Raw genomic sequence first — 115,343 nt, 5'->3', positions numbered from 1 at the left:
GGCTTGCGAGCCTGGAGGAGCATGTCGGGTTTTCAAGGATGTATTGTTTGTGGAATCTCAGGAAACAGCTTACCTCTACGGTCTGGAACATGAAGATGGTCGGCCCAAAGAACTCAAAGCAGAGGCGGCAGACCCACAGCAGCTTTTCGTCGAGTTTGTGCGAGAGCAAACTGAACTCACGCTGGCCAGGATGGGACTGCTCGCCCCCGTCTTCGATGGAGCAGAGTATGCCTGCCAGGCTAGGGTCACGGCGGCTTACATGATCCTCCGTGAAAATCTGCGGTACCTAGCCTTCGGCTACCGAAATCGCGACGGCGACTACGTCAGAGAGAAACTTGAAGACCCTGAGGACTGGCTCGATAACGCACGGGCTATCCGGCCTTTTGACGAGCTGGATACCTCCAGAGCGTAGCGTGGTTGCATCAAACGATGGGGGGGCTGGGGATATATATCACCTGGGGTGAGAAAGGATGAAAGGATACAGCGATCAAGCCGTTCCCCCTCCCCTCTCCTAACAGACGAAGCGTGGCCAGGATTACCGAGCCACTATCTTGCGCTTGACCCCATCAGAATGCGATACAGGCCGGTGGCCCACGACTTCCCAGAACGGTTCGTCCGCCACGATATGACGACTCGCTTTCTCAGACGCAGGCGCGTTTTCGTCCATCGTGATGTACCAATAGCGGTACGTCACTGCCCGGGCATGCGGCAAACATGCAGGCACGCATCCTGTCAGTGGAGGGAGATCAATTAGCTCGTATGATGGGTACATCGAGAGGTTGGCGAGGAAGGTCGAGGCACGTCTGCAGGACATTGAGGCGATTTACAACTTTTACCTAGGGGGTGAATTCGAGGTCGCCATCTGCGCTTTGCTAGAGGAAATCCTTCCGGCGAAGTACGGCGTTTGCCGAGGGTTTGTCGTAGCTAAAAATGGTGACAAGGCCGGTGACGACCTGATCATTTACGACAAGATGTCTAGCCCTACTCTGCGCTCGGGTATGAGCCGTCAGTTTCCCGTGAAAGAGCGAATCCCTGTGGATGCCGTGTATGCCTACATCGAGTGCAAGCACTCCATCACGGACGCTACTGTGTTGGAAAAGGCCATCACTCAGGCCCAAGCGGTGAAAAAACTGATACTCACCCGCCGTGGTCTTTCCAACCCTGAATATGAAGCAAACGGGCCGACTTACAATGGGAGTGCCAGAGACTCGCTCAAGAACCAACCCTTCTGCGCAGTGTTTGCACGCCATTACTCACCTGACGTTGCTGTTCACAACGTCAGAGGAGAGCACACTCCAGACCTACTGATTTTAGGGAGTAACCACATCGCAACCCACACCATGAACATGGGTGCGGATGGTATTCACTCAGCACTCTTCTACGATACGAAATTCCGCTCGCCCCTGTGCGTAGAGTCGGCCGGCCTGGTGTCGCTTTTGCAGGCCCTGAGCTGGATTCAATTGGTGCCGATCGACTGGTTGGAGGTTTTGAACGCCACCTTCCTCGACAACCTGCTCAACCGCAAAAGTGCCCCCGAGGGATAGCGCTTCAAAAAGGCAGCGGCTCAGCCGGCATGGACTCGTATCGCATCACAGCACGTGCCCATGGGTCGCCTTTAATCGCCGCATTCTTAATCGAAGAAGGTGATGTCACCAACCACTTGCCAAGTTTCGGCTTGACCAGAGCCTGCCCAATCCGCGCATGGCAGGCAACCAGGAATGGCTCCATCTTCTCGATGATATGCGGTTCAAGATGCCCTAATTCTGGAGCGGCATAGCGGGCCTCCGGGGCGTACCTCAGCCCCTTGGGCATGCGGTATGCCGAGTCCCAAAACAATGCGGGCATTTCTGAGGCTAGGAAACTCGATCCGACCGGTAAATAGTGAGTACCAAGGTCGATGATCGAGCCATCGAGTTCCACCCAATAGTGTGAGTGCTCACCAGACTCGGATCCGTACCCTTGCATTGACGCTTGGCGCTGATCACGCGAGACGACGAAGGCTAAGAAGTTCCCCCCCACTACCGCAGGGCTGTACCCCATGGCCTGAAGGAGACTATGAATGCCGAACGACGCGTACAAGCAACGCTTGTAATAATCGTCAGGAAACTGGCTTTTCAGGCACCTGTCCACTACGCAAAAAATGCGCTCTACAACCACAGTTTGAACCAAAACAAGCTCCTTCTTGAAAATGACGTGTCTATTCGATTGGTGTATCCGCTGCCTTTAGCCAAGATGTGAATTAAACCACGAGCCCAGAACGGCCTGCATGGGGCGTCTGAGTTCGACCATTCAGCCAGCACCAACCAATGTGCATTCAACTCCATCACTTGATCTATCAGATGAAGCGAGACAAGCTTCGAAACCCTGATCCGGCTCACGCCCGTGACGACCATTTTGACAAGGACGACTGCATGCCCAACGTACAACGGCTACTCCTGCCCGATACCAATCAGAGCCCTGTGCACGTCTTGGCAGGTGTCAAGGTTGCAGACCGTCTCTGCGAAACCTCCGGCACGCTCGAAGTCATTTTCCTGGTACCTGCCAAGGCATCACTCACCTCTGGCGCCCTCCATGAGGCGCTAGGGGCGACGATTCACACGAAGCTAGTCAAAGGAGTGCCTGTGACATTGCCTAGCGGCGCCCAGATGCGCTGCGAAACGATGAAGACCTTGAAATGGGTTTCAAAACCATCGGTGCTGATAGCCATCTTTGCAGGCCAGGAGATGATGGACAAAATCGATTCGCTGCAAAACCTGGTAGCTGTCGTGGCTGTACCATGGACGCCCGATGCAATTGAAAACTGGAATAGAACCTGGTCACCCCAAGTGCTGGGCAAGCCCACAAAACCTGGCAAGTCTGCCGCCCCCGCGATCAAGCTCATTGCCGATCCGATCGTTGAACAAGCAATGAAGTCCCTGACTGCGGATTCCACGCGCACTTGGACACCCATTCCACGAACACTTGGACAGTGATTCCACGCTGACTTGGACACTCATTCCACGGTCACTTGGACACTGATTCCACGAGCATTTGGACAGTGATTTTCCACTGACCCAACCCATGCTCAGGCAGGCAGCGACGCAGGATTATTCACTACCATCGACCTCTTTTCTCGAAGCGAAGAGGTCGTCGTGGAGCGTATATCCATGCGTAAAATCCGAGAGGTACTACGCCTAAAGTTCGATGCCGGCCTGTCCGTGCGCAAGATCGCCACCAGCCTTCGCATCAGCAGTGGCAGCGCCGGCAACTACCTGCATCGCTTCAACGCTTGCGGGCTGACCTGGCCGACGGCGTTGTCGGATGCCGAACTGGAACGCTGTCTGTTCCCGCCAGCGCCGACGGTTCCCAGCGATCAACGTCCGATGCCGGACTGGGCTCATGTCCATGCCGAACTGCGCCGTCCCGGCGTCACCCTGGCCCTGCTTTGGCAAGAGTATCGACTCAGCCATCCGCAAGGCTTCCAGTACAGCTGGTTCTGCGAGCATTACCGCCTCTGGGCCGCCAAGGTCGACGTGGTCATGCGCCAGGAACACCGTGCCGGCGAAAAGCTGTTTGTCGATTACGCTGGCCAGACCGTGCCAGTCATTGATCGGCGAACCGGCGAGATCCGCCAAACGCAGATCTTCGTCGCCGTCCTCGGCGCGTCCAGCTACACCTTTGCCGAGGCCACCTGGTCGCAGAAACTGCCCGACTGGCTGGGCTCGCACGTGCGCTGCTTCGCCTTTTTCGGCGGTACATCGCAGATCCTGGTACCGGACAATCTGCGCAGCGGCGTTACCAAAGCGCATCGTTACGAGCCTGACATCAATCCCAGTTACCGCGACCTGGCCGAGCATTACGGCGTGGCCGTATTGCCTGCCAGATCCCGCAAGCCTCGGGACAAAGCCAAGGTCGAAGTCGGCGTGCAAGTGGTCGAGCGCTGGATCCTGGCAGTGCTGCGCAACCGCCAGTTCTTCTCGCTGGGCGAACTCAACACGGCAATTGGACTGCTGCTGGATCGACTCAATCAGAAACCCTTCAAGAAGCTGCCCGGCTCACGCCGGTCGGTCTTCGAGACCATCGACCAACCCGCGCTGCAACCGCTGCCGGAACACCCGTACGTCTACGCCGAATGGAAAAAGGTACGAGTACACATCGACTACCACGTCGAGGTCGACGGCCATTACTACTCGGTGCCGTATCAGCTGGTGAAGCACCAACTCGAAGTGCGGCTGACGGCGCAGACCGTTGAATGCTTCCACGCCAATCAGCGCGTGGCCAGCCATCTGCGCTCGGCACATAAAGGCCGCCACACCACCCAAACCGAGCACATGCCCAAGAGCCACCGCGAACATGCCGAGTGGACACCGCAACGGCTGATCCGCTGGGCCGAGCAGACCGGCCCGAACACGGCTGGCGTCATCGCCCACATCCTCGAACGCCGAATCCATCCGCAGCACGGCTTCCGCGCCTGCCTGGGCATCCTGCGCCTGAGCAAACAGCACGGCGAAGAGCGGCTGGAAGCCGCTTGCCAGCGTGCGCTGGCGCTGGGCGCATGCAGTTACAAAAGCCTCGAATCGATCCTGCGCCAAGGCTTGGAACGGCTGCCGCTGACCCAGCAAAACCTGCCACTGCTGCCCGAAGAGCACATCAACCTGCGTGGCCCCGACTACTACCACTGACCTGAAAAGGAGCATCAAGATGCTACCCAACCCGACTCTGGACAAGCTGCAAACCCTGCGGCTGCACGGCATGATCAAAGCGCTGAACGAGCAACACGCAACGCCCGACATCAGCGATCTCAGCTTCGACGAACGCCTTGGCCTGATGGTCGACCGCGAACTGACCGAGCGTGAAGATGCTCGGCTGACCACTCGCCTCAAATCCGCGAGACTACGCCACAACGCCTGCTTGGAAGATATCGATTACCGCAGCCCACGCGGCCTGGACAAGGCCCTGATCCTGCAACTCGGTAGCGGCCAATGGCTGCGTGACGGCCTGAACCTGATCATCGGCGGCCCGACAGGCGTAGGCAAAACGTGGCTCGCCTGCGCGCTGGCCCATAAGGCTTGCCGGGACGGTTACAGCGTGCGTTATCTGCGTCTGCCTCGCTTGATGGAAGAACTGGGCCTGGCCCACGGCGACGGTCGCTTCACCAAACTCATGGCGGGTTATGCCAAGACCGATCTGCTGATCCTGGACGACTGGGGCCTTGCACCGTTTACCGCCGCGCAGCGGCGCGACATGCTGGAACTGCTGGACGACCGTTACGGAAACCGCTCGACGCTGGTGACCAGCCAGATGCCGGTGGATAAATGGTATGCGCTGATCGGTGATCCGACCTTGGGCGATGCGATCCTCGACCGGCTGGTGCACAACGCTTACCGCATCGAACTGAAGGGCGAATCGATGCGCAGGCGCGCAACGAAATTGACTGCAACCGGGACTTCAGACTAACAATGCGAACCTGCGTCGCTGCGCTCCGACTGCCTGTCCAAGTGAGCGTGGAATGAGTGTCCAAATGATCGTGGGCTGAGTGTCCAAGTGTCGTGGAATCCGCACCCTGACCTCAGTTATCAACTTGGGCACCGCCGTCCTGAACGCCTCCGATGATGATCACGCCAAACGCCTCCTTAGAATCCTGCGCTCGCGTAACCACCAAGAGCCGGCAGAGAACATCAAGCTGTGGGCGATCAAAAATGGCTGGCTGCCGAAAGCAGCAGAGCGGCTGGAGACCTTGGCTGAAAAGACCTTCGCTTTGCGTGCAAAACCGAAGCTCGATAACCCGGCTCATGCCGAGCAGCTCTATCTGCGCTGGATTGGGGCCGCCGAGTCGTGACAGCCTCCATCCAATAACTCGCATTTGCGCCGCTACTTGCCAGCGCGCTTCATCCGGGAGGCCCGGCCCTGGAATAGCCCTTCACTTATCTTGCTCAGGTTCCGGATTATGCGCGGCCCCTTTGAGCGACTGGATCAGGCGCTTGAAACCTTTGGTTTGAGCAAACTTCTTGTACAGGGCTGGGGTGATTTCAGAAAGCTTGGCAACGGCCTCCCCCATCGTATTCCTGAGTTCAGTTGAATATCTGAAGGCTGCGATCTGCTCGGCCTTCGCATCAAAGAATTTTGCCAAGGCTGGATGGCTTTCGGGGTTCCGGCTGAGGTACGCCAGGAAGAGTACGATCCGTTGCACCTCTTGCGGATTGGAGGGCTGAATGTCCGGAATCAGATGACCGTATTTCGCCAGGGGAATGGCGAAATCGTCAGGTTCTACAGACTCTGCGAATAGCATTGACCTTAAGCGAATCCCGATGACATCACGCTGCTGGGCATCAACCAGTTTGAGCAGCGAGTCCATCATAGTGTATTGGGCTGCTCCCCACGGTGAGGTGACAGTCCCGCTCGCGAGGGAAGTGAGCACGTCGATCAAGGCATCGCCGACAGCGGGAATCGTCGGAATGGAAACTCCTATGTTCAGTACCCCATTCAGGATTGCCTGATGCTGTTTCGCTCCTGCCGAGATCATCTGTACCCATTCATCACGAGTACGCTCCTCGCTCGTGAGCTGATTGAGGAGCCCCTGCCGAGTGTTGGGCAACACTTTCTCATCCGACGCCATGATGACATTGATCAGTTGGACGTCCGCCTTAAGAGCGTCCTGGCAGGCTTTTTCAATATGAACATCCCAGCCAATGAGCCAAGCCGCGACATCAGCCTCAGCTAAGCCCACGCCCGCAAGCGCCTGAGCAAGCACGCTGAACTTTGTAGTAACCCAATCACAGTTCAGCGTACCAATACGCCGCCCCTGAATGAGGTAAGCCAAATATCCGGCAACTGACTCGCCCACTTGGGGGTCGGCAACCAATTGGAACAAAGCACCTGTGGTGAGCGAAGCGTTCGCCAAAGCCCGGAAGACTGAAGACTCGAACACATCATCTAAATCATCCAGCTTAGCGAGTGAATCGGCGTCAGCTTGGCGAATAAACGTAACCGCCGCGACCGCCTTAATCAGCGGACTGGCATTGCTTGCCAGCAACGCGGTAACCGCAGCTCCGATGACCGGATCAACATTCGTGACCAATCCCAACCCTAACACCGCGTTTTCCACTTCCCCGGCAGCACCTGTAAATTTCGCCAAGAGGGCCGCGTCTCCTGCCGAGATTCCCCCTGTGATGCCAGCACCAAACTTACGTTCCCCGTACAACCATTCGAGCGCAGGTATGACACAGTCGGTCGGCAAAACCAGTGCGCCGATCTGGTGATCAGCGCAGCTGACCAACTGAAGTTGCGCATCTGGCAGACCCGCGCTCGCGAAGGTGAAGCCGTTGGCTTTTATCACTTTCAAATGGGCAATATCAGGCAGCAGCTGCATCACGTACTCAGACCGCATCACAACGACCTCTTCAAACTCAAAACCTTGAGCTTGGAGATAATTGTCGTACTCCTGAAGGAGCTTCCAGGCTGGCTTCAGTTGCTCTTGATCGAAATCTGAATTCAGAATTTTCATTAGGTTTGTTTTCAACTGACCGCCATGAGCATTCAGCAACTGCCCATTCAACCCATGACCTTTGCAATAACGTACAGCGTCATAGAACTCTTCAGAACCTGTCTGCGACTCGCCGAACAATTTTAGCTGTGCGGTGTTGAGCAGCTCCAAGACAGGCCCAATCCAGTCGCCTTCACGTACTTGATGTGCCTCGGCAATAGTTGGCAGCAGAGATGCCAGCAGAGGGCGCTGGGCAACGAGTCGTTTCATGGCGTCAGAGAAGCCGAACAATGAAGTAAGACTGCCCAGCGCCTCGTGATCCTCACTGGCCAATGCCTCTGCTAATGGCGTATCCAAGAGCTCGGCAATCGCGATATCACCCGTGGTTAGGTAATGAATCTGCAGGAACTGGATCTGCCAGCCGGTCTCCATGGAATCGCCTAGAGTGCTATTCAGCAAGGCTTTGGTGTCTTTGACGAGTTCAGCTTGCTCCTGCCCAATTTCCTTCTGATAGGCTGCCGAAAACCCATCCGTGCGCAGTATCTCAACCAACGAAAGTTCTGCGTATTTGCAGAGCAGAAGATGGCTAGCGATAGCGAGGAGGCTAATATCGTCCCCCACCACTAACGCTGTCGTTGCGATGTCGTTAATGAATTTCTTTTGCAGCCGTGGCGTAACCAGGTTGTTGGCCATTGGACTGTGGCGCTGCAACAACTGCGCGCTCTGCTCGATGACGCTCCCTCCGATATCCGGAAAGGTATGAGTCCACAGCTGGCGGAAGCCATCTTTCCATCCTGAGGTAATGACAGGTGGCGAACGGAATACCACTGGAAATTTTTTCGCTATGAAATCCCTAGCGTCGTAACGTCGATCTCCGTCTGCCTTGAGGTATTCCGCCACTTTGCTTGAGCAAAACGGAACGATCACCGTCAGATTCGAAGCCTTGGTGGCAGCCTCAATGAAGATCTCCAAGTCGCTCCACACCGACCGAAGGTTTTCTTTTGGTAAGCGATCAAGGTTGTCCAGGATGATAACGAAACGCTTGTCATCAACCACCTTCAGCTGTTCGAGAAGCGTCTTTTTGAGATCAAGAGGCGTGACCTCCTTCCCCACCTCGATCTTCTCCGCAATATGGTCATCACTGGAGCCTTTAAACAGGCTCAGAAGACTCCACTTCTGGGCGCCGACCTGGACGTTCCTATGACAAAGTTTGGCGGCGCCAAGGATCAGCACAGGGCTGAAAAATGAAACAAGATGCACCCCAATAAGCCACCAAAACGGGTCGTGCAGCGTGTTCATGAGCGCGGCGGCTTCGGGCGATGTCCCTGTGATGGCAGCATGAGAACTACGCGAAAGTGCAAAAAGCTCCCGGAATGAAGTGGCGGCGAAAAACAGGCTGGCCACAAGTGCCAATGCCCAAGCACTGACGCGACTAGTTGTTCTTTTGTTGTACTCGAACAAGCGCCCAAGGGCTCGATCGCGAGAGGCTTTCAGGGCCTCTGCGGCCTTGCTGACGTGAGGTACTTCCTTGAGCACCTCATCGGTGAAGAGCTCGATGAAATTGCTCTTGGTCGACCCCTGATAATTCTGCTCGCAATCAAACACCCATACCCTGAAGTCAGAATCGGCGGCTGTCAGCTTTGACTTCAACATATATAGAATCGAGCTCTTACCAGAGCCAAACTCACCGTCCAAGCCCACGACCTTGGAAGGTGCATCACTCAGCAAGTGACGATGAATCGCGCTAGCCACTTTGTCATGGCTGCCACCGGGAAATACGTCCTGAGTTGCCGGGTGCTCGGTATGGAAATTGATCAACCGCATAAGAAGTCCTTCTATTTCATCCGTACGTATTGTGTCATCGCCGCGAGCACAGAATATCGCCGAAGCCTGAAGGCCCGTGACCACGCGATAATGCATCCAGATGATGCCAGCTTAGAAAAACACCATATGTGGTAGTGATACCGCTAAAAAAACACAAGATAGTGGCATATTGTGTGGATGGCAAGCTGCCATTAAGTCTAGGATACTGCGGTTTGGTGGGCGCCATTTGGAATAATTGACTCGCCACCATGAACAGCCCGATAGGTAACCACAGGCGCGGTTACCCCACGCGAGCAAAATCAGAAGTCAAGATGAACTGAAGGCCTGACCACCATTGGACGAAAGCGAAGGCTGGATTACCGAATGCCAAGACGCTGAAGATGGGACAGGCGATCTCATCGTGACTTTGCCGCCTAATTTTATTGCCCAAACGGGCTTAGAAATCGGAGATGAACTGAACATCGAGGTAGTAAATGGAGCGATAGTCATCACTCGAAAAATCCAATGCGACCTTGGCCACTTAATGCTGGCGTCCGAAGGATACTGCCCAGCCGCTTACGTTGAAACTGATGAAGTCTGTACAGAAGAGTTGGTACGTCTCCAGCAACTTCAGCGATCCAAAGGATCCTCTCCTGGTGCAGCGCGGCATTACCAAAGGAAATGTGTGCGGCATTGACGTAAAACCTTTAGCTTCATTCGGTATTGAATCAGCTGACGGTTGCTCTATGGGTATCGTCGCTCTTGCTTCTTCAGCGGTCGGTACACAAAGATAGGGCACAAGCGTTGCCATGAAATGTGCCAGGCTGAATACGCTGCCTTCAACAGCAGCACTCACGGAAATCGCGATGAACTTTTTGACAGACAAAGACAAGGCAGTTCTTAAAGCAGTATTCCCAAAGCTCGCGCCACTCGTAGGTGCAGACAAATTCGTAGGCGCATATGAGGCCGTCAAAATCCTCTTAGACTCCCGCAGGGAAGAACGGGTCAACCGATACTGCTTAGCGCTCCTGTCGGAGCTCGACGAAGTGGATCTGCAGGAGATAATTTCTGGGAATGAAAGTCTCAAGATCGACTTCGGGGATTTGCTGCAGACCTGCATGGATGACAGTGACAGTAAAAAAACCGAAGCCTACGCTCGCCTCACCGCAGCTATAACCTTGCGGAACATCGACGCTGAGTACAGGCGATATTTCATCCTTGCGCTGAAGCAGCTGAGTTCTAAAGAACTCCTGCTGCTCCAGCAAGGTTACGTTGCCAGGCATTCGGAAATTGTCCATGACGATGGATTCGAAGTTCTCAATCAGGCCACCGTGTACAACCCTCAAAAGCTCGGAGTCATTGGCGGTCTTTCCGTGGAAGTCTTTCGGCGCCTCGGCTTCTTAAACAACGACGGTATCACCTCTCTGGGCGAGAAATTTGTGGAATCCACGCATTCGAAAGACGATCTGACTGCAGACGCTCTCGGATGGAGAGTTTGGCAGAAGGAAGCGATCGCTGTCGTAGTCGGTGATCTACGCAAGTTAATCCTTTTTAGGGAGGTAATGAAAAATCACCGAGTGAAAGTGAGTGAGCTAGCAGACTCAGTGCTAACGAGCGCTCGTAACAACCGCATAGCTTTTACCGCAGTTGTTTTCCTTGGCCCATTTGGCGGGTTGACGCACAGCCAGAAAATGAAGTGGTCGGGTTATACCGAAAAGCACCCGGGTCAGTGCATATTAATCGACGCAGAAGCAGGCACCCTCAACGGACGATACAGTAAAACGTTTAGCGTCCACGACCCTCTGGAGGAGACGGCAAGATCAATTCTGCACCATTACAAGTATATCGTTGACGATCCGATCATCCCTTAGCTAGCTCAAACAGAGGGGTAACCGTCCGGCCAACACATCTTCCTTCTTGTGCGTTTGGGGCTATGGACTCTGCCTCTGTCGGTGTCAGTTACACGGTTCGAGCTTCGGCTCTAGATCTACTGGAGCTCAAAGACCATGCCACTCGCGAAAGTAGGAAACGCAGTACATACCACATAAAGCCCTCGAACGCCGATCGGTTACAAAGTATATGGCTATCGGCTATTGCATACGCCGCAAAGGATTACACGTGACATTTCTCTCCAAATTATTCAGGCAAAAAACCATCCAAGCAACTAACTACGAGCAGGAATTCAATGCCAGCCTACTTCGTACAAAGAAATGGAAGCTAAACCCACCAGCCTTTACAGCTCTGCCGGGGCGGCTCCTGACCGAAGATGTGATGCCCCTGATTCAAGAGTGTTGGATTTCTGAGCTAGATGGCTGTGGCTATGAGGACTTCTCCCAGAAGTGCTTCCAGGTCACAAGTAGCCTGCAGGAGCCTCTCCAAGAACTGCTTGGTGTTCCTTTGTTCTACACACTGGGATATGTGCAAGAAGACGGAAAAGGGCCTATCTTTCACACGGAGGTGGCGGAACTAAAACGGTTGGCTAGGAACAAGCAGCCACTCGCACATATCAATCTACATGCTTGGCTTACGCTGCCCACTTATGAAGTATTGGATTTCACACTGCTAACAACGCTTGGCACCTTGCTAGACATGCCTGATCTCAAAGGTCGAGCGGTCGCAGGACACCCTGCCGACTTTCCAGGGCACCCGAGCTATCATCCCCAACTTGTAGGAGATGAGTATCTGATCCAGAGTGGGCTCTCGCAACGGGTCATATTTTTCACATGAAGACGTTAGAACTAGGGGGCTCCATCCCTCTTGTGTACTTAGCAGTCACCCCGCAGGTGCTTGCCATTTCTCAACGTAGCCAAGAAACTCTTCATGTGGCCTACGCACGGTTTTCCAACTGCTTATGTCTGCAAGTTTGTCTCTTGTCTTAGCCGTTGTGACCACAAGGCGCCTCTTGGCGCGGGAAATACCCACGAAGAAAGTGCATCGAACTTCATGGGTGTCATTACCCCAATAGGCCTCTTTCTCCAAACCTAGCAATATGACCGAATCAAACTCAAGGCCCTTGCTCTTGTGGACGGTCAGGATGCGGATTGACTGGTCATCAGACAGCTGGGCAAGAGCCTTGAGCAGGTCAGGCTCCTGGTCTAGTGCAGCATCAATATGCTTCTTGAGATCACGGATGATCTCCTTCAAACGATCACGCGACTCGTAATCATGGGAAAGGCCCGTCAGCAGGCTCACACCCACCATGGACAGAAACTCTTTTAGTAGCTTCCATCTCTGGGCATAGCTTTTTGCGGCGAGATCCTCGGCAGCAGTCTTGCGTGCTTCCTTGATGAACCTGTTCCAATCGTTTCGCACGGAGCCCCCGTGGTCGTCGTCATCGGCTGGAATGATCCGCCTCAACAACCGCGTCCAGGCTTTCGGCTCCCGCGAACCATAAAGGCACAGCAGGAAGTCCACGACGACCAAGGCAATGGGCTCGGTGGTGATGTCCTGCATCTGATTTTCGTTGCGATAGGCGATACCAAGCCCATCAAGCGCAGAGGTCAACCGGACGGTGTAGGCCTCAGGATAACTCCTGACCAAGACCGCAATTTCGGAGGGCGCCACACCCTCGACGTTGATCCAGGTGTTGATCTGATCGGCAAGACTGAAGGCCTCGTCGGCGCAGTCCTTAAAAGACTGAAGCAGGATCTCGCCGCCCTCACCGCCCAAGAGTTCTGCGGGCATTTCAGAACCGGGATCGAGCACTTTGATGAGGTCGTTCTGCAGCCTGAGAAGCTGAGGTTGCGAGCGAAAATTGCGGTAGATGTTGAGATGGTTGGCTGCAAAATCCACTTCAAACTTTCCGAATACGCCGTCGAGCGCGCCGGCCCAGCCCATGATTTTCTGCTTCACATCCCCGACCGCAATGATCCGGCGCGCCGTACCACCAAAAATCTTGCTGACCAGCGCGTACTGCTCGTGCGTGCAGTCCTGAAATTCATCGAGAAACACATCACTGTAGGTTTGCCTGATGGCATTCACTGCCATGGGATAGAAGTCGAGGATCTTTAGAGCCAACGGGATCAGAAGTCCGAACTCGGTCTGGACAGGGTGTGCCTTCCCTTTGGGCACCACTCGAAAACCCGCGTCTAGCGCATCGTCGCCGGTGAGAACAGGACGAAATCGCTCAATAATCCGCTTCGCGAAGCCATGGAACGTGTAGCTGTCGAACCGGCTGGCGTAGTCGGGCCCGCAACGCCGCCAAACCCGTTCTTTGAGGTTGTTGCTCGCATCCACCTTGAAAGCGATGGCCAGAATCCTCTTCGGGTAACGGCATGCCCCCGTGGTCAGCAAGAAGTCAGCGCGCTGGGCAAGTAGTTCAGATTTGCCGGCGCCCGGGCCAGCAGTCAACGCCACGCACTGTTTGACCTCCCTTATGGCTGCCTCCGCATTTGGCTCCAAAACAATGCCTTCGGATGGCTTCCAATCCTCGGCGGAGATCATTCCGACAGCCCTTCAATCTTGGCGATCACAAAGTCTGCTAGACGACTTAGGGATGCGGGCATCTTGGCTATCAACTGATCGTCCGTCAGTTTGGAAAGCGCTTCGATATGTGATTTGGGCTTGCTATCGAGCTTGAAGCGCTTGTGGTATGCGACAAAGTGCTTTCGCTCGATCAACGAGTATTGGAAACGATCGTGATGACTATCGCCCAGCACTGACCTGGTTTGTCCCTGCTTCGGAACAACGAGGCCTTCAGGGGCTAAACCGTACGCAAGCGGATAAGCCCTGAGCATAGAAAAATCCAGATCCATCGGCTCTGAAAAAAATACTCCCAACGGCTCCAGGTTCGCTATGCAGGATTTGTATTTCGGATCCTTCTCAACTTGCAGAATTTTATGGGTCAGATCATTCCATGCAGGTAGACTCTTGAGCTCATCGTCTGTCAGGTACAGATCGCCTGGGCGATGCTTTTTCATCTCCGCCGCAACGTACTTGATACGACCCCATCCCCCACCGAAACGCGCCACATCCAGATCCAGCAGCGTGACGTAGGGGATCTTGAGACCACTCAGCAGCCTCCAGAAGTGATTGATATGGCGACCACCTAGGGGAGCGATGGTGATGGCTGCTTCATCGACCTGCAGATTCTTTGCTGCGAGCAGCCGAGGCAGGACTATTTCCTCACTGTCGCCCTCCCCCAAGATCACCAGGCGGGAAAAATACACTTCTGGATAGGCTTGAACGGCCTCCCTCACGAACTTGTAGGCCTCACCCTTCTCATTGGGTGGCATTTGAATCTTACTAACCACAGTGCAGCGCGACTCGTCCAACCTCAAATACCTGATGGCCGAAGGATCTACTCGCCGAAGCATCGATGGAGCATGAGTTGCAATGAGAGCCTGAGAGTCGGCAAATTTCGAGTCGCCCACCAGCGCTTTGAGGGACGATACGATTCGTCCCAGGTAATGCGGCGACAAGCTGTTCTCAGGCTCCTCCAAGGCAACGATGGTGAACACCGCAGGCCTCAGCTTCTCAGCATCAAAGGAATCGTCATTACCATGCAGCACCGCTCGCCCAACAGCCTGGGAAGACAGAACCAGCGATAGGTACAGCATCGATTTTTGGCCATCGCTAAGCCTTGAGAAATCGACCAACTGCTCGCCATGACCTGGGGAAAACGACACCGAAAGATGGCGCAGCAGTGACTCAATTTCGTTAGCCATGAATGTCACGCTCGGCTGCGTGAAAAACTGGCCCTTGTGGAGCTCTTTCCAAGTCTTGGTCAAGCCGGCACTAAGGCTGAGCACCGATTCATTCTGAGTAAGGCTCTGGGAAATATCCGTAGTGAGCTGCTGGATCGTCTCGCGCTGCTCTGTCCAGTTCACCGCTCTAAGCAAACGCCCGAGCAAGGCGTTCGCTCCATAGGCGATGTGGTCAGCCGGATCCCGGCGAGCTGGAAGGTAGTGAACCTGGATAAAGTTTCGCTCGTTTCTGGGCACCGGGGCAGTGTCGACCGGAACGTCATCTTCATCCACATCAAGGACGTACACGAGGCTCTGCTCGATTTCATCGTCAATGCCGATCGTTGCATCCAGACGGTACCTCACACGGGGCACACCATCAGGGGCATCTAGACGCATATGCCCAAAGTGAGTAGGAATCGTCGAGTGTTCATTCTCGTCGTCACCGAGCTCGGGGAAGATGAACTCAGCTTCAATCCAAAGCGCTCGCTGATCTGGAGCGTCCATTTCATCGTGTGGTACGAAGAAATCCGACTTACGCAATCGCCGTTGATTGGGGTCAAACGAAAAAAGGCGACAAAGCGCTTGGAGAGTTGCGGTCTTGCCAGAGCCGTTCGGCCCGATCAGAAATGTGAGATCGGACAAATCAATAGGGACTGGTTCCGCACCAAACGACTGAAAACCACAGATGCGAACGAACTGAAGCTTCAAAGTAGAATCCTTTCCGTGTGAGGTCAGCGGTGCGGGAAGAGATACGCTTCAATCTCAACCAGACGCTCAATTAGTCCAACCGCAAACATTGCGGGCGCGATCGCGTGAGAATGACCGACGCGATAGGACATACAGCAGCCAGTGGCCCCGAGGCCATTACTACGGCTAGGGGCGGGTCTTTGTAGGACGTGACAAAAGGTCGTTTGCCGCTAAGCGTAGGAAAGCATCTGGCGGATCCTACGCCCCCAGGCTTTATCGTGGATAAAACGTTGATGATCGTGATCACCGTTAATGATCTCGTCCTTGGTCAGGGTCGATAGGACTTCCCAATCCTCACCAAACTTATAGGTGGCGTTGTCCAAATGTGAGCTCTCAAGGAGGTAAATCCCGCGCTTGGAAAAGCCAAAGACGAAGTAGCCTTGGTAGCCTCCTCGGCCCGTCGCGAAGAAATCAGGCTCGAACCGAGTGATCTCCCTGATCCGGTGTTCGATCACCCCCTGCTCTGACGCCCGCAGACCGGCCAGATAGGGTTTTACGATGGCCTCAGCGCTCTTCCAAGGATATTTACCAGGGGGAAGCAAATCCCACTGCAACTGACGTGCCTGCACCTTCGCGATGCGCTGACGCTCAACGTCGAAGATCTCAAACTCCTGGAAGAATTCAAGCATGAGGTTCGCCAGGTGAATAAGCGCCGTAGGCGGCTCATCGACTTCCACCCGGCGAGTCACAATGTACTCCTTCCCATCGATGACACTTAGAGAAAGGCGCTCCATGGGAGGGCGAACAAAATCGATGGGATACACATCCATTGTTCGAATTTGCACACCGCTGTGCTCTTGACCATGCCAGTCTTTCCAGCTCCGGTATTGCGGCACTGATTTTTTGATTAGCGGGAGATCTCGCCTTTTAATCTCCTTGCCGCGAGCATTGAATTCGCTGATTTTTCCAATCACCGCAGGAAGGATCGAATCACCGTCTTTTTCGAGGTGAGCAATCGCCAGCCGCGCCTGGACGTCTTGATCGACTTTGTCTCGCTCAATCACAAACAGCATCTCGCGAGCACCATGCGAGTGCGCGATGATTCTGTTGACGCTATTGATTGACTTGCCTGTGACCATTGCTTTCGTCCTCGCCATCCGTGAGAGAAGCCAAAGGTAGCATACTGCCAGCAGAACTGAAGTGACTAGTCGGTTGGCCCAGAGCCATGTGTCTCATGCTCAATCTTTGGGTTGCTCTGGCGGTTCCTGTTGCATAATGAGCTCTCACAACCAATCAGATCCTCCACTTGAGGAAGCCGAAATAGGGGGCAGTAGTTCGCCTCCATTTCGCGGTCGACCGTGCTATCACTTTTCTCTACGGGGTAGATTGGCAAGTACCTGCATCATTCCAGCCAATGACTCAACCAGCGACTCAAGCATTTGACGCCCTTGCGTCACGGGATCAGCTTGTTGATCAACACCGACCAGCTCAAACGCTTCGGCAAACCCCGAAGACGGTAAATGCGCATCAGCCTGCCTCAGTTCCTTTATTCCAACCAACACCTTGGTCAGCGCCCTCGCTTCATCCGAGGTCGCTCCGCGCTTCATCAAGCCAGCTTCCAAATGCTTTATAGACCCTGAATTCGTCTTTCCAGATTGCGCCCCCATCGCGGTCAACGCATCCCCATCAAGAGATTCAACCGTCAGCCTCGCTAGATCTTTGGCAAGCTCAAGTACTCCAGTTTTCTCCAAGGAGCGGAACCGGTGAACACGCTTAAAAATTTCATCAGTCGCGTGGTGTGGGGAGAACAGCGGCTTTCCACTGACTTTCTCAAACGTGGCATTGATCTCGTCGTAGGCCGGACGCAGCCGCGCCTCAGCCGCTTTCGTCGCCGCCGGGAGAGCCGTGGCCTGCGATGCCAATAGCTCCTCCGAAACCCCACCGTCAGGAACTACGTTTGCACCCGCCCATACGCGCTGCTGCCAAGGTGGAAGCTGGCCAATGTCCTTGGCATATACGTTGATCAACCCAAGAGAGTTCAGACCGAAATGGACGCTATCCCCGCATGAGATCCCGATGGCGCCGGTGTCCCGGGTATACCACCGCAAGCTAGAGCCCCGGTAGCTGCCGAGCAAAGCTGTAACGTGCGGGCGGAACCACAGCCAGCCCCCAGCGGAGGCAAGCTCGTCACCGCTAACGCGCTCGCCGGAGCCATTTATAGCGAAGTCCACCTTGGTCAGCGGCGCTTCACCCTTAACTCGTTCGCTTATACGCCCTGGCTCAACAACCTCGGTCACCCAAAGCGAACCACTCAGGGAATGGAGCTTTCTCCCCTCGTGCTGGATCGACCAGGATTTTGACTCGACAGAGTCGTCGTCGGGTAAACCGAGCTTGGGCACGTCGTCATCAGCGTCGACGTCTGTGCGCGAGACATGGAAGACTCCCGTTGAGGAGCCATATGGCTTACCACCTTCATGAATTTCAGAATTGACTCCCTCCCACTCCCTTCCATCCTTTTTCTCCTGCACGAATGCCGAAGCCCAGTCGATATGGGATGCATCCGACACAGTTTGAATGCGACTTCGGAAGCTGGCGAGCTGTAGGTACATGCCACGGGCCTTCAAGTAATCACGGAGGTGCTCAGTGCGCGCCTCTAAAAGCACAGGCTTACCGTGCTCGTCACGCTTAAGTCTCACGACCTCCAGGAAACCCTCGACTGGCCTCAACCAAACGTCGCCTTCGCGCTGCAGGCCCAGTGAGATGACAAAATCCTGATGCAGATGCCACTCATTCGGCGCCGCACCATCGAAGTTCTGCTCAATAACCAATCCAGTGCCTATGGCATCAGAGTGATGACTGGCCCAGTCACCCGCCCAATAGTAAGTTTTTACGAATGCAGGCTCCGCTGGGGCCACTGGTTGAGGAGCTGCTGACTTCGCTGAGCGAGTGCTTAGGGACACGTTCAGGTCTGTGAATGGCACACGGAAGCTTGCGAGCGATTTCCGCTGCTCAGTGGCAGTTGGACTCGGACTCTGTGACGTGTCGTGGGCATGTTCTTTCGGCCATACACGATGCGATTCTTCGCCGCCGGCAAAGGTGTTACCACCAAGGTCGCCCCAACTCAGTTTGGATACTTCATCACGATGCAGTAGGTCGAACATGACCGAGCCAACGCCGAAGTACTCTTCAACGTAGCCTTCATAGCCGTAATCCCCCTCCGACGTCATCGTCCAATCAGCACGCAGTGGAATCCAGACTTTGTCCGAAACGGACGACTTCCGGATTTTGGTCATTTCAAACCAAGCCTGCGGCTTGCAGATAGCTGTCTTTGGAATTACCGACATCGCAGCTCCAACGTTCCCTTTTAAAACGATGACGGCCACCAGGTCGCTTTCATGGTCGGTCTGAGCCAGACACTCCCGCAACGCTCCGCGCAACCCGGCGTGCGGGATTTTCTGGTCAACCGCTTCTGCAGGGAAAAAAGTACCGGGGCTGTCGAAACCGTTTTGGTCATAACGCCACAGGACAAAGCTCGGGCCTTGGGCGACAACGGTATCCGTGCGACTAAGATCGCTCCAAGTACCGCGCCAGTGCTCTGCGATAGCTTGGGCTTGCACATTCGCATCCGCAGGCGGAACCGCCACCTTTGGGTCGCCGTCAATAGTGTCCGTGCCTACCTCGCCCACCTCTACCTCGTGATCCCTGCCCATCAGCCCCTCGCCTCTGCTGCCTGCTTGTCAAAGAGTAATTTAACCACGGGCCGTGACGCCTGTTGTAAAAGCGTTCTTCATCCCGACACCGTGACGGTAGCATCAGGGACGAAGAGGAAGGGGCATCCGGCGGAGTGCGACATCCCATCGCCTCAGCCTCCCGCCGCGCACGACTGGGACGTTAGTAACTCCGCCCACGGTTGGCCCTCGTTACCATTTAATAACAAGGCTAGGGCGTGACAGCCCCCCGAGTAATGGTTGTCTTCAAAGATAATAATGCTCAAGCAATTGAAACGGGTGCGTCAGGGGCGTATGGCCGACGAAATTACACAATCGAATCCACTTCTCAGCAGATGGGAGCCATAGCTCCCACGCTTTTTTGCTTTTCGTGAACTGCTGATAATTCAGCTGAGAGATGCGAGAGATTGCCTGGCGTCAGATCCAGCTTGCGGTGAGCATCATTTGAAAAAAAGTACTCCAACTATTCGTCCGCTGCGCCGAGCCCGCGCACTCACTCGCTCTCCACTAATAGCTTTTTTTGGAGGGGGCATAATTCTTGACTCTATAGCATCACAGGCACTGAAATAACTTCCTCACTTTATCCATCAGTTGGGCATCGCAAAAACTTTCCATATCCAAAGTGGAAATCAAGGCTTGAATCTGGGCTTCGCTTCCAAGTTCAAATGACATTATTTTTTCAATCTGCTCTGTCGTCAAATAACGCGCCAAGTATTGAAATGGGTTAAGACCTTGTGGGACGTGACCCAGTATCGCACTCCAACTCATCCTTCGACTCAGACCATCATGAGTTCGCTTGTAATCAAAATAGCGCTTCAAAGTCTCAGCATAATTTACGAGCACTACACCTTTATGCCACTCGTAGAAAGCCTTCACCTGCTTGGCGTACTCAGCTAAAGCAGCGCCAACATCGATATAGTTCTCTGAACTTTCGATAAATGCCCTAGCCTCAGATGTCCATCTACCCCATACAAGGAGATTGTCGCGGGTTACCACGAATCGAGTGACGCGACTCCCTTTCTCAAAATCGTAGTCAATCCTCCAGTTGGCCTCAGCAATCCGCCAGTGAGAGTTGTAATTGCGTAGATCTTGAAGGAATTTATGCAAGCCGGGCGTTGAAAAACAAGAAACCAACTTATGAGTAAAGCCCGCCACGGGATATTTCTTTTCGAACACTCTTGAGACCTCAACCAAAGCCATAACAGAGGTCGTGGTATAAAAGAGCTTTCTCTTCACCTCTCTAGTAAAATGCTCTGCATTCGTTCTATTCGTCAAATCCCAGAAGCCAGACTCTTGTGTTTTCTGCGCAAACAAACTAATAACTCTGAATAGATCTTCCGCACTACTCTGAAAGATCCAGACCGTATCATCCAGCTCCTTCACTGCTTGCCACAGCTGTCCTCCTTCAGTTTCCTCGATTGAAAGCCGAGCATCAGTAAACTTATGCATGATTGCAGATCGAATATCGTCGACAGACCATGGCTCAGGAATTGTGTCGAGGTAACGAGTCATAGAACCTTATTCGTATGGTTAAGTACTGTAACTTTAGCTTACACTTGAATAGCATCCGGGGAGTGGTTTCGACTGTCGGCCAAAAGACGAATGTGATGAACAACGACCGCTCACGATTATTGAGTCTAATGAGCCGGTTTAGACTCGAAGAACCTGACCACAGAAGCGAGCACATGAGCGGGCATGTTCTCCTGTACGACCTGATCAACATGGGGGGTCAGAACAGGTAACCAAGCATCAGCCTCGGTTCGAATAACGGTGCGGATGTATCGTTTGGTGACCTCTATGTCCATATGGCCAAGCTGGATTCTCAGGGCTTCATGAATGTCGTGAGCATACGCCAGATTGGGCTTCAAGCCATGAGCTTTGAAGTAGTGGTAGACCACATAAGTCGCATAGGTATGGCGCAGGTGATGAGGAGTGATCCGTCTACCTACCACGCTGGAGGCATCCCTGAATGCTCTCCAGATATCGTGAAACTCGACTGGTTTACCCACGGCAGTCAGCCACAACGGGGCAGTCTCACCTGGGAACCGTTTAGCGAAGAGCTTGAGACGCTCCTTGCGATGCCCAGCAATGTATTCGGTATGTAGGCGCTTGAGAGACTCAGTAAGGACTGAACACCTCAACAAATGCTTTTTGCCTTTCGGCATATAGGTGAGCTTCTGGAACGTTACGCCCATCGCTTTCAATTCGGGATAGCGAAGCCATCCGGGGTTTCTTGTATCGCTACCTAAAGGCACCTGAACAACACCTCCGATACGCAGCCCGGTAGTCACCATCATGAAGGCGATGAGATCGTAAACTGGGTCAATTTCAGTCAACGCAGCTGACAGCCCTGCGTATTCATCATTGCTGAGAACGACATCCTTGTAATCCAGGATATGCACCTCTGGCTCCAACCCTGGGTCCGATCTGTCAGCCCTGCCCGTGTGCCTGGATGGAGCAACGATAGATTTACTGGAATGGTAGTTTGAGGGCCCTTGGATTTTTGGCGGAAACTCAATCATGCAGACGATCGTGGCTTCTTCACACCAGTCATAGAAAGCTCGCCACGAGCGGTAGTAGGCATTGATAGATTGAGACAGCACGCCACTGTCCTTCAAAGCCCTCTTGAAAGCAGCCATGTGCACTTCGTACGTTGCCTCATCGAATCGCACTCCCATGTCCGCGCAGCAATCGAACCAGATTTTCAGATGTTTGAAATTGTTGACTATCGTTGTTGGCTCTCGACGCCCTCCTCGTCTCATTGACGTCTTTCGCAGGTGAACGAGGTAGTGGGCCAACGGATAGTGCAGCACACCATTGATGTGTGGGATGGGCGTCCCATCTGTGTGCGTGACAGATTCAACGTACATGGGCACCTCTCATACGCGTAGCATAATGATTTCGTCGAATGATTCATCACTTCCAACAAGTGATGGATGCTCGACAGACCTATGCATGGCACGCAGTTTGGTGACTGGCACCCGTCTGACCTCTTCTCGTGTCCTGTTTCGGGATTCAAGTGTTTTCAGCTCAGCACAGAAAACTACCGCGACCACCTTGGTCTTCTCATACTGCCGAGCAAGATCCAGAAGCTCATAGCGATCACTTTGCGTGAGGTTGCACGCATCAAACAAAATCGTGAATCCACGACTGCCGCTGAAGCTTCTGCACCAGGTAGACTTCCCACTCGCAGGAGCACCAATGGTAATGAATAGTGTCTTGTCCACCGGCCTAGTCAGTGCATCCCGCACATGGTTGAGCGCTTGAACCCAAGCTTTTTTCAGCGAGAGCTGATCGTTCCCATGCCGCTCGGCATCGGGACTGATTATCAGAGGCTTGCTCTGAAGGTTGACGATCACAGGAGCTGCCTCTTGGAGCTGTACAGACTTAGCCTCAAGCCTACGCGTGCGATCTTCCAGCTCATCAACCTTCTTCTGACTAGCAGACAACAGCATCTGTAGGCGCTCTTTGATGTGCTTAAGATCCCTAACATTCTCAAGCAAGCTGTAATTTTCAATGAGCGCATTGTGTAGCTTGGTTGCTACCGGAACCTCGCCGATCTCCTGACCAGGATTTTTCTGAAGCTTGCGGAATGAGGTGATTTCCTCGCCGAGCTGCACCCACTGTTTAATGGTCTCTTTGTCCGGAGTGTTGATTTTACCGTACAGGTACTTTCTATCGATGTTGGCTCGCTGAGCTATCGAAGAAATCGTCACTTTCGCGCCAGTTGACTGAAACTCGATTTTCATCTGCTCGAAAGCAGCACGAGCCTCTGCCAGACGATTTCTGTTATTCATCATTTCACCGACTCCAGGATGGGAGTGTAGAGTTCAACGAACTCCCGCGCGGATGCCATGATATGCAGATTCTGGGCGTAGTCCTCGTCAATGGCTCCGGCGATAAGCGACTTATAGAAGCCCATCGATTGCTCCAGGGCCTGAGACTCGAATTGCGTGATAAGGCAATGGTCACATTTCGCCCCGACGCATTTGCTTACGAACGGCAAGCCTCCAGCGTGATGCGGACTGGCCGTTATCTCATCGAGCTGGATGGCTGGGATCAAATTGACGCATGGCTTCTCGGTCTCGTCATTAGGGTCGAACGCGCAGATCGACAATGGTGTGAGCAGAAAATGCATGGAGCCGTGCATTGCACGTTCGCGCAGGTACTCTCGCATCGTCGCGCCGAGCTCATCACCCGTGATCCCCTCGAAAATGGGATCTTGCTGAATCCCCGACTTCAGGCGCTCGCCCGCTCCGCCAGCGAGCTTTCCATCCTGAGCCGACCTCCCGATTGAATTCACAATCTTGAGAGATTGCTCGACCAAGACCTCTTGGCGCGCCTCAACGATCAATGGATTGTTTCGCAGGTACATTTCCGTCATGTTCATCGAGCGGTGGGAAAACAAGCGCATGACCAGCAATGGCCCCAGAACAGGGCTATTCATGACAAACCAGCCGGCGATGGTTTTGCGAAACTGATGCGGGTGCGGCTCATAGTCGACACCGATATCACGCGCAAACGCTTTGACGTAGTTGACGAGGCTCTGAGTGTTAAGTTGACCACTCACATGGTCAGATTTTTCATTAGACTGGAGTGGCGTGAGGAGGTAATCCTCACGACGTTTCAGCGTTCCGAGCGCTTCCAAAACCTTCACAGCCTGGTAGGTAGTTTTGGGTACTGGAATCGAAATGACCTGCCCCTGCTCGTACTCCCTGCTCGTTTTACGGACAGTCACTGTCAGCCGGTAGAAGTCCTCAACGCCCATCGTCAGATCGGGTACACAGCACCCAACCCTGAGATTTCGGATCTCCCAACTTCTCATCCCCGTGGTGAAAAGAATGATGGTGATCGCCGCCCTTTTTATGTGAGACAGGCTTCGCTCAGCATCTTTCCGATCGAGCCGGTAGGTGAACTTATCGGGATAGGACGGGGCAGCATATCGGCTAAACTCAAACTTGAATGGCAAACCATGGCTCAACTCTTCGAAGCTAATTCCGCGTGCAACGCAAGTTTTCTCAAGACGCCCTTTGGTCACGATGCTGCCAGAATTGTGTTGAACGATCCCTTCGTAAATGACCTGGTAAAACTGTATTAGTGGCGCGGAATACTTCTCCACATATTCCAAAGCAGCATTTGCTATCGGGAAAGCATACTCCAAGGGAATGGCCTGCCAACCAGAAACATCCTCCGGCAAAGCAAGCTCTTCATCAGGCTCAAAGTCCTTGAAATCGACAAGACGCTTGCCATCAAATGGATCGCTAGCCAGTCTCAAGAATGAGGGCAGCAAACCGTCTCCTATTGATAGCTTCCACCACTCGGAAAGTAATCGCACCTTGTCCCACTTGGTGTTGTCATGGAATCCTGAAGAACTGATTCCATTGAGGACATCCTGAAACTGATCCTGCGCCAGCTCTCTTGGCAATTTGAAATATCCGCCATCATGCTGAGCGACCAAGCAACCGTGTTCACCAAGCCAAGCCACAACCTCTTTCGCCGAAGAAAAAATATTGTACACGGTACGTGGACTGCGCTCTGTGATGGCATGGCGACCCAATAGGCAGAACGCGATCAATTTCAACACCATCACGAGAGGGAAGTGGGTACGTGCTGAGGAGCCGACTATCGATTCGAAATTGATTAAATACCCCAAGCCCTCCTTACGAAAATCCCAAGTATTCTGCCAGAAGAAACTCGCTTGGCTTACAGACGTGTTTTTCAACCGTTCCAACTCATCATTGAGCAGCTCCCAGTAATCTACTGGGGCTGAGTCAAAATTTCCGTTGCTGTGGGCCGAATGACTACTGCTGTTATTGGCGCCGCTAGAAATATTGGCTCGGGTGGTGATGTTAGTTTTGGTCGACATATAGTTATCCTAGAACGATTATTGCCGGCAGAAATACAGCGCCGCTATTTGCAGATGCCCAGGCCTCAGCAACAGCGTCGTGGTCTGACCATTTCGTTAGCAGGTCGTGAGCGCGGGCATGCTTGCGTCCGTACTCAGTCTCCCAGCGCTCGCCGCTCATGGTGGGTCGCAGCGATTCATACTGGAGGATCCGGGTGGCAATCCTCGGCAGGTGCTGTTCGAACACCCGACTCTGGCTACATCCCATGCACATGTCGTATTCGTGGCAGCTTGAGCCAGTCGCTACCATGGCACCTTCAAAATCTGGCTCGGTAGGGTCAGCGCATGACGCGTAGAAACCCGCCACATCTGTGGATGCCGATTGCTCAGAGTCGCTCAGCATGACTCCTCGGAATTTGCGAGCCTCCTCAAGGTACTTGTGCTGAAGGGTAAAGATCGCGATATCGGTGATCCTTCGGGATGCACCTTGGGCGAGGTAGCTGCCCAATGTGGTATCAAAACTCTTGTGGTTCAAAGCATTCGACAGGGTCGCGTGAAGCTCCTGGTGGTTTCGGGACTCACCAATGGCCTTCATCAGCTCCTTGTCAGCAAACACCTTCCGGAACCGACGGGAGTCGAGGTTCGTAACACGCTCCTTTGTGAGGTTGCCAGAGGCATCTGTCTTCAGATCCCAAATTTCATGGCGCTTGAGGAATGTCTTCGCGTCGAAGTTGAAGATGCCTTCCTGACGGTAATCCCAGGCCTTATCGTTACGAAAGTACAGCCAAAGAGAGTCAGCCGATTTCGAACTTGCCATCGCCGACAAAGGCTCCGTATACCACAGCAAGAACGATAAAATAGGATAGATGCCCTCATCTGAAATAGTGATGTAGGTATCATCAATTTCAATTACACCGAGTCCTTTGCCACGACCTTTGTACCCCCGTAACCTGCACTTATTTGGATCAAATGGATCTTTCCAGTCAAGCGGAGAAATGGTGAAACCCTTGACTGTGTAACGACGCTTCCACGTCATTACGACCTCTAAATTTTTACCTGAGAAAATCAAGAGAAAAATAAGAAATGGAAACAACGACTCCCTGCTTGGAACCTCCCTCTCAGCCAGACTCATCAAATGATAGGTACCGGGTAATTTCGGGTTTGGACACATATAGGGAAAAGATGCTTCAAACACTGATTGATAAGTAGAGTCCCAGTCCCACCCTGACAAATCTAATTGGTATTGGGCAGAAGCAAACGAAGTGAGGTTCACGTCGCTAGCGCGAAATGAAAGCTCATTGCGGTACACATCAAATACCCGGCCTAAGTACTCATCATGCAGAGCGTAATTCGCATTACCGTAAGGATCTTCCATGATCTGGGAAAACTCTTTGGCATTATTCATCAACGCTTCAATGTCAGAGGTGACAGCACTTATTAGCTGATACATCACCGCATCACTGTAAGGTGCCAACGCTTCAGGAGCATCTGCCGTATAAACTGGGAGGACAAAAGTGTTGGGCATTAAGGTGGTGCCCATGATTCGCTCAATGACTATGCTGCAACGACGGAACATTGATGCCTTATACCGGCTGTCCATGTCCACCAAACGCATGTCTGCTCTCCACTCGCACATGAGAAGGAAGTTCAGATCTTCCGGGCCATTGAGCTGTACCTGCTTCCGTCGACAGAACTCAAAGAACATCCCGACGGCGTTTCGCTTGTAAGAACCCTCAGCCTTAGAGCAGCGGCTTTCGAAGCATACGGTTTTCAAACCACGCCCCATGGCATTGACTGCCCAAGAGAACTCGTCTTTGTGTTCGGAGTAGAAAACACGATGACGATTCCCAAGCGTGAATAGTTCATGTGGCGAAGCACTCAGGGAGTCGATGGTGAGAGATACGAGTTCTCCACTCCTCTTCCCTGATTGAGGCCGCCAGCGCCAGACCTTGGAAAACGGGTACAGACCATCCTCTTCCTTCAGATCTAGAGAGTGAAGACTCCCCTCCTCATCAATGACTTTTTGAACGTTGTGCTGTGTACGTTTGCGGCCCATCTGAAGCTCCCTAGATCAACAAACCTATAGTACATAAGTTTATGAGCCAGGGCGCCAAACCCGGCCATGGCGGGATCCTGCCCAAGCACAAAGTCACCCAGGAAATTGCCGATACCCGCGGCATCATGATGGGCGAAGACTGCATCTCGCCGTCGCGCCACAGCGCGTTTTCCACCCCTATCGAACTGATGCAGTTCATCGCCCAACTGCGCGAACTGTCCGGCGGCAAACCGGTAGGCTTCAAGTTCTGCCTGGGTCACCCGTGGGAATTCATGGGCATCGCCAAGGCCATGCTCGAAACCGGCATCCTGCCGGACTTTATCGTAGTGGATGGCAAGGAAGGCGGCACCGGCGCCGCGCCCGTGGAGTTCACCGACCATATCGGCGTACCGCTGCGCGAAGGCCTGCTGTTTGTGCACAACACCCTGGTGGGCCTGAACCTGCGCGACAAGATCAAGCTCGGCGCCAGCGGCAAGATCGTCAGCGCGTTCGATATCGCCAGCGTCCTGGCCATCGGCGCCGATTGGGCCAACTCGGCGCGCGGCTTTATGTTCGCGATCGGTTGCATTCAATCGCAGAGCTGCCACACCAACAAATGCCCGACCGGCGTTGCTACCCAAGATCCATTGCGTCAACGTGCGCTGGTGGTCCCGGACAAGGCCCAGCGCGTATTCAACTTCCATCGCAACACGCTCAAAGCGCTGGCGGAAATGCTCGCCGCCGCCGGCCTCGATCACCCCTCGCAACTGTCGGCCAAACACCTGGTACGACGTATGTCGGCGACTGAGATCAAGTTGTTCTCGCAGTTGCATGTGTTCCTCAAGCCCGGTGAATTACTGACCGGTGAAGTGAACGGTGAGTTTTACTCGCGCATGTGGCAGATGGCGCGGGCAGATAGTTTTGAGCCCCATGAAGTGGCTGCCGCCTAAGGACCGTTAACGTGTTGAAAGTCATCGCCGAAGATTTCATCAAGCCCGAACACCTGGAAACGGTGCGCCCCTGGTACGAAGAACTGGTGGAAAAAACCCGTCAGGAACCGCTGTGCATCGCCTACGACCTATTTGTCGACCAAAAAGACCCGGGGCATTTTATCTTTGTCGAGCAATGGCCTGACCAGGCGGCGCTTGATACACATTGCCAGACCGAGCACTTCACCCGGCTGGTTCCACAGATCAATGCGTATGAAGCCAAGCCGTGCAGGGTGCTGTTGATGGCGGTGTTTTAGATCACTGCGCTTATTGAGGGTTTCATGAGTGAGGGTTTAATCACCTCACTCACACACCTCAGAAAGGTCAATAGCTTGCGGTGAACAAATAACATACTGATTGAGTAGGTAATCCCCCCCAACCTCATGCCGAATTAATTTCCACGTTGCAGGCACTTGCAACCGGCCCTGCATCTGGTCAGTAAAAGGCAATAACCAAACGCGGCCGTTTGTGGAGACCAAATTTTCGAGACGATCAATGTAGGTAGCACCCGTATATTTGATCATCGGCGCAGTAACGTTCTCACCATCAGGGCGCCCAGAAGTTCCATCTTTTCCAGGCGGAGTATACAAACGGATCGATCTGTTTTTTTGATTATAAAAATTCGCAGCATAAAAAATATATACATAACCCGTAACCAATACATCCCCCTCTATTGACTCCTTATTAAAATATTGCATAAGCCTGGACAACTGATTATCAGCAATACGATAAGGATTATCCAGTGAGTACTGTTGATTATATACCTTATAAACCCCATAACCTTCCACACTGAGAACGGTGCAGAGCAGGGCCACCAGCACCTTGCTATTCTTCAATCTGTCGAGTGCAACAGCCATTATCAAGGGCATCATCAGTGCTGAAAAAAACAGATACCGTTCCACAAAAACCGGCGTATATAAAGATATTAATGCTGCAGCAGCAACTGTTAAAAGCCCGTTTACCACGAGCAGAATCTCAAACCGGAAACTGCTCAGCCTTTTGAACAACACACTGAATGCCAACATCAGATACAACAGAGGCAGCGTCCAAAACACAAACGTTTCATAAGTTCTACCGTCGTTTACCGTTAAAAACCTCCACACCGCGGAGGGCAGACTGTAAATATCAATCGGACGTACCCAACCGGGTCCGAACTGTGAAAGCTGCTTGAACATCGATGGCAACCACGGCGTGTAAAAAACCATCATCATCACATTCGCCGACCACCATGCCAGACGGTTGATACGACGAAGCCCGCCCAAGCGCGGGTGACGAATCAATAGCAGATACAGCCAGTGCGAACAGGCACACAATACGGAGAAGTAGTGCGTATAGAACCCAGCCACCATTAACACCGCATAGATCACCATGTATCGCTTTCGTGACGGGTAGACAACCCAATAAACCAACGCAATCGTAGCACCCAGTAAAAATGTACCGAGCATTGAGTACATCCTAATGTCCTGGCTGTACCGCACGGCAATCGGCAACACAGCCAGTAACACGCCTGCCATTAATGCCGCGCGACGTGTGGAAATCAATAGCGTCAGCCATATTCCCAGACCAACATTTATCGCTCCGAATATCGCACTCAACCCACGGGTCCACACCAGATCATTGGAACCGATCAGCGCGACCCAGCTCTGTAGAACAAAGTAATAAAGAGGTGGATGAACATCTCGACCGCTCAATATCCAGACTATTTTTGGTGGGTATGAGATCAGCTCAAGTGTGAAACCTTCGTCCGACCAGACAGAGGCATCGGTCAATCTGAAAACCCGAATAAGCAACGCAAAAAAAACAATCGCGAGCACCCACCACCATTGACAAAAAAATCCGGTTATTGAGCGCTGCGCAGGTATCAGTCTCATCTCAAAACACCTCCAGCAGAATGCTTTGCCAATGTTGTTTTTTCCAGGTTGACAACTTCTTTCACCACATACCTCGGCCTATGCTTGGCCTCCATATAAATCCGCCCCACATACTCCCCCAATATTCCGATCCCGATAAGTTGCACCCCACCCAAAAATAGAATTGCCGTCATGATCGACGGGTACCCCGGCACGACATTGCCAAACACCACCTTGTCCACCACCAGATACCCGGCATACACCAACGCCACCAACGAAATGCACCCGCCGATATAACTCCACAGTCGCAACGGCAAGGTGCTGAACGAGGTGATGCCATCCAGCGCCAGGTTCCACAGTTTCCACGCATTGAACTTGCTCTGGCCGGTGGTGCGCGGGGCGCGGTCGTACTCAATGATGACCACGCTGAACCCAGCCCAAGACAACACGCCTTTCATGAACAGTTGCTGCTCGGGCAGCGCCTTGATCACGTCCACTACCTTGCGGCTCATCAACCGGAAATCACCGACGTTTTCTTCGATATGGGTGTAGGAAATAAGGTTGAGCAGGTGATAGAACAACGACGCACTGTGGCGTTTGAGATAGCAGTCGCTGGAGCGATCGCGGCGTTTGGCCAGCACCACCTCGGCGCCGTTGCGCCATTCGTTGAGCAAGCGCGGGATCACGTCTACCGGGTCTTGCAGATCCACATCCATGGGTATTACGGCATCACCGGTGGCGTACTCAAGCCCGGCAAACAGCGCGGCCTCCTTGCCAAAGTTGCGCGATAGATTGATCAGCACAACATCGCTGTCGCCCCTGGCCAGCGCCCGGGCATGCTCGGCCGTGCAGTCAGTGCTGCCATCGTTGATAAACACTATTTCGACACAGACGCTCTGCAACCCAGGTTCTTGGCGCACCGCACGGTAAAACAGCTCGATCGCCAGTTCTTCGTTGAACACCGGCACAATCAACGAAACCCTCATTGCCCGCGCTCGCGAAAAACCACACAGCGCGACAGCAGGAAACCACAGACCAGACTCACCAGTGAAAACACCACCACGGTGACAATCCCCGGCACACGCCAGCGATCCGCCAAGCCGCCCACCACCAGGCTCAGGCCGCCCATGCAAGCCATGAATAACAGGTAGTGCAACCAAGAGGCGGGCATGGCAAAGGTATAAAGAGCATTCACATAAAACGAGAAAGAGGCCGCAACGCAAAACGCCAAGAAGTTACTCAACGCCTGGCTCAGTTCAAACGCCGCCCTGAACACAAAAAACAGCTGCCAATGGATCACCGTATTGGCAACTCCAATCACCGTGTAGCTGGAGAATCCCTTCCACAATCTGGTCATGCCGTCGTCCCGTTGTGCCTTCCTTCAGCAAGCCACGGCACCGGTGCTTCGTCTACTGTCAGAATTAACAGGTACACGCCGCACACATTTGAGACATTCAGTAATACCCAGCCTTTGCAATTGCTTACAAATACCGCCAACCTGCGCCCGCCCGACGTGCGGCGTACGACAACACCCGCGTGCGCCTGTCATTACTAAACCTTTCGTACAAGAGCCCGCTGCCATGCTGAACGGACGCGACCCGCGCATCGATTTTTTTCGGGGCCTGGCGTTGATCTTCATTTTCTGGGATCACGTCCCCCACAACCCGCTCGGCCAGATCACGCTGCGCAACTTCGGCTTCAGCGATGCGGCTGAGGTGTTTGTATTTCTCGCCGGCTACGCGGCGGTATTGGCCTACGGCAAGATCCTGCAACGCGATGGCTATTGGATTGCCTCGCTGAAAATCCTGCGGCGTGCCTGGGTGTTATATGTGGTGCATATCTTCCTGCTGGCGATGCTGATGGGCATCGTGTTCTTCGCCAACAGCCACGTGGAAACCCGCGACCTTGTCGAAGAGATGGGCCTGACGCACTTCGTCACCCAACCGCAGCAAGCGCTGACCGATGAGCTGCTGCTGCGTTTCAAACCCAACCTGATGGACCCGTTGCCGCTCTACATTGTGCTGCTGGCAGGGCTGCCGCTGGTGTTGCCGTTGATGCTGCGCAATACCTGGGCAGTGGTGGCCGTGTCTACGACGCTCTACTTGCTGGCGCCGTGGATGGGCTGGAACCTGCGGGCGATTGCCGATGGTGTCTGGTACTTCAACCCCGTCACTTGGCAACTGCTGTTCATACTGGGAGGTGCGGCGGCGCTCTACAGCCGACAAGAACGGCCGGTGGACACCCGGCCACTGCGCCGCCAGCCGATGTTTGTCGCGGCAACGATTTATGTGTTGATGGCCGGCGTGCTCACGCTGTCCTGGCGCTGGCCGCAGATCCACGATGCGCTGATGCCGTCGATGATCAGCGACCTCATCTACCCCATCAGCAAGACCGACTTATCACCGCTGCGCCTGCTGCACTTCCTTGCCCTGGCTTATGTCACCGCCAAGCTGCTGCCGGGCCGTGGCTGGACCGAAAACTGGCTGGCGCAACATACCTGTCGCATGGGGCGTTATTCGCTGGAGGTGTTTTGCCTGGGCGTCGTGCTCGCGCCGTTGGCGGACATGATCAATGCCATGGCCGGGGATGCCTTGGCGATTCAATTGCTGACCGCTGTGGCCGGTGCTGCACTGATGGGGTTGCTAGCGCTGTGGCTGGCGTTCAACAAGCGCCTGGATCAGTCGCTCAAGGCAAGCGTGCACGCGGGATAGACTGGATGACCCGCTGCACGCAGCGGGCCATTTGTGGCGTCAGGCCGAACGCACCGGCGCCGCAGTCGCGTTGTTCGGTTGCAGCTTGAACACGTAGAACAGCACCGTCAGCAGCACCAGGAAGGCCGGCCCCACATACAACGCCACGCGAGTATCCGGGAAGTACGCCATCAGGCCCACCACCAGCACCAGGAACGCCAGCGCCAGGTAGGAACTGACCGGGTAAAGCCACATGCGGTACTTGAGACCGGCCTGCTCAGCGGGACTCAGGCTTTTGCGGAATTTGAGCTGGGCCAGCAGGATCATCAGCCAGGTCCAGATCGCGCCAAAGGTAGCGATGGACGTTACCCAGACGAATACTTGGTCCGGCACCAGGTAGTTGAGCAGCACGCCCAGCAACAAAGCAAAGATCGACAACAACAGCGCCTTGCGCGGCACGCCATTGCTCGAGGTGGTGCCAAAGGTGGCCGGTGCCTGCCCGTTCTGCGCCAGGCTGTAGAGCATGCGCCCCGTGCTGAAAATACCGCCGTTGCACGACGACAGCGCCGCCGTGATCACCACGAAGTTGATGATGCCCGCAGCGGTCTTGATGCCCAAGCGCTCGAACGTCATCACGAACGGGCTGCCCTGAGTGCCGATTTCATTCCACGGGTAGATCGACAGAATCACAAACAACGCACCGACGTAGAACAGCAGGATGCGCCAGAACACCGAGCCGATAGCGCTTGGAATCGTCTTCTGCGGGTTGCGTGCTTCACCGGCGGTGAGGCCGATCATCTCGACGCCCAGGTAGGCAAACATCACCATCTGCAGCGACATCAACACGCCTTGCACGCCGTTGGGCATGAAACCGCCATGGGCCCACAGGTTGGAAATACCCAGCGCCACGCCGTTGTTGCCAAAGCCGAACGCGATGATGCCGACGCCGCCGATGACCATCGCAATGATGGTGACGATCTTGATCAACGCGAACCAGAATTCGAATTCACCGAAGGCTTTTACTGCGATGAGGTTGATCGTACCCATGCTGATCAGTGCCGCCAGGGCCCAGATCCAGCGCGGCGTGTCTGGGAACCACACGCCCATGTACACAGCCACGGCGGTGATCTCTGCAACGCACGTTACCAGCCACAGGAACCAGTAGTTCCAGCCGGTGAGAAAGCCCGCCAACGGGCCGAGGTAATCCTGGGCATAACGGCTGAACGAACCGGCGACGGGGTTGTGCACCGCCATCTCACCGAGCGCACGCATGATCACCAGGATCGCCAGGCCACCGATGATGTACGACAGCATGATTGCCGGGCCGGCCATTTCAATGGCCTTGGCCGAACCGAGGAACAGGCCGACACCAATGCAGGCGCCTAGGGCCATCAGGCGAATGTGCCGCTCGCCAAGTTCGCGTTTGAGCGGACCGCCTTGAGCGGTCTCGCCGTGGGGCAGTGGGTTGCCGACTGGCATAAAGGTACAACCTCATTTTGTTATTGGAGTGTCCGCCGTGGAGCAAGCTTGGCGGGCGTGCAGTATAAAAAGCGGGGCTTAGAGTGATTCACTATAAAACACGAAAAATTCAGTGAAACAAACCGCAGAAATGCCATTTGGCAGGGGCATTATACCTGCCTTGAGCGTAAAAATGCCTCAGCGACGCCATCGTCTACCCGGGCGCCGGCCCGTTTGATCGGCCGGCTGCTCAAGCGTGGTTATGTGATCGAGGCCCAGACGCAGTTCTCTGCCGAACTGTTGGAGTACGCCCACAAAGGCCTGTTCGTGCCCTACGCCGAAAAGAGCCACGCCGGGTTGTCGATCACCGATTGCCGTGCCGCTGTATCAATACGTGTATCCACAGCAACTCTACGAGCGTTTCACCGCGATCCCGCCGCTGGAGGTCAACCGTTTGCTGTTTATCGAAAACCGCGACCTGCTCGACCCCGCGCCCACCCCAGGCCAACCCTGCCGTGGACTGGCCACGCTTTGCCAGGGCTGCGTGGTCTCAGGTGGCCAAGCGGCTGCACCTGCCGGGGCAAAGCGCCGGCGGCAGTACCCTGGCCACGCAGTTGGAAACTGCGTATGTTCGCGCAGAATGCTCTGATTGATGGGCCGTTGTTGCAGGCCGCCTTGAGCGCGCCGTTGGCCTACCGCGACTGGCAATTACAACCCACCGTCCAGCCGATCAATACCAACAAGGGCATCAGCGTCGCCCGCAGCCGTCTGGCCGCCTTGCTTCAACGTCCGCTCTACGACTTGGACCGCGTATCCGCACCATGCTGGAGATCGAGGCCTTTCTCGACATCCATCAGCGCTGGCAGGCGCTCGGCTATCCGTTCGATCACTTGCTACCCTCACTGGCCACCGCGATTGGCAGTTCCGGCGACCGGGCAGTCACAGCCAGTGCATGAGCCCGGGCTGAGCCCACGCGGGATCGCCTCAATGCGATTCAGTCAGAGAACGTTCAGGCCCACGCCTGTCCGCTGGCGAGCGCGCTTGCCACGGGATCAGTCGAGGCTGAAAAACAGACGACGTGCCATGGCCAATCCAACAGGCGAGCGATAAATCTCCAGCGTCTGTTGCGCCCGGCCGCCCTGCCCGAGGCGCATGCGCGCAAAGGCCTGGGCTTCGAACTCAGCCTGGGCCAGGCGACCCAGGCGGTTCTGTTCGGGGCTTTTGATGTGGCCGAAGGTGTAGTGATCGTCAGGCCCGTGACGACTGGCGTAGTGAAAATGCGCAAAACACAGCGCGCGGCCGGTGTGGATGTCGTTCACCGCGTACACTTGCAAAAAATCATTGCGGCGCCCACGCAGCGGCACCCGTTGTCCCTGCCGGATGATCTTCACTTCACCCTGCTGTTGCAAAAACGCCACGTCATTGACGCTGCGTAGGTTATTGCGGCTGGCGCGGATGCGCGCGTCCAGCCCGGCCGCGTCCAGCCGCGCCGCGGCCAGGCGCAACTTCGCCTCGGTATCCTGCGCTTTGCTGCGCTGGACGTTCTCGAGTCGCACGATCGTCCGACCGCTCAGTTTGTGCCTGATAGCCTCGGCCGCCAACGTACGGCTACGCCCCTGAGCCTCCAGCAGTTCCTGAAGCGACGCCGCATCGTTGGCCCGAGCCATCATCGCCTCGACATTGGCGATGGCCCTGTCCTCATCGCGCAGCAGAACGTCCGCTTTTTTCAACAAGGCCCCCAGTTCTGGATCAGGACGCACGGGGGGTGGTGCTTTCAACTGATCCCAAACGCCATCGTCGGCCTGGGTGAACGAACCGATCACACCGCCCGCAGCGTCATGCAACTGGGCTGTCTCGACGCTCATGGGTTCCGGGCTCAGCCGGGCCACATAAAGGTCGCGATTGCGGGTAAGAATGATTTTCCCACTTGACTGGCCAGCCGCCTCAGGACGGGGTTTGATCACGCGGCGCGGCGCAGGTTGCAGCAACTGCGCCAAGTCCTGTTGCGCCTGGTGATGCAGGGATGCCAACAGTTCCTGGAGTTTTTGCAGATACGGCAGGTCGAATTTATCCGGCTCCATGGCGCGCCAGAATTCGATGCGATCATCGGTTTGTGCGTAGACCCGATCAATGCTCTCGAGCAGTTCGATGCGTTGTTCATGGCTGCACTGCAAGTGCTGCAAATCGACCTGGGAGCGACTGGCCAAACGGGCGCGGTCGAACGTTTCATTCATGTCATCGATAAAATCATCCTTGAGCAGCGAACCACGCACATCAAAGGCGGCACTCCAAAGCGTGGTCAATTGCAACGTTTGCAGGTCGAGGATCGACGGACGTTGCGGCATACGCAGGGTTAACACGCGCGCCTTGTCACGTCCCAGTCGCGGGACCTGGCGCAGTTCTTCAAGGTAGCGCTCTTCTATCGTGCGCCAGTGAATCGCGCTGCCATGCAGGGTAGCCAGCTCACGCATGATCTGTCTCAGCTCGTCATGAAACTGTGCTTGCCTCGTCTCCTCCAACTGCTTCAACACGGCGGGCAATTTATTCGTGACCCGCTGAATGTGTTCACGGCTGACGACGTCGGACAATTGTGCGGCGAGGACAATCGACTCCACTATCTGACTCAGTTCTTCTTCGTATCGCGGGCGTGGCGCCAGTTCCCGCAGGCGCCTGAGCAACCTCAGTTCCTGCAGCAAATACGCCACCTTGCCGTTGAGCTCCTTGATGTAGCGGTCGCGGAATGCGTTGAGCATTTTTTCGTCGGCGCCGCTGTTGGGGTTTTTGAGCAGGTCGTACGCAACTTCCGCTGCCTGTTGCGCGCGCGTGCGATTCTTGATCGCATGCTGGTACTGAGCTTCCAGGACACTGCGGTCCACGACAGGCTCGCTCGGCTCCTGGTCCGCGCCCCCGCTGAGGCGCAACTGCAGATCAATATCCCACAGGCCGGCACCGATGAGTTTCAACCAGGGCCCGAGCCGGCTCCCGTCAGAGCTGATCACACGGGCCCGCCCCCGTTGCAGGCGCACGGCGAACACTTGGCCGCGCACCAACGCCTTCCACTGCGTGGGCGCGCGCGCGGTGTCATGCCACAACCCCTGCCAGGGTCCGCTTTGCTCGGTAAAGCCCTGGGGCCAGGGCTTGCCAACGGTGTTCAGGCTAAACCCTTGCAAACGCGCCTGCAGCGGCGGCGTCAGAACGTCACGCGCATTGGCCCAAGCGGCCGGTACGCTGAAGTTCACCGGCGGAACGTGATAGGTGGGCGGCAGCGGGCTCGGCTCCTGGGCGGCCAGAGGGGCGAACACCGGGTGTTCCAGCAGCAGATGCTGGCGCGCGTCGTGGGGCGAGGCCTGGTGCGCGAGGATTGCCATCAGGTTGGCAAGCACGTCCATGACGGCGGCGTTACGTGTCTGGTCGTCATCGCTTTGCAGGCTAGGCATATCCTGCCGGGCACTGTCGAGCACCTGCACCAGCCAGCCCGCCAACATCACCGGGCCGCCGAGCAGCGGTTGCAAAATACCGAACAACAGCCAGCCAACCTGCTTTACGCTGGCCCAGCGCTGTTCAGCGTTCGACACGCTTTGCCGATCCGCTTGGGCAACCATAGCCTGGGCAGTGGCGGCGAACACTTGGTGCGCGGGGTCGTCCACATTGATCCGCTTGCTCAATTGCGCAGGCCCAGGCGCCTCGAACGCAGTGAACTCATCGCCCGACAAAAAACGCCGCACATGAGGTTCGCGAAAACCGCCGTGGGCATACACCGCCTGGCGCGACGGATCGAGCCAGTTCAGGACGCTGGCCTGCAAATCGCCAGGCGCCTGTACGGCCGCGAACAGGGCATCGAGGCTGGGGTATTCGAGCAGCAGCGGAACGCACAAGGGCCGGTACAACAGATGCGCACCTTGCTGGCCTTGCTCCGGGCCGATGATAAACATATTCGCCACCTCGTCCGGCGCGGCGTCGCGTGTTGCCTTGAACGCCAGTGGCCACATCGCCACGGCTTGCCCGTCCACCAGGCGTTGCGCCCGCGTGTCTTGCAGCGCCGCCAGCAGCCGGCGAAACCCCTGGAAGGTCAGGCCGTGCAGGCCGCTCACCTGCCACTCCAGCGCCTGCATGGGCAGTTGGATGCGCAGTTGCTGACTGAATAAGCGCCGGCGGCGCGTCGCTTGCACCGGGTCGTCGACCAGGGTTTTCTTCAACAGCGCAGGGTACGTCTGGCCCACATCGGCGTTAGTCACACACGTCTTGAGCAGGTTGTAGGTCAACCACGCGGGCGCCGGTTCCCCCTTGAGGCGGATGCTTTTCGCGGTATAGGGAAACCCGGCAAGGTTTTCCAGGGCAAGCTGCGCCAAGGTGACGGTAATTGACTGCACTTGCCCGGCAATGAAACCGCCCGGCACCGGCACGGCGGCGGCGATGACTTTGTCAAAGCTCACACTGATCGCAGAGGGTTCGAGTGTGGCGGTTTTCGGGTCGTTCTTGAGACACGCCTGCAACTGCTGTTCGGCGTATTCCGGGAGTGCGGGAATATCATCCAGAAAATGCTCTGTTCCGTTTTCCTGCCGGGCCAGCACCTGGGCCTGGAGCAGACGCGCGTAGGCGCTGCAGGTTTGTCCGTCGACGTGCAGCAGCCACAGCGGCAACTGATCGCGCAGCTGTTGCTGACGGGGGCTCAAGCGCGGAATGAACCAGCGCTGCACATCGGTAATGGTCCTCAGCAGCGCCTGATAATCCTCGACGGCACGTGGCACCGCGAGATCCAGGCTGGCGATTTCCCGCAATTGGCGCTGCAGGTAACTCGCCGCCAATTCATCGAACGGGTCGCTCACGACCTCGACAGCGAACCAATCCCCGGCAGCGCCCGGCAATAACGGGCTGGCATAAGCCGGCAACAAGGCCTGCACCGCTTGCAGGTTATCGAGCACCTGCACGCCGCTGGCCGGGCTGAACAACACCACAGGCCCCTGCCCTGCGGGGCTGAGCACCAGCAACGGCAGCATCTGCACGGGCTCGTTCCTGCCACGCCGCAGATGCAGGGTCTGTACCCGCAGCGCAGGGCCAAGAGCGCTCCAGTGGCGATTGGGTCGCTGCCGATGCAGGCCCGACTTGGGCAACACCTGGGCATACCGTGCCTCGCTCATGCCGGGCGGGCGCGGGGAATCGTAGAGCAACCCCAGTAATTCGTCGGACAGATACCCCCAGCGCGTCCTGTTCACCGGCAGCGATTCATTCCACCAGGCTTGCAAGCGCTGGGCGAAGCGGGTGAGCAATAGGGCGCCGCATTGATTGATCAGCCGCTCCACGGTCGCCAGGCTCGGACCTGCGACGGTGTAGGTTTCACGGGTGCGCTGCGCGACCACGTGGTAATCCGCGGCCAATAACGTCGGTTGCGCCGCCGCCAGACGCTCCAGCAACAGTTGCGGCAGGCTTTTGTAGCGATAAGTGGTCGGGGCGGTTTCGATCTCCGGAAACCCCAGATAAATCAGCCCGGCAGCGTTACGGTGTTGCTCAGCATAGGTGTCCAGCCAGGCCTGGGCGCAATCCTGGGCCACGACGAACAGCGTGGGCGGATCGGCGAATAGGGTCAAGACCTGCTCGATATGAGCCTGGCGTAGCGACAGTGGAGCATCGACAGTCATGGTGCGTTCTCAGTCAGGGATTGAGCGCAACCCTAGGCGGGAGCGGCGGCGCGCGGGCACTAAACAATTACCCCTGGCCTGTTCACCGCGGTACCGGCGGGCTGCCCGTATGCCGCCGTCTGTGAAGCCCAGGGCGAAACGCGCTAACTATGTAACCCCAAGGCCCGCACCGGGTCCTTAGGCTGATGACCTTGAATAGCACTCGAGGTCATCCGCCATGCCTGTCACACCTGACGCTGTGATCACACTCAACCTTCCCGACTGGCTGCGCAGCACCGCCTGGCCGCGCGCCCAGCGTCTGCAAGGCGCGTCGATGGCGGCACTGACGACCTTCCATCGGCTGGCCGGCACGCCTCAAGCACCGCTCAAACGTGCCAACGCGCACGCCTGGCGTGCGCAGAACAGCGTCGATAAACGTCTGGACGCAGTGCTCGACCTGCACGCCTTCGCCGAACCCTTGCTCACCCATGCACTGAAGCAACGCTACGCGCTGCACCTCGACGTCAAGGCCATCTACCTGTTCTTGCACAGCGAAAAAGGCACCTGGCTCAAGGGCACGACCAGCCGCAGCGTGTCCCTGCTGGACGCCGCGCTGCACAACTTCGCCAGGAGCGAGGTGTTCAGTACCGATTCCAGCTACATCACCCGGCCTGATGCGCGCGGGCACTTCATGATCACGCCGATGAAAGACCGCATGAGCATCGCGCAGTTCGTGACGCTGTGCCGCGAGCTGGACCTGGGCGCGCAGTACCAGCGGCATCTGCAGCGTTACCTGCAGCCGCCTGCAAAGGCAGACAAGGACGCCTTGCAAACTGAGGTCATCGCCAGCCAGAAAGCCGCCTTGAACGCGGCGGCGCACCTGGCGCTGCATACCGGTGAGCTCGACGCGGCGACCTTTCACCTGGTGCAGCGCGCCGTAGCCGGCGAGCGCGGCGTGATGCAGTTTTATCAACTGCGCATACAGGACACGCAACTGACCGGCATCCTGCTGATTGCGCCTGATCTGCTTGCAGCCACGACCCTCGTCCCCATCGTGATGTACATCCCCCACGAGCTGAAAACCCCGATAAAGCAGTACGTCAGCACCGTCGCGCTGATGGATGACTTGCAAGCGAGGCTGAAGGATACGGGCTACCCAGCGTTCTTCAGCCAGTTCGTCGATCAGCAGCAGCGCGGGCGTTTTTTCAGTGCGCTGCAACAGCGCCCGCGTTTTGAGGCAACCCTCATCAATGGCGATTTGTGGCAGCACCGCTACCAATCGATGTTGAATAAAATACTCAACGACGGCCGCGAACTGGCGGTGGCTACCGCCTACGCCGACAGCCGTGCTCGTTGGAGTTGGTGGGACAATTTCAGTCAATTGCTCGAAGAAGTATTCAATGCGGCGCTGCTGGTGATCACGCCGTTCGTGCCGTTGCTGGGCGAGCTGACACTGGCCTATACCGCCTATCAATTGCTCGATGAAGTGGTCGAAGGTGTGGTGGACCTCACCGAGGGCCAGGCCCGCGAAGCCGCCGGCCATCTGATCGGCGTGGTCAGCCAGGTGGTGCAACTGGGTGCCTTTGGCGTGGCCGGACACTTTGCACAGTCGGCCTTCGTCAATCAGCTCAAGCCGATCAGCTTCAACGGCAAAACGCAGTTGTGGAACCCTGATCCAAAGCCCTACGCGCAACCGCGACTGGACCTGCCCGCCGACTTGACGCCGGATGAGCGCGGCCTACTCCAGCACAATGACCGCAGCTTGTTGCCGGTGGATGGCCAACACTATGCCGTCGCCCTGGATGCGCCTGAGGCCACCTACCGGGTCCAGCACGCCAGCCGCCCGGACGCCTATGCGCCGCCCCTGCAGTACCTCGACCAGCCGCAAGCCTGGAGTGAACAACAACTGTGGCGCCAACTGGGGCCGTTCAGCGACGAGCAACAGGCGCACATCCGCAGCATCAGCGGTGTCGACCATGGCGTATTGCGCGCCGTGCAATCAGAGCACCTGCGCGCACCGTTGTTGGACGACACCGTCAAACGCGTGCGCCTGAGCCAGGACACCCGCGACATGGTGCAGCGCTTGCGTGAGGGCAAACCGGTGGACCAGGACACTTACTGGAGCCCGCACCTGGCCCGTGAGCTGCAGGGTTGGCCGGCCGATGTGGCGATCGACGTGTATGAAAACGCAGACCTCAGCGGCGCTTTTGCTTACGCTTCGGTGAGCCGGACGCCGGCGAGGTACTTGCCATCAGCCAGGAGGCCCTTAACCAAGGCACGTTGCCGGAGCGCCTGCTAGACGTGCTCGACGACACACAACTGAGCGCGCTGCTCGGCGAGTTGCCGGACCAGCGCCCGGCGCGCATCCAGGCACTGCGTGAGCGCCTCGCCGACAACCTCGAGCGCCGTCATGGTGCGGTGTTCGACTACCTGTATCGCAACAGCGAAGAGCTGCACGATGAAACCGCGTTGCGGGTGCGTCAAGCCATGCCGGACCTGCCCAAAAGCCTGTTGCAAAGTGTGCTCGACCACGCCCGCCCGGCGGAGTTGAGGCGCCTGCGCGAAGAACAACGCCTGCCTCTGCGCTTGAAAAATCTCGCCCGCGAATGGCAGTGGCAGGCACGCGCCGCCCATGCCTTTCAGGGCTTGCACGAACCCGAACTGTTCGGCGCCGATGCCGAACAGATGAGCCTCAATACCCTGCGCGTCAACAGCGATGCGCTGGGTGATTGTCGAATCGAAGTGCGCCAGCAACACCTGCAGGGCACTCTGCGCGCGAGTGCCGGGCCGCAGGGTGCACGCCGCACGCGGGTGCTGGTCGCGCACGATGGCGGTTATCAGCTGTACGACGAGCGTCAGCACGCGTTGCAACACATGGATGATTTTTTTGACGCGCTGCTACTGGCGTTGCCCGTCGACACAAGCGCCGCCCTGAAGCTCAATGAGGGGACGACGCTCAAGCGCTGGCTGATGGACCGCATTCAAACGCCGCAGCAACGGCGCAGCCTGTTTGAACCGGCCGGTAAGCCCGCGAACGCGCCCAGGGATGCGCTGGTGCTGACGCAAAAACCGATGCACCGGATGGGTCAATGGATGTGCGAGCTGTTTCCCACGTCGTTGAGGGATCGGGTCAAGGCGCTCTACCCTTTTGCGCCGCAGATCGTGATCGAGACTTATCTGCTGGGCCTCGATGACTCGGTGCAACGCGATCTTTTCGAGGCGCGAGCGCTGGAAAAATCCCGCCTGGAGGAAGACCTGAATAATTGGCTGGACGCCGCGCCGGCGCTGGAACACCCGCACATGGGCCGCATAAAGCAAGAATTGGCCACGGCGCTGCTGCGCACCTGGGAACAGAACATTGACCCCGACCCGGACGGTTTCGGCTTGACCCTCAATGGGGTTGAGCTGTCAGGGCTGCTGAGCGACCTGCGCCTGCGTACCCGCTTTGAACATATCTTGCAGCTGGATTTGATCGACGCCGAACTGACCGACAGCGATACGCACTTTCTCAGCGTGTTTCCACGGCTGCACAACCTGGACCTTTCCGGCAATGGATTGACGCGCTTGCCTGATGCGCTGACCGGAATGCGCAGCCTGACAACCCTGAACCTGGATCGCACGCCGATTCAGTGGGAGGCGCACGGTCTGGCCAAGCTCAGCGGCATGCGGCGTCTGCGGCGCTTGTCCCTGGCGGACAACCGCAACCTGACTGTAGCGCCAAACCTTTCCCAACTGCCTGACCTGCGCTGGCTGTGCCTGCGCAACACGGCGATCAGCGAATGGCCGCAAGGGCTGTTTCCAAGGCGGAGCCCGGCGCATTTTTTTCTCGATATACAACACACGGCGATTATCGACGTGCCGGCATTTCTGCCCTGGCAGCCCGAGGCCGAACTGGTGGCGCGGGTGCGCCTGGATCGCAACCACCTGACCACTGACGCCGAGAAACGACTGGTGAGCTACCGGATCGAGGCAGGGCTGGACCCGTTCCGCCTCTATCCGCCGAAAGGCGACGCGGCTTATTGGCTTGAACTCGAAACGCCTGAACACAGCCCCTGGCTGCGGCAACTGTGGCAGGAACTTGAAGAGGAACACGGCTCGCAGGGGTTCTTTGAGGTGATCAAGAGCCTTGAACCGTCGGCGTATTTCGAGGACCCCAACGATGAAGCGATGTTTGCACAGGGTCGCCGCGAACTGACCGCAAAGGTCTGGCGCATGCTGTTGGCGATGCAAGGCGATGAGGCGCTGCGCTTGCGACTGTTTCTCATGGCCAGCAACCCGTTGACCTGCGCCGATGCCGGCGCACATGTGTTCAATGCCATGGGCTACGAGGTGCTGCTCGTCGAGATCAACCGTGATCTGCTCGGCCTCGATCGGGACTTGAAACTGTCCCACCTGGCCAGGGATAAAACACGCCTGGATCGCCTGAACAAAGTGGCGCAAGCCGCTATCCGCTTGCGCATCACTGCGCCCGAGGAAGGCGGACACGGGTTGCGCTTTACCACTGACGTTATCGACGGTGTGCCGGGAACGGTGGATGAGGTGGAGGTTTACCTGGCCTACCACACCGGGCTCAAACGACGCCTCGACTTGCCCTGGATCGCCGAGCACATGACCTACCGCATGACAGCGCAGGTGGATGAACCCAGCCTTGAAACGGCGTACAACCAGGTGATCGCTCAAGAGGCCGGGGACGGACTGGCGGCGGGCATGCTCGATCAGCCGTTCTGGGTTGAGTATTTGCATGCCCGGCATGCCGAGCAATTCGCCGCTAGCCTGGACCGCGGCTATGAGTTGATCGGCCCGCTGGACGAACTGCGAGACGCGCAAGATCAATGGGCTAAAGGCCAATCGCGGCCCCCTGAAGAGCAACCCACGCTCAAGCAACACCTGCTGACGTTGGCGGATGCGCTGAACGTGCCCCACGACGTCGTCCTCACGGGCAAGCCAATGACCACCGAAACGTACGAACGTCTGCTCGCAGGCGGCTTCACGGATGACCAAATCAGTGAAACCGCCCTTGCCCACCAACTGACCCGCAACGCCTTACATCGCCTGAACGACTACGAAAGCGGCCGGGGCACGCCACAGCAAGCGCACTAACTATTGAGCGCCGTGGCGAGCGGGCGCGCCCGCGTGACACAACAGGCCCGCTCGCCACGGGAAACGCTAGGCCTGCGAATCCCACACCACGGTGACTACGCCGCTGTAGGTACTCCCGGCCTGTTCAAGCATTTCGGCCACGGCGTCGGCCTTGACTTCAAAGTGCAAAGTGCTGGGTTTGCGGTTGATGTAGTTTATCGGCTGGAACAGTTCGGTACCGCTGCCGTCCAGGCGCAGGGGCAAGCGGTTGACCGGGCGCCCGGCAGCGTCGACAAGGCCATGCGGCAAACTGACGGCGACGTCCAGCGGTACCTGATGACCGGCAGCGTTACGCAGGCTGCAGCTGTTGCCCATGGGTTCCGGGCATTCCAGGGTCATCTTGAATTGCGAGCTGGCCCACAGGTTGACGGTCTGGTCGCGGAACAGCCGGCTGGGCCTACGGCCGTTCTGCAGCCAGGCTTGCCAGCCGCCCTGGGGTTCAAGCTGGATGCGGTTGCCACCAGGGGGGACTTCGGCTTTGAGGTGGTGATCCACATCCAGGGTGAAGTTGAAGGTCAGCACGTTGTCGGTGGGGATCATGATGTCGCCGAAGTCAAAATCCGCACCGGGCCCGATGGTGTAGGTCGTGCTGCCAACGTATTGGCCGGCATCCATTTGCAAGGGGTTGGGGGTTTTCAATTCGTACGAATACTCGAACGTTTCGTAAAACAGGGTTGAAATGTCCTTGGCCGCAGGCACAGCGCACGCTCCGATGCCAACGGGTGTGATCCACGACCACAACAAAAAGAGATCGTTGCCAATCGCGTAGTCCGTGGACACGCAAGGACTTCGGGCGATTTTCCATCCAAGAGTGCCATAAAGCCAAAGCCACCGGTCAGCAACGGGCAACACGTACTTACCCCCAATGCCAGCAATTCTGACCTGCAGCGTTTCGGTTTTTGCTGTCACCGTATTGGTCACCTGCAGGTCACGCCATTCGGTGGGCACCTTGAACATCGCGCCTTTGCGCGGGTCTGTGTGATTGCCGAGGATTGGGCCACTGGAGTTGAACTGAATCGCCGTGGTCCGAATACTGAAGATACCTAATTGCTTGCAACGCTCTGGCATATGCCAAGGACAAATGCCACTTTCCGGCGTGGTGTTTTTAAACCGATTGATCATCGGATTAGACGGGTCAGGGCGAAACTCAGCCGTCATTTCCTGCACGAGCGCCTGGGCATGCGCCGTCCACAAAAAAAATGCGAGCATCGCAATCCAGCGCCCACTCAATACATTCATCAATAAATCTCCAGTCGATCAGGGCGCAATTGCATCGAACACCATGTGCACGGTGCCGTAGTAATGGCCGGGCCGGTAATCGTCGTCCGGTTTGATGGCGGCGATTTCCAGGCTCACGCGTGTGCCGGGCCGCGCTTGGGCTGTGGACACCACCTCGGTCTGGTTCAACCCCAATTCCACCTCATTGAAGGTCACGCGCAGGTCAACGCGCTCGGTGCCGTTGGACAGGTACGCCTCCTGGTCCAGCCGCGCACCAATGGCCCCAGCGATATTTTTCACATCGAACGGCGCGCGCAAGGTGGCCAACTGGGAACTCACCGGGTTGTAGACCAGTTTCTGGTCGCGCTGCACCAGTTGCGGGTCGACCGGCAGCACATAAAAGTCGGCCGTCGGAATGGTCACAGACACTTCAAACGTCTCGCGCTCAACGGCGGCGTGAATCCGCGACCCCGTCATCCCAAGGACGATGACTAACATGGCCAGGGCCAGGAGCTTGTACATAGGTTTACCCCTTGACCTCGATTTTTCTGGTCTCGTCGCCTTCGATCAGGCTAAAGCGGTATTCGCGACCCGGTTGCTTGTCGAAGCCATACGAACGCCCGGCACGGATGTGGTGACGCAGGGTCGGCCGGCACTCTTGCGGGGACTCGGCCGAGCAGTCCTTGAACTCGTCGATCACCACCACACTGTTGCCGTTGTTGCTTAGGGTGTATCGCGTGGCGTTGTCCTGGATCGCCGTGTCGAACCGGGTGACCTTGGGCCGTACGAAAAACACCGTGCCGTAGCCGGCCAAAACCCTGACACCCGCCGCGAGGCTTTGCTGATACTCGTCGCGCTCTTCATCGGTAACGGCAAAGTCATCGTCGGACTGCGGCACCACCGGCACGAAGCGCACGCGGAAATAGCGCTCCTTGTCGCGGTTGCCCATGAACAGCAAGCGCGTGCCCTGTGTGCCGTTGGCCGGCACGATCAAGCGCGCAGGGCTCGCCATCAAGCCTTCGCGCGCAACGGCGCCCACCTGGTTTTGCAGCGGCACTTCGCGGTAGCTGCCGTCGTCGTTATAGATCATCTCAAGGATATTGACCTTGACGAACGCGGTGGATGTACCGCCGTTAAACACACGTTTCATGTAGGTACTTCTATCGCCGTCGAGGTAGTCGTACACCACCCCCACATTGATCTGCGGGCCGGCCAGGGCCGCAAGGGAAAACAGCGATAAGGCGTATAGCATCAACACACGTTTCATTTACTCAACCTCAGGTTTATCGCGAGAAGACGGTTGTCTAGGACCGTTTCAGGCCGTTGCATAAAAAGGTGATCAGCCCGCAGCTCGGTCAGTCAGGGCGATATCAGCCAACGTATCCGGCGTGCACCGCAAATCCCCGATCATCAGCACATCGCTTTCCTGACGCGCCTTGCTCGGGTCGAGCCTGAACTGGCACCGCAACTGGTTGGCGTAGCGCACTTCCAGGGTCGGCGCGCCGGCGTTCATTTCCATTGAGAAGAAGCCGTCCACTTCGCTGACCGCGCGGCTGGCGTGGTTGATCACGTGGTGGCCCTTGAGGGGGGAGCCCTGCCCGTCGACCAGGCGGCCCAACACCGTGACGGTGCGCATCACGCTGATCTTGCGGTACTCCACGCCGCCTTTGTTCAGGTGGTATTGGGTACGCGCCGGCTGGATATTGGCGGCCGGTGGATGGTTGCCGTCAAAGTCGAACGCGAGGGTGCTGCTCTTGTAAGCGCTGATCGGCACAAAGTTGCGCCCTGGCCGCAGGCGTGAACTGCCGCCGGTCAAGTCATCGGCGCGCAGGGTGATGTCTTCGAGGTCGGTTTCCACGTCGACGATCATGCCTGCGCCACCGCGTTGCTGTTGGCTGCTGAGCACGGCTTTGCTGCCGCCCACCGCGACCGTGCTGCTGAGGTTCAAGCCACCTGACAGGCGCCCGTTGAACGACGAGCGCTGCACGTAGGTGTCGCCATAGAGTTCGTCGCTCTGGAAGCTGGCGCGCCCCGACAAACCCACGCCATAGGTGTCGGCAATCGCGGTGCCGGAGACGCTTTGCAGCAGGTGATCGTCAAGGGTCTTGGTGTAGGTCAGCGAGCCGTTATTGTCGCGACCACCGTCACGCGCGGTACGCGAGCCGATGCTGGCGGACCACTGCTCGCCCGGCGAACCCAAGGCCACGCTGACGCTGAGGTCGACGCCGCGGTTGCGGTTGTCACCGGTGGCTGAGGTGGCGGGCCGGTCGAACAGCGACAAACGCCAGTTGGCATCGCTGCCCAGGAACGTGCCGCGTTGGGTCCAGCCCACGTCCACGCCCGTGCCTTCGATGTTGCCCTGGCTGTAGGACAGCCGCGAGTTGATCGAACTTTTGTTGCTGAGGCGATGGTTCAGGGACAGCGACGAGTTGCTGGTCTGGCCGATAAACACGTTGCGCTGTCGGATGCGCGTGCCGTCCGGCAGCAGCTCGTAGGTGCGCGTGGTGTCGAGCCAACTGCGGTTGTGGCTGAACACCACGCTGCCCTGGCCATAGCTGTAGAGGGTTTGCAGGTCGACGCCGGTGCCGTGGTCCTGGGTCTGGTAGACGTTGGCATACAGGCTGAGGCTGTTGGCGAGCGTCCAGTCGATGGACGTGCCGTACTGCATTTTTTCCCGCACCTTGCGCGTCGACAGGCCGAGAATCACCCGAGGATGCGCGAGGTAGTTAATCCCGGCGCCATAGGTCATGAAGCGACTCGACTGCTCGTCCCAGTTGCTCAGCAGTTTGGTTTCCTGGCCGATGAAGGTGTTGTAGCGCCAGCGTTCATCAGCGTTGCGCCAGTTGTTGGGCTTGTAGATCAACTCCTGGGTGGTGGCGGTGGTGAAACCGTCTTCGATCAGGCGCACCTCCACCTCGTAGATACCACCCGGCAAGGGCCGGGTGTCGAGGGTCTGCAAGCCGGCAGCGACGGGCTGGGTGTTGATCAACAGGCCGGCGCGGTAGATTTCCACCGATGCCTGGCGGCTGGCGGTGACGTACACCGGGTAGACGCTGGGCTTGGGGTTGTTGATGAGCAGGCTGTCGGAGCTGCCGTACATCACACCCACGGCGGTGTCGGGGTTGGCGCCGAATGAGCGAATCTGCCGCGTGAGCCCGTTGGAGCCAGGGGTGAAGTAGCCCAGGCGGACGAAATTGCCTTCCAGTTCGCGCTGGGTGTAAAGCTCGTGCATGGCGTGGTAGAGCGTGGTGTCCACCCCACCGACGCGGGACAACTGCAGGTTCATCGCCTGGCTCCAGTTGCCAATGCTGGAACTGGCCTCAAGGCCATAGCGGCCGCCGACTGACTCGTCCTGGCCACCGGTGAGGTTGAATTGGTTATTGAAAATCATGCCCAGGCTGCCGGCTGCCGGCTGATCGTAAAACTGCTTCACCTGCGCGTTGCGCTCGACGTTTTCCGTGAGGATCGAGACCAGCGAGTTTTCCAGGCTGTAGTGCACCGCCAACAATTGCGACGGGCAACTTTGTTCGCAGCCGCCCAAGGGCATGCCGTCTTTAAGGCGTTGCTCCCAAGTGGCACTGACAGCGGCAGACAGTTGACTGTCGCCCCGGTCAGTAAACTCAAGTAAGGTAATACGGTCATCGCGGCCCAATACAATCATGGCTTCGCCGAGAAACTGTTGATCGAGTTCTACGCGCACCGCCAGTGGCACATCGAAAAAGTGTTGCTCAAACTCTTCAGGCAGTCCCTTGGACTGTGATAACAAGCTACCCGGTGTTGTACCGGGAACTGTCGGTGCAGCCAGGGCATTGGCGCACGGCAATAACGCGAGCGCGCCCATCAGTGGCGTCATCGGAAACATGGACGGAATACTCGTCAGTACGGACAGTCGAAACTGTTAAACCAGGCCGGCGTTCGGGAAGGAAGCTGCCGGCCTGTCTATTCAAACCCCCGCAATCATCGCGTTCACGGGGTGAACCACAGGCTCACATCAACGCGGTACGGCGTCGAAGATCACGGTGTAGTTGGAAGTGTAGAGGCCGTTCTGAGTGTCCAGCGGTTTGGCCGGAGTGACGACCAGATCAGCTTGGGTGCCTGGGGTGGATTGAGGATCATCAACCACTTCCTGTGGGGTGGCCGTCAGGGTGACGCCGTTGAAGGTGTTGGTCAGCGCGATGTTGTCCGAGCCGTTGTATAACGCAGCCGCGGTCGGGCCGCCTTCGATGTAGGCGTGAACCGAACCGTCGGTGTTCTTGACATCGAAAGTTGCCCGCAGGGAACTCAGTTCACCGCTGACAGGGTTGTAGTTCATGCTTTCATCCTTACCAAAGTTAGGGTCACGCGGCTGAGCGTGAAACTGCTTGGTAGGGATATTGGCCGTGATGTTGATGGACGAACGCGCATCGTCGACCGCAAAAGCCGTGGTGGCGGACATGGCGACGGCGACGAGAGGTGCCGCTACGGCGAATTTCTTGAACATGCTGAATACCTGTCATCTAAAAAAAGGGTTCTTAGAGGCGTTGGAAGCGTTTAATTTTCCAACTAATTGCATTGCAAGTCGGGGACTTGTTCAACGCCAGGCAAGTATCCACAGCAATAAATACTAAGTAAGCCGTCTGATTCGCTTAGTTGCGTAGCCGAGTTACACCATGACACATAGGAAAATCATGGCATTTTGCCAAAACTTTAAAATTACCCGTAAGAAACAGACTACACGTGAATAAATGATAATAATTTATTGCGGATCAGTTCCGTAAGACTAGTATTACAACAACTAAAAAACAACAGCCTTTACGCGTCCCCACCCACTTTCTATTTAGTCGAGTCGTCCTGCTATTACATGTTTCAAGTAGCGGTGAGCTGAAGAACGCTGGGACGCAGGTGTGGCTGACCGTCCGTCTGGAGCCCTTGCCACGACCATAAGATATATCTTACGTTATATCTAGACACACACAGAGGCTCCTACCATGCGAGACCATCCTCACCAACGTGACGGTTTTGACCCACGCGCCGGCCGCGGTCGTGGCCCTCGGGTATTTGCGCCCGGCGACTTGAAATTGCTGCTGCCGGCACTGATCGCCGAACAGCCGTGCCACGGTTATGACCTTATTCGCCAGATCGAAAGCCTGTTTGACGGCGCCTACACACCCAGCCCGGGTGTGATTTACCCGACCCTGACCTTTCTGGAAGAAAGCGATTTGATCCAGGGCGACGCCGATGGCGGAAAAAAGCGCTACACAATCACCGACGCCGGTCGTCTCTTCTTAAGCGAGCAAGCAGTTGCCCTGGACGGCGTGCGTATGCGCATCGACGTCAGCAAGCGTTCACTGCGTGGCCATGACCGCCCGCCGGAAATCCACGAGGCGGTGCACAACCTGCGTCATGCCTTGCATTCGCACCACGGGCGCTGGAGCCCGGAAGAAATCGTTCGTGTCGCGGCGCTGCTCAATCGCACCGCCCAAGCCATTGCCGACGGGAAAGACCAATGAATACGCAAGTCATCCACCGCGTTACCCACGACATCAAACGCCGTCGCCTGGACGTATTGCGGGTGGTCGATATCACCCCACGCATGCGCCGTGTCACCCTCGGCGGCCCTGAACTGGCGGGTTTTGTGAGCCTGGGCAGCGACGATCACATCAAGCTGCTGTTCCCGCAGAACGCCGCTGAACAGGCCGCGCTGGAAAGCCCGGGCTTCAGCATCAAGGGTGATGGCCCGCAACCGGCCATGCGCGACTACACGCCACGGCGTTTCGACCTGAGTATTGGCGAGCTGGATATCGACTTCGTGCTGCACGGCGATGGCCCTGCCTGCACCTGGGCCGAGCAGGTGCAGGTCGGCCAACACCTGTACATCGGCGGGCCACGAGGCTCGATGATCGTGCCGGATATTTTCGACAGCTACCTGTTGATCGGCGATGAAACCGCGCTGCCTGCCATTGCGCGACGCCTGGAAGAACTGCCGGCGGGCCGCAAGGTGTTGGCCGTGATTGAGATCGCCAATGCGGCGGAGCAGCAAGCACTGCAAAGTGCCGCCGATGTGCAGGTGAAATGGGTGGTGCGTGGCCAGGACGATCTGCTCGACACCGTACAGAACCTGACGCTGCCGAGCGGTTCACTGTACAGCTTCGTGGCGACCGAAACCAAGCTGTCGCGCCGAGTACGGCGAGTGCTGCTGGACACGCACAAGGTCAATGAGGAATACCTCAAGGCCGCAGGCTACTGGCGCGCCGAGGGCAGTGAAGACAATTAAACCTGACGCGGTCAAAATGTGTGCGGGCTTGCTCGCGAATACGCTGGATCAGTTACAGATACATCCATTGACACACAGCATTCGCGAGCAAGCCCGCTCCTACCGTTTTACCGTGCTCGCTTTAGAAACCTGTCCAGGCCCACCACTGCCGACGCAATCAACACAAACCCCGCCAAAATCCCCCCGGCATTCGCAAACACCTGTGGATAACCCAACGTGCTCACGTCAATGAACGGGTACTGATACTGCCCGAGCAAATCCCCACGCAGCAGCGCATAGCCAAAATACACCAGCGGGTAAATCACCCACGCCGCAATGTGCCTGACGTGCAAGCTGCCCTTGGGCACATACCGCCACCAGTAGACAAAAAACAGCACCGGCATCACGTCGTGCAGCAACTCGTCAGCGATAAACTGGAAACCTTCGGGCTGCCACAAGTGCCGCAGCAACAGGTTATAGGCCAGGCCCACCACCACGATGCTCACGGCGATGCCGCTGCTGACCTTGGGCCCGAGGAAAAACCGCTTCGCTGCGCAATCGCGATTCACCCACGCATAGCTCAACACCACCACCGCCAGGGTGTTGGTGAGCACGGTAAAGAAGCTGAAAAAGTTGATCAACCCGCCCATCAGGCTGGCGCCGGACGCCCAGCGCGAATAGAAAATCAGGTATTGCTGGATCGCCAGCCCCGCCCAACCGGCCAGCGCCACTGCTGCTACGAACCGCTTCATGGGTTCAATCCAGCGGGCGTTTGGTGCGCATCAGTTTCACGTACAACCCTTCGACTTTCTCCCGCGCCCAAGGCGTCTTGCGCAAGAAGGTGAGGCTCGACTTGATGCTCGGGTCACTCTTGAAGCAGCGGATATCAATACGCTCGGCAAGGCCTTCCCATTCGTAGTGTTCCACCAGGGTGGTGAGGACGTGCTGCAGGGTCACGCCGTGGAGTGGGTCGTTACTTGTCGCGGTCATGCCAGGCCTATGAAAAATGTGTTCACGAAGGCGCACACCTTATCACCCCACCTGCTCGTTATAAAAAGTTCCCGCCCCCAACCAAAATGAGATGTTATATTGTAACTATAAATATCAAATCTTTTCGTCGCTTTTCCAAGGAATGTCCGATGTCCCTCTCTTCTCTGTGGCGCTTGACCCCACTCGCCGCCGCCCTATTGATCTGCTCCGAAGCACACGCCCTGGAGCTGCAACCCCAAGTCATTACCGGCAACCCGCTGGGCAGCGAACAGCTTGCTTCGCCGACCACCGTGCTGGAGGGCGATGAGCTGACCCTGCAACAAAAAGGCAGCCTCGGTGAAACCCTGAACAAACAGCCGGGCGTGTCGTCTTCTTACTTCGGCCCGGGCGCGAGCCGGCCAATCATCCGTGGCCAGGATGGCGACCGTATCCGCGTCCTGCGCAATGGCGTGGGTGCGCTGGATGCCTCTTCGCTGTCCTACGACCACGCGGTGCCGCTGGACCCGGTTAACGTCGATCGCATTGAAATCGTGCGCGGCCCGGCGGCGTTGTTGTACGGCGGCAGCGCCATCGGCGGCGTGGTCAACACGTTCGACAACCGTATCCCCACCGAGGCCATCGAAGGCATCCACGGTGCCGGTGAATTGCGCTACGGCGGCGCCGACACTACGCGCAGCAGCGCTGGCAGGCTGGAAGCCGGTAACGGCGCCTTTGCCTTGCACCTGGACGCCAATGCGCGGGAATTCAATGACCTGAAAATCCCTGGCCAGGCGCGCAGCCGCCATGCCCCGGAAACCAATGATGCACCCGGCAAAAGCGGCCGCCTGGGCAACAGCGACGGCCGCCAGGACGGCGGCGCGGTGGGAGGGTCCTACACCTGGGATGACGGTTATGCCGGGCTGTCCTACAGCAACTACGACGCAAACTATGGCTCCCCGGCCGAGCAGGACGTACGTATCCGCATGCAGCAGGACCACTACGCGTTCGCGTCGGAGATCCGCAATCTGCAAGGCCCGTTTACCTCGGTAAAACTTGACGCGGGCTACACCGATTACGAACACCGTGAAATCGAAGGCGGCGAAACCGGCACGATCTTCAAGAACAAGGGGTATGAAGCGCGCGTCGAAGCCCGTCACCAGCCCATCGGCCCGTTCGACGGCGTGGTTGGCGCACAAGTGACCCGCAACGAGTTCTCGGCCCTCGGTGAAGAAGCCTTCGTGCCGCAGACCGACACCAACGCCGGCGCGCTGTTTATCCTCGAAGAAATGCAGGCCACCGAGCGCCTGAAACTCAGCCTCGGCGGGCGCCTGGAACACACCAGCGTCGACCCGGATGCCAAAGGCAACGCGCGCTTCGCCAGTGCAGACAAATCCAATGATTTCACCGCTGGTAGCCTGTCCTCCGGGGCGGTCTACACACTCACGCCAATCTGGTCCCTGGCCGCGACCCTGGGCTATACCGAACGCGCGCCGACCTTTTACGAGCTGTACGCCAACGGTGCCCATGTCGCCACCGGCACCTACGAGCTGGGCGATGCCGACCTGAAGAAAGAAAAAGCCGTGTCCAGCGACCTGGCCCTGCGCTTTGACAATGGCACCCACAAAGGCAGCTTTGGCGTGTTCTACAGCCGTTTCTCCAACTACATCGGCCTGCTGGGCAGCGGTCGCACACTGAACGATGAGGGTGAAGACGACGCGGGCGGTATTCCTGAGTACAAATACACCGGCGTGCGTGCACGGTTTGCCGGCTTCGAAGCCCAGGATCACTGGAAACTTGGCGAAAGTGCCTACGGTAAGTTCGCCCTGGAACTGTCGGGCGACTATACCCGCGCGACCAACCTGGATACCGGTGAAGCCTTGCCGCGTATTGCGCCGCTACGCTTGAACAGCGGCTTATTGTGGGAGCTGGACCGCTGGCAGGCACGCATCGATGTTGAACATGCCGCCGGACAAGGCCGCGTGCCGGATAACGAGAGTGGCACCGATGGCTATACGACCTTGGGGGCGAGCGCGGGCTATCGCTTCAATCTCGGTGGCAGCCAATGGCTGGCGTTTGTGAACGGTGAAAACCTGACAAACCAAACCGTGCGCTACGCCAGCTCGATCCTGCGGGATATCGCACCCGCGCCGGGCAGAAGCGTGCAGTTCGGCGTTCGCACCACCTTCTAATGAGTACACACACTATTTGTAATGAGCGGGCTTGCCCCGCGCGAGGCCAGCTCGCTCATTACAAATATCCCGCCCTACCCAATGGTTTTTCAGCGACATTTAGTCACTGTTACCCAATTTGAAATAATGCATCTTGCGATTTGCGCTTTCTCTCGACGCGCACTCCCTTTATCCTTGCCCGCAATAATCTGAAACGTTTCACCTCCCGGTCGAACCCATCTTGCCGATTCATACCGCCCATCAAGACAGCGCTGTCTTACACGGACCTGCGCGTGGGAATAAATCGCCCGCCTGTGGATAACCGTGCTTATTCCCAGAAAACTGAATTAACGCTGAACCAAGCCCGTGTCGAATCGTCATCTACAGTGAAGAAACACGGGATACATAATTCCAACGCAACGGAGAAACACAATTATGAGCACTGACGGTGCCTCAAGCCCAAGTCGCCTGCTGCCCAGGCTGCTAGGCGTCTTGCTGCTGATCATGGGCCTGGCCTTGCTGGCCGGTGGTATCAAGCTGACGATGCTCGGCGGGTCGTTGTATTACCTGCTGGCCGGTATCGGCATCGCCCTGACCGGCGTTCTGCTGCTGGCTACTCGCCGCGCCGCGCTGGGTCTGTACGCACTGGTGCTGTTCGCCAGTACCGTGTGGGCCCTGTGGGAAGTCGGCCTGGACTGGTGGCAATTGGTGCCACGCCTGGCGCTGCTGTTCGCGCTGGGTCTCGTCATGCTGCTCCCGTGGTTTCGCCGTCCGTTGCTGCGTGGCCAGCCTGCCCCGCTGGGCACTGGCGCGCTGAGCGTGGCGGTGGTGCTGGCCGGTGCTGCCGCCATTGCCAGCCAATTCACCAACCCCGGTGAAATCAAAGGCCAGCTGGACCGCGACGCGGTACCGGGCATGGCCAACGCTGCACCGGCCCAGGCCGATGGCGACTGGAACTCCTACGGCCGTTCGGCCTTTGGCGATCGCTACTCGCCGCTGGCGCAGATCACCCCGGAAAACGCCCACAAACTGGTGCCGGCGTGGACCTTCCGCACCGGTGACATCCCTGGCGCAGGCGACCCGGGTGAAACCACCGCAGAAAACACCCCGCTGAAAGTCAACGGCATGCTCTACGTGTGCACACCGCACAGCCAAGTGATTGCCCTGGACCCGGACACCGGCAAGGAAATCTGGCGCTTCGACCCGAAGATCACCACCCAGGGTGCTGAGAACTTCAAGGGTTGGGCGCACATGACCTGCCGTGGCGTGTCGTATCACGATGATGCCGTCTACGCTTCGTCGCAGAGCCCGACCGGCACCGCCAGCCCGGCTGCCGCGCCGAATGCCTGCCCGAAACGCATTTTCGTACCGACCGCCGACACCCGTCTGATCGCCCTGAACGCCGACACCGGCAAGATGTGCGAAGACTTCGGTGACAAAGGTCAGGTCGACCTGCGTGCCAATATCGGCAGCTTCGCCCCAGGCGGTTACTACTCCACGTCGCCACCGGCCGTGACCAAGAACCTGGTCGTGATCGGCGGTCACGTGACCGACAACGTTTCCATCGACGAGCCGAGCGGCGTGATCCGCGCGTTCGACGTGCACACCGGCAAGCTGGTGTGGAACTGGGACAGCGGCAACCCGGAAGACACCACCCCGTTGGCCGAAGGCAAGACCTACACCCGCAATTCGCCGAACATGTGGTCCATGTTCGCCGTGGATGAAAAGCTCGGCATGCTCTACCTGCCGATGGGCAACCAGATGCCCGACCAGTACGGCGGCGACCGTACCGACGAGTCCGAAAAATACGCTGCTGGCCTCACTGCGCTGGACATCGACACTGGCCACGTGAAGTGGACCTTCCAGTTCACTCACCACGACCTGTGGGACATGGACGTGGGCGGCCAGCCTTCGCTGATCGACATCAAGACCGAAGCCGGCGTGAAGCAGGCAGTGATGGCGTCGACCAAACAAGGCAGCATCTATGTACTGGACCGCGCTACCGGCCAACCGGTCGTGCCGATCCACGAAGTGGCGGTACCGCAAGGCGCAGTGGCGGGCGACCGCACCTCCCCTACCCAACCGAAGTCGGACCTGAACTTCATGCCACCGCCGCTCAAAGAGCGTGACATGTGGGGCGTGACGCCGTTCGACCAGATGCTGTGCCGCATCGACTTCAAATCCCTGCGCTACGACGGCCCGTTCACCCCGCCATCGCTGCAAGGTTCGATCGTTTATCCGGGTAACTTTGGCGTGTTCGACTGGGGTGGCATTTCCGTCGACCCCGTGCGTCAGATCGCCTTCGTGAACCCAAGCTACATGGCGTTCAAATCGAAGCTGATCCCGAAGGCCGACATCGCCAAGCAAGGCCCACGCGTCAGTGAAACCGAAGGCGTGCAGCCGAACAAAGGCGCGCCGTACGGTGTGATCCTCGAAGCCATGCTGTCGCCAATGGGCCTGCCGTGCCAGGCGCCAGCGTGGGGTTACGTGGCGGCGGTCGACCTGACCACCCACAAAACCATCTGGATGCACAAAAACGGCACCGTGCGCGACAGCTCGCCGGTTCCGATCCCACTGACCCTGGGCGTGCCTAGCCTGGGCGGCACATTCACCACCGCAGGTGGCGTGTCCTTCCTCAGCGGCACCCTCGACCAGTACCTGCGTGCCTATGACGTGAAAAACGGCAAGCAACTGTGGGAAGGTCGCCTGCCAGCAGGCGCGCAAACCACGCCGATGACCTACACCGGCAAGGACGGCAAGCAGTACGTGCTGGTCATGGCGGGCGGTCACGGTTCCCTGGGTACCAAACAGGGTGATTATGTGATGGCGTTTAAACTGCCGGATTAAGCGAAACTGGCGGTAAAAAAAGGCGGCTACCCTCACAGGTAGCCGCCTTTTTAATGTACGACGAAGATCAAAATGTGGGAGTACCGGTCTTTAGAGCGGCGCTCGCTCCCGACGCATCCACCTCTCAAACGCCATCGCATTCAACGGCCGGCTGATCAAATAGCCCTGGGCAGTGTCGCACTTCCACTGTTTGAGCAGCTTCAGGCTAGGCTCGAACTCGACCCCTTCGGCCACCACTTTGAGCCCCAGGTTGTGACTCATCTCGATGGTGGAGCGCACGATCACCGCGTCGCCGCTGGTACTGCTGAGGTTGCGCACAAATGACTGGTCAATCTTCAACTCTTGCACCGGAAGGCGCTGCAATTGCGCGAGGGACGAATAGCCGGTACCAAAGTCATCCACCGACAGGCTGATGCCGCAGCCGCGCAGTTGCTCCAGCACGCTGAGGGCCTGTTGCGGGTTGTGCATGATCGCGCTTTCGGTGATTTCGAAGATCAGTTGTTCGGCCGCCACGCGGTACTGCATCAGCAGGGCGGTAACGCGAATCGCCAGGTCATCATCGGCCAGGTCGTCCACTGAGATATTCACTGACAGCTGGATCAGCATGCCGCGTTGTGCCCACTCGGCGATCTGGCGGATGGCTTCCTCGATCACCCACAGGGTCAGGTTGCGAATACTGCCAGTGCGCTCGGCCAGGGGGATGAACTCGGCGGGAGACACCTGGCCCAACGTCGGGTGCTGCCAGCGCAACAAGGCTTCGGCCTGGCGCACATGGCCGTGCTTGAGATCGAGTTTGGGCTGGTAGCAAAGGAATAATTCCCCCTCAAGGGCCGCACGCCGCAAGTCGCGGATCAGGGTGATCTGGCGTTGGTGGGCCAGGTCGCGGTCCTGCTGGTAGACCTGCAGATGCCCCGGCAGGCTCGCGGCGTCATGCCGGGCGATCGCGGCGCGGCTGATCAACTCGTCCACCTGCTGGCCGTCGGCAGGGTAGGCGGCGATGCCGATGCTCACTTCGTGGCGCAGTTCGTCATTGCCGATGCGATGGGGCTCGGTGAGCAGTGCGTATAGGCGGTCGGCGCGGGCTACAGCGCGGTCGACTTCGGTATTTTCCAGCAACAGCAAGAACTCACTGCCGGTGATGCGCGCCGCCGTATCGCTGGCCAACAGGCTCATGGACAGGCAGCGGCTGGCCTCGCGCAGCATTTCTTCCACGCCCTGTGGGCCGAAATCTTCATTGATCACCCGATAATTTTCGATCCCCAGGTACAGCAACACCACTGGCCGCCCCGCGCTGATCGCACTGCCCAGGCGCTCCATGACCAAGGCGCGATTGGGCAGGCCGGTCAGCGGATCGTGCAGTGCGTTGTGCGCCAATTGCCGCTCGCGCACGGCGATGCCGCTTTGCATGGCGTTGAAGGCCCGGGCCAACAGGCCGAATTCATCATGGCTGCGCACCCGCACCGGCGTGCGGTAGTCACCGGCACCAATCCGTTCGGCCGCTTGCACCAGGGCATTGAGCGGGCGTGACACCCTGCGTGCCAAAAACAACGCACCGGCCAACGACACCAGCAGCACCGCCAGGGCGATCCCGAGGAACTGCCGATCCAGCGGCGCAAAGGATTCCAGCGCGTGGTCCAGCCGGCTTTGCAGCAGCACCCGCACTTCATCGCCATCGCCGGTGTTGTCCAGCGGCAACACTTGGCTGAGCACACGTAGGCCGTAGAACACATGGATTCTTGGCTCGGGGTCGACGGGCTCGTCACGTAACAGGCTGAGGATGGCGGCTTGGTGAGCATCCGGCTGAGTGCTGAACAACGGGCCGGGCGCGCCGTTCTGCACGCTGAGGAACGACACTTCCAGGTTGCTCATGGCGCGCAATTCATTGGCGAACAGTTTGTCCATGGGAAAGCCCATGACGATGCGCGCGATGGGCAGCGGGTCGAGCACTTCATCCTGCACCAGCAAATACGGCCGCCCATCCATGGCCACAATCAGCATCTGCAACCCCGTGCGCCGCGCACGGCGCAGGGCGTCGTCATAGGGGAATAACTCGCCGCGGGTCAATATCGGCAAGGTACTGACCATGACCTTGCCATCCAGGCCCAGTACGAACACTTCGCTGGAGCGAATGCCCGTGCCGTGGCGACGCAGCGCGGCGAGAATCGGTGCCGCCTTGCCTTCGGCCACGGCCTTTTTGAAGGGAATATCGACGGTCAGCCAGCCCAGCCCGTACTGCAGGCGATGCCCGCGCAGGTCGAGCAGGCGTTCAAACACCTGGCTGCCGGTTTGCAGTTGGACTTGCGCCTGGTTCTCCACGGCGCGGGTGGTGGCGGTCTTCACGGCGAAGTAAGTAGCGGCGACCACGACCAACAGCAACAGCGCGAGCACTCCGGCGATGCGGGTTTGGAACGTATGGCGCCACCTCATTGCAGTGCCCTCCGGCAGCGCTCGCCTCTCTCTGCCACCGCGTCCCTTTGTCATGTGCATTCCCTGCGACAGCTAACCTGGCGTCAAAAAGATATCCATTTTTATTGAATATTAGGATTCAGGAGATTAGCTGGGACTTGGGGTACGTGCACCCAATAAAAGCTAGGATTTTGGTGGCATTTTATTGGCGACAGAGGGTTGACCAGGGGATGCACCGATCCAGAGCGCGTGATATATGCCTGATACGGGAGATCGAATGTGAGAGCGAGATCGACGTTAGGCCGGTCGGTTCAAACGGGTGAGCCCGGTCAAACAGCCCGAGCCCGCATGAAATCGCCCCATCGGCGCACGAGATAATTGTGTTCGTCCATCACCGAATTCCATACCGCAATATGCCCCATGCGCGCCTCATAAGCCCCTCCATCGCGCACTTCTCCGATCTCGATCAACGGCAACCCATCACTGCCCAGCAATTGCTCGCGTGCGGGCTTTCCAGCGTACCAATAATCCCATTCCGCACTGCTCAAGTGATCACGCGCGCGCGCCGGGTTACCGATGTAGTAACCCTGACGCGCCATTACCGCCCCCGGCCAACCGGACAACCACCAATTCAGATACGCATAGGCGGCATCCAGCACCGGCCCCTTGGCATGCTGCGACAATGACAAACCACCAAACCAGGCGCGATAACCTTCGCGCGGCACCGCCAGGCGGTATTTCACTCCGGCACGATGCAGGCGCATCAGGGTCGGCGACCACAGGCTCTGGATGTCGATGCTCGGGCTGAGCATCAGTTGCGCGGCCTCTTCGTCGTCCGACCAGAAGGCCGCGAAATGCCCCTCCTTCTGTTTACGCACGAGGATATCGGCGAGTACATCGATCTCTTCGATGCTCATATTGCCGATGTCCTTGAACTGCGCCAGCCCCGCGCCCTGCACCGCCAGCGCAGCATCCAGGGCGCCGATGGCGGCGTCGCTTTGCAAGGCGGTGCGCGCACGCCACGCGGGGTTGAGCAGCCAGCCCCAGCTTTCGTTGCCGTGGCAAAAACCTTCGGGCAAGCGCTCTGGGCGGTAGGCGAAACTGTCGGCGTTGTGGGTCAGGGGCAACATGCTGATGCGCTCGGTGACCGTGCTGCCGAGGCTGCCGTCGTGCTGCACGAACAGCCGCTCGCTGGGCACGCTGCCGCTGCCCAGGCGGTCATCGGGCGACAGGCGCCCGCGCTTGGGCAGGTCATTGATCTCGTGCCACAGCGCGATGCGTCGGGTGTCGATAGGCTGGATCGCCCGGGCCGGCCACACGAAGTCGACGTTGTGGAACCACTGGTCATACAGGTCGTAGCTGTCGGGTTGCATCACCGCGATGCGTTGCGCCTGTTCGACGTCGTGCACTTGGTAGACAAGGCGAATGCCCAGCTCCTCTTCGGCGCGTACGCGCAGGCATTCAAGCAGGGTGACCGACGTGCCGAGAACGCGGAGTGTGATCATGCAGCGAGCCGCCGCGAGAACGCTTCAAACGAACGCTTTAGCAGCGCAGGCTCGAGGCCACGCAGGATAAACACCAGGCGTGATTGGCGGTCGCTGCCCGGCCATGCAGGCAAATGCACCGGCGCATGCAGGCAATGCTGCACGCCATGAATGACGATAGGGGCGTTACTGGCGTTCACGTTGAGCAGCCCTTTGACGCGGAGAATTCGTTCGCCGTGGCATCTTAACAGCATCGACAACCATACCCCGAAACCCACCCAATCAAGAGGCTGGTCGAAGGTCAGGCTGCAGACTTGCGCGGCGCCGTGGGTGGCCGTGGTGGTGTGATGCAGCTGCCAGCGGCTGACTTCCATGGCGGGCTCGGCACTGCGCAGGCCTTCGCCCAGCAGCAGTTGGTCGCCGCTATGGATGTCGTGGGTATCGAGGATCGGCGTGCCGGTATTGAGCGCTTGCAGATGTGCGCGCAGCGCAGCGCAGTCATCCGCCAGATCAGTCTTGCTCAGCAGCAAACGATCCGCCGCCGCCACCTGGGCCAGCCATTCCGGGTGCAGGCGTTCTTGCAGGATGGCATGGCTGGCGTCCACCAGGGTGATCACCAAGCCAATATGAAAACGCCCGCGCAGTTGCACGTCGTTGTTCAAGGTGGCCAGGATTGGCGCCGGGTCGGCCAGGCCGGTGGTTTCGAGGATTACCCGTTTGAAGGCGGGGATTTCACCACGCTCGCGGCGTTGCAGCAGGCCGAGCAGCGCGTCTTTCAACTCGCCACGGATCGAGCAACACACGCAGCCGCTGGGCAGCAGCACCGTGTCCGGCGCCACCTCTTCCACCAGCAGATGGTCGATGCCGACATCACCGAATTCGTTGATCAGCAACGCGGTGTCGCCCAGGCTTTCACCCTGCAGCAGACGCTTGAGCAAGGTGGTTTTACCACTGCCGAGAAAGCCGGTGATGACGTTGAGGGCGATGCTCATGGGGCTGACTCCAAGTGGTCCAACAAACGCGGATCGAGGGGATCCAGCGGCCGGCCGAGCATGTTTTCGGCGGCTTGCCACAGCTGATCCAGACCGCTGGCCAGCGCCTGCTTGCCAGTGGCGCCGAGCAGCAGATACGACGCGCCCTGGAAGTCTTCGACCTTGAGCCGGAACACCGCCAGCACCTGGTTGATCGCCGCGATCCGGCGCAGGCGTTCACGGCGCCGGGGTAACTCATCGCCCAGGGGATCGCTCCAGTGCAGGTCTTCGCCAAGCAGTCCGCAGAGTCCGCACATGGCTACACCTCATTCATGGCATGACATCGCCGGAGTTCGGGCCCAGTGTCTGGCCAACGAACAAGTTGCCGCCGGGCTCGCTGGCCAGCAGCACCGCCACCGGCGCCACTTCATCGGCCAGGCCGAAACGGCCCAGCGGCAACTCCTTGGCCTTGGCGCGCTTCCATTGCTCACTGATACCGCCCACCAACGGCGTTTCAATCGGGCCCGGTGCGATGGCGTTGACCAGCACGTTGTCCTTGGCCACTTCCAGCGCCAGGGACTTGGTAAAGCCGATCACCCCAGCCTTGGCGGCGGCGTAGTGAGTCAGTTCGGCGCCGCCCTTGATGCCCAGTTGCGAGGCGACGTTGATGATCCGGCCCCAACGCTGCTCGAGCATGTACGGCAAGGCGCGCTGGCTGGCGATGAACACACTGGTGAGGTCGACGCGCAGCATGTCGTTCCACATGTCGATGGTCAGGTCGACACAGCGCGCCTGGGTGAGCATGCCGGCATTGTTGACCAGGATATCGATACCGCCGAACTGTTCGACGCAACGGTCGACACTGGCCTGGCCGCCTCCGACGGTGCCGACGTCGGCCAGGCATTCGAACACCTCGGCGCCAAGGTTGCGGCAGGTGATCGCGGTTTCGGCGAGGCTGGCGGCGTTGCGGTCGGCCAGCACCAGGCGCGCGCCTTCGGCGGCGTAAGCGCGGGCGATGGCGGCGCCGATGCCGCTGCCGGCACCGGTGATGACGGCGCGGCGGTTAGTCAGTTGGGGCATGTCAAATCTCCTAAAGCAAACACAGATCCAATGTGGGAGCGGGCTTGCTCGCTCCCACATTTAGATCCAGCACATTCAGTCAGGCCAGCGTACGGTCAGGCCGCCGTCGATGACGATGCTCTGCCCGGTCAGGTAGCTCGACGCTTCACTGGTCAAAAACTGCACCAACGACGCCACTTCATCCGCCCGCCCTACCCGCCCCAGCGGAATCGCGCGCGCCGCCTTGGCCAAACCTTCCGGTCCCAGCGAGTTCTTTGCATCCAGCGACTGCGGCGTTTCAATCAACCCTGGAATCACCGCATTACAACGAATGCCCAGCGGCGCCAATTCCACCGCCAACGACCGGCACAACCCCGGCACACCGGCCTTGGCCGCCGCGTAATGGCTGTGTTCCTGCCAGCCATACACGCCACCGGCAATCGACGAAATCGCGACCAGCGCGCCGCCTTCGTGCATATGCCGGGTCGCCGCGCGGAAAGTGCGCATCACCCCTGTGAGGTCGACATTGAGCATCTCGTTCCACAACGCATCGGTCATCTCGAGCAACGGCGCGCGGCGCAACAGGCCCGCATTGGCCACCGCATAATCCAGCCGCCCGAAATGCTGTATGGCTTGCGCGGCCAGTGCGTCGACTGAGGCGGTATCGCCCACGTCCAACGGCAGCATGAGGCATTCGCCGCCGGCTTGTTGCACCAGGCTAACGGTGGTCTGCGGGTCATGCGGATCAGCCGGGTAGTACCCGCCCACTACCGCCACACCCTGGCGGGCATAGGCCACGGCGAGGGCTTGGCCGATGCCGCTGGCGGCACCGGTAATCAAGGCAACTTTACGGCTCATCACTCACTCCTTACTGAACGGTTTCCGGGCGCACATGGCGCGCGGCAAACATCAGGACGCCTGACAGGAAGCACGGCAATGCGCCAAACCACAGCGCGGCGGTCTGCCAGTCGCTGCCGGCGGACAACACCTGGGTCGCACCAAAACCTGCGACCACTGCCCCGATCGGGCCCATGGCATGGATGATCGCGCCGCCGGTGGCGCGGATGCTGGTAGGGAAACTCTCGCTGATAAAGAACAGCGCCGCCGAGTACGGCCCGATCAGGAAGAACAGGCCCAGGCTGTACAGCCCGACCACCATCGGCATATTGCTCGGACCAAACAGCATCCCGGCGAACGCCAGCCCGCCAAGCATCCAGCCCAGGCCGATCACGTTGCGACGGCCGATCTTGTCGCCCATCCAGCCGTGGCTGAGGTAGCCGCAATAGCCCACCAGGTTCGACAGCACAAGGATGATCAGCGAGTTCTCGAACGAGATGTGGTGCACGCTGACGATCACCGATGTCCCGAGCACGCTGAACACTTGGATAGCTGCCCAGTTAAGCAACAGCGCAGCGCCGATCACCAGGGTGGCGCGCCGCGCCGGACCACGGAAGGCGGCCTTGAGACCGGCCTTGCTGTGTTCGTCATAGTCCACGCCGTAGGTCACGGCGACATTTTGTGCTTCAGTCACCGCGCCGCTTTTACGCAGCCGGCTGATGCGTTCATGGATCTGGAACTGCGGACTCTCCTTGAGCTTGCGCGCCATGATCGCTATCACCACCGCTGGGATCGCGGCAAAGATGAAGCAGCCCTGCCAGCCAATGATCGGCAACAGCAACGCGGTCAACCCAGCGGCGATCAACGCACCGACCGGCCAGCCGCCCTGCACCAGGCTGTAGATAAAGCCGCGACGTTTGGTCAACTGCGGGTCTTGCGAGGCGCCATACAGCTCGCTCAGATAAGTCGCGTTGACGGTTTCCTCGGCATAGCCCAGCCCGCCCAGCGACCGGATCAGAATCAGCGGCGACTTGCCCCACGCGCCGCCGATTGCAGTCAGTGCCGAGCAGAGCGCGGAACCCGCCACGGTGAAAATAATACCTTTGCGCCGCCCCAACTTATCGACGACGGGGCCGATGGCAAAGGCGACCACCGCCGTGCCCACCGCCACCCACGTCGCGATTTCAGCTTGCTCCACTTCACCCCAGCCAAAATGCCGGCCAATCTCCGGCAGCAAAGTGCCGAACAGGATGAAGTCATACACCGCGAACACCCAGGCGAAAAACGCGATCCAGGTGGCGAAACGTACTTCCTTGGACGTCAGTTGCCGGGGTTTCCAGCCAGTCAGGTCAAGCTTGTTATAGATGGACATAATCGCGCCTCAGGGGGTGAGCAAGGGTGGGTGTCAGGTACGCGGTTGGCGGCGGATAAAGTCGTCGGCGATTTCGTCAAAGGTGACGAAGCGCACGCCGGCATGGCTCTGGATGTGTTCGATCAGCCGCTCAAGCATCAACAACACTTGCGGGCGGCCGGAGACATCGGGATGGATGGTCATGGTGAACACGGCGTGTTCGTGTTCGCGGTAAACCCAGTCGAACTGGTCGCGCCACATTTCTTCGAGGTGACGCGGGTTGACGAAGCCGTGGCTGTTGGGGGCCTTTTTGATGAACATCATCGGCGGCAGGTCGTCCAGGTACCAGTTGGCCGGGATCTCCACCAGGTCGGTTTCTTCACCGCGTACCAAGGGTTTCATCCAGGTGTCGGGGTGCTGGCTGTAGTCGATCTTGGTCCAGCTGTCGCCCTTGCGCACGTAGTAGGGATGGAAGTCGTTGTGCATCAGGCTGTGGTCGTACTTGATGCCTTTTTTCAGCAGCAGTTCGTTGGTGACTTTGCTGAATTCCCACCATGGCGCAACGTAGCCCGTCGGGCGTTTGCCAGTCACTTGGGTGATCAGCTCGATGGATTTATCGAGGACGATTTCCTCCTGCTCCGCGGTCATCGCGATGGGGTTTTCGTGGCTGTAGCCGTGCACGCCGATTTCGTGACCGGCGTCGGCCACCGCCTTCATCTGCTCGGGGAAGGTTTCCATCGAGTGGCCGGGAATGAACCAGGTGGTGCGCAGGCCGTAGCGTTCGAACAATTTGAGCAGGCGCGGCGCACCGATCTCACCGGCAAACAAGCCGCGGGAAATGTCGTCCGGCGAGTCTTCACCGCCATAGGAACCGAGCCAACCGGCGACGGCGTCAACGTCGACGCCAAATGCACAGAGAATGTCTTTAGCCATGATGAATCTCCTTAAACGTTAAGTACGGTTTCGACGGACAACGCCGCGCGCAGCAGGCGTGCGTCTTCTCCCGCCGGTGCGCTGAGCAGCAGCCCGGTGGGCAGGCCCTGGGCATCGCAGCCGCTGGGCAGGGTCACGCCGGGCATGTCGAGCAAACTGCCGGGCATGGTCAGGCGCAGGGTGGCAAGGTTGGTTTTCACGAACAGGTCGTCGTCGGCTTCCAGCGGTGCCAATGCGGGCGCCACGTGGGCAACGGTTGGGGTGATGAGAATGGCGCCGTCGAGGTCATCGATCAGTTGCTGTTGCAGGCGGCTGCGCGCGTCGGTCAGGTGGATCAGTTGGCTGGCTGGCAGCGAACGTGCGGCTTCGAGGCGGCGGCGTACGCGAGGGTCGAGTTGTTCGGCGTCGCGGCTGTCGAGCAACCCTTGGTGCAGGGCGAAGGCTTCGAACGAGCCGAGCCAGCCGTGGTGGTTGACCAGGTCCAGGGTGGCCTGGAAGGTCGGGCATTCGCGCTCTTCGATCAGCGCACCTTGGGCCTTGAGTTGCTCGACTGCACGCAGCAGGTTGTTGCGCACAGCAGGCTCGACATCCTGTTGCGCCAATACGAAGCGTTGGCCCTTGAGGCTGCGGGCGTGGTGGGTTTGGGTGCGCCCATGCAGCAAATCGTCGATGGCCAAGGCGTCGCGCACACTGCGGGTCAGCGGGCCGAGGCTGTCGAGTGTATGGGCAAGGGGGAATACGCCATCGCGGCTGTAGCGTCGGCTGCTGCTGCGATAACCGACCAGGCCGTTGAACGCCGACGGGATGCGGATCGACCCGGCGGTGTCGGTGCCCATGGCGATGGGAACGATCCCGGCCGCAACGGCCACTGCAGAACCGGACGACGAACCGCCTGGGATGCGTGGTTGGTCAGTGCCATGGGGGTTGTGCGGCGTGCCGAAATGCGGGTTCAGACCCAAGCCTGAGTAGGCCAATTCGCTGAGGTTGGTCTTGCCCACACTGACCATCCCGGCGCGACACAACAGGCCCACGGTCGGCGCGTCGAGCAAAGCGGCAGGCGCATTGCGGCGATAGGCGGCGCCAGCAGTGGTGGTGCTGCCGGCCACATCGAACAGGTCTTTCCAGGCCAACGGCACGCCATCGAACACGCTCAAGGGCTGGCCGGCGCGCCAACGGGCAGCGGCGGCTTCGGCTTCACGGCGGGCACGCTCGGTGGTCAGGCTGATAAATACCGACGGCACCTGGCTTGCCTTTTCGAGTGCCTGTTCGAGGGCTTGCACCGGATCGCTGCGACCGCAGGCAAAATCCTCGGCCATTGAAGTGGCGTCTAACATCAAGATGACCCTCAAAAAACGTACATATTAATAAAATGTACATTTTACAAAGGCAGCTTTCGTGCCAGTCTCTTGTGAGGTGGTTTTGCGCTGTCAGGTTTTTTCGCTGAGAGCAACGGGATAGATGGTTTTGATGGGCAGGAAAAAACCGTGACTGAGGGAGGTGCAATGCCGCCAACGAAATAATGTATCTTTTATTAATAAGTACATTTTGGTGCAGAAAGGTAACATTCCCAGTTTTCGGGCCCCAAAAAAGTGCCATCGACGTGGCCCAGAGTGACAGGTGCAACTTATGAGAGAATCCCCGGCCACCGTCCTCCCCCCTTTAGAGAAATCGATGAAAGCAGTGTCCGCCTCGGCCTCTCGTTACGCGATGATTCACCAAGTGTTGCGTGACGCGATCGTCAACGGCACCGCTCGCCACGGCCTGGTTTTGCTGGAAGCGCCGTTGGCCGAACTGTTCGGTACCAGCCGTGTACCGGTGCGCAAGGCCCTGGACCTGCTGCACGCCGAAGGCCTGATCTGCCGCTTCAATGGCCGGGGTTACCTGATCAACCCCGAAAGCCTGGCGATGGAGCCGCTACGCCTGCCCTTGAGCCATACACATTTGGGCCTTGATGGTAAGGATGAGCTGGTGGATACGCGGCCGTTGGGTGAACGTATCGTCGAGGAAATCGGCGCGGCGCTGTCCACCTGCATTGCCTTCGGCCATTACCGCCTGGATGAGCAAGCCGCCGCCGACCACTATGGCGTCAGCCGTGCAGTGGTGCGTGAAGCACTGATGCGCCTGCGAGATCGCGGCCTGGTGGAAAAGGAACCCTATTCCCAATGGTTGGCGGGGCCTTTGACGGCGCGGGAAGTTACCGAAGACTACGAACTGCGCGCCTGCCTGGAACCCGAAGCCTTGCGCCAGAGCGCACCGCACCTTGATCGCCAGCTGCTTGAAGCCATGTTGCAACGCGTACTGGCTGCCCAGGACAGCCCTCACTGCAGCCTTGAGGCCATCGAACAGATCGAGGAAGACTTGCACCAGCACTGCTTGGCCGGCTTGCAGAATCGCAAGATCGCTGCACTGATCCGCCAGGGCCAGAGCCCAATGATCATCAGCCGGATTTTTTATCGGTTGCTGGGGATCGGCGCCGATCCGGCGATGTTGGCCGAACATCGGTTGATTCTTGAGCTCTTGTTGCATGGCGCGGTGGATGCGGCGGCGCTGAATCTGCGTGAGCATCTTCAGCGAGCACGCCAGCGCATGTTGCAACGGCTGAAAGTGCTCTCAGTCCTGCCAGAACAACCCCTGCCCGCCTACCTGCACAAAATCAGCTGACCGCACACAGTTGCGAATAGAGGTGGGAGCGGCGGCGCTGTCGAGAATTTCATGCAATATGTTGCGATCTCGCCGCTGCCATTGAAACCACTGCCCCCCCGCCCCATCTAAGCACCATACTTCCTGATGCAGGTGCCCCATGAGCGACCAGCAAGAATTCCCTGATTACGACCTCAACGACTACGCAGATCCCGAAAACGCCGAGCACGAAGCGTCCTCCAACACCGGCCTGGCCCTACCCGGGCAAAACCTGCCGGACAAGGTCTACATCATCCCGATCCACAACCGGCCCTTCTTCCCGGCGCAAGTGCTGCCGGTGATCGTCAATGAAGAGCCGTGGGCCGAGACCCTGGAACTGGTGAGCAAATCCGACCACCACTCCCTGGCCCTGTTCTTCATGGACACCCCGCCGGACGACCCCCGCCACTTCGATACCTCCAGCCTGCCGCTGTACGGCACGCTGGTGAAGGTGCACCACGCCAGCCGCGAAAACGGCAAGCTGCAATTCGTGGCCCAGGGCCTGACCCGCGTGCGCATCAAGACCTGGCTCAAGCACCACCGCCCACCGTACCTGGTGGAAGTCGAATACCCGCACCAGCCCTCGGAGCCGACCGACGAGGTCAAGGCCTACGGCATGGCGCTGATCAATGCGATCAAGGAACTGCTACCGCTCAACCCGCTGTACAGCGAAGAGCTGAAGAACTACCTCAACCGCTTCAGCCCCAACGACCCGTCGCCGCTCACCGACTTCGCCGCCGCGTTGACCTCGGCCACCGGTAACGAATTGCAGGAAGTGCTGGACTGCGTGCCCATGCTTAAGCGCATGGAAAAAGTGCTGCCGATGCTGCGCAAAGAAGTCGAAGTTGCGCGCCTGCAAAAAGAACTCTCCGCTGAAGTGAACCGCAAGATCGGCGAGCATCAGCGCGAGTTCTTCCTCAAGGAACAGCTCAAGGTCATCCAGCAGGAGCTGGGCTTGACCAAGGACGACCGCAGTGCGGATGTCGAGCAATTCGAGCAACGCCTGGAAAGCAAAGTACTGCCGGCCCAGGCGAAAAAACGCATCGATGAAGAACTGAACAAACTGTCGATCCTCGAAACCGGCTCGCCGGAATACGCGGTGACGCGCAACTACCTGGACTGGGCCACCTCGGTGCCGTGGGGTGTGTTTGGCGAGGATAAACTCGACCTGAAACATGCGCGCAAGGTGCTGGACAAGCACCACGCAGGCCTGGACGACATTAAGAGTCGCATCCTCGAATTCCTCGCGGTGGGTGCCTATAAAGGCGAAGTCGCCGGTTCCATTGTGCTGCTGGTCGGCCCGCCGGGCGTGGGCAAGACCAGCGTCGGTAAATCCATCGCCGAGTCGCTGGGACGGCCCTTCTACCGCTTCAGCGTCGGCGGCATGCGCGACGAGGCCGAGATCAAGGGCCATCGCCGCACCTACATCGGCGCCATGCCCGGCAAGCTGGTGCAGGCGCTCAAAGATGTGGAAGTGATGAACCCGGTGATCATGCTCGACGAGATCGACAAGATGGGCCAGAGCTTCCAGGGCGACCCGGCGTCGGCACTGCTGGAAACCCTCGACCCCGAGCAAAACGTCGAATTCCTCGACCACTACCTGGACCTGCGCCTGGACCTGTCCAAAGTGCTGTTCGTGTGCACCGCCAATACCCTGGACTCCATCCCAGGCCCGCTGCTGGACCGTATGGAAGTGATTCGCCTGTCGGGCTATATCACCGAAGAAAAAGTCGCGATTGCCAAGCGCCACCTGTGGCCCAAGCAGCTGGAAAAAGCCGGCGTGTCGAAAAACACCCTGACCATCAGCGACGGCGCGTTGCGCGCATTGATCGACGGCTATGCCCGCGAAGCCGGTGTGCGCCAGCTGGAAAAACAGCTGGGCAAACTGGTGCGCAAGGCCGTGGTCAAGCTGCTGGATAAGCCGGACCTGGTGATCAAGATTGGCAACAAAGACCTGGAAAGCTCACTGGGTGTACCGGTGTTCCGCAATGAGCAGGTGCTGTCCGGCACCGGTGTGATCACCGGCCTGGCGTGGACCAGCATGGGCGGCGCGACGCTGCCGATTGAGGCGACACGTATCCATACGCTCAATCGCGGCTTCAAGCTCACCGGGCAGTTGGGTGAAGTGATGAAGGAGTCCGCCGAAATTGCCTACAGCTACATCAGCTCGAACCTGAAGTCGTTTGGCGGTGATCCGAAATTTTTTGACGAAGCTTTCGTGCACCTGCACGTGCCGGAAGGCGCCACGCCCAAAGACGGCCCGAGTGCGGGGGTGACCATGGCCAGTGCGCTGTTGTCGCTGGCACGTAACCAGCCGCCGAAAAAAGGCGTGGCCATGACCGGTGAGCTGACGTTGACCGGGCATGTCCTGCCGATTGGCGGGGTGCGCGAGAAAGTGATCGCGGCGCGGCGCCAGAAGATCCATGAGCTGATCCTTCCGGAGCCGAATCGGGGCAGTTTTGAGGAGTTGCCGGAGTACCTGAAGGAAGGGATGACAGTGCACTTTGCCAAGCGGTTTGCGGATGTGGCTAAAGTGCTCTTCTGATAGTTATGTAGCGCCTTTACTGGCCTCTTCGCGAGCAAGCCCGCTCCCACATGTTGACCGAGTAAATCCTTTGGAATGCGGTCGAAATGTGAGAGCGGGCTTGCTCGCGAAAGGGCCGGCCCGGTCACCACAAAACCCCACCCAGTCACACCTCGTCCCATCTTCGGTTATGCTCGCCCTTCGTCGCCAATCAATGGAGCCCTCATGACCGCTGCTCGCCTGCTTCTCCCCTTGAGCCTTGCCCTGCTGGCAGCCTGCGCCAGTGCCCCCAAGCAAAACGTCAGCGTGGACAACCAGAGCGCCTGCCCACTTCAGCTTAAAACCGGACAAAACCTGATCCTCACCCTGCCGAGCAACCCCACCACGGGTTACCGCTGGGCCATCCAGGATTCCGCTGGCGGTGTGTTGCGCGCCTTGAGCCCGGAGGTCTACACCAGCTCGGAATCCGGCGTGGTCGGTGGCGGCGGCCAGTCGACCTGGCGGTTCCAGGCGTTCGCGACCGGCCAGGGGCGCTTGCGCCTGACGTCCCAGCAACCCTGGGAGCCGGAAGCCGAACCCGCCGAAACGTTCGACTGCGCCATCACGGTGAACTGATATGCCATGGCTGATTCTTGCGTTGATGGGCGCCGGCACTTTTATCTACGGCCTGACCCCCCATGCCACGTTGCTGTGCCTGCTGGTCAAGCCGCTGCCGGTCCTGGCGCTGCTGGGCTGGCTGCATGATGCGCCGCCCACCGAGTATCGACGCTGGATCAGCCTGGGTTTGATCTTTTCCCTGATAGGCGATGTGCTGCTCGCCTGGCCGGGCGATCTGTTTATCTTTGGGCTGGGCGCATTTCTGTTTGCGCACCTGGCCTACCTCAAAGCCTACTTCAGCGACTGCCGCCGCTTAGCCCTGTTGCCGTTGGCATTGGCCCTGGGCGTGGGCGCGATTCTGCTGAGCATCCTGATCTCCCACGGCCTTGGCGACCTGCTGATGCCGGTAGTGGTTTATGCGCTGGTGATCAGTGCGATGCTCTGGCGTGCGCTGGCACGCTTGGGCACTGACGTGCCGAAACGCTCGGCATTGCTGGCGGCAGCAGGCGCGCTGTCGTTTGTTTTTTCCGACACGCTGATCGGCATCAGTCGGTTTGTGGTGGCATTCGATGCGGCGCCGTATGTGCTGATCAGTACTTACTGGCTGGGACAGTGGGGGATCACTGCGGCTGCATTTGCCCTCAATCCACAGACTGAACACCCTACGCGCCATCATTGAAAAAACACCGCCTATTTAGATTAATAACCTCTGCAGAACTGGTATTTCTAACAGTTACGCAGATGGGTGCCTGCCTCTATCGTTCCACGACATCGCACACAATCCGGTGGGCGAGTGGTTCAAGAGGGTTCGATCATGACCAACAGTACTGCTTACGGGGAAGCAACGGGAACATTGACCGCATCCGTCAACGGTGTCGTGAGTTTCAATGCAGGCGCGGTTGACCTGACTAATGAGAATGAGCAGATAACTATCGTAGGCGTCGAGGAAAATTCACCCGGCCCCCTGCGCATCATCGAAATTGAGATGCTGTCGAATACACCGAACGGCGACTATGTTTTTCCGAGCAAGCAGATTTGTGCACTCACAGCCGGTGGAAAATCTGCTCCTGCGCACTATTTGACTCAGAGCGGTAGCGTGAACGTTGATTTCGACCGTGAAAATGGCCGCTACAGGTGCCACTTCAACTTCACTGCAAACAACCTTTTTCAGCCAAAAGACACTATTGGCGTAGTCGGTGATTGTGATATCCGCACGAATCCACTCTCCAAACAGTGACAACGCGCTCCACCGCCTCCCGGTCAACCCGAAGGGGTGGTGAAGCCAACACTGCCTGTTACATCGCGGTTTATCAGACAACTCGCGCGCACGAAGGCTAACTTGGCTAAAATGCCGGCCTTTCCCCTTCGTCGCCGGAACAACCGTGAGCAAAGAACCCGATCGCCTATTCGCCCAGCCCCTGCCCCAGGTGCCGGACTTCGCCTTTAACGAGGACGTGGTGCGGGTGTTCCCGGACATGATCAAGCGCTCGGTGCCGGGTTATCCGACCATCGTCGAGAACCTCGGCGTGCTCGCGTCGCAGTTTGCCCAGCCGGGCAGCGTGCTGTACGACCTGGGCTCTTCCCTCGGCGCAGTGACCCAGGCCCTGCGCCGCCATGTGCGCACCGACGGGTGCCGGGTGATTGCAGTGGATAACTCGGCGGCGATGGTGGAGCGCTGCCGCGAGTACCTTAATGGCCAGGACTCGATGTTCCAGGAGTTGCTGCCGGTCGAGGTTATCGAGGGCGATATACTCGCGCTGCAATTCCAACCGGCCTCAGTGGTTGCACTCAACTTCACCCTGCAATTTATCGCACCGGATGAACGCCTGCCCTTGCTCTCGCGTATCCGCCAGTCGCTGCTGCCGGGCGGTGCGCTGATCCTCTCGGAAAAGCTGCGCTTCAATGACCTTGAAGAACACGCGCTACTCACCGACCTGCATATCGCGTTCAAACGCGCCAACGGCTACAGCGAACTGGAAATCGCCCAGAAGCGCAGCGCCATCGAAAACGTCATGAAGCCCGACAGCCTCGAAGAACACCGCGAACGCCTGCTGGCGGCGGGGTTCTCGAACGTCGTGCCGTGGTTCCAGTGTCTTAACTTTGCCTCGTTGATTGCCCTGCCATGATTGATCTCTCCCCCCTTGCCCGCCACTTGGTGGGCACTCCTTTGGCCGTTTGGGCCCAGGGCCTGCAAGCGCAACTCGATAGCAAGATGGAGAAAGGTCATGGCGACCTGGAGCGTTGGCAGAGTGCGTTGGATGCCTTACCGAAAATAATGCCCAGCGAAGTCGATTTGCTGAATGACCTGACCCTGGACACTGATTGCGACGACGCTACCCGCGCGCAAATGCACACTGCGCTGATGGGCCTGAGCCCGTGGCGCAAAGGCCCGTTCCACCTATTCGGCGTGCATGTCGATACCGAATGGCGTTCGGACTGGAAGTGGTCGCGGGTCGCGCCGCACCTGGATCTGAAAGGCAAGCGCATCCTTGATGTCGGCTGCGGCAATGGCTACTACATGTGGCGCATGCTCGGCGCCGGCGCGGACAGCGTGATTGGGGTCGATCCGAACTGGTTGTTCTTCTGCCAGTTCCAGGCGGTACAGCGTTACCTGTCCGAACCCAACGCCTGGCACTTGCCGTTCCCGTTCGAAGACTTACCGTCGAATCTTGAAGGGTTCGACACGGTGTTTTCCATGGGCGTGTTCTATCACCGCCGCTCGCCGATCGAGCACTTGTTGGCGCTGAAAGACACGCTGGTCAAAGGCGGAGAACTGGTCCTGGAAACCTTGGTGGTGGAAGGCGATCAGCAGCAAGTGCTGGTGCCGGAAGACCGCTATGCGCAAATGCGTAACGTATGGTTCCTGCCGTCGGTGCCGGCGTTGATGCTGTGGCTGCGCCGTGCAGGGTTCAGCGATGTGCGCTGTGTGGATGTGAGCGTGACCACGGTTGAAGAACAGCGCGGGACCGAGTGGATGAAGTTTCAGTCGCTGAGTGATTTTCTTGATACGGAGGATCACAGCAAGACCATCGAAGGGCTGCCGGCGCCGATGCGCGCAGTGATCATCGCCAAGAAGTAACCTCCAATCTGCCTGCCAAGTGGAGATCAAAATGTGGGAGCGGGCTTGCTCGCGAATGCAGTGGGTCAGTCGGTACATGTGTGACTGATACACCGTATTCGCGAGCAAGCCCGCTCCCACATTTGCTCACCCGTAATCGTTAGAGTGTGGGCTTGGCCCGCCGGGCCTTGAAGAACTCACTCAGCACCGCCCCACACTCCTCAGCCAACACTCCCCCCTCAAACAACACCCGGTGATTCAGAAATCCCTGGGTAAAAAACTGCCCCTGGCTTTGCACAATCCCCGCCTTGGGCTCCAGCGCGCCATAGACCACCCGCGCAACACGCGAATGCACGATCAGGCCGGCGCACATGCTGCACGGCTCCAGCGTGACATACAGGGTGCTGCCGATCAGGCGGTAGTTGCTGATCGCTTGCGCGGCGGCGCGGATGGCGACCATTTCAGCATGCGCGCTGGGATCATTGCCGCTGATCGGGCAATTGAAGCCACGACCGATGATCTCGCCGTCTTGTACGAGCACTGCGCCGACGGGCACTTCGCCGAGTGCAGCGCCCTGGGCAGCAAGGGCCAGGGCTTCAAGCATGAAGTCCTGGTCGCGACTGCGGTCGATGATCGCCGGTGGGCGAAACTGGCGCATCACGCCACCTCGATGGCGGCCATCAGGCCGGTTTCCATGTGGTCGATCACATGGCAATGGAACATCCACACCCCCGGGTTATCCGCCACCAAGGCCACGCGGGCGCGTTCGTTTTTGCCCAACAAGTAGGTGTCGGTGAAGTACGGGATCACCTTGTGGCGGTTCGAGGCAATCACCTTGAAGCTCATGCCATGCAGGTGGATCGGATGCTGGTACTGGGTCATGTTCTTCAATTCGAAAATGTAGCTCTTGCCCCTTTCCAGCTTGGCAATCGGGCGGTCGGCACAGGTTTTGTCTGTGATGTCCCACGCCTTGCCGTTGATCTGCCACAGGCTTGGAGGCTTGCCATCATCGACTGAAACGCTGCCAACCCATTCGAAATTGAAGTTGAGCTTCTCGGCATTGGCCAGGTCCGGTTCGCTGATCGGGTTGGCGGGCAATGCGGGCGGCCACTCACTCGGTGCATCGGAGTTGGCCACCGAACGAAACGTACCGAGGCGCACCGGGCCGTTGCGGATCGACAGTTCTTCACCGGCAGGCGGTGCCTTGATCGCCAGGCAGATGCGCATGCCGGGGCCCAGCCAGTATTCCTTGCCCAGCGGGCGCGGCTCGATAGGGTTGCCGTCCAGCGCGTAGATCTGCGCGTCGACGTCTGGAATATTGATGCGATAGGTCAAGGTGTTGTCGAGATTGAGCAGGCGCACGCGGGTGATCTGCCCGGCGGGCAGATCGATGACCGCCTGGGACACGCCATTGATCGTCGATAAACGCCCGGCGGTGCCGCCCCGCGCCGCTTCACGGGGGATGCTGAAGGCCACGAAAGCGCCCTCTTCGTCCACGTGCCAGTTTTTCAGGCTCAGGGTGCGCTCGTGTTTGAAACCGGTAGGCTCGCGCTCTTCAATGATCAGCGGGCCGACCAGGCCACGGCCCAGTTCTTCACTGCTGTTCACATGGGGGTGATACCAGTAGCTGCCCGCGTCCGGCACGCGGAATTTATAGTCGAAGTATTCACCGGGCAGTACCGGCAATTGCGAGACGTAGGGCACGCCGTCCATTTCCAGCGGCAGGCGGATGCCATGCCAGTGGATGGTGGTGGCGACTGGCAGATGGTTGATAAAGCGCACCCGCAACCACTCACCCTGGCGCACGCGCAACTCGGTGCCCGGCGCTGAGGGGCCGAATGCCCAGGCTTCGGTCTTGTGGCCCGGTACCAACTCCACGTCCAGGGGTGCTGCGATCAGTTCGTAATCGTGCCCAGCCTCAGCCTCGGCGACTTTCCCCAGCCAGTAGCGGTAGGCGCCACCGGCCCCCACGCCCACTACGGCCAGGCCTGCAAGGCCACCCAGGATTTGTCGACGGGAAAAGGATCGGGACACAACAACCTCACGTATCTGCCGCAAGCCCAGGGCCTGCAAAGGGCAGATACGATACACCTGCAACGGCTAAACAGTAAGGCTTCGCATTGCCGCATGGCTGAATTCACTGGCGCTCACACACGTTTGATATTCAGCGTTCTTTAGGCTGTGGCTTAAGTCCTGGCGGCGACCAGGATCAGCGCTTTCATCTCGGCTACCGCGCCTTTGAAACCGACGAACAGCGCGTGCGCCACCAGTGCGTGGCCGATGTTCAGCTCATTGATGCCCTTGATCGCGGCCACGGCCTCGACGTTATGGTAGTGCAGACCGTGGCCGGCGTTGACGATCAGGCCTTCCTTGAGGCCGCAGTTCACACCGTCAATGATGCGTTGCAGTTCGTCGGCGACTTCGGTCGGTGTAGTAGCGTCGGCGTAACGGCCGGTGTGCAGCTCGATGGCCGGCGCACCGACACGGCGCGAGGCTTCGATCTGGCGCTCGTCGGCGTCGATGAACAGCGACACTTCACTGCCGATCTTCGACAAGCGCTCTACCGCAGCCTTGATCCTTGCCTCCTGGCCCGCCACGTCGAGGCCGCCTTCGGTGGTCAGTTCCTGACGGGTCTCCGGGACCAGGCAGATGTGCGCCGGGCGGATGCGCTCGGCGAACTGCATCATTTCTTCGGTGACGCCCATCTCGAAGTTCATGCGAGTTTGCAGCACGTCCTTGAGCACCAGCACGTCGCGCTCCTGGATGTGGCGGCGGTCTTCACGCAGGTGCACGGTGATGCCGTCGGCGCCCGCTTCTTCGGCGTCCAGCGCGGCCTTGACCGGGTCAGGGTAACGGGTGCCCCGGGCCTGGCGCAGGGTGGCGACGTGGTCGATGTTGACGCCAAGAAGAATGCGATTGCTGGTGGTCACGGAAGCGCTCCTGAATAGGGAAAGAAACGCTGCACAGCATACACGGGGTTGTCAGGGCTTTCGAAACAACTCGCGACTGACCAGCGGCCGCCCGCCCAGGTGCACGGCCAGCGCTTGGCGCATGAGGCGCTTGGCGGCGGACAAAGCACCCGGAGCGCTCCAATCGGCTTCGCTCATCGCCAGCAACTCGGTACCCTGGAACAGGCCAGGTTGCAGCAGGTACACGCGCTCAAGGCCGGCATCGACTTGCAGACGATACATACCGTCGGCGGCGATGGGGTCACCGTGCAGATCGTTGGCGAGTTCGAAGCCGTAGCCCAGGTCGTCAAGCAGGCGCCATTCAAAGGCGCGCAGCAGCGGCTCCAGCGGGCGGCCTTCGGCGAGGGCGAGCAAGGTGGCGGCGTAGTGATCGAAGACGCCAGGGTGTGGGTCTTCGGCGGGCAGTAGGCGGATCAGCAGTTCGTTGAGGTAGAGGCCGCTGAACAACGCATCACCGTTGAGCCAGGCCGACGTACCGACGCTCTCGAGCCGCCCAACGTTTTTCAACTCGCCCTTGCCGCGAAATTCCACGTCCAGCGCCACGAATGGCCTTGCCAGCGTGCCCGCCTTGCCTCGCGCGCTGCGCAATACCGCGCGCAGGCGACCGTGAGGCGTGAGAAAGTCCACCAAGGCGCTGGTCTCACGGTAGGCGCGGCTGTGCAGGACGTAGGCGAGTTGGCTGGGGGGCGGGGATTTGGACATGAGGTTCTCGCTGACAGAGCACGGCCTTGAAAACTACGACTATCCAATGTGGAGCGGGCTTGCTCGCGAATGCGTTATGTCAGTCGACTTATTAGTGACTGATCCACCGCTTTCGCGAGCAAGCCCGCTCCCACATTTTGTCCGGTGGTGTTCTCAGGCTTTGTTACAAGTCGCCGTAGCCCAACGAACGCAGCGCACGCTCATCATCAGACCAGCCACCCTTAACCTTCACCCACAGGTTGAGCATGATCTTGGAATCGAACAGCAATTCCATGTCCTTGCGCGCTTCGGTGCCGATGCGCTTGATGCGCTCGCCCTTGTCGCCAATGATGATTTTCTTCTGGCCGTCACGCTCGACCAAGATCAGCGCATGGATGTGCAAGGTCTTGCCCTGCTGCTTGAACTCTTCGATTTCGACGGTGATCTGGTACGGCAGCTCGGCCCCCATCTGGCGCATGATTTTCTCGCGGACCAGTTCGGCGGCGAGGAAACGGCTGCTGCGGTCGGTGATCTGGTCTTCCGGGAAGAAGTGCTCGTTCTCCGGCAGGTAGCCTGCTATCACGCGTTCCAGGGCTTCGAGGTTATGCCCGTGCTGGGCCGAGATCGGCATGATCTGGGCGTTTGGCAGTTGTTCCTGCAGCCAGCTCAGGTGCGGCATCAGTTCGGCTTTGTCTTCGATACGGTCGGTCTTGTTCAGCGCGACGATCAACGGGCCGGTCACGTATTGCACTCGCTCGAGAACCATCTGGTCTTCATCAGTCCACTTGGTGCGGTCGACCACGAAGATCACAACGTCGACGTCTTTCAACGCCGCCGAAGCGGTTTTGTTCATGTAGCGGTTAAGCGCTTTCTCGCCGCCTTTGTGCATGCCCGGGGTGTCGACGTAGACCGCTTGCACGCTGCCTTCGGTCTTGATGCCCAACATGTTGTGGCGAGTCGTCTGCGGCTTGCGCGAGGTGATCGCGAGCTTCTGGCCGAGGATGTGGTTGAGCAGCGTGGACTTGCCCACGTTGGGGCGGCCAACGATGGCAACATAGCCACAGCGTGTTGCGGTTGAATCAGTCATGGCCATTCTCCACGCCCAGGGCAATCAGTGCTGCAGCGGCCGCTACCTGTTCGGCAATACGACGGCTCACACCCTGACCTCGGCTTTTTTCATTCAGTAAGGTGATTTCACATTCCACGAAGAACACGCGGCAATGCGGCTCACCCTGGATATCCACCACTTCGTAACGTGGCAGTTCGCAACCACGGGACTGCAGGTATTCCTGCAAGCGGGTCTTGGGATCTTTGTTGGTGTCGACCAGCGTCAGGCTTTCGATTTCCGAGGCCAGCCAGGCGACCACGCGCTCCTTGGCCGTCTCCATACCTGCATCGAGGTAGATCGCACCGATCAACGCTTCCAGGGCATCTGCCAGGATCGACTCGCGACGGAAGCCACCGCTTTTCAATTCACCGGAGCCCAGTCGCAGGTATTCACCCAGGCCGAAACCACGGGCCAGCACGGCCAGGGTCTCGCCTTTCACAAGGCGTGCACGCAAGCGCGACAGCTGGCCTTCGCGCGCTTGAGGGAAACGTTCGAAGAGCGCCTCACCGGCGGCAAAGTTAAGGATGGCATCACCGAGGAATTCCAGGCGCTCGTTGTTGCGCCCAGCAAAGCTGCGGTGTGTGAGGGCAAGGACCATCAATTCCTGGTCCTTGAAGGTGTAGCCGAGCTGGCGCTCGAGACGACTTAAAGAAACGCTCACGGTTTACCCATATCTGTTTGGTGGCACCGGCGGCCATCGACGATTGACGCAGTGTTCAAATTCAAATCCTGGTTGGTGCTGCATGGGGCCGGGCAAATAATTGTCCCAGCCCCAGAAAAGCATTCGGCGCTGTGTTCACAGCGCCGCCTGTATTACTTGATCAGCCCGACCCGCGAGAAATTCGGCAGGTGGCTGAGTTTGGGTTCCGGCCAGCTCATCCAGACCGCAAAGGCCTTACCGACTATATTCTGGTCGGGAACCATGCCCAGCAGGTCCTTGGGAATGTTGGGATCATTCCAATAGCGGCTGTCATTGGAGTTGTCACGGTTGTCGCCCATCATGAAGTAGTGCCCGGCAGGCACTTTCCACTCACCGCCAGGCTGGCGGAAGCGCGACATTTCCTTGCGGATCTCATGCTCTACCGCGCCGAGTTTTTCCTGGTACAGCTCGGCGCTGCCCAGGGAACTTGGCTCGGAGCCGAGCAACTTCTCGGCCACCGACTCACCGTTGATCAACAGACGCTTGTCGCCCGTGTAGCGAATCACATCGCCCGGCAGGCCGATCACGCGCTTGATGTAGTTGACGCTCGGGTCGCTCGGGTAGCGGAACACCATCACATCGCCGCGCTGCGGGTCACCAATTTCGATGACCTTCTTGTCGATCACCGGCAGGCGAATCCCGTAGGCAAACTTGTTCACCAGAATGAAGTCGCCCACGTCCAGGGTAGGTTTCATCGACCCCGAAGGGATCTGAAACGGCTCCACCAGGAACGAACGCAGCACCAGCACGATGAACAACACCGGGAAGAACGACTTGCCGTATTCAACCAGCAAAGGCTCTTTGTTCAGCTTCTCGACCACCACGGCATCGGGCTGGCTGACGCTGCCCTGATACGAAGCGATAGCCGCCCGCCGACGCGGGGCGAAGAACACCAGATCAAGCAACGCCAGGAAGCCACAAACGGCAACGGCGATGACCAGCAACAGCGGGAAATTTAGTGACATAGGACCTAACTATCCAACCTGAGCACCGCAAGGAAGGCTTCTTGTGGAATTTCCACGTTGCCCACTTGCTTCATGCGTTTTTTACCGGCCTTTTGCTTCTCAAGCAGCTTGCGCTTACGGCTTACGTCACCGCCGTAGCATTTGGCCAGTACGTTCTTTCTGAGTGCCTTGACGGAGGTCCGTGCAATGATCTGCCCGCCGATGGCGGCCTGGATCGCGACGTCGAACATCTGGCGCGGAATCAGTTCTTTCATCTTCTCGGTCAACTGGCGACCTTTATAGTGCGCATTGTCCTTGTGCACGATCAGTGCCAGGGCATCGACCTTGTCGCCGTTGATCAACACATCCAGCTTCACCAGATTAGCCGACTGGTAACGGTCGAAATGATAATCCAGCGAAGCATAGCCGCGGCTGGTGGATTTGAGACGGTCGAAGAAGTCCAGCACCACTTCGTTCATCGGCAAATCATAGGTCACTTGCACCTGGGTACCGAGGAACAGCATGTCGTGCTGTACGCCACGCTTTTCGATACACAGGGTAATGACGTTGCCCAGGTGTTCCTGTGGCACAAGAATATTGGCGCGCACGATTGGTTCGCGCATGTCTTCGATGGAAGACAGGTCTGGAAGCTTCGACGGGTTATCGACGTAAATCGTTTCACCGGTTTTCAACGCCAGCTCAAAAATAACCGTCGGCGCGGTGGTGATCAGGTCCAGGTCGTATTCGCGCTCAAGGCGCTCCTGGATGATCTCCATGTGCAGCATGCCGAGGAAGCCGCAGCGGAAGCCGAAGCCCAGGGCGTCGGAGCTTTCCGGGGTGTACTGCAACGACGAGTCGTTGAGGGTCAGCTTTTGCAGGGCTTCGCGGAAGTCTTCGAAGTCGTCGGAGCTGACCGGGAACAGGCCGGCGTAGACCTGCGGCTGGATGCGCTTGAAACCCGGTAGCACATCGACGTCAGGGGTGGAGCTCAAGGTCAGGGTGTCACCGACCGGCGCACCGTGGATGTCCTTGATACCGGCGATGATGAAGCCCACTTCACCGGCTTTCAGGTCGACGGTGGCAGTGTGTTTCGGGTTGAACACACCGACGCTGTCCACCAGGTGGATCTTGCCGGTGGATTTGACCAGGATCTTGTCGCCTTTCTTCACACGGCCGTGGCGCACGCGCACCAGGGAGACAACGCCCAGGTAGTTGTCGAACCAGGAGTCGATGATCAACGCTTGCAGCGGATCTTCGTAGTTGCCGGTTGGCGCAGGAATGGTATTGACCAGGCGCTCAAGCACTTCGTCGACGCCCAGGCCGGTCTTGGCGCTGCACTCGACGGCGTCGGTGGCGTCAATGCCAATGATTTTTTCGATTTCTTCTTTGACGCGGTCCGGATCGGCTTGCGGCAAGTCGATCTTGTTCAGCACCGGCATCACTTCCAGGCCTTGCTCGATGGCGGTGTAGCAGTTGGCTACGGACTGGGCTTCAACGCCCTGACCCGCGTCCACCACCAGCAATGCGCCTTCGCAGGCCGCCAGGGAACGGCTGACTTCATAGGTGAAGTCGACGTGGCCCGGGGTGTCAATGAAGTTCAGCTGGTACTTGATACCGTCTTTGGCGGTGTAGTACAGAGTGACACTGTGGGCCTTGATGGTGATCCCGCGCTCGCGTTCGAGGTCCATGGAATCCAGCACCTGGGCTTCCATTTCACGCTCGGCAAGGCCGCCGCACATCTGGATGAATCGATCGGCCAGCGTCGACTTACCATGGTCAATGTGGGCGATGATGGAGAAATTGCGGATATGACTCAAATCACTCACGGATCAACACTCAAAAAGGCTGCAGGCAGATTGCCCGCCGAAAAATAGCCGGGAATTGTACCTGATGCTCAGGCCAGGCGTCATCTTTGCTGACCAGAACAAAAATGCCCCGAACTCTGGACCGGGGCATTTTTTGTTCATAAGCGTGGTATCAACCGGCTCGACGCAGTAGCCAGAAGCCAGCCAAGGCACAGATGGCCGTGGGCACCAGCACCGCAAACAGCGGCGAGAAGCCGAACACCAGGCTCGACGGGCCTAGCAGGTCTTGGGCGATACGGAATGTGAAACCCACTAGTACGCCGGTAAACACACGCTGGCCCAGGGTTACGGAGCGTAGCGGACCAAAGATGAACGAGATCGCCATCAGCACCAGCGCAGCCGTCACCACCGGTTGCAACACCTTGACCCAAAATGCCAGCCAGTAACGACCGTTGTTCAGGCCCTGGTCCTTCAGATAGTGGATGTAACTCCAAAGCCCGGAGATCGGCAGGCTTTCCGGGGTCATCACCACGGTATTGAGCAATTGCGGCTTGAGGGCGATGTCCCATTCTGCGCTTGGCACGTTGATCACTTCGGTGCTGGCCTTGGCACCTTGGCCGATATCGCGGAAATACGTGGTAGTGACATCGCTCAATTGCCACTTTTCATCACCGTACTGCGCACGTTTGGCGAAGCTTGACGACAGAAGATGGCGTTCTTTGTCAAAGTTGTAGCGGGTCACGCCAATCAACAGGCCGCCCGGTTGAACGGCATTGATGTGGATAAATTGATCACCCTGGCGGTGCCACAGACCGCGCTTGGAGCTTTGCGCATCGCCCGACCCCTGAGCCAAGGCACGATTAGCCTGGGCCGTGGATTCAGTCGGCGGCGCGACGTATTCACCGATCAGCACGCTGCACAGCATCAGCAGCAACATGGGCTTCATCACCGCCCAGACGATACGACCGATGGAAACCCCGGCCGCGCGCATGATGGTCAGTTCGCTGTTGCTGGCCAGGGTACCCAGGCCGATCAGACAGCCAATCAGCGCTGCCATCGGCATCATCTCGTAGAGACGACGCGGCGCGGTCAGCGCGACAAAGCTGAGCACATCCCACACGGTATAGGTGTCGCTGACGTTACCCACTTCATCGATGAAGGCGAACAACGACGCCAGGCCCAGGATGATGCCCAATACCGCCAGGATGGCGATCAGTACACTGCTACCGATGTAGCGATCGAGCTTAGCCACGAGCCAACTCCTTCTGGCCACGACGGCTCATCATTTTCAAACGTATGGGTTCCCAGTAGAGCAGGCCCAGGCCAATCACCAGGAAGATCCCGTGCACCCACCAAAGGCCCAGGGTCGGGGACAGCCTGCCCTTTTCCAGGGAACCGCGGGCGGAAATCAGGATGGTCAGGTAAGCCATGTACAGCAGGATCGCCGGCAGCAGCTTGAGAAAACGCCCCTGGCGCGGGTTGACGCGCGACAGCGGCACGGCCATCAAGGTCACGATGAACACTAGCAACGGCAGGGAGATGCGCCATTGCAGTTCGGCGATGGAACGCAGTTCCTTGCTGCCGAACAGCTCGGAGGTCGGGATGGCGTCACGGTCGGTAACTTCGTCGCTGATATCCGGACGCGCCAGCATCACGCCATAGGTGTCGTACTGGATTGCACGGTAATCGGCCATGCCGGGGCTACCGTCATAGCGATAGCCGTTTTCCAGGATCAGGTAGCGGCTGCCGTCCGGGCGCACTTCCTGACGCCCCGAATCGGCTACCAATATGGAAATACCACGGTCCTTCTTGTCCTGGCCCAGGCGCTTCTCGGAGATGAACACCCCGCCCAGGTTAGCGCGATCGTCGGTCAGGGTTTCGGTGTAGGTCACCCGAGAGCCGTCATTGAGCGCCTGAAAACGGCCTGGCTCGAGGGTATCGAACTCGGTCATCGCGTCTTGTTTGTTCAGCACCAACTGGAACTGCATGGCGCCCTGGGGAGCCAGGCTCAGGCTCAGCCAGGCGACGATCAGCGCGACGCCGGCGGCTGGGATCATGGTCATGCCCAGCAGGCGCTGCTGGCTCATGCCTGTGGCCGAGAGCACGGTCATTTCGCTTTCGAGGTATAGGCGGCCGTATGCCAGCAGGATCCCCAGGAACAGGCCCAACGGCAGGATCAGTTGCAGGAAGCCCGGCAGGCGAAAGCCCATAATCAGGAACAGCGAGCCTGGGTCCAGGGCGCCCGAAGCGGCTTGGGCCAGGTATTTGACGAAACGACCACTCATGATGATGACCAGCAATACCGCACTCACGGCACTCAGGGTCAACAGGACTTCGCGGGACAGATAACGGAAGACGATCAAACCAGACACTCCAGGGTTGTCAGGCTAAGGCGGCCAAACAAGCAAGCATACCGAGTCAGCCCCTTTACACAGGGCCGGCTAAAAAGATGGCACATTATCCTGTGATTGACCGCGCCTGTCACTGCGCAACCTCATGCACGTGCACAAAGCTGGCGGCAAGGGTTGTCAGGCTCCGCCGGCGAGGTTCAAACTGCGGCCTTTGTCGCCGGCGGTTTACACAGCTGCCGGGTATTAAAGCCGGAGTACAGACTCCTGGCTAATAGACCTTTATAAGGGACCCGAAAATGGAATTGGTTGTAAAAAGCGTTAGCCCCGAAACGTTGAAAACCGCCACCCTCGTGGTCGCCATTGGCGAAGGCCGCAAACTCGGCGTTGCCGCCAAGCAACTCGACGAACTCAGCGGCGGCGCTATCAGCGCAGTGCTCAAGCGCGGCGACCTGGCCGGCAAAGTCGGCCAGAGCCTGCTGCTGCAGAGCCTGCCCAACCTCAAAGCCGAGCGTGTATTGCTGGTGGGCGTGGGCAAGGACGCCGAACTCGGCGACCGCCCTTTCCGCAAGATCATCAGCGCCATCCTCACCACCCTCAAGGGCCTGGGCGGCAGCGATGCAGCGCTGGCACTCGATGAAATCATTGTAAAAGGCCGTGACAGCTACGGCAAGACCCGCCTGCTGGCTGAAACGTTGGTGGATGGCGGTTACTTCTTCGACCAGTTCAAGAGCCAGAAAGCCGAACCGCGTGCCCTGAAGAAAATCACCCTGCTGACCATCAAGGCGGCCCAGGCTGAAGTCGAGCGCGCCGTGACCCACGCGACAGCTATCGCCAATGGCATGTCGTTCACCCGCGACCTGGGTAACCTGCCGCCGAACATCTGCCACCCGACCTTCCTGGGCGAACAAGCCAAGGCACTGGGCAAAGAGTTCAAGGGCCTGAAAGTTGAAGTGCTGGATGAGAAAAAGATCAAGGAACTGGGCATGGGCTCGTTCTATGCCGTAGGCCAGGGCAGCGACCAGCCGCCACGCCTGATCGTGATGCAATACAACGGCGGCAAGAAGTCCGAGAAGCCTTACGCCCTGGTCGGCAAAGGCATCACCTTCGACACCGGCGGCATCAGCCTCAAGCCGGGCCAAGGCATGGACGAGATGAAGTACGACATGGGCGGCGCCGCGAGCGTGTTCGGTACCCTGCGTGCCGTGCTGGAACTCAAACTGCCGATCAACCTCGTATGCATCCTGGCCTGCGCCGAGAACATGCCAAGCGGCGGCGCGGCGCGCCCGGGCGATATCGTGACCACCATGAGCGGCCAGACCGTCGAAATCCTCAACACCGACGCCGAAGGCCGCCTGGTGCTGTGCGATGCCCTGACCTACGCCGAGCGCTTCAAGCCACAGGCCGTGATCGATATCGCCACCCTGACCGGCGCCTGCATCGTCGCGCTGGGCTCCCACACCTCGGGCCTGCTGGGCAACAACGACGAGCTGATCGAGCAACTGCTCAGCGCCGGCAAGGCTGCCGACGACCGCGCCTGGCAACTGCCGCTGTTCGATGAGTACCAGGAACAGCTGGACAGCCCGTTCGCCGACATCGCCAACATCGGCGGCCCGAAAGCCGGCACCATCACTGCTGCCTGCTTCCTGTCGCGCTTTGCCAAAAACTTCAACTGGGCCCACCTGGACATCGCCGGCACGGCCTGGACCAGCGGCGGCAAGGACAAGGGCGCCACTGGCCGTCCGGTGCCACTGCTGACCCAATACCTGTTGGATCGCGCCAAGGCCTGAAACTGACGATTCCGGGACGGCCATCACGCCGTCCCGGTCTCAGGAACCCCAATGACCCAAGTCGACTTCTATATATTGCCCAGCGCCGACCCGCTCGCGCGCCTGGACTTTGCCTGCAAACTCACCGAAAAAGCCTGGCGCTTGGGCCACCGTATTTACCTGCATTGCAGCGATGCTGCGCAGCGTGACGAGCTTGATGCCCGCCTATGGCGCTTCAAGGGCGAAAGCTTCGTGCCCCACGGCCCCGCCGAGTCTGAACCTGAAGGCTTGGTGGTGCTGGGCTTAGGCGACAACTGCGGCGCTCATCAGGACCTGCTGGTCAACCTGGACCTGAAAGTACCGCCCTTTGCCAAGGCGTTCGCCCGTGTGGCGGAAGTGGTGGTGGAAGATCCGGCTATTCGTCAGGCCGCGCGGGAGAGTTTCCGTTTCTACCGCGAACAGGGCTATCCTCTGCAAGATCACCGGTTACAACGACTTTGAGCACACGATGGACACTCCCAATTCTGTAAAAAAAGACGACCACCTGCTGGACGACCTTGAGTCGATCCGCCAGTTGCTGGGTGATGATGACTTGCAGCCGCCGCTGCTGACCGAGACGGTCAATGGCGAGGTCCAGATTCCGCTGTTATTCGACATGGTCGGTAATAAGCCCGCAGCCCCGGTAGCAGTCACTGCAGTAGCAGAACCCGCTCCCGCCGAAAAAGGGCCCGACGCCCTGCTGCTGCACCTGGATAAAGAACTGCGCGCCGCTGCGCAATTGATCATGCAAGACGTGATCGACGACTTTGCCCCGCATATCGAGACCGAGATAAAGCGTCGGTTGGATGCACGGATGGAGCGGCTGATCGCCGCAGCTACAAGCAATTAGCTACAAGCTGCAAGAGCAGTTGCCCCCAAGCTTGTAGCTCATAGCTTGTAGCTTGCAACTGCTCCCCCCCGTTATACTTGCCGGCTTTCCTGAATTAATGCCAACTAGGGTCCCGCCGCGCATGGATAAGACCTATCAGCCCCACGCTATCGAAACTTCCTGGTACAACACCTGGGAGTCCGAGAACTATTTCGCCCCACAAGGTGCGGGCGACTCGTACACCATCATGATTCCGCCACCGAACGTCACTGGCAGCCTGCACATGGGCCATGGCTTCAACAATGCGATCATGGATGCGTTAATCCGTTTCCGCCGCATGCAGGGCCGCAATACCCTGTGGCAGCCAGGCACCGACCACGCCGGTATCGCCACGCAGATGCTGGTGGAACGCCAACTCGAAGCGACCGGCCAGAGCCGTCACGACCTGGGTCGCGAGAAATTCCTGGAAAAGATCTGGGAATGGAAAGACCAGTCCGGCGGCAACATCAGCCGTCAGATCCGCCGCCTGGGCTCGTCCGTCGACTGGAGCCGCGAGCGCTTCACCATGGACGATGGCCTGTCGGAATCCGTGAAAGAAGCCTTCGTGCGCCTGCATGAAGACGGCCTGATCTACCGCGGCAAGCGCCTGGTCAACTGGGACACCAAGTTGCACACGGCGATTTCCGACCTCGAAGTGGAAAACCACGACGAGAAAGGCTTCCTGTGGAACCTCAAGTACCCACTGGCCGACGGCGCCAAGACCGCTGAAGGCAATGACTACCTGATCGTCGCCACCACCCGTCCGGAAACCATGCTCGGCGACGCCGCCGTAGCGGTTAACCCGAACGATGAACGCTACCAGGCGCTGATCGGCAAGTTCGTCGAGCTGCCTTTGGTTGGCCGTCGCATCCCGATCATCGCGGACGACTACTGCGACCCTGAATTCGGCACCGGCTGCGTGAAAATCACCCCAGCCCACGACTTCAACGACTACGAAGTCGGCAAGCGTCACAACCTGGCGCTGCTGAACATCTTCGACAAGAATGCCGCCGTACTGCCGGCCTGCCAGGTGTTCAACCTGGACGGCACGCTGAACGAGAGCATCGACGGCAAGATCCCGGCCGAATACGTCGGCCTCGACCGCTTCGAAGCGCGCAAGCAGATCGTTGCCGCCTTCGACGCCGTCGGTTTGCTGGTGAGCGTTGACGACCACGGCCTGAAAGTGCCGAAGGGCGACCGTTCCGGCACCGTGATCGAACCGTGGCTGACCGACCAGTGGTACGTGTCCACCAAGCCGCTGGCCGAGCCTGCGATTGCCGCAGTGGAAGATGGCCGAATCCAGTTCGTGCCGAAACAGTACGAAAACATGTACTTCTCGTGGATGCGTGACATCCAGGATTGGTGCATCAGCCGTCAACTGTGGTGGGGCCATCGCATTCCGGCCTGGTACGACGAATCAGGCAAGGTCTACGTAGGCCGCGACGAAGCCGAAGTGCGTGCCAAGCACACCCTCGGCCCGGACGTTGCGCTGCAACAAGACAACGACGTACTGGATACCTGGTTCAGCTCGGGCCTGTGGACGTTCTCCACCCTGGGCTGGCCGCAGCAGACCGAATTCCTGAAGAAATTCCACTCCACCGACGTGCTGGTTACCGGTTTCGACATCATTTTCTTCTGGGTTGCCCGGATGATCATGCTGACCATGCATTTGGTGAAGAACGAAGACGGCACGCCGCAAGTACCGTTCAAAACCGTGTACGTGCACGGCCTGGTGCGTGATGGCCAGGGCCAGAAGATGTCCAAGTCCAAGGGCAACGTCCTGGACCCGCTGGACATCATCGACGGCATCGACCTGGAAACCTTGGTGCAGAAACGCACCTCGGGCCTGATGCAGCCGAAACTGGCGAAGAAGATCGAGAAGCAGACCCGCGACGAGTTCGCCGACGGCATCGCCAGCTACGGCACCGACGCCCTGCGCTTCACCTTCTGCTCGTTGGCGTCTACCGGTCGCGACATCAAGTTCGACATGGGCCGTGTCGAGGGCTATCGCAACTTCTGCAACAAGATCTGGAACGCGGCGCGCTACGTGCTGGACAAAGGCGAAGACTGCGGCCAGAACGGCGAAGAGGTCGAACTGTCCCTGGCTGACCGCTGGATCATTTCGCAACTGCAACGCACCGAAACCGAAGTGACCCGCCAACTCGACCAGTTCCGTTTCGACCTCGCCGCACAGGCCTTGTACGAGTTCATCTGGAACCAGTATTGCGACTGGTACCTGGAACTGTCCAAGCCCGTGCTGTGGGACGAAAACGCACCTGTCGAACGCCAGCGCGGCACCCGTCGCACCCTGGTGCGCGTGCTGGAAGTGGCGTTGCGCCTGGCGCATCCGTTCATGCCGTTCATCACCGAAGAAATCTGGCAGCGCCTCGCGCCGCTGGCCGGTATCGAAGGCAAGACCATCATGCTGCAGCCTTGGCCGGTGGCCAACGAAGCGCGTATCGATGAGGCGGCCGAAAGCGATATCGAATGGCTCAAGACGTTGATGATGGGCACACGTAACATCCGTGCCGAGATGAACATCGGGCCGGGCAAGCCACTGGCAGTGTTTGTGAAGAACGCCAGCGCTGAGGATCAGCGTCGTCTTACTGAGAACGATGCACTGCTCAAGAAGCTGGCGAAGCTGGAGTCGATCACTGTATTGGCTGCGGGCGAAGAAGCACCGCTGTCCGCCACCGCTCTGGTGGGCGACATGGAAGTGCTGGTGCCGATGGCTGGCCTGATCGACAAGGGCGCTGAACTGGCCCGCCTCGACAAAGAAATCCTGCGCCTGCAAGGCGAAGTGCAGCGGGTGGGCGGCAAGCTGTCCAACGCGGCGTTCGTCGACAAGGCGCCGGCTGAAGTGATCGAAAAAGAACGCGCCAAGCTGGCAGAGGCTGAACAGGCCTTGGGTAAGCTGGCGGAGCAACATGCGCGGATTTCCAGCCTGTAAGGTGTGAACCGCGTGAAAAAAGAGACCTTCGGGTCTCTTTTTTTTGCTTTTTGTGGGAGCTGGCTTGCCTGTGATGCAGGCAACTCGGTGTACCTGCAAGAGAGCGTTGATACCATCGCAGGCAAGCCAGCTCCCACATTTGACCGAGATCACCTCAAGAATGTGTGACAATGCCCACCACTTTGAGCCAACACCAGAATCATCATGACCCCCCCCAGCACGCCAAAACCTCCGCGCAAGAAGCCTAAAACCGCAGTCACGGCCAAGCCCGTCGTGCCGCGCAAAGAGGCCACCCTGCACCCGCGCAACCGTCACACGGGCCGTTACGACTTCCCTGCGCTGATCAAAACCACGCCGGAACTGGCGCAGTTCGTGATCCTCAACCCCTACGGCAAGGAAAGCATCGACTTCGCCAGCCCGGATGCGGTGCGGGTGTTCAACCGGGCACTGCTGAAGGCTTTTTATGGCATCCAGCACTGGGACATCCCGGCGGATTACCTGTGCCCACCGGTGCCGGGACGTGCAGACTACGTACACTTCCTCGCCGACCTGCTGGCCAGCGTCAACGACGGCAAGATCCCGCGTGGTTCAATCGTCAAGGTGCTGGACATCGGCATGGGCGCCAATTGCGTCTACCCGTTGATTGGCTACATGGAGTACCGCTGGAACTTCCTGGGCTCGGAGGTCGACCCTACCGCCGTGGCCGCGGCAAAGGCCATCGTGCAGTCCAATGACCTGAGCAAGGTCATCCAGTTGCGCCTGCAGGCTAACCCTAAGCAGATCCTGCTGGGCTTGCTGGAACCGGGTGAGCGCTTTGACCTGACCATGTGCAACCCGCCATTCCACGCGTCCATGGACGAAGCCACCAAGGGCAGCGAACGCAAGTGGCGAGCCTTGGGCAAGGCTGACCCGAAACGCAAGTTGCCGGTGCTGAACTTCGGCGGCCAATCGGCCGAGTTGTGGTGTGAAGGCGGTGAAGCACGCTTCGTGACCCAGTTGATCGCCGAGAGCGCGCACTTTGCCCACAAGGTGTTGTGGTTCAGCACTCTGGTGTCAAAAGCGTCGAACTTGCCCGCCATCGAGACTGCGCTGAAAAAAGCCGGCGTGCTGGAAAGCCAAGTGGTGGAAATGTCTCAGGGGCAGAAGCAAAGCCGCTTTGTGGCCTGGACCTTCCAGACCAAGAACGAACAGCAGATCTGGCGCCAGCGCTGGGTACGCGACTAGCCCTTCATCACAGTAGAATCGCAGGCAACAAAAAACCGTGCCCGGATCGCTCCGGAGCACGGTTTTTTTGCTGCGTCTTACTTGTTAACAGCGTCGGTCAGGCCTTTGGCCACAACCAGCTTGATAACTTTCTTGGCAGCGATTTCGATGGCAGCGCCAGTCGAAGGGTTACGGCCAGTACGGGCAGGACGCTCGGTCACTTTCAGTTTGCCAACGCCTGGCAGAGTGATTTCGCCGCCGTTTTCCAGCTGATCAGCAACGATCTGGCTCAGTTGGTCCAGCAGAGCGCGCACGGTGGTCTTCGGTGCGTCTACTGCTTCAGCCAGGTCAGCGATCAGTTGGTCTTTAGTAATAGCCATTGTGGTGTTCCTTCCCTATCAAATTCATATGGATTGCAGAGTGCAGTGTCAGCCGTCGAGCCCGACCGTCACGGCCTGGCACCCCCGGCTATAACCACGGAGATCGGGGTTATAGATGCTTGAAACGGGGATTGGTTCGACCTGACAGATGCTGAATGCACGCTTATCGCCGAGACTTGGCGTAAGACGGGGCAAAACTAGCACAGAGACGGGGAAATATCCGCCTCTACCTACCCATTTGGTCAGCTTTATCGCTCTAAACCGTGAAAAAAAGGTATAGGAACCGTCGGAGGGTACGCATAACCGCCTTCGAAGCACGTCTTGCCCAATGGGTGCGGTACACTGGGCGACTTTTTGGGGAGGGCGCACCGCTCCCCTTCAACCAGCCGAGAAGCCTATGCCGATCCGTCATTGCATCGTCCACCTGATCGACAAAAAACCCGACGGCACACCTGCAGTTCTTCACGCCCGTGACTCGGAGTTGTCCGAATCCGCTGCCATCGAGAACATGCTTGCCGACCTTAACGAGAGCTATAACGCCAAACAAGGCAAGGCCTGGGGCTTCTTCCATGCCGAGTCCGGCGCGCACCCGTTCAGCGGCTGGTTGAAGGAATATTTCGACGGCGGCCAGGATTTCACCACGTTCAGCCGCACTGCCGTCGAGCACCTGCAGAAGTTGATGGAAGAGTCCAACCTCTCCGTCGGTGGTCACGTGCTGTTTGCCCACTACCAACAAGGCATGACCGACTACCTGGCCATCGCCCTGCTGCACCACAGCGAAGGCGTGGCGGTGAATGATGAGCTGGACGTGACCCCTTCTCGTCACCTGGACCTCGGCCAACTGCACCTGGCGGCACGCATCAACGTCTCCGAGTGGCAGAACAACAAGCAGTCCAAGCAATACATTTCCTTTATCAAAGGCAAGAACGGCAAGAAAGTCTCGGAGTACTTCCGCGACTTTATCGGCTGCCAGGAAGGCGTCGACGGCCCGGGCGAGACCCGCACGCTGCTCAAGGCCTTCAGCGACTTCGTCGAAAGCGAGGACCTGCCGGACGAATCCGCTCGCGAAAAAACCAAGACCCTGGTGGATTACGCCAGCAGCCAGGCCAAGCTCGGCGAGCCGATGGGCCTGGAGGAACTCTCGGGGCTGATCGATGAAGATCGGCCAAAAGCGTTCTACGACCATATCCGCAACAAGGACTACGGCCTGTCGCCAGAGATCCCGGCTGACAAACGCACCCTCAACCAGTTCCGTCGCTTCACCGGCCGCGCCGAAGGCTTATCGATCAGCTTTGAAGCGCACTTGCTGGGCGACAAGATTGAGTACGACGAAGCCGCCGGGACCTTGATCATCAAGGGCTTGCCGACCCAACTGACCGACCAGCTCAAGCGCCGTAACTGATGCTCGGCGGGGTTTTCAAGAAAGTCCTGCTGGTGTTGCTGGTCGTGGTGGTGATCCAGAACTGGGGCAAGATCGAGCGGGTGTTCAACCCATCGCAGGTGGTACCAGAGCAGACCCGCGCCTCGGCGCGCGTGGTGCTCTATTCCACCGAGTGGTGTGGTTACTGCAAGCAGATCCGCCGGTTCCTGGACCAGAAGGGCATTGCGTACCAAGCGTTTGATATCGAGAAAAACCCCCAGGCGCGCAAGGCGTATAAGGCGTTGGGTGGCGGTGGGATTCCGTTCGTGGATGTAAATGGCACGCTGATCCGCGATTACAGCCCCGAGAAGATCATGGCTGCGCTGAAGTAATCAGCGCACCACGATCATCCGCCCCAATACCGTGTGCTGCTCAAAGCCAAGCACAGCCTGCAACGCATTCAACACCGCCTGCGGGTCTTTGCTCGGGAAGCTGCCGCTGACCCGTTTGGCGCCCGCCTCTTCGTTGAGCAACAGAATGCGTCCAGGATAGTAGCGCCCCAAGTCATTGATCACATCGGCCAGCGGCGCGTTGTAGTAGTTGAGCCAGCCGTCACGCCAAGCCAGGCGTGATTCGCTGTCGACCGCATGCAGAGGGTCGGCGACACCGTCGGCGTAGGTCACTTGCTGGCCTGCCGTAAGAATTTGCTGCGGGCCCTGCTTGGACGGTATGACGCCAACGCGCCCGGACAACACGGTTACCTCAGCCCCCTCCGGTTGCAGGCGCACTTCAAACTGCGTACCCAACACCCGCGCTTCACCGCTGCCCGCCTCCACCACAAAGGATTGCCCGGTGTGAGTTACGCTGAAAAACCCGGCACCGCGACGCAACTGGATATGCCGCTCACCCTGGCTGAAATCCACGGCAATGGCGCTGTCGGCATCGAGGGTGATTTGGGACTTGTCGGCCAGCGTGAAGGTTCTGACCTCCCCCGGCGCCGTCATGTAGTCGGCGCCGAAGTCATCGACCCAGCGCGACGGCTGCCAACCGGCGCCCATCGACACCATCAACACCAGACAGGCGGCCATTGCCAACGCGCCAGACCAACGCACAACCCGTGAGCGCTTCGAGGTGTTCATCGCATTGAGATAACCCTGCAAGGCCATGGCCTCTTCATCCGCCAGTTTGCGTGCCGGCACTTCGCTCAACTCCCACAGCACCTGTGCCTGTGCATAGGCCTCGACGTGCGCGGGATCGGCGCGCAGCCAGTGGCTGAACGTGGCCTGGTCGCCGCTGCTGGGTTGGTCATGCAACAGGCTCAGCCAAGCCAGTGCGGCCTGCTCCTGCGCGGGCGTGGGGGTGACGTTCACGGTGCTTTCCCTGGCGTGCGTGGGGGCGATGGTTCGCGAAGGCTGGCTTTGCAGGCTTCGAGGGCACGCATCATATGTTTTTCCACGGCACTTTGGGACAGGCCCATGGCCTTGGCGATCTCCGCGTATTTGCGGCCGTGAATGCGGTTGAGCAGGAAAATCTGCCGCGTGCGTTCGGGCAAGCTGCGCAAGGCGGCTTCGACGTGGCGCAAATCATTGCCGGCTTCCAGCGCTGCCTGCGGCTCGCAACCCTGATTGTCCTGCTGCTCGGGCAGCCAGCCTTCGCTGCTGCGCACCCGCGCGCTTTCGCTGCGCAGGTGGTCGATGGCAATATTGCCGGCGCAGCGCAACAGGTAGGTGCTGAGTTCTTCGACCTGCACCAATGGCCGGCGCCAGAAGCGCAGGAACAGGTCCTGCACCAGGTCGGCCGCCGTGGCGCGACATCCCACACGGCGGTTCACCAAGGCCTCCATCTGCGAACGCTGGGACAAAAACACCTGCAGGAAATGCGCACGTCCACCTACCGCGTCAGCGTGCGGGCTGTCCTGGGACTCGGGTGGGGTGCTGATCATCAGGCTGAACTCAAAGAGTGGCAAAGGCCGCAACAGGGCTGGCGAGCAGGCCGACGCCCGCCAGGATCAAGGCCAGCCTTGGCCGATACGGCAACAACAGCACCAGCAACAGCGCACTGAGCATCAATACCGCGCACCATTGCACAAGGCCCTGGCCCCAACCCGCGATATTCACGGCGGGCCAGATCGACACCGTCAGCAGCACCCACCCGGCCACACGCAGGGCCAGCCGACGACGGGGCGATGGCTTGCTGTGCAGCAGTTCGCCGTGATGTCGGTCGGTAGACAAGCACAATGCGGTGAACCCCCCGTAGCACATCAGCAGTGCGAGCAGCATTCAGTTCGCCTCCCGCTTGAGCGTCAACCGGCGTGCGCGTTCAGGCTTGGAGGCAGGCACCATACGCTGCTGCATTTTCCAGGCGGCCCAGGCCAGGAACACGCCGCTGGCCAGGCAAGTCAAGTCGAAGCCGGCCATGGCCCAGTCGCCCGTTGCCAGGGAAACGCCCAGGTGATGGGAGGTCGTGAGCGCATTGAGCAGTGGAATGGCGATAAACAGCAGCGCGCCAGCGCTCAACTGTTCGATCCACCCCTGGCGACCGCGGCGCAGCATGGCGTGCACCAGGCTCAGGCCCCAGACGATAAAGAAGGTTTGCACTTCCCAGTCGGAACGCTCGGCGAAGCTCACCGGCAACAAACGGTTGGCCCAGAAAAACGCCGCGATGGCGATCATCAGTCCGGACATACTGGCGATGTTCAGCACTTCCACCAGGCGCAATTCAAACGGCATCACCGCGCTTTTAGCGTGCTTGAGCTGGCGTTTGCCAAGCCAGATCACCAGCCCGGTGCCAATCATCGCCGTGCCCGCCAGACCACAGATAAAGTACAACCAGCGCAGTACCGGGCCGGCGAAATGGCCCATGTGCAGGCCATAAAAACTGCCGCCGATCACGGCGGGCAGTGACTGCTCACCACTGACCCGCAACAGCTCGCCCGTGTTGCCGTTAAAGGACACCGTGCTGCCGAAATCATGCACCACGCTGTCAGAGCCGGCGCGAAACACATTGACCGAAGCGTTCACATCACTGGGGTTATTCACCGCCACACGCCCGACATGTCCACCCGCCCACTGCTCACGCGCCTGTTCGTACATCGGCACCAGCGGCTTCAACTGCCCAGGTTGCCCGAGCGCCGGTGCATTGTTTGTCGCCGGGAACACCTCACTGAAGAAGGCGCGGGTGTCGTTGCCATACGAGGCCAGGATCGGTGCCGGCATCACCAGGCTCATGAAAATCACCAAGCTGCTGTAGGTGATCATCAGGTGAAATGGCAGCACTAACACACCCACCGCGTTGTGCCCGTCGAGCCAGGAACGCTGGCCTTTGCGGGGGCGGAAAGTGAAGAAGTCCTTGAAGATTTTCTTGTGGGTGATGATCCCGGTGATCAGTGCAACAAACATCGCCATCGCGGCAATGGTCGACAGCCAGCGGCCCCAGGGATGCGGCATTTGCAGCTGGAAGTGAAAGCGATAGAAGAACTCGCCCCCCATGCTTTCACGGGCCTGCACTGCCTGGCCGGTGACGGGGTCGAGGGTTTTCTGGATAAAGTTGCCACGCTTGCCGGGGTCGACTTTGTCTTGCCACATTACCGACAGGCTGGGGTCGCGGCTGTCCGGCAGGGTGATAAACCAGCGGGCAGCGGTCGGCGCGACGTGCTGCAGATAGGTTTGAGCGACGTTCAGGCTACGCGCATCGTCCAAGGGACGAGCCTGCACTTCGGGCTGCATCCAGTGGCTGATTTCGTCTTTGAAATACGCCAACGTGCCTGTCAGAAAAATCGCAAACAACAGCCAGCCGAAGATCAATCCAGCCCACGTGTGCAACCAGGCCATGGCCTGTCGAAAGCCCTCTTTCATGTGCGCGCCATCCAAAAGCCCACGCCCGCCAGCGTGGCAAATGCTGCGCTCGGCAGCATCACGCCGAACCAGGCGCGTATGGCGCTGCGGCAGGCGAAACACCAGAGCACGGCCAGCAGATAGAACACGAATGAACTCATCATCCCGGTGATCACAGCGTCGGCACGCGACGTGGGCATCCACAGCGCGAGGCAGATGCTGGCCAGTGAAGCCATCAGGTAACCGCCCACCACAGCAGCCAGTACGCGCGAGGTCACAGCGAGACGATAGGAGACAGGCAGCGAGGTTTTGCTTTTCATGCGAGAGGCGCCAGGTTCATCAGCACGCGATATTAATGATAAATATTCTCATAAGCAAAAGAGAACGGATGAAACACCTGTGCAGATGGATTGCCGAAGCCCGCCATGCGCTCTACAATGCGAACAATTCTTGTTCTCTAAAGCATGCCGATGCTTGCGGAGCGTTCCCGTTGAGCCCGTCCACTACCGTCGAAGTTTTGTACAACGACCATCACCACTGGCTCACCGGCTGGTTGCGACGCAAACTCGGCTGCCCGGAAAGTGCCGCCGACCTGGCTCAGGACACGTTCATCCGCGTGCTCACCGCGCGGGAAACGCCAACGCTGATCGAACCCCGCGCGTTCCTCACCACTGTCGCCAAGCGCGTGCTGTTCAACTTCTACCGTCGCCAAGACCTGGAACGCGCCTATCTCGATGCCTTGGCGCAAATGCCCGAACACGTTGCACCGCCGGAAGAAGAACGCGCGATCATTCTGCAAACCCTGGTTGAACTGGACCAACTGCTCGACGGCCTGCCCACGCAGGTCAAGCGTGCCTTCCTGCTGGCCCAACTGGATGGCCTGACCTACGCGCAAATCGGCGCTGAGTTGGGCATTTCCATCGCCACTGTTAAACGCCACTTGAGCAAAGCGGCGATGCGCTGCTACTTCGCCCTATGAATTTTTCCACGCACGTCGCCGAACAAGCCGTGCATTGGCTGATGGAAATGCAGCAAGGCGCCCTCAATCCACGCCAGCAAGCCGCCTGGCAGCAATGGTTGAACGCCCACAGCGAACACCAGCGCGCGTGGGACCACATGCAGCGTGTCAACCAGCGCCTGCGCGGCATGCCGCTGCCCCTGGCCCACGCGGCACTGAACGCACCCACCTCCACCAGCCGACGCCAGGCCCTGAAGCTGCTGCTGATACTCGGCGCAGGCTCGGCCGCCGCCTGGAGCCTGTGCCAGCAACCTATATTGCCGCCGCTGAGCGCCGACTACCGCAGCCCCGTCGGCCAGCGCCGTAAGGTACAACTGGCGGATGGCAGCCAATTGCAGCTCAATACCGCCAGTGCGGTGGATGTGCATTTCGACGGCCAGCAACGCCTGATCCGCTTGCTCGAAGGCGAGATCCTGCTGACCGGCGCCGCAGGCAATACGCCGCTGCAGGTGCTGACCGGCCAGGGCCTGCTCAGCAGCCAGGCGGCGCGTTTGAACGTGCGTCAGTTCAGCGATCACACTCAACTGTCGGTGTTCGAGGGGCGCGTCGACGTCATGCCCAATACCTATAGCGGCCTGCCGCTGACAGTCCAGGCTTCGCATCAGGTCAATTTCACGCGCAAAGGCTGGGACACCCCGCGCCCTACCGACGCCAACAGCGGCGCCTGGGCCGACGGCATGCTGGTCGCGTCTCACATGCGCCTGGAAGATTTCCTCGCCGAACTCGGCCGTTATCGCCGTGGCCAGGTTAATTGCGACCCACAGGTGGCCAATCTGCTGATCTCCGGCAGCTATCCACTGGACAACAGCGAACGCATTCTCGACCTGCTGGAAGTGAGCCTGCCGGTCAACGTTCGGCGGTTTACCCGCTACTGGGTGACCGTCCAGGCCCGCGCCTGAACTTTTTCTTAAAAACGATGAGCCGTTTTCCACACCTCGTGTGACAGAGAAGGAAAGCCACCTAGATCCTTCCTTCTCAGGACCGCCCGTCATGCCCCAGCAACCGACGCTTCTCGCCCGCTCACTGCGCCAACTCCTACTCGGCGCCAGCCTGAGTCTTACCGTACTGCCTCAGGTCATGGCCGCCGACGCCAAGCCTTTTCACATCGCGCCGACTTCGTTGGAAGCCGCACTGAATCAATTTGGCCGCGAAGCCGGCGTGTTGATCTCCTTTGGTTCCGAAGTGACGGCGGGCATGCAGAGCCGTGGCTTGACGGGCAACTACAGCGCGGCTGAAGGCCTGCAAAAACTGCTGGAAGGCACCGGCCTGCAAGCCCGCGCCGAAGGCGACAATGCCTACAGCCTGCAACCGGCCACTGCCCCAGCCAGCATTGAGCTGGGCACCTCCAGCGTGGTCGGCGACTGGCTCGGCGACGCCGCGCAAACCAACGTCTTCGAACACCCCGGCGCCCGTGATGTGATCCGCCGTGAAGAATTCGAACGCCAGGGCGCGACCCAGGCCAAAGACGTGCTCAACCGCATTCCCGGCGTCAACGCCCCGGACAATAACGGCACCGGCAGCCATGACATGGCGCTGAACTTCGGTATTCGCGGCCTCAACCCGCGCCTGGCATCACGCTCCACAGTGCTGATGGACGGCATCCCGGTGCCTTTCGCGCCTTACGGCCAGCCACAGCTTTCGTTTGCACCGATCAGCATGGGCAATATGGATGCAGTAGACGTGGTGCGCGGCGGCGGCGCTGTGCGCTACGGCCCGCAAAACGTCGGCGGTGTGGTCAACTTCGTGACCCGCGCAATTCCGGATGCGCCCACCGTCAAAGGCGGTTTGCAGACCGAAACCAGCCCCTCTTCCAGCCACGACGGCTTCAAGACCACCGGCAACCTGCTGGCGGGCGGCACTGCCGACAACGGCCTGGGCGGGGCGATTTTGTACTCCGGTACCCGTGGCGGCGACTGGCGCGAACACAGCGACACGCAAATCGACGACCTGATCCTCAAGGGTAAATACCAACTCGACGACGCCAACAGCTTCAACGCCATGGCGCAGTACTACGAAGGCCAGGCCGATATGCCTGGAGGCCTGAATGTCGCTAACTACAAGGCCGACCCGTACCAGTCCACCCGCCCCTACGACAAATTCTGGGGCCGCCGTACGATGTTCAACATCGGCTATCGCTATGAGCAGGACCGTCGCGAATTCACCGTAAACAGTTTCTTCACCAAGACCCTGCGCAGCGGCTACCTGGACCAGGGCACGTTCCTCTCGTTGTCCCCACGTGAATATTGGGTACGTGGCATCGAGACCCGCTTCGCCCAAGGCTTCGACCTGGGCCCGACCAGCCATGAAGTCGGCGTCGGTTACCGCTACATCAACGAGGCTGGCCACGAACTGCGTTACCGCACGCCGATCGCCGCCAACCAGCAAATCCCCAGCACCGACAGCCGCAACGACCGCGACACCCGTGGCGGCACCGAAGCCAACGCTTTCTTCGTCGATGACCGGATTGATATCGGCAAGTGGACCCTCACCCCGGGCATTCGCTACGAGATGATCGAGTCCCAGCAGACCAACAACCTCACCAACGTCAAATACAAGGGCGACTACAACACCGCGCTGCCGGCGCTGAACGTGCTCTACCACCTCACTGACAGCTGGAACCTCTACGCCAACACCGAAGGCTCGTTGGGCAGCGTCCAATACAGCCAGATGCCCAACCGCGTGACCAGCGGCGAAGTGAAACCGGAAAAAGCCCGCACCTGGGAACTGGGCACCCGCTACAACGACGGCACGTTGCGTGCAGAAATCGGTGCGTTCCTGATCAACTTCGACAACCAGTACGAAAGCAACCAGACCAACGACTCGGTGATTGCCCGTGGCGAAACGCGCCATCAAGGCATCGAGACCAGCGTCAACTATGCGCTCGACGGTTTGAGCCCGGCGCTGGCCGGCTTTGATGTGTATGCCACCTATGCCTACGTCGACGCCACCATCCGCGAAGACGGCCCGAACAAAGGCAACCGCGTGCCGTTCTCGTCCAAGCACAAGGGCACCCTGGGCGTGGGTTACACCGAAGGCCGCTGGAAGCTCAACCTGGACAGCAGCTACCAGAGCAGCCAGTTCGCCGACAACGCCAATACCCAAAAGGAAAGTGCTGACGGCGCAAACGGACGCATCCCGGGCTACCTGTTATTCAGCAGCCGCGCGGCATATGACTTCGGCCCGCAGTTGTCGGACTTGAACGTGGCAGTCGGCGTGAAAAACATCTTCAACACGCAGTACTTCACCCGCTCGTTCGACGATAACAACAAGGGCAAATACGTGGGAGAGCCGCGTACGGTCTACGTGCAAACCTCCATCGCGTTTTAAGACTGAAACGAAAACGGGCCTGCAAATGCAGGCCCGTTTTTAGTGGGGTGTGAAAAAACTGTCAGCTGTTAAGTGCAGCATTTTCGTTTTCCAGGAATTCCTCTTCAAGCGCGTCATCGTTCACTTTATTGACCGACAGGTTTTTACCGGCAGCGCGCGGCTTGCCTTGCAGTTTGCCAAACAAATGTTCCAACGCATGGTCCAGCTTGGTGGCTGCACCGTCGATCGCCTGTTCCAGGGTATCGGCCTTGTGTAGTACCGAAACCGGCTGGTGGCCTTTTGGCCGTGCTTCCAGGCGGCAACTTAAATCGTGGGGACCGGGCTTATCCCCGTTCTCATCTTTAAGGTAGACCTCAACGCGGGTCAGGTCTTCTTCATAACGTTCGAGCGTGCTTTCAATGGTAGTACGTACCCACTCCTCCAGTCGGATGCTGCTTTCAATATGGTTATCGCTATTGACTTGGATTTGCATAGTTTTTCCCTTATTTCAGCTAGCTCGCGAGAGGTCACGACTGCTTTACCAGGCAGGTAAAACCATGACCTCTTGATTACACAATTGGGCAGTCCGCGAAACAATTCAAGCCCTTTGCAAAGATAAATCACACATTACAAATTAAGTCTGACAAGGATCAAACACGCTGTTATCTTCGGGAGTTGGGTACATCTTCCTACGCTCCCAATTCCCTACAATTGCCCTTCTCCCAAGGGGTGCAATCCGCGAAAAATCATCGCTTCTTCCACCAGCCAATCATGGACTGCCCGCACGCCCGGATGGTTCAGCGCACCTGGCGTGATGTGTAGTTCTTCAGCGCAGCGGGTGAACGACAAATGCCGCGCCGCACTGGAAAAAACGTGCAGCCAGACGTAAGTCTGACCATGGAGGGGTCGGGTCATAGCGTTTAGTGCTGCTAAAGGTTGTCTTAGGATAATTCGTGCAAATGGCCCTGCGCGATGACGGCAAACACTTTATTTCCCTCGACCGGGTGATCCGCACCCTGCTCTATTTCTTTGCGGTCTTCCGATCCTGCTTGTGTACAGCGTGGCGCTCACCAACACCCTAGGCAGTTTCATGGAGCACCCACAGCACATGACCCCGCTGCCGCGGGCGATCCTGTCGCTGGTACTGATCCTCGGCCTCATGGCCATCGTGCTGACCTGCTGGGCCGTGGACACTTTCAACCCGAGCATTCTGGGCATGATCGAGACCATGGGCGGGCCGATCATCGCGTGCCTGCTGCTCCTGATGCCAATGTACGCAATCCGCCGCGTGCCTTCCCTGCGCCAGTATTCGGGCCAAGTCTCGAATGTATTTTTGGGAGGATCGGGCTGATTGCGCTGTCTGCGATCGTTTTTTCAGTACTGCCCTGAAATAGCCCACAACGCCCATTCAATATGGGCGCGGGCGAGCAAGCCCGCGCCCACATTGACACCTCACTGGCTGATAGACCGCCACACGGCACGCCCCTTGCTGTACAGCTTACGAAGCAAACGGATCTTGTGACGCTTCAGCGACGAAGTGGCCGGTGGTCAGGAGACACGAACTAATCCCAACACCGGTCGTCAATGACTGCATGTTCTTATCAGGCGGTACGCACCATGGACAATCCTTTTCAGATCATCACCGACACCTTCACCCCGGACTATCGGGTCAACCTGAGCATCCAACGGTTGGACGGCAGCATTATGCTCACCCTCTCCAATGACGACGGGGTGGTGGCCAAACGCATGATCAGCGCCGAACAGCGCAACGATCCAAAGCGGCTGAAGCGTCTGGTGCAGAGCATCCAATTCGGTATTGCCATCGAACAAGGCCACAGCGCCATGGAAATCCTCGCCGTGATGACAGATGGCGATCACACAGTGCTACAGCGACTGCCCCCCCGTCCCCTGCCCTTCAGCGCCGGGCTTTAAAGCTCGCCCTTCTCGGTTTCCAGGCTCGCACCACCCTTGCGACGCGGGCCTTCGACCTTCACCGACGGGAACGCCGACGACGCGTAGCGCACCACTAGGATGGCGAACGCCAACAGCAGAATCCCGCCGCACAGGTAGATGATTCCTACGTCTGGTGGGTTGTGGTGCGACACGTTGGAAATCAGCAGCCGCGTCAGGGCGGTGATCGCCACGTAGATCAGGAAGCGCACCGGCATGTGGTTGGTCTTGAAATAAATCCCGACCATGGCGCCCAATTCCAAGTAAATGAACAGCAGCAAGATGTCATCAATCTTGATGTGCCCGTTCTCCAGCATCCCCAGAAATTCCATCACCGCTGCCCAAGCGGTCACCGCACCAATGGCGAACAACGCCAGGAAGTGGAACGACTCGACAAACAGATTGCCCAGGGACTCGGCCAGACCATGTACTTGCTGGCGCAGCCTTTCGGCCCAGTTGATTTTCACGATGATGCTTCCTTAGGTCGACTCGACCGGATAATGCGGGTTGGACGTGACGGTTGTTCTGCTGTTGCATGCAGAAAAAAGGCCAGGGCAGGTATGAGATGGTGGCCGGGTGACATGAGGCACGCTTAACCTGTATTTACCGGCTACATTAAAAACTGCTATCCAAACCCCACGGTTTGGCTTACTCTTTTTGCTGTATATAAATACAGTAGTCGCAAAAGACAACTATCGTGAAGGCATGTGAGGTGGTGAATGGCCGTCGAAGTGGTATACCGCAGCAGCCGAGATCTGGAGCGTTTGTTCATGGTTTTGCGGGCTAGTGGACTGCCTAGATAGCCATTGGTCGGGGATGGGTGCCTCTAAAACTGCGGTGATATCAGTAGCCTACGCATCCAAATGGCGAGAGATTTTCCTTCGAAACCAATTACCTTGCCTAGTTTTCGCTTTTGCCACCCTGCCTAGTTAGCTCGTAGGACTTTAGTGAAACAGTTCGCAAGATTCATCGGCCAGCATTTGCTTTGAACAAATGCTTCCTCATACACACTGGACAAACAGACAGACGACGAGGCCAAAAATGGCAGTTGAGACTCTTTATCGCAGTACCCGAGACCTGGAGACTACTTTTGTGGACCGCAAACTCGCTGATGCGCATGATCAAATGCTTGAGCTGGCGGAGCTGCTCACGGACACACTGATGAAGCATGTACCGGGGATATCTGAGAAACACGCAGAAGATGTGAGCATCTACATGGCTAAAAATCGCTCAGTGTTCGCAGCAGCTTTCAAAAACAATGTGGGCGCTTTGAGCGAGCTTACTGAAGCCGCTGGGACTGAAGGATGAAATAGGTCTGGGCCTTCGAGCGGGCGTGATTGACCGTTTAGTAAGCGCTTGGAGCTTATGCAAACTAAGCTCCAGCGTAATGGGACTGTTTGGAATATTTCTAAGATTACAACCCCCTCGGGAGTGTTTGGTAGCTCATCGCTTAAGCCAATAACGGTCGACTGTGGCGCGACTGACACCCAGTCTACGCACGATCTCCATTTTTGCTAATCCTTCGGTTTGCAAAGTCTGGATGGCCAAACGATTATCTTCTGCCCGCTTTCCACGTACCCCGCGGCTCGCGCCATGATTGATAACACTACTCAGCAGGCCAGCTCCGAGCAGTCGGTTTAAATCACATTCTTGCTGATGCCGATAGGCTTCCAATTCGACCCCAACCATGCGCGCCTCCACAGCCATAAGCAAAAGGCTTTGGGAGATGCCCAGGCACTCGCATAAAGAATAGAATTTGAGAACGGAAATGGCCTGACGCCCTTGTTCGACCTTGGCAAGATGATCTCGATTTAGGACTTGTGCACAGCCCTCTCGACTGAGCCCAGCAGCAACCCGGACTTCCCTTATGACCTGCCCTAAAGCCTCCAAATAATCCATCTCTCTTCCGTGTACTCACAAAAGAGAGAATAAAGCCACGCTTTGACGCATCACATCGTGGGGGTATACCATGCATATATAGCGCGAAAGCTTGGAATCCTCATCCTTCCAGGAACGTTCTACAAATCCTCAAACACTCACAACGCAGTCGAGATGCGTACTGCGATACCGAATGTTTTTTCACTGTGGGTGTACGAGCGGCACGGACTGAATCGGGAATGGGTTGGCAATTGATATATATACTTGACCCTGCAGAACGTAAAGTTTTCACCAGGACACACTGTGAGCTAGAGGGGGTGGGCTTTCTTATCACCATTACCTCAGCCCAGACAGGGATGAGTGATCGCGCCGCGATGGTCAGCTGTGCGTATGAACTTCAGTACTATCTGAATGCTGCTCCTGACGTTGTGATCAGTCATGTGCAGATGCTATGCCCACCAGCCCTGACCCGCTCCGACAGATGGAGTTTGGAAGATCTGGACCAAATTATTTGCTTCCAAGGCATAGCAACTCAAGAAAGTGCCGTTGTATATCGCACCTCTCACGGTGTTTACAAAATGGGAGAGCTGGACCTTCGCAAAAAAAAGACATCACAGGTGTGGTTCTCGAAAAAGCGCTTGGAAAATCACCTGCCTCGGATTTCAGTGCCGGTTCCCAGATCAGCCAGTCACCAGATGTACGCTCCCCTCTACCTGAGGCGCAAGTCGACGAAAAGTCCCAAGTTCGCTTAAGTCTCCGTTGGTACAGCTGGGATTGTTACCTCCGCGGCTGTGATTCACATCAATACTGATGTCAGCACCGGCGCTTAGAATGAATTGATGCTGATGTCAAAGCGACTGAGGTCCTTACGCGCCAGTGCGCACTTGTGCCCAGCAAGGTGCGTAACTGCATAGACTAGACGTAAGTGTTGATGCTGACGCCGGATTGACCCAATTGCCGACGCAAGACTGTCCCATCTCTAAAACTGCAACAATCGAGCACAGACAATAATTCACGAGGAGTCAGACTGGGTCAGTGAAATCTCGGCAACTGGTTCAACTCTGCGTGATTGCATGGACTTGACCACTCATTTGCATCCGTGCAGACCAACCGTTTGCATTCGACTTGACCAGCACACGCCGTTGTGAAGATCGGCAGAGAACGGCCAGAAGCAGTCATCCCGTGATCACTCTACAACCTCCACGCGCAGTATCAGCCAAAAGAGCATCAACGCAGTGAGGAACAATACGGTGTGAGCGGTTTATAAAATGCTCTATTGCACAAGCGCGCGGATGGGGATGGATAAGCTGGCATATTTGAGGGTGTGCTGCTGAAAGCCGACGCGATTTTTGCAGAGGAACTCCCTGAAGAGCGGTTTAGATGCCTATTGAGCTGACCGTCGGGTCGTTGTTCGCCGCAATCCGACTTCTGGGCACTTTGCGTGAGACCAGCGTGATGGTTCAGCCTCCAGATGATTCTGCATCGCACAAAAGCTCCAGCAAGTCATTCGCCAGGGCCGCCGCTTCTTGTCGATAGTCGGTATTCCAGCGGCTCGACCAGTTAATAGGCTTTCCCTCATCCTCCCAATGCGCCAACGCAAGCCCGTTGAGTATTTCAAGCTCGAACCAAATACGCTGCCAGGCGACGGCGTCCTGGACTGACGCTGTGTCTTTCCACTGGAATTCTGTTTGCGCGACAAATGCCGCCCATGCGAACACATCTTCTGAGGCTCGCTCGCCGAGCGTTCGGAAGTATTTCGCGCTAGCCAATTAACGATTCCTTGTAGTCGTGCACCTGTCTAGTAAATGTCCATCCCCGGATACAGAGCTTCAGGTGGATGATAATCGGGGTCCTCAAACCTACTGTTCTGGTAATAGGTTTGGGCCGTCGGTCCATCACCGTTGTAGGTCACCTGCGGATTCGGCGTGAGATGCCAACCGTTTCCTTCTGTGTCGCGCTCAATCAGCGATGCGTACACCCTACAGCTGCCTGATGAGCCGGATGTCAGCCTGAACTGGTAATAGAGTCCGGCTTGGGGAGTAAACTTCGTCGAGATGTGGCAGGAGCGAGTGCGTGACCCCTCCCAGAAAAGATCCACCTGCGTTTCGATACCGGGTCGGATCCGCGTTTCGTAATAGTCCCATGTGAGGTCTTGCCCTGCCTTGGGCATGCCCACGTCTTGTGTATGGGTGAACGGCAGGAGGCCGGTGCGAACAGCGCCGCCCGAACGTTTACCGTTTTCGTATTGGTATACTTCGGCATGTTGCGTGTAGTCGACGATACGTACCCAGGCAGGATTGGGCTCGTTTTCGGGCGCGGTGAAGTAGTTGGTGTGGGGCAAATACTGGCAACCTGCGAACAACGGCAGCGTCAGGAAACAGAGGGTACGGCGAATAGACATAAAACAGTCCTTAACGGGATTGTTGTACAGACCACAGAACTGCAGGTGAATTTCAAGGCTGGCTCCACTCTGAAGCAAAGTCAGCCGCCATCTGTGTGTTTCGGTGGGGGCGATGGCAAGGTGTCGGCCTCAAAAGAGGTGATTAACAGCATCAGGGCCACCAGTGCACAGGCGAGCCCGGAAACCATCATTGCCACATGAAACCCGTGCTCCATCGCGGGAACAAAAAGTGTAGAAACAATCAGCGAGTCACTTGATGCCACACCATGAGCAATCACATACCGCGCAATCTCAGGCGCTTTGGCTACCCCTTGATCACGCAACGCGGCAGCTAGCACTCGTGACGCCTCGCTGCTCATGAGCGTGCCCAAAAAGGCGACGCCGATTGTCATGCCCATCTGACGCAACGCGTTCATCGTGGTAGAGGCCACCCCCATACGATCAATCGGTGCGGCGGTCATAACCGCCATGCTGGTGGCAGGTACTGCGAGACCGGCTCCGAGCCCCAGAAGCCCGAACAGGGTGCCCACAATCCAATAAGGGGTATGTGCTGTGAAGGTCACCATGGTAGACATCGCCAGCGCCGTCACGCCATAACCGGCCACCAGAAGTCTTCGCGATGTCATCACTGCGCTCAAGCGCCCGTACAAAATCGACACGCAGCCGGTGACCAGAAACTGCGGCATCATTCGCCAACCCGTTTCAACCACCGACAAGCCTTGAATCGTCTGTAAATAGATCGAGAAGAAGAACAGGCAGCTGTAGTACGAAAAACCCAGGGTAAAAGAGGCCAGGTTGACCACGGCAAACGAACGCCTGCGAAACAGCGAAAGTGGCAATAACGGTCGATCTACACACCGCTCTACAAACATAAACAAAATAAACACCACCAGGGCAACTGCCAGCGCCGCTATGGGTATCAAAGAGTTCAAGCCCGGCTGGCCGATACTGATGAGCCCATAAGTCAGGCTGGCAAGACACACGACGCTGAGCACTTGCCCTGCCGGATCCAGCGCTGTGCGCGCTTGTTGTTTGTGCTCCCTGATCCCCCAGATGCCCAGGCCTATGGCAATCATCCCAAGAGGCAGGTTGATAACAAAAATACTCTGCCAACCTATGCCATGGAGCAACAAGCCACCCAGCAATGGCCCCAGGATAAGCGCCAATGCACTGAACGCCGACCAGCCACCAATGACGTGAGCACGCTCTTCAGCGTCTGGAAATGCATGGCTGAGAATTGGCAGGGCACCCGGGATCAGAAGCGCACCGGCGACTCCCTGCACCGCCCTCCCGAACAGCAGTAAATCCAGGTTGGATGCCATAGCGCAAACTGCTGAGCCGACAGTAAACACCCCTACACCTGCCAGCCAGGCCCGCTTATGCCCATAACGATCGGCGATTGGCCCCGAAGACAGCATGAAGGCTGACAAACAGATCGTGTATGCATTGACGACCCATTGAAGACCGGAAATATCCGTTTGCAACGCGTCTTGCAGTGTCGGTAGTGCCACGTTCACGACGCTGATATCCAGCGTAGCGAGAAACGTGCCGAGGTAGGCTGCACATAGCGCCGCTATGCGGGGAAAGCGGCGGGTGACCGGGTTATCTGAGGCGGAGCGATCAATGTTCATGCCTCATGATATTTGCCGACTGACCGTCGGTCAATGGATCATTCAACTTTTTCCCACCTCGATTGGTTCCCTCCTTTACACTGATTTCCTTTGACGAATTGTTTGAAACGAGACGATGAAAACCAAAGCCCCCGTAAAAGCTCCGGCGACAGAACGTGCTCCCAAGCCCCGGACCAAACCCGCCGAAGTACGTCTTGATGAACTGATGGCGGCAGCCGAGAAGCTTTTTCTAGCTCAGGGGGTCGAGGCCACCACGATCAACGAGATCGTTGAGTCAGCTCAAGTGGCCAAGGGCACGTTTTATCACTACTTTTCTTCCAAGAACGAAATGCTTGACGCTCTGGCCGTGCGCTATACCGAGCGCTTCATGCTCAGCCTGGACAATGCAATGGCGCGCTGCGCTGCCGATGACTGGGAAGAGCGTCTTCGCGCCTGGATTCACGCCAACATCGAAACCTACGTCAAGACATATCGTATCCACGATATCGTCTACGTGAACCACCACCATCATGATCGTGCCAACGGCTCGAAGAACGCTATTCTCGAGCAATTGCTTGCGATTATTGAAGGGGGCAAGCTGGCCGGCAATTGGGCGCCAGAACATCCGAACGTTGTGGCATTGCTCATTTATGCGGGCGTCCATGGCGCGACTGATAACATCATCGCCGCTAATACCGAGGACTTCGCCCCGTTTGCCCATGCCGTTGCTGATGCTTGCCTGCTGATGTTACCCAACGGCGTCAAACAAGCCTGATCGGAGGCGGTGCTTCGGCCAGAAGCAGACGCTCGCCAGTATATTTTGGTGCCTTATCGTTCTACTTGGCGTTGCCTCAGGATATCGGTGGCTGAAGGGAGCTACCATGTGCCTCGTAACCGACCGGGGCACATGAAATGCTCAGGCTTGCCTGGCTGGAAAGGCGCTGACCTGGCGCTATGCATACGTCCCCCCGACATCTCACGCCTGTAGGCGCGAGCTTGCTCGCGAAAACCCATCAGCCCTCCAACTCGCCAGCCCGATAAATCGCAGTGTGATTGTGAGCCACCCACGCCCTCGACGGTTTGGTTTGTTAGGATCTTTACAGGTAGGTCGACTGACTTAAGTGGACGGTTACGCTGACATTTTCGCATGATCGGAAAAGCGTACGACAACGGTATACCAAGGAAGCTGCTTATGCGCAGACGTCACCTAGGAGCCATCCGCCACATCCAAATCAGTGATCCATTGCCATTGCCGCCTGTGCCGCAAAAAACACGACTGCATCGCTTCTTGCGGCAGGGCGAGTTTGCCGAAATCAGGCCTTGTGTCACTCATGCGAAATTGGCCCTCACTTGACCACTCGTTTGCATCGCATTTGACCAGCCATTTTCAACGGAGTGACCAGCACGAGTCGTGGTCATTGACGGCCACGAATTGCCATCAGCCCTAGATTACAACCGCATTGCCGATGGCCGCGATTGGACGCATACCACGACACGCGTTGCAGGGAATCATCCAGATCGCTCAATTTATCAGCTGTGACATCCTCGCCGGCCGAAAGCAGAAAGTGTAGTATCAGCGACCGATCAATCCGCTGATCTCTGATACCCAATATGCATGCAGCCAACAGAACATCGAACCGCTATGACGGTAAACACGTTGTAATTGTGCATGGTTATACTGCCTCGCCCAATGTGAACTGGTTTCCTTGGTTGGCGGAGGTGCTACGGGAGCAAGGCGCGCAAGTTAGCATTCCAGCTATGCCTGATTCGTTCAATCCTGATCCAATAAAATGGGCATTGGCGTTGCAGCAATCACTGCCAGCAGCTGACACAAACACGATCCTCATAGGGCATAGTCTTGGATGCATCGCTGCTCTACGGCACTTGTTGTCCTTACCCGCACACACCCTAACTGGCGGAGTCTTGCTGGTCTCCGGCTTCGATAGAACGGTGTCTACGTTGCCAGAGCTACACGCCTTCACAGATGCACCGCTGGACCACGCGGAAGTTTGCCGTCGTACACAGAAAATCATCTCGCTGTTTTCCGACAACGATTCAATTGTTGAGCCGGCAGCATCTATCGAACTGTCCCGCAACCTCAAAGCCGAGCAAGAAGTCGTTAGTGGTGGGGGACATTTTCTCGACCGCGAGGGATTTGTACAGTTTCCAGAAATATGTACGGTTATTGCGAGGCTTCTTGGGCACGAGACACAGATTTAGCCGCTGGCGTATCCACGGGACACGCACTCGTTACTGCTATGTCTCGGCGAAGTTCACGCTCCAAGCCGGACGCTATTACCAATTCATGCTGACATCCGGTTCGGGCGGGACATGTACGTTGTATCCGTCGCTGATCGAACGCGACAAAGATGGGACCGGATGGCATCTGACTCCCAATTCTGAGGTGACGTACGAAGGCGAGGGGCCTACTGCCAAAATGCATTACAACAATAGTCGTTTTGAAGATCCCGATTACCACCCACCTGCGGATCTTTATCCTGGCATCGATGTTAACTGAAGGGCGTGTGACTCACGCCTAGCCGATGGCTGCCACTTACGGATCAATGTCAGGGGATATTTTATGGGTGCCAGGACGTACTGGCTCAGCGAGAGCGAACAAGCGTCGGAGAATCTCTTTGCATGGTCGGCTTTTGTCGCGCAAACCATCGCGCAAATTCTGCACTGAACCATCCACGAAAGGTTCGAACGAATCCAAGCCCAAGCCGTTCTGGTCTCGGCGTGTAAAAGACGCAATGGCAGTTTCGGATCGGACGCTGCCTAGGGCATTAGGCAACCTTGACAGCTTTAAGTGCAACGTCGAGCTGCGATCTGGCATTCGACTCATAGCGGCAGGCGAGCAGTCAAATTACCGAACTCTACAATGTCCGAAACGGATTCCTTCTGAGGCCTTGAGGGCTGCAACGTCTTGCGAGCGATCATCGGAAGGGGCTCCTCTTGATCAGTTGCGGTTCTCACTCGTCTTTTAACGCCGAGTCAGGAACAGGCCCGGTAGCTGCTCTAGCTACCATGTAATCCGATCAATTTCCTCTTGGTTCATCGCACGCCAATCAGTCTGGTGGATACCGTAATCAGCTTGAGCGTACTCAAGTGCCTCCTCCAGCGAAAGCATCAGATGGTCCCCTTCAATCTGCTGGCTGGTGTAATCAATGAAGCGAATCTCCATATAAACCGGTGGTTCGTCCTCACCCTCAACCTCGAGACCAAACAGCACGATAGCCGTAACACTGGGGCGATACTCACAAATGCACCGCACCTTGGCAAAGAGGTACAAGGGGGGCTTTTTCATATAGGGACTCCTTCACTGCTCAAGTGGGGCATGGGGTACAAGCGACAGCACAGGGTCGGTTGCAGCCTATCTCTACCGGCAGCTGACGACCCACAGGTGTCAGCAACCAGAGTCAGAGCGGAGGCCGGGGCTCGCGTCGTATAGCCATCGCGTTCCTGGCTACCACACCAAGATGGGAAATATATCGTGCCGCGTACTCACGACATAAGACTCCAATCCATTTTTCTCAGGATGGATTTGCAAGATCATTTGCGTACTGAAGGTGATGGTGAAAACCCCAAAACTATCAATTGAAAAAGCTTCTACATCGTGGTTTAGAAAGTCGAAAAGTAAAGGGCTTGTGGCAGCATCTTCACCATGCCCCCACTTGCATACCCTATTGATATCACAAGCGAATGGGCACTGAATTGTAACCGTCCGGGCAACACACCTTCCTGACACCGTCGCTTTAGGCGATGGTGTCCACCCAAATATGATCTGACCCCGAAATGTTGGACGCCTTCTATGCCCGCCGTGCTTGAGTCCTGTATTCCACAGGGCTCAGGCCACTTAGCTTCAGCCTGATTCGCGAATGATTGTAGTAGTGTATGTAGTC

96 protein-coding genes and 4 pseudogenes are annotated in these 115,343 nt (G+C 58.1%); 43 read left to right on the top strand and 57 right to left on the bottom strand.

The window, feature by feature from the left end:
* Nucleotides 1-49: 49 nt before the first annotated feature.
* A complete protein-coding gene (locus AACY52_RS18265) occupies nt 50-412 on the top strand; it encodes a hypothetical protein (protein WP_339560678.1) in 363 nt (120 codons plus the stop codon).
* A gap of 367 nt (nt 413-779) precedes the next feature.
* Nucleotides 780-1,544: a DUF6602 domain-containing protein gene (locus tag AACY52_RS18260; protein ID WP_339560677.1), complete on the top strand. Its 765-nt coding sequence runs from the start codon at nt 780-782 to the stop codon at nt 1,542-1,544.
* 4 nt (nt 1,545-1,548) lie between these two features.
* On the opposite strand, the gene AACY52_RS18255 is transcribed toward AACY52_RS18260, so the two are convergent.
* Complete coding sequence (locus tag AACY52_RS18255; protein ID WP_339560676.1) at nt 1,549-2,169, bottom strand: hypothetical protein; 621 nt, start codon at nt 2,167-2,169, stop codon at nt 1,549-1,551.
* A 242-nt stretch (nt 2,170-2,411) separates the two neighbouring features.
* Between AACY52_RS18255 and AACY52_RS18250 the strand changes: the two genes are divergently transcribed.
* The 4 genes from AACY52_RS18250 to AACY52_RS18235 all read left to right on the top strand — a co-directional run bounded on the left by AACY52_RS18250 (nt 2,412) and on the right by AACY52_RS18235 (nt 5,818).
* A complete protein-coding gene (locus AACY52_RS18250; RefSeq protein ID WP_339560675.1) occupies nt 2,412-2,972 on the top strand; it encodes a hypothetical protein in 561 nt (186 codons plus the stop codon).
* Nucleotides 2,973-3,146: 174 nt separating this feature from the next.
* Nucleotides 3,147-4,661 (top strand): IS21 family transposase, encoded by a 1,515-nt coding sequence (istA, locus tag AACY52_RS18245; protein ID WP_339437759.1) that lies wholly within the window; start codon nt 3,147-3,149, stop codon nt 4,659-4,661.
* Nucleotides 4,662-4,680: 19 nt separating this feature from the next.
* Nucleotides 4,681-5,436 (top strand): IS21-like element ISPsy14 family helper ATPase IstB, encoded by a 756-nt coding sequence (istB, locus tag AACY52_RS18240; RefSeq protein WP_339437758.1) that lies wholly within the window; start codon nt 4,681-4,683, stop codon nt 5,434-5,436.
* Between the two features lie 124 nt (nt 5,437-5,560).
* Complete coding sequence (locus AACY52_RS18235) at nt 5,561-5,818, top strand: hypothetical protein (protein WP_339560674.1); 258 nt, start codon at nt 5,561-5,563, stop codon at nt 5,816-5,818.
* Between the two features lie 81 nt (nt 5,819-5,899).
* Here the strand turns inward: AACY52_RS18235 and AACY52_RS18230 are convergent, their stop codons facing one another.
* On the bottom strand, nt 5,900-9,286 hold the full coding sequence (locus AACY52_RS18230) for a P-loop NTPase fold protein (protein WP_339560673.1): 3,387 nt from the start codon (nt 9,284-9,286) through the stop codon (nt 5,900-5,902).
* Nucleotides 9,287-9,620: 334 nt separating this feature from the next.
* Between AACY52_RS18230 and AACY52_RS18225 the strand changes: the two genes are divergently transcribed.
* From AACY52_RS18225 to AACY52_RS18215, 3 genes are all read left to right on the top strand, one after another.
* The gene (locus AACY52_RS18225; protein WP_339560672.1) at nt 9,621-9,962 is read left to right on the top strand and encodes an AbrB/MazE/SpoVT family DNA-binding domain-containing protein; all 342 of its coding nucleotides are present in this window, start codon (nt 9,621-9,623) and stop codon (nt 9,960-9,962) included.
* Nucleotides 9,963-10,131: 169 nt separating this feature from the next.
* Nucleotides 10,132-11,136, top strand: coding sequence for a hypothetical protein (locus AACY52_RS18220; protein WP_305436462.1), 1,005 nt, complete (start codon nt 10,132-10,134; stop codon nt 11,134-11,136).
* 247 nt (nt 11,137-11,383) lie between these two features.
* The gene (locus tag AACY52_RS18215; protein ID WP_305436463.1) at nt 11,384-11,992 is read left to right on the top strand and encodes a hypothetical protein; all 609 of its coding nucleotides are present in this window, start codon (nt 11,384-11,386) and stop codon (nt 11,990-11,992) included.
* A 45-nt stretch (nt 11,993-12,037) separates the two neighbouring features.
* On the opposite strand, the gene AACY52_RS18210 is transcribed toward AACY52_RS18215, so the two are convergent.
* The 9 genes from AACY52_RS18210 to AACY52_RS18170 all read right to left on the bottom strand — a co-directional run bounded on the left by AACY52_RS18210 (nt 12,038) and on the right by AACY52_RS18170 (nt 27,268).
* Nucleotides 12,038-13,708, bottom strand: coding sequence for an ATP-dependent helicase (locus AACY52_RS18210; RefSeq protein WP_339560671.1), 1,671 nt, complete (start codon nt 13,706-13,708; stop codon nt 12,038-12,040).
* Nucleotides 13,705-15,660: an AAA family ATPase gene (locus AACY52_RS18205; protein ID WP_339560670.1), complete on the bottom strand. Its 1,956-nt coding sequence runs from the start codon at nt 15,658-15,660 to the stop codon at nt 13,705-13,707. Before AACY52_RS18205 ends, AACY52_RS18210 begins: the two co-directional genes overlap by 4 nt.
* A 209-nt stretch (nt 15,661-15,869) precedes the next feature.
* Complete coding sequence (locus AACY52_RS18200; RefSeq protein WP_112193678.1) at nt 15,870-16,778, bottom strand: hypothetical protein; 909 nt, start codon at nt 16,776-16,778, stop codon at nt 15,870-15,872.
* A gap of 225 nt (nt 16,779-17,003) precedes the next feature.
* Complete coding sequence (locus AACY52_RS18195; protein WP_339560669.1) at nt 17,004-19,349, bottom strand: hypothetical protein; 2,346 nt, start codon at nt 19,347-19,349, stop codon at nt 17,004-17,006.
* A gap of 570 nt (nt 19,350-19,919) precedes the next feature.
* Nucleotides 19,920-20,879, bottom strand: coding sequence for a hypothetical protein (locus tag AACY52_RS18190; protein WP_339560668.1), 960 nt, complete (start codon nt 20,877-20,879; stop codon nt 19,920-19,922).
* Between the two features lie 125 nt (nt 20,880-21,004).
* On the bottom strand, nt 21,005-22,006 hold the full coding sequence (locus tag AACY52_RS18185; protein WP_162633366.1) for a site-specific integrase: 1,002 nt from the start codon (nt 22,004-22,006) through the stop codon (nt 21,005-21,007).
* A 240-nt stretch (nt 22,007-22,246) separates the two neighbouring features.
* Entirely contained in the window at nt 22,247-23,167 is a 921-nt protein-coding gene (locus AACY52_RS18180; protein ID WP_112193671.1) for an AAA family ATPase, read from the bottom strand.
* Nucleotides 23,164-25,233, bottom strand: a complete 2,070-nt coding sequence (locus AACY52_RS18175) for a site-specific integrase (protein ID WP_339560667.1) — start codon at nt 25,231-25,233, stop codon at nt 23,164-23,166. Before AACY52_RS18175 ends, AACY52_RS18180 begins: the two co-directional genes overlap by 4 nt.
* A gap of 4 nt (nt 25,234-25,237) precedes the next feature.
* Nucleotides 25,238-27,268 (bottom strand): hypothetical protein, encoded by a 2,031-nt coding sequence (locus AACY52_RS18170; protein WP_112193667.1) that lies wholly within the window; start codon nt 27,266-27,268, stop codon nt 25,238-25,240.
* A 41-nt stretch (nt 27,269-27,309) separates the two neighbouring features.
* Between AACY52_RS18170 and AACY52_RS18165 the strand changes: the two are divergent.
* Together AACY52_RS18165 and AACY52_RS18160 are read left to right on the top strand one after the other, a co-directional pair.
* Nucleotides 27,310-28,197 (top strand): annotated as a pseudogene (locus AACY52_RS18165) (glutamate synthase-related protein); the annotation flags it as partial.
* Nucleotides 28,198-28,208: 11 nt separating this feature from the next.
* Nucleotides 28,209-28,493 (top strand): putative quinol monooxygenase, encoded by a 285-nt coding sequence (locus tag AACY52_RS18160; protein ID WP_339560666.1) that lies wholly within the window; start codon nt 28,209-28,211, stop codon nt 28,491-28,493.
* Between the two features lie 45 nt (nt 28,494-28,538).
* On the opposite strand, the gene AACY52_RS18155 is transcribed toward AACY52_RS18160, so the two are convergent.
* Genes AACY52_RS18155 through AACY52_RS18145 form a run of 3 tightly spaced genes read right to left on the bottom strand, consistent with a single transcriptional unit; the run spans nt 28,539 to nt 31,443 of the window.
* Nucleotides 28,539-30,107 (bottom strand): glycosyltransferase family 39 protein, encoded by a 1,569-nt coding sequence (locus AACY52_RS18155; RefSeq protein WP_339560665.1) that lies wholly within the window; start codon nt 30,105-30,107, stop codon nt 28,539-28,541.
* Nucleotides 30,104-31,072, bottom strand: coding sequence for a glycosyltransferase family 2 protein (locus AACY52_RS18150; RefSeq protein WP_339560664.1), 969 nt, complete (start codon nt 31,070-31,072; stop codon nt 30,104-30,106). Before AACY52_RS18150 ends, AACY52_RS18155 begins: the two co-directional genes overlap by 4 nt.
* Nucleotides 31,069-31,443, bottom strand: a complete 375-nt coding sequence (locus AACY52_RS18145) for a GtrA family protein (RefSeq protein WP_339560663.1) — start codon at nt 31,441-31,443, stop codon at nt 31,069-31,071. The genes AACY52_RS18150 and AACY52_RS18145 overlap by 4 nt, the downstream gene beginning before the upstream one ends.
* 223 nt (nt 31,444-31,666) lie before the next feature.
* Between AACY52_RS18145 and AACY52_RS18140 the strand changes: the two genes are divergently transcribed.
* Nucleotides 31,667-32,797, top strand: coding sequence for an OpgC domain-containing protein (locus AACY52_RS18140; protein WP_339417800.1), 1,131 nt, complete (start codon nt 31,667-31,669; stop codon nt 32,795-32,797).
* Between the two features lie 39 nt (nt 32,798-32,836).
* On the opposite strand, the gene AACY52_RS18135 is transcribed toward AACY52_RS18140, so the two are convergent.
* Entirely contained in the window at nt 32,837-34,255 is a 1,419-nt protein-coding gene (locus AACY52_RS18135; RefSeq protein WP_065872554.1) for an amino acid permease, read from the bottom strand.
* Nucleotides 34,256-34,434: 179 nt separating this feature from the next.
* Between AACY52_RS18135 and AACY52_RS18130 the strand changes: the two are divergent.
* Nucleotides 34,435-35,293: pseudogene (locus tag AACY52_RS18130) on the top strand (transglycosylase domain-containing protein); the annotation flags it as partial.
* Here AACY52_RS18130 and AACY52_RS18120 read toward each other — a convergent pair.
* On the bottom strand, nt 35,287-39,870 hold the full coding sequence (locus AACY52_RS18120) for a hypothetical protein (protein WP_339417797.1): 4,584 nt from the start codon (nt 39,868-39,870) through the stop codon (nt 35,287-35,289). The pseudogene AACY52_RS18130 and the gene AACY52_RS18120 overlap by 7 nt on opposite strands.
* A gap of 217 nt (nt 39,871-40,087) precedes the next feature.
* Here AACY52_RS18120 and AACY52_RS18115 point away from each other — a divergent pair, with 217 nt between their 5' ends.
* Nucleotides 40,088-42,148 carry a dermonecrotic toxin domain-containing protein gene (locus AACY52_RS18115; RefSeq protein WP_339560662.1) on the top strand — a complete coding sequence of 687 codons (2,061 nt, stop codon included), beginning with the start codon at nt 40,088-40,090 and terminating at the stop codon, nt 42,146-42,148.
* 2 nt (nt 42,149-42,150) lie between these two features.
* Nucleotides 42,151-44,949, top strand: coding sequence for an NEL-type E3 ubiquitin ligase domain-containing protein (locus tag AACY52_RS18110; RefSeq protein ID WP_339560661.1), 2,799 nt, complete (start codon nt 42,151-42,153; stop codon nt 44,947-44,949).
* Nucleotides 44,950-45,015: 66 nt separating this feature from the next.
* Here the strand turns inward: AACY52_RS18110 and AACY52_RS18105 are convergent, their stop codons facing one another.
* The 5 genes from AACY52_RS18105 to AACY52_RS18085 form a co-directional block, all read right to left on the bottom strand.
* On the bottom strand, nt 45,016-46,227 hold the full coding sequence (locus tag AACY52_RS18105) for a hypothetical protein (RefSeq protein WP_339455545.1): 1,212 nt from the start codon (nt 46,225-46,227) through the stop codon (nt 45,016-45,018).
* A gap of 18 nt (nt 46,228-46,245) precedes the next feature.
* The gene (locus AACY52_RS18100) at nt 46,246-46,728 is read right to left on the bottom strand and encodes a CS1 type fimbrial major subunit (RefSeq protein WP_339417792.1); all 483 of its coding nucleotides are present in this window, start codon (nt 46,726-46,728) and stop codon (nt 46,246-46,248) included.
* A 4-nt stretch (nt 46,729-46,732) separates the two neighbouring features.
* Nucleotides 46,733-47,473 (bottom strand): molecular chaperone, encoded by a 741-nt coding sequence (locus tag AACY52_RS18095; protein ID WP_339417790.1) that lies wholly within the window; start codon nt 47,471-47,473, stop codon nt 46,733-46,735.
* A gap of 72 nt (nt 47,474-47,545) precedes the next feature.
* On the bottom strand, nt 47,546-50,068 hold the full coding sequence (locus AACY52_RS18090) for a CS1-pili formation C-terminal domain-containing protein (protein WP_339560660.1): 2,523 nt from the start codon (nt 50,066-50,068) through the stop codon (nt 47,546-47,548).
* Nucleotides 50,069-50,197: 129 nt separating this feature from the next.
* Nucleotides 50,198-50,686, bottom strand: a complete 489-nt coding sequence (locus AACY52_RS18085; RefSeq protein WP_339560659.1) for a CS1 type fimbrial major subunit — start codon at nt 50,684-50,686, stop codon at nt 50,198-50,200.
* Between the two features lie 487 nt (nt 50,687-51,173).
* Between AACY52_RS18085 and AACY52_RS18080 the strand changes: the two genes are divergently transcribed.
* A complete protein-coding gene (locus tag AACY52_RS18080; RefSeq protein WP_049709805.1) occupies nt 51,174-51,695 on the top strand; it encodes a PadR family transcriptional regulator in 522 nt (173 codons plus the stop codon).
* Entirely contained in the window at nt 51,692-52,459 is a 768-nt protein-coding gene (locus AACY52_RS18075) for a siderophore-interacting protein (RefSeq protein WP_339560658.1), read from the top strand. The genes AACY52_RS18080 and AACY52_RS18075 overlap by 4 nt, the downstream gene beginning before the upstream one ends.
* 107 nt (nt 52,460-52,566) lie before the next feature.
* Here AACY52_RS18075 and AACY52_RS18070 read toward each other — a convergent pair whose 3' ends face one another.
* Both AACY52_RS18070 and AACY52_RS18065 read right to left on the bottom strand, forming a co-directional pair.
* Nucleotides 52,567-53,190, bottom strand: coding sequence for a Pr6Pr family membrane protein (locus AACY52_RS18070; protein ID WP_339417785.1), 624 nt, complete (start codon nt 53,188-53,190; stop codon nt 52,567-52,569).
* A 4-nt stretch (nt 53,191-53,194) separates the two neighbouring features.
* Entirely contained in the window at nt 53,195-53,428 is a 234-nt protein-coding gene (locus AACY52_RS18065) for a VF530 family DNA-binding protein (protein WP_012722427.1), read from the bottom strand.
* A 149-nt stretch (nt 53,429-53,577) separates the two neighbouring features.
* On the opposite strand from AACY52_RS18065, the gene AACY52_RS18060 reads away from it, so the two are divergent.
* Both AACY52_RS18060 and AACY52_RS18055 read left to right on the top strand, forming a co-directional pair.
* On the top strand, nt 53,578-55,596 hold the full coding sequence (locus AACY52_RS18060; protein WP_339560657.1) for a TonB-dependent receptor: 2,019 nt from the start codon (nt 53,578-53,580) through the stop codon (nt 55,594-55,596).
* 414 nt (nt 55,597-56,010) lie between these two features.
* Nucleotides 56,011-58,422 carry a glucose/quinate/shikimate family membrane-bound PQQ-dependent dehydrogenase gene (locus AACY52_RS18055; RefSeq protein WP_339417782.1) on the top strand — a complete coding sequence of 804 codons (2,412 nt, stop codon included), beginning with the start codon at nt 56,011-56,013 and terminating at the stop codon, nt 58,420-58,422.
* A 90-nt stretch (nt 58,423-58,512) separates the two neighbouring features.
* On the opposite strand, the gene AACY52_RS18050 is transcribed toward AACY52_RS18055, so the two are convergent.
* The 9 genes from AACY52_RS18050 to AACY52_RS18010 form a co-directional block, all read right to left on the bottom strand.
* Complete coding sequence (locus AACY52_RS18050) at nt 58,513-60,849, bottom strand: EAL domain-containing protein (RefSeq protein WP_339560656.1); 2,337 nt, start codon at nt 60,847-60,849, stop codon at nt 58,513-58,515.
* A gap of 308 nt (nt 60,850-61,157) precedes the next feature.
* Nucleotides 61,158-62,333, bottom strand: coding sequence for an extracellular solute-binding protein (locus AACY52_RS18045; protein WP_339417779.1), 1,176 nt, complete (start codon nt 62,331-62,333; stop codon nt 61,158-61,160).
* Nucleotides 62,330-63,304 carry a GTP-binding protein gene (locus AACY52_RS18040; protein WP_339455538.1) on the bottom strand — a complete coding sequence of 325 codons (975 nt, stop codon included), beginning with the start codon at nt 63,302-63,304 and terminating at the stop codon, nt 62,330-62,332. The genes AACY52_RS18045 and AACY52_RS18040 overlap by 4 nt, the downstream gene beginning before the upstream one ends.
* Nucleotides 63,301-63,600: a hypothetical protein gene (locus tag AACY52_RS18035; protein ID WP_339417776.1), complete on the bottom strand. Its 300-nt coding sequence runs from the start codon at nt 63,598-63,600 to the stop codon at nt 63,301-63,303. The genes AACY52_RS18040 and AACY52_RS18035 overlap by 4 nt, the downstream gene beginning before the upstream one ends.
* Nucleotides 63,601-63,613: 13 nt before the next feature.
* The gene (locus AACY52_RS18030) at nt 63,614-64,363 is read right to left on the bottom strand and encodes an SDR family NAD(P)-dependent oxidoreductase (RefSeq protein WP_339417775.1); all 750 of its coding nucleotides are present in this window, start codon (nt 64,361-64,363) and stop codon (nt 63,614-63,616) included.
* Nucleotides 64,364-64,438: 75 nt separating this feature from the next.
* Nucleotides 64,439-65,200 (bottom strand): SDR family NAD(P)-dependent oxidoreductase, encoded by a 762-nt coding sequence (locus AACY52_RS18025; protein WP_339435852.1) that lies wholly within the window; start codon nt 65,198-65,200, stop codon nt 64,439-64,441.
* Between the two features lie 10 nt (nt 65,201-65,210).
* Nucleotides 65,211-66,551 (bottom strand): MFS transporter, encoded by a 1,341-nt coding sequence (locus tag AACY52_RS18020; protein WP_339417772.1) that lies wholly within the window; start codon nt 66,549-66,551, stop codon nt 65,211-65,213.
* A gap of 33 nt (nt 66,552-66,584) precedes the next feature.
* Entirely contained in the window at nt 66,585-67,463 is an 879-nt protein-coding gene (locus AACY52_RS18015; protein WP_003234086.1) for a polysaccharide deacetylase, read from the bottom strand.
* 11 nt (nt 67,464-67,474) lie between these two features.
* The gene (locus AACY52_RS18010; RefSeq protein WP_339560655.1) at nt 67,475-68,797 is read right to left on the bottom strand and encodes an amidase; all 1,323 of its coding nucleotides are present in this window, start codon (nt 68,795-68,797) and stop codon (nt 67,475-67,477) included.
* Nucleotides 68,798-69,134: 337 nt separating this feature from the next.
* Between AACY52_RS18010 and AACY52_RS18005 the strand changes: the two genes are divergently transcribed.
* The 7 genes from AACY52_RS18005 to cmoB all read left to right on the top strand — a co-directional run bounded on the left by AACY52_RS18005 (nt 69,135) and on the right by cmoB (nt 76,342).
* Nucleotides 69,135-70,124 carry a GntR family transcriptional regulator gene (locus AACY52_RS18005; RefSeq protein ID WP_339417768.1) on the top strand — a complete coding sequence of 330 codons (990 nt, stop codon included), beginning with the start codon at nt 69,135-69,137 and terminating at the stop codon, nt 70,122-70,124.
* 139 nt (nt 70,125-70,263) lie between these two features.
* On the top strand, nt 70,264-72,687 hold the full coding sequence (lon, locus tag AACY52_RS18000; protein WP_339435848.1) for an endopeptidase La: 2,424 nt from the start codon (nt 70,264-70,266) through the stop codon (nt 72,685-72,687).
* A gap of 204 nt (nt 72,688-72,891) precedes the next feature.
* A complete protein-coding gene (locus tag AACY52_RS17995; RefSeq protein WP_339437914.1) occupies nt 72,892-73,281 on the top strand; it encodes a protease inhibitor I42 family protein in 390 nt (129 codons plus the stop codon).
* Nucleotide 73,282: 1 nt separating this feature from the next.
* Entirely contained in the window at nt 73,283-73,942 is a 660-nt protein-coding gene (locus AACY52_RS17990; protein WP_339437912.1) for a lysoplasmalogenase, read from the top strand.
* Nucleotides 73,943-74,077: 135 nt separating this feature from the next.
* Complete coding sequence (locus AACY52_RS17985) at nt 74,078-74,500, top strand: hypothetical protein (RefSeq protein ID WP_339417762.1); 423 nt, start codon at nt 74,078-74,080, stop codon at nt 74,498-74,500.
* A 145-nt stretch (nt 74,501-74,645) separates the two neighbouring features.
* On the top strand, nt 74,646-75,389 hold the full coding sequence (gene cmoA / locus AACY52_RS17980; RefSeq protein WP_339417761.1) for a carboxy-S-adenosyl-L-methionine synthase CmoA: 744 nt from the start codon (nt 74,646-74,648) through the stop codon (nt 75,387-75,389).
* A complete protein-coding gene (gene cmoB, locus AACY52_RS17975) occupies nt 75,386-76,342 on the top strand; it encodes a tRNA 5-methoxyuridine(34)/uridine 5-oxyacetic acid(34) synthase CmoB (protein WP_339417760.1) in 957 nt (318 codons plus the stop codon). The genes cmoA and cmoB overlap by 4 nt, the downstream gene beginning before the upstream one ends.
* 139 nt (nt 76,343-76,481) lie before the next feature.
* On the opposite strand, the gene tadA is transcribed toward cmoB, so the two are convergent.
* The 10 genes from tadA to lptF all read right to left on the bottom strand — a co-directional run bounded on the left by tadA (nt 76,482) and on the right by lptF (nt 86,891).
* Complete coding sequence (tadA, locus tag AACY52_RS17970) at nt 76,482-76,979, bottom strand: tRNA adenosine(34) deaminase TadA (protein WP_339417759.1); 498 nt, start codon at nt 76,977-76,979, stop codon at nt 76,482-76,484.
* The gene (locus tag AACY52_RS17965; protein WP_339417758.1) at nt 76,979-78,355 is read right to left on the bottom strand and encodes a multicopper oxidase family protein; all 1,377 of its coding nucleotides are present in this window, start codon (nt 78,353-78,355) and stop codon (nt 76,979-76,981) included. The genes tadA and AACY52_RS17965 overlap by 1 nt, the downstream gene beginning before the upstream one ends.
* Nucleotides 78,356-78,507: 152 nt before the next feature.
* Nucleotides 78,508-79,251, bottom strand: coding sequence for a pyridoxine 5'-phosphate synthase (gene pdxJ, locus AACY52_RS17960; protein ID WP_339560654.1), 744 nt, complete (start codon nt 79,249-79,251; stop codon nt 78,508-78,510).
* A 51-nt stretch (nt 79,252-79,302) separates the two neighbouring features.
* On the bottom strand, nt 79,303-79,992 hold the full coding sequence (gene recO / locus AACY52_RS17955) for a DNA repair protein RecO (RefSeq protein ID WP_339560653.1): 690 nt from the start codon (nt 79,990-79,992) through the stop codon (nt 79,303-79,305).
* A 163-nt stretch (nt 79,993-80,155) separates the two neighbouring features.
* Nucleotides 80,156-81,058, bottom strand: a complete 903-nt coding sequence (era, locus tag AACY52_RS17950; protein WP_027604661.1) for a GTPase Era — start codon at nt 81,056-81,058, stop codon at nt 80,156-80,158.
* Nucleotides 81,051-81,740, bottom strand: a complete 690-nt coding sequence (gene rnc / locus AACY52_RS17945) for a ribonuclease III (protein ID WP_017136295.1) — start codon at nt 81,738-81,740, stop codon at nt 81,051-81,053. Before rnc ends, era begins: the two co-directional genes overlap by 8 nt.
* 152 nt (nt 81,741-81,892) lie before the next feature.
* Nucleotides 81,893-82,744, bottom strand: coding sequence for a signal peptidase I (lepB, locus tag AACY52_RS17940; RefSeq protein ID WP_339427128.1), 852 nt, complete (start codon nt 82,742-82,744; stop codon nt 81,893-81,895).
* Nucleotides 82,745-82,749: 5 nt separating this feature from the next.
* Entirely contained in the window at nt 82,750-84,549 is a 1,800-nt protein-coding gene (lepA, locus tag AACY52_RS17935) for a translation elongation factor 4 (RefSeq protein WP_339417750.1), read from the bottom strand.
* A gap of 151 nt (nt 84,550-84,700) precedes the next feature.
* Nucleotides 84,701-85,780 carry an LPS export ABC transporter permease LptG gene (gene lptG / locus AACY52_RS17930; RefSeq protein WP_339560652.1) on the bottom strand — a complete coding sequence of 360 codons (1,080 nt, stop codon included), beginning with the start codon at nt 85,778-85,780 and terminating at the stop codon, nt 84,701-84,703.
* The gene (gene lptF, locus AACY52_RS17925; RefSeq protein ID WP_339417747.1) at nt 85,773-86,891 is read right to left on the bottom strand and encodes an LPS export ABC transporter permease LptF; all 1,119 of its coding nucleotides are present in this window, start codon (nt 86,889-86,891) and stop codon (nt 85,773-85,775) included. Before lptF ends, lptG begins: the two co-directional genes overlap by 8 nt.
* Before the next feature lie 284 nt (nt 86,892-87,175).
* On the opposite strand from lptF, the gene AACY52_RS17920 reads away from it, so the two are divergent.
* From AACY52_RS17920 to rlmF, 6 genes are all read left to right on the top strand, one after another.
* A complete protein-coding gene (locus tag AACY52_RS17920; protein WP_339560651.1) occupies nt 87,176-88,666 on the top strand; it encodes a leucyl aminopeptidase in 1,491 nt (496 codons plus the stop codon).
* Nucleotides 88,667-88,717: 51 nt separating this feature from the next.
* Entirely contained in the window at nt 88,718-89,146 is a 429-nt protein-coding gene (locus tag AACY52_RS17915) for a DNA polymerase III subunit chi (RefSeq protein WP_339417743.1), read from the top strand.
* Between the two features lie 7 nt (nt 89,147-89,153).
* Nucleotides 89,154-89,534 carry a DNA polymerase III subunit chi gene (locus AACY52_RS17910; protein WP_339417741.1) on the top strand — a complete coding sequence of 127 codons (381 nt, stop codon included), beginning with the start codon at nt 89,154-89,156 and terminating at the stop codon, nt 89,532-89,534.
* 121 nt (nt 89,535-89,655) lie between these two features.
* On the top strand, nt 89,656-92,502 hold the full coding sequence (locus AACY52_RS17905; RefSeq protein ID WP_339427129.1) for a valine--tRNA ligase: 2,847 nt from the start codon (nt 89,656-89,658) through the stop codon (nt 92,500-92,502).
* A 12-nt stretch (nt 92,503-92,514) separates the two neighbouring features.
* Entirely contained in the window at nt 92,515-92,670 is a 156-nt protein-coding gene (locus AACY52_RS17900) for a hypothetical protein (RefSeq protein WP_339417737.1), read from the top strand.
* Nucleotides 92,671-92,706: 36 nt separating this feature from the next.
* A complete protein-coding gene (gene rlmF / locus AACY52_RS17895) occupies nt 92,707-93,726 on the top strand; it encodes a 23S rRNA (adenine(1618)-N(6))-methyltransferase RlmF (RefSeq protein WP_339417735.1) in 1,020 nt (339 codons plus the stop codon).
* Between the two features lie 77 nt (nt 93,727-93,803).
* On the opposite strand, the gene AACY52_RS17890 is transcribed toward rlmF, so the two are convergent.
* On the bottom strand, nt 93,804-94,085 hold the full coding sequence (locus tag AACY52_RS17890; RefSeq protein WP_003212743.1) for an HU family DNA-binding protein: 282 nt from the start codon (nt 94,083-94,085) through the stop codon (nt 93,804-93,806).
* 397 nt (nt 94,086-94,482) lie between these two features.
* Here AACY52_RS17890 and yejK point away from each other — a divergent pair, with 397 nt between their 5' ends.
* Both yejK and AACY52_RS17880 read left to right on the top strand, forming a co-directional pair.
* Nucleotides 94,483-95,487, top strand: a complete 1,005-nt coding sequence (yejK, locus tag AACY52_RS17885; RefSeq protein WP_049709838.1) for a nucleoid-associated protein YejK — start codon at nt 94,483-94,485, stop codon at nt 95,485-95,487.
* Nucleotides 95,487-95,837: a glutaredoxin family protein gene (locus tag AACY52_RS17880; RefSeq protein WP_339417734.1), complete on the top strand. Its 351-nt coding sequence runs from the start codon at nt 95,487-95,489 to the stop codon at nt 95,835-95,837. The genes yejK and AACY52_RS17880 overlap by 1 nt, the downstream gene beginning before the upstream one ends.
* Here the strand turns inward: AACY52_RS17880 and AACY52_RS17875 are convergent, their stop codons facing one another.
* The 5 genes from AACY52_RS17875 to AACY52_RS17855 are packed head-to-tail and all read right to left on the bottom strand — an operon-like array spanning nt 95,838 to nt 99,598.
* Nucleotides 95,838-96,815, bottom strand: a complete 978-nt coding sequence (locus AACY52_RS17875) for a FecR family protein (protein WP_339560650.1) — start codon at nt 96,813-96,815, stop codon at nt 95,838-95,840.
* Nucleotides 96,812-97,390, bottom strand: a complete 579-nt coding sequence (locus AACY52_RS17870; protein WP_339417860.1) for an RNA polymerase sigma factor — start codon at nt 97,388-97,390, stop codon at nt 96,812-96,814. The genes AACY52_RS17875 and AACY52_RS17870 overlap by 4 nt, the downstream gene beginning before the upstream one ends.
* A 7-nt stretch (nt 97,391-97,397) precedes the next feature.
* Nucleotides 97,398-97,724 carry a DUF3325 domain-containing protein gene (locus AACY52_RS17865; RefSeq protein WP_339417729.1) on the bottom strand — a complete coding sequence of 109 codons (327 nt, stop codon included), beginning with the start codon at nt 97,722-97,724 and terminating at the stop codon, nt 97,398-97,400.
* Complete coding sequence (locus AACY52_RS17860) at nt 97,725-99,299, bottom strand: PepSY-associated TM helix domain-containing protein (RefSeq protein WP_339417727.1); 1,575 nt, start codon at nt 99,297-99,299, stop codon at nt 97,725-97,727.
* A complete protein-coding gene (locus tag AACY52_RS17855; protein WP_339417725.1) occupies nt 99,296-99,598 on the bottom strand; it encodes a DUF3649 domain-containing protein in 303 nt (100 codons plus the stop codon). Before AACY52_RS17855 ends, AACY52_RS17860 begins: the two co-directional genes overlap by 4 nt.
* A gap of 170 nt (nt 99,599-99,768) precedes the next feature.
* Between AACY52_RS17855 and AACY52_RS17850 the strand changes: the two genes are divergently transcribed.
* The 3 genes from AACY52_RS17850 (at nt 99,769) to fecA (ending at nt 103,623) form a co-directional block, all read left to right on the top strand.
* Nucleotides 99,769-100,257: a sigma-70 family RNA polymerase sigma factor gene (locus AACY52_RS17850; RefSeq protein WP_339560649.1), complete on the top strand. Its 489-nt coding sequence runs from the start codon at nt 99,769-99,771 to the stop codon at nt 100,255-100,257.
* A complete protein-coding gene (locus tag AACY52_RS17845; protein ID WP_339417723.1) occupies nt 100,254-101,195 on the top strand; it encodes a FecR domain-containing protein in 942 nt (313 codons plus the stop codon). The genes AACY52_RS17850 and AACY52_RS17845 overlap by 4 nt, the downstream gene beginning before the upstream one ends.
* A 91-nt stretch (nt 101,196-101,286) precedes the next feature.
* Nucleotides 101,287-103,623, top strand: a complete 2,337-nt coding sequence (fecA, locus tag AACY52_RS17840) for a TonB-dependent Fe(3+) dicitrate receptor FecA (protein ID WP_339455524.1) — start codon at nt 101,287-101,289, stop codon at nt 103,621-103,623.
* A 61-nt stretch (nt 103,624-103,684) separates the two neighbouring features.
* Here fecA and AACY52_RS17835 read toward each other — a convergent pair whose 3' ends face one another.
* Together AACY52_RS17835 and AACY52_RS32275 are read right to left on the bottom strand one after the other, a co-directional pair.
* Complete coding sequence (locus AACY52_RS17835; RefSeq protein WP_339417721.1) at nt 103,685-104,095, bottom strand: HPF/RaiA family ribosome-associated protein; 411 nt, start codon at nt 104,093-104,095, stop codon at nt 103,685-103,687.
* A 221-nt stretch (nt 104,096-104,316) separates the two neighbouring features.
* Nucleotides 104,317-104,517 (bottom strand): annotated as a pseudogene (locus AACY52_RS32275) (LysR family transcriptional regulator); the annotation flags it as partial.
* Nucleotides 104,518-104,767: 250 nt separating this feature from the next.
* On the opposite strand from AACY52_RS32275, the pseudogene AACY52_RS32270 reads away from it, so the two are divergent.
* Both AACY52_RS32270 and AACY52_RS17820 read left to right on the top strand, forming a co-directional pair.
* Nucleotides 104,768-104,991 (top strand): annotated as a pseudogene (locus tag AACY52_RS32270) (HAAAP family serine/threonine permease); the annotation flags it as partial.
* 228 nt (nt 104,992-105,219) lie between these two features.
* Complete coding sequence (locus tag AACY52_RS17820; protein ID WP_339417720.1) at nt 105,220-105,534, top strand: DUF3509 domain-containing protein; 315 nt, start codon at nt 105,220-105,222, stop codon at nt 105,532-105,534.
* On the opposite strand, the gene AACY52_RS17815 is transcribed toward AACY52_RS17820, so the two are convergent.
* Nucleotides 105,531-106,019, bottom strand: a complete 489-nt coding sequence (locus tag AACY52_RS17815; protein WP_339417719.1) for a phosphate-starvation-inducible PsiE family protein — start codon at nt 106,017-106,019, stop codon at nt 105,531-105,533. The genes AACY52_RS17820 and AACY52_RS17815 overlap by 4 nt on opposite strands.
* Before the next feature lie 574 nt (nt 106,020-106,593).
* Between AACY52_RS17815 and AACY52_RS17810 the strand changes: the two genes are divergently transcribed.
* Entirely contained in the window at nt 106,594-106,860 is a 267-nt protein-coding gene (locus AACY52_RS17810; RefSeq protein ID WP_015371285.1) for a YebG family protein, read from the top strand.
* A 135-nt stretch (nt 106,861-106,995) separates the two neighbouring features.
* Here AACY52_RS17810 and AACY52_RS17805 read toward each other — a convergent pair whose 3' ends face one another.
* On the bottom strand, nt 106,996-107,451 hold the full coding sequence (locus tag AACY52_RS17805; RefSeq protein ID WP_181642782.1) for a helix-turn-helix domain-containing protein: 456 nt from the start codon (nt 107,449-107,451) through the stop codon (nt 106,996-106,998).
* A gap of 296 nt (nt 107,452-107,747) precedes the next feature.
* On the opposite strand from AACY52_RS17805, the gene AACY52_RS17800 reads away from it, so the two are divergent.
* Nucleotides 107,748-108,182 (top strand): hypothetical protein, encoded by a 435-nt coding sequence (locus AACY52_RS17800; protein ID WP_046072656.1) that lies wholly within the window; start codon nt 107,748-107,750, stop codon nt 108,180-108,182.
* A gap of 708 nt (nt 108,183-108,890) precedes the next feature.
* Here the strand turns inward: AACY52_RS17800 and AACY52_RS17795 are convergent.
* From AACY52_RS17795 to AACY52_RS17785, 3 genes are all read right to left on the bottom strand, one after another.
* Nucleotides 108,891-109,199, bottom strand: coding sequence for a hypothetical protein (locus AACY52_RS17795; protein ID WP_015885952.1), 309 nt, complete (start codon nt 109,197-109,199; stop codon nt 108,891-108,893).
* A 29-nt stretch (nt 109,200-109,228) separates the two neighbouring features.
* The gene (locus AACY52_RS17790; RefSeq protein WP_003192635.1) at nt 109,229-109,831 is read right to left on the bottom strand and encodes a hypothetical protein; all 603 of its coding nucleotides are present in this window, start codon (nt 109,829-109,831) and stop codon (nt 109,229-109,231) included.
* An 80-nt stretch (nt 109,832-109,911) separates the two neighbouring features.
* The gene (locus tag AACY52_RS17785; RefSeq protein ID WP_015885950.1) at nt 109,912-111,462 is read right to left on the bottom strand and encodes an MFS transporter; all 1,551 of its coding nucleotides are present in this window, start codon (nt 111,460-111,462) and stop codon (nt 109,912-109,914) included.
* Nucleotides 111,463-111,577: 115 nt separating this feature from the next.
* On the opposite strand from AACY52_RS17785, the gene AACY52_RS17780 reads away from it, so the two are divergent.
* The gene (locus AACY52_RS17780) at nt 111,578-112,216 is read left to right on the top strand and encodes a TetR/AcrR family transcriptional regulator (RefSeq protein ID WP_003192639.1); all 639 of its coding nucleotides are present in this window, start codon (nt 111,578-111,580) and stop codon (nt 112,214-112,216) included.
* Nucleotides 112,217-113,052: 836 nt separating this feature from the next.
* Nucleotides 113,053-113,661 (top strand): alpha/beta hydrolase, encoded by a 609-nt coding sequence (locus AACY52_RS17775; RefSeq protein WP_003192641.1) that lies wholly within the window; start codon nt 113,053-113,055, stop codon nt 113,659-113,661.
* Between the two features lie 802 nt (nt 113,662-114,463).
* Here AACY52_RS17775 and AACY52_RS17765 read toward each other — a convergent pair.
* Both AACY52_RS17765 and AACY52_RS17760 read right to left on the bottom strand, forming a co-directional pair.
* Nucleotides 114,464-114,748, bottom strand: coding sequence for a hypothetical protein (locus AACY52_RS17765; RefSeq protein WP_032900782.1), 285 nt, complete (start codon nt 114,746-114,748; stop codon nt 114,464-114,466).
* 502 nt (nt 114,749-115,250) lie between these two features.
* Nucleotides 115,251-115,343, bottom strand: a 93-nt coding sequence (locus tag AACY52_RS17760; RefSeq protein ID WP_339560685.1) for an IS3 family transposase, incomplete at its 5' end; no start/stop codon positions are given.

Origin of the sequence: Pseudomonas sp. EA_65y_Pfl1_P113, from assembly GCF_963970525.1 — a bacterium.
GTDB classification, from domain to species: domain Bacteria; phylum Pseudomonadota; class Gammaproteobacteria; order Pseudomonadales; family Pseudomonadaceae; genus Aquipseudomonas; species Aquipseudomonas tritici.
The sequence above is the reverse complement of the archived record's forward strand: the minus strand, read 5'-3'. Positions and strand labels throughout refer to the sequence as shown.

Coding starts and splice junctions, on each gene's coding strand:
- AACY52_RS18250 (WP_339560675.1), top strand. CDS start 2,412: ATGCCCAACGTACAACGGCTACTCCTGCCCGATACCAATCAGAGCCCT.
- istA (WP_339437759.1), top strand. CDS start 3,147: ATGCGTAAAATCCGAGAGGTACTACGCCTAAAGTTCGATGCCGGCCTG.
- istB (WP_339437758.1), top strand. CDS start 4,681: ATGCTACCCAACCCGACTCTGGACAAGCTGCAAACCCTGCGGCTGCAC.
- AACY52_RS18230 (WP_339560673.1), bottom strand. CDS start 9,286: ATGCGGTTGATCAATTTCCATACCGAGCACCCGGCAACTCAGGACGTA.
- AACY52_RS18220 (WP_305436462.1), top strand. CDS start 10,132: ATGAACTTTTTGACAGACAAAGACAAGGCAGTTCTTAAAGCAGTATTC.
- AACY52_RS18210 (WP_339560671.1), bottom strand. CDS start 13,708: ATGATCTCCGCCGAGGATTGGAAGCCATCCGAAGGCATTGTTTTGGAG.
- AACY52_RS18200 (WP_112193678.1), bottom strand. CDS start 16,778: ATGGTCACAGGCAAGTCAATCAATAGCGTCAACAGAATCATCGCGCAC.
- AACY52_RS18195 (WP_339560669.1), bottom strand. CDS start 19,349: ATGGGCAGGGATCACGAGGTAGAGGTGGGCGAGGTAGGCACGGACACT.
- AACY52_RS18190 (WP_339560668.1), bottom strand. CDS start 20,879: ATGACTCGTTACCTCGACACAATTCCTGAGCCATGGTCTGTCGACGAT.
- AACY52_RS18185 (WP_162633366.1), bottom strand. CDS start 22,006: ATGGCTGCTTTCAAGAGGGCTTTGAAGGACAGTGGCGTGCTGTCTCAA.
- AACY52_RS18180 (WP_112193671.1), bottom strand. CDS start 23,167: ATGATGAATAACAGAAATCGTCTGGCAGAGGCTCGTGCTGCTTTCGAG.
- AACY52_RS18175 (WP_339560667.1), bottom strand. CDS start 25,233: ATGTCGACCAAAACTAACATCACCACCCGAGCCAATATTTCTAGCGGC.
- AACY52_RS18170 (WP_112193667.1), bottom strand. CDS start 27,268: ATGGGCCGCAAACGTACACAGCACAACGTTCAAAAAGTCATTGATGAG.
- AACY52_RS18155 (WP_339560665.1), bottom strand. CDS start 30,107: ATGAGACTGATACCTGCGCAGCGCTCAATAACCGGATTTTTTTGTCAA.
- AACY52_RS18150 (WP_339560664.1), bottom strand. CDS start 31,072: ATGAGGGTTTCGTTGATTGTGCCGGTGTTCAACGAAGAACTGGCGATC.
- AACY52_RS18145 (WP_339560663.1), bottom strand. CDS start 31,443: ATGACCAGATTGTGGAAGGGATTCTCCAGCTACACGGTGATTGGAGTT.
- AACY52_RS18140 (WP_339417800.1), top strand. CDS start 31,667: ATGCTGAACGGACGCGACCCGCGCATCGATTTTTTTCGGGGCCTGGCG.
- AACY52_RS18135 (WP_065872554.1), bottom strand. CDS start 34,255: ATGCCAGTCGGCAACCCACTGCCCCACGGCGAGACCGCTCAAGGCGGT.
- AACY52_RS18120 (WP_339417797.1), bottom strand. CDS start 39,870: ATGACTGTCGATGCTCCACTGTCGCTACGCCAGGCTCATATCGAGCAG.
- AACY52_RS18115 (WP_339560662.1), top strand. CDS start 40,088: ATGCCTGTCACACCTGACGCTGTGATCACACTCAACCTTCCCGACTGG.
- AACY52_RS18105 (WP_339455545.1), bottom strand. CDS start 46,227: ATGAATGTATTGAGTGGGCGCTGGATTGCGATGCTCGCATTTTTTTTG.
- AACY52_RS18100 (WP_339417792.1), bottom strand. CDS start 46,728: ATGTACAAGCTCCTGGCCCTGGCCATGTTAGTCATCGTCCTTGGGATG.
- AACY52_RS18095 (WP_339417790.1), bottom strand. CDS start 47,473: ATGAAACGTGTGTTGATGCTATACGCCTTATCGCTGTTTTCCCTTGCG.
- AACY52_RS18090 (WP_339560660.1), bottom strand. CDS start 50,068: ATGTTTCCGATGACGCCACTGATGGGCGCGCTCGCGTTATTGCCGTGC.
- AACY52_RS18085 (WP_339560659.1), bottom strand. CDS start 50,686: ATGTTCAAGAAATTCGCCGTAGCGGCACCTCTCGTCGCCGTCGCCATG.
- AACY52_RS18080 (WP_049709805.1), top strand. CDS start 51,174: ATGCGAGACCATCCTCACCAACGTGACGGTTTTGACCCACGCGCCGGC.
- AACY52_RS18075 (WP_339560658.1), top strand. CDS start 51,692: ATGAATACGCAAGTCATCCACCGCGTTACCCACGACATCAAACGCCGT.
- AACY52_RS18070 (WP_339417785.1), bottom strand. CDS start 53,190: ATGAAGCGGTTCGTAGCAGCAGTGGCGCTGGCCGGTTGGGCGGGGCTG.
- AACY52_RS18065 (WP_012722427.1), bottom strand. CDS start 53,428: ATGACCGCGACAAGTAACGACCCACTCCACGGCGTGACCCTGCAGCAC.
- AACY52_RS18060 (WP_339560657.1), top strand. CDS start 53,578: ATGTCCCTCTCTTCTCTGTGGCGCTTGACCCCACTCGCCGCCGCCCTA.
- AACY52_RS18055 (WP_339417782.1), top strand. CDS start 56,011: ATGAGCACTGACGGTGCCTCAAGCCCAAGTCGCCTGCTGCCCAGGCTG.
- AACY52_RS18050 (WP_339560656.1), bottom strand. CDS start 60,849: ATGAGGTGGCGCCATACGTTCCAAACCCGCATCGCCGGAGTGCTCGCG.
- AACY52_RS18045 (WP_339417779.1), bottom strand. CDS start 62,333: ATGATCACACTCCGCGTTCTCGGCACGTCGGTCACCCTGCTTGAATGC.
- AACY52_RS18040 (WP_339455538.1), bottom strand. CDS start 63,304: ATGAGCATCGCCCTCAACGTCATCACCGGCTTTCTCGGCAGTGGTAAA.
- AACY52_RS18035 (WP_339417776.1), bottom strand. CDS start 63,600: ATGTGCGGACTCTGCGGACTGCTTGGCGAAGACCTGCACTGGAGCGAT.
- AACY52_RS18030 (WP_339417775.1), bottom strand. CDS start 64,363: ATGCCCCAACTGACTAACCGCCGCGCCGTCATCACCGGTGCCGGCAGC.
- AACY52_RS18025 (WP_339435852.1), bottom strand. CDS start 65,200: ATGAGCCGTAAAGTTGCCTTGATTACCGGTGCCGCCAGCGGCATCGGC.
- AACY52_RS18020 (WP_339417772.1), bottom strand. CDS start 66,551: ATGTCCATCTATAACAAGCTTGACCTGACTGGCTGGAAACCCCGGCAA.
- AACY52_RS18015 (WP_003234086.1), bottom strand. CDS start 67,463: ATGGCTAAAGACATTCTCTGTGCATTTGGCGTCGACGTTGACGCCGTC.
- AACY52_RS18010 (WP_339560655.1), bottom strand. CDS start 68,797: ATGTTAGACGCCACTTCAATGGCCGAGGATTTTGCCTGCGGTCGCAGC.
- AACY52_RS18005 (WP_339417768.1), top strand. CDS start 69,135: ATGAAAGCAGTGTCCGCCTCGGCCTCTCGTTACGCGATGATTCACCAA.
- lon (WP_339435848.1), top strand. CDS start 70,264: ATGAGCGACCAGCAAGAATTCCCTGATTACGACCTCAACGACTACGCA.
- AACY52_RS17995 (WP_339437914.1), top strand. CDS start 72,892: ATGACCGCTGCTCGCCTGCTTCTCCCCTTGAGCCTTGCCCTGCTGGCA.
- AACY52_RS17990 (WP_339437912.1), top strand. CDS start 73,283: ATGCCATGGCTGATTCTTGCGTTGATGGGCGCCGGCACTTTTATCTAC.
- AACY52_RS17985 (WP_339417762.1), top strand. CDS start 74,078: ATGACCAACAGTACTGCTTACGGGGAAGCAACGGGAACATTGACCGCA.
- cmoB (WP_339417760.1), top strand. CDS start 75,386: ATGATTGATCTCTCCCCCCTTGCCCGCCACTTGGTGGGCACTCCTTTG.
- tadA (WP_339417759.1), bottom strand. CDS start 76,979: ATGCGCCAGTTTCGCCCACCGGCGATCATCGACCGCAGTCGCGACCAG.
- recO (WP_339560653.1), bottom strand. CDS start 79,992: ATGTCCAAATCCCCGCCCCCCAGCCAACTCGCCTACGTCCTGCACAGC.
- era (WP_027604661.1), bottom strand. CDS start 81,058: ATGACTGATTCAACCGCAACACGCTGTGGCTATGTTGCCATCGTTGGC.
- lepB (WP_339427128.1), bottom strand. CDS start 82,744: ATGTCACTAAATTTCCCGCTGTTGCTGGTCATCGCCGTTGCCGTTTGT.
- AACY52_RS17920 (WP_339560651.1), top strand. CDS start 87,176: ATGGAATTGGTTGTAAAAAGCGTTAGCCCCGAAACGTTGAAAACCGCC.
- AACY52_RS17915 (WP_339417743.1), top strand. CDS start 88,718: ATGACCCAAGTCGACTTCTATATATTGCCCAGCGCCGACCCGCTCGCG.
- AACY52_RS17910 (WP_339417741.1), top strand. CDS start 89,154: ATGGACACTCCCAATTCTGTAAAAAAAGACGACCACCTGCTGGACGAC.
- AACY52_RS17905 (WP_339427129.1), top strand. CDS start 89,656: ATGGATAAGACCTATCAGCCCCACGCTATCGAAACTTCCTGGTACAAC.
- rlmF (WP_339417735.1), top strand. CDS start 92,707: ATGACCCCCCCCAGCACGCCAAAACCTCCGCGCAAGAAGCCTAAAACC.
- AACY52_RS17890 (WP_003212743.1), bottom strand. CDS start 94,085: ATGGCTATTACTAAAGACCAACTGATCGCTGACCTGGCTGAAGCAGTA.
- yejK (WP_049709838.1), top strand. CDS start 94,483: ATGCCGATCCGTCATTGCATCGTCCACCTGATCGACAAAAAACCCGAC.
- AACY52_RS17880 (WP_339417734.1), top strand. CDS start 95,487: ATGCTCGGCGGGGTTTTCAAGAAAGTCCTGCTGGTGTTGCTGGTCGTG.
- AACY52_RS17865 (WP_339417729.1), bottom strand. CDS start 97,724: ATGCTGCTCGCACTGCTGATGTGCTACGGGGGGTTCACCGCATTGTGC.
- AACY52_RS17860 (WP_339417727.1), bottom strand. CDS start 99,299: ATGAAAGAGGGCTTTCGACAGGCCATGGCCTGGTTGCACACGTGGGCT.
- AACY52_RS17855 (WP_339417725.1), bottom strand. CDS start 99,598: ATGAAAAGCAAAACCTCGCTGCCTGTCTCCTATCGTCTCGCTGTGACC.
- AACY52_RS17845 (WP_339417723.1), top strand. CDS start 100,254: ATGAATTTTTCCACGCACGTCGCCGAACAAGCCGTGCATTGGCTGATG.
- fecA (WP_339455524.1), top strand. CDS start 101,287: ATGCCCCAGCAACCGACGCTTCTCGCCCGCTCACTGCGCCAACTCCTA.
- AACY52_RS17835 (WP_339417721.1), bottom strand. CDS start 104,095: ATGCAAATCCAAGTCAATAGCGATAACCATATTGAAAGCAGCATCCGA.
- AACY52_RS17820 (WP_339417720.1), top strand. CDS start 105,220: ATGGACAATCCTTTTCAGATCATCACCGACACCTTCACCCCGGACTAT.
- AACY52_RS17810 (WP_015371285.1), top strand. CDS start 106,594: ATGGCAGTTGAGACTCTTTATCGCAGTACCCGAGACCTGGAGACTACT.
- AACY52_RS17805 (WP_181642782.1), bottom strand. CDS start 107,451: ATGGATTATTTGGAGGCTTTAGGGCAGGTCATAAGGGAAGTCCGGGTT.
- AACY52_RS17790 (WP_003192635.1), bottom strand. CDS start 109,831: ATGTCTATTCGCCGTACCCTCTGTTTCCTGACGCTGCCGTTGTTCGCA.
- AACY52_RS17785 (WP_015885950.1), bottom strand. CDS start 111,462: ATGAACATTGATCGCTCCGCCTCAGATAACCCGGTCACCCGCCGCTTT.
- AACY52_RS17780 (WP_003192639.1), top strand. CDS start 111,578: ATGAAAACCAAAGCCCCCGTAAAAGCTCCGGCGACAGAACGTGCTCCC.
- AACY52_RS17775 (WP_003192641.1), top strand. CDS start 113,053: ATGCATGCAGCCAACAGAACATCGAACCGCTATGACGGTAAACACGTT.
- AACY52_RS17765 (WP_032900782.1), bottom strand. CDS start 114,748: ATGAAAAAGCCCCCCTTGTACCTCTTTGCCAAGGTGCGGTGCATTTGT.